The organism is Brevibacillus sp. HB2.2, from assembly GCF_013284275.1.
Classification (GTDB): domain Bacteria; phylum Bacillota; class Bacilli; order Brevibacillales; family Brevibacillaceae; genus Brevibacillus; species Brevibacillus brevis_D.
The window spans coordinates 1-115,343 of the sequence record NZ_JABSUV010000008.1 but is presented as its reverse complement, the minus strand read 5'-3'; the positions used below and the strand labels follow the sequence as shown (position 1 = coordinate 115,343).

Sequence of the window (115,343 nt, the reverse complement as noted above, 5' to 3'; positions counted from 1 at the left end):
TTTCCAGGTTTCACTGCTTCCCATTGTATGTAAAACATTTGAGATAAAAAAAGAAACAAACGCCATAGTCATTGAAGAATAGGCAGCCCAATTGCGTTTTTAAAAGTGTCGTCTAGGCAAAAAACGTCATGATTTTCCCAGAAAATGCGTGTAAAGTGGAAGTAAGCACAAACTGGAGGGACAAGGGAATGAAGCAGACGCACTTGCACTTTAACATGCAAATAGGCAGAAAAAAGCCAGTGAGTGTAAACAACACGGAAACGGCTTGTCCTTTTTGTGATCGAAACAGTCTCACCGATGTTTTGGAGCAGCGGGGCTCCATGATTTGGCTCATGAACAAATTCCCTGTTCTGGAGGATACGCATCAGACTGTTTTGATTGAGACGGATGAATGCCAAGGAGATTGGTCTGTCTATTCCAAAGAGCATGTACGTGCATTGCTGGCATTCGGGGTAGAGAAGTGGCTTGAAATGGAGCAAAGCAAGTCTTATCGTTCCGTTCTGTTTTTCAAGAACCACGGTCCGTATTCCGGAGGGAGCATTCGCCATCCGCACATGCAAATCGTCGGATTAAACGACTACGACTATCTGGATCAAGTAAAAGACAGTGATTTTATTGGCATGACCATCGATCAAGAGGCCGGGGTTGAATGCAATTTGTCTACGCATCCGCGTGCAGGTTTTTTTGAATACAATGTCATTCTTTCGGACTTTGATCGACTGCCGAAAATGGCAGACTACTTACAAATTTTAGCACATTGGATACTGACTCATGTCAATCCTCGTCATCAAAGCTATAATTTTTTCTTTTACCATTGGGGAGAAAAGCTGATCGCCAAAGTGGTTCCGAGATTTGTTACCTCGCCTCTTTACGTAGGCTATTCGATTCCGCAGGTCGCCAATAATTTGGAGGATATGGTCGCCCAATTGCAACGACGATACTTCTAATCATAGAAAGGGTGCTTACGCGATGACGTATACGATCTCGGCAAGAAAAACACTCACCTCAGAGGAACTGGTACAAATTAAAGAATTGGTTGGGATTTGCAATGAGCGGGATGGGATTGATCTCAAAGTAAACCCGGGGATGCTGGAAAAGCGTTCGGGAGAGCATGAAGAGGACTTTGTCTGTTATGCGGATGGAAAGCTGGTTGGCTTTCTCGGGCTCTACGTGTTTCATGGCGGTGAGGCAGAAGTGAGCGGCATGGTCCACCCAGCCTACAGAAGAAAAGGCATATTCACAGCGTTGCAAGCACAAGCCGCAGATGCATGCAAACGAAGAGGCATTCCGGCGCAGTTGTTTATCGTTCAGCGAGAATCGGAAAACGGTAAGTCATTTATGGAGCGAATCGGCGGGGAATATCAATTCTCGGAATATTGGATGGATTTGGGAGAGAAGCAAAGAGCAACGGTTTCTGGAAACGTGCTGCTTCGACCGGAGATCGCCAGTGACTACGAAACATTGATTTGGCTGAACGTCCATGGCTTTCAAATGGAGGAAGAACGTGCAAGGGAAATGGCCGAAAACATGGCGGGTGATCCAAAGGCCAGCACACATTTGATGATTGTCGATGATAAGGCCATTGGCAAAATAAGCGTGAACAAGGATGAGGGCAAGGCGTTTATTTATGGATTTTGTGTCCACCCGGATTACCAAGGGAAAGGATATGGACGCCAGGCTTTGGCGCAAACGATCGAGATGCTGGGGAAAGAAGGATACCAGAACGTATCACTGGAGGTAGCCTGTGAAAACAGCAATGCTTTGGGGCTGTATGAATCATGCGGCTTTTTCGTAAAGTCGGCCAATGATTACTATAAGCTGGCGTTGTAGGGGGCAAACTGCTTTTCACTATCTCTCAGGTTGGAAAACGTATCAGGATACATGCTACGATAGAAGAGAAAGCAAGTGTGCTGTAAAAAGGAGTGACTCATTATGAAACTGTTGTCCATCGAACCGACGCCGAGTCCAAACGTCATGAAGCTGAATGTAGACGAGCGTTTGCCGGATGGGATCCAACATGTCTATACAAAGAAAGATACGAGTAAAGCACCAGAACTCATGAACAAGCTCTTGGAGATCGAAGGGGTTACCTCCATTTTTCATACGGCAGATTTTCTTGCGCTGGAGCGAAAGTCCAATGCAGATTGGCAACGTATTTTGACGGTCGCGCGCGAGGTTTTGCATGCAGGTGGAGGAGCGGCTGTTCCTGACCTGTCTGCCGAAGATGCGGGGGCATTTGGAGAGGCGCAAGTGTACATTCAAATGTTCCGTGGAGTTCCGATGCAGGTCAAGGTGACCATGGGGACGGAGCAGATTCGTGCAGCGCTGCCGGAGCGTTTTGGACAGGCAGCCGTGCGGGCAGGATCTGCGTCGCCTAACCTCATCATGGAGCGAAAATGGGTCGAGCATGGCGTACGCTATGGCGATTTGCGCGAGATTGGTGAGGAGGTCGCACTGGAAGTCGATGCCTCCTATCCGGAGAGCCGTGTGGAAGAAATCGTGGAACAGGCCATGGCGCTTGGTCCCGGGGAAACCCCAGAGCCAGTCGTGCGTGAAAAGAAAGTCGTTACGCTGGAGATGCTCGATGATCCGGATTGGCAAAAAAGATATGAAGCGCTGGATCGAATGGAGCCTACTGAAGAGGATTTGCCTGTTTTGGAAAAAGCGCTTCGTGATAGCAAGCCATCGATTCGCAGGCTGGCCGTTGTGTATTTGGGCATGATTGGCGGGGATGATGTTTTCCCGCTGCTATTTGAAGCGCTCCGCGATGATTCCGTCTCTGTACGACGCACAGCGGGAGATACCTTGTCTGACTTAGGTGACACACGCGCAATTCTGCCGATGTGTGAGGCGTTGAAGGATAAAAACAAGCTGGTACGCTGGCGTGCTGCACGTTACTTGTTTGAGGTGGGGGATGAAACGGCCTTGGATGCTTTGCGTGCCGCACAGAACGATCCCGAGTTCGAGGTCAGCTTGCAAGTCCAAATGGCTGTCCAGCGTATTGAAAGCGGCGAGGCGGCAAGCGGTACCGTTTGGCAGCAAATGACTCGGCGAAACGATTAGTTCGCTCCTTCCCGTTGCGTTTGAGCCCTCTATCAAGCAGATTCCTGCTAGAGAGGGCTTTTTTGTGGTATTTTCGTTGCTTGGATATACAGCGGATAGCGGGGCATACTGCTTCAAGAAGAGCGGTAAACAAGCTGGTTCATTAGGTAAATATTGGTATAAGTCAGTATAAAAATAGACACAGTTCAATAATAGTTGACTTCCACCTTATCCATCCCTTAGACTAGGATAGGGTTTAGTTTATGTATTCAACATCGCTAGTGCGTAGGGGAGATTGTGTATGACAACCAATCACTATGACGTTGTTATTGTAGGTGGAGGACTTGCTGGTCTTTCCAGCGCTGCCTACCTGTCGTCGAAAGGCAAAAAAGTTGCAGTTTTGGAACGCGGTCAATTGGGTGGACGTGCCGTTACACTGAAGATCAAAGGATTTAACTTCAACTTCGGTGCCCACGCCATTTATGCTCGCGACAGCTCCGTTTTGAGAACGTTTGAAAAAGAATTGGGTCTGAACATCGATTGGCAGGATTTCAATCCGACAAAAGCCAAGTACGATATTGGTAGCGATCTGACTGCAGTTCCGGCGAATGTACAAGGACTTTTCCAAACGAAGCTCTTAAAAGGTATGGACAAAGTATTGTTCACGTTTGAGATTTTGAAAACGATGCTAAAAATGGAGAAAGGCCATCCACATATGTCGATTCAAAAGTGGATGGAGAAAAAGCAAGTCAACGAAGAAGTGCGAGAAATGATGTTGACGCTTGCTTCTTCCAACTTCTTCACGCGTGAGCCTGAAAAGATTCCTTCTGACGTTTTCTTTTCTTACTACAGCCGTTTGTTTACAACGAATAAACCGGTAGCGTATATCGGTGGCGGCTGGCAAGCACTGATCAATGAATTCGTGCGTGTGATTGAAGCAAATCAGGGTACGATTCTGATCAAAACCAAGGTAGAAAAGTTCCACGTAGAGAATGACCGTGTGGTTGGAGTGGTGACACCGGAGGGCGAGTTTACGGCGGATGAATTTATTTGCTGTATCCCGCCGAAGGAGATGGCGAAGGTCTTTGCGGAGACGCGCCTGGAGCATGCGGTTGCACAGCATGCTGAATACGAGCCAACGGTTGTTATGGTGTATGACATTGGCTTGAAAGAGCGAATTGACGTACCGTTCTCCTACATCTACGAAAAAGCAAACAATATTTTCATTACCGATATTTCGTATTATGACCGCACTTGTGTACCTGAAGGCGGACAGTTGCTGCAGGCGACTGCTTACATGCGTCAGGATGAAGTAGGAAACAAGGAAGCGGCCGAAATCCGCAAACAAGAGATTGAAAACCTGTATGACAAGCATTTCCCAGGCTGGCGTGAGCAATTGGTTGTGCCGCGCGTTTCTGCTCGTGCAGTCGTACAGGAGATCAAATGGACCATGAATCAGAAGCCAATGCCGATTTTCATGCCGGATTACCGCAACCTGTTCTTTGCGGGTGACTGGTGTGAAGGACAAGGCCAACTGTCTGAGCTGTCTTTCTCTAGCGCGATGAACGTTGCCAAGCTGATTTTGGAAAAAGAATAAGTCGATGACGAGCGGGTGTTCCTTGGAGAAAGGAATGCCTGCTTGTTTTTTCTCATTCAACGTTATAAAGAGAAAGCCCGCCAATGGAGATGGCAGGCCACATGGATTACGCTTTCTGACTATATGCGTGATAAACAAGATTGCCGATTTGCGCCATGACGTTGGCAGCATCCTTTTGCTCGAGTCCCTTGTTTAAAATGGACAAGGTGACAGCGTGTGAACCGATGTAGAGGATCCCGACATCATGCGTGATTTTGGTTACAGAGCCAGTCTTGTTGGCGAATTCCCATTTCGGAATCGTCCCGATCACATCACCGTCCGGGTCAGGCAAAAGGAAGGGGATGCGCTCACGGTGCTGCTGAGTCTTCAAGATGGCGACCATTTTTAAACAGCTGTCGTAGGAAATGATTTTTCCTGTTGCCAAGTAGCGGAGGTGGCTTCCCATGTCTTTTGCCGTCACCTCATTGTATCCTTCCAATTCGGCTGGGACGACCATAAGCTTGTTGTGGAATTGACTGTTTTTCATTTCGGTTTTTTGCATCGCGTTGCGGATGCTCTCTGTTCCCACGAGATCAATCATCATGTTCGTCGCCGTATTGTCGCTTTGGATGATCATCAGGGTAACCAGGTCGCGAATCGTAAATTCTGTGCCGGGAGTCATATGCTGAAGAACACCTGCACCGCCAACGAGATCCTCTGTGCGCAGCTTGATTTTGTCCTCGAAGGCAAACTTGCCTGCATACGCCTCTGCAAAAACAGCTGTCATGATCGGGACTTTGATCACACTGGCTGCATAGAAGCGCTGATCTTCGTTGATGGATAAGGTTTCGCCGGTTTGCAAATCTTCGAAAAAGATCCCCCATTCCCCGCCAGCGTCCTTGATCAGATTGGATATTTGGGCAAAAAGACTGGATAACATGTAGACCCATCTCCTTTTGTTTCGATGTAGACAAAATTTTCTCAAGATAATATTATTTAGTCATGCTCCTAACAATCAAGAAGAATTATTCGAAGATGGGGGTTTTGCTGTTGCATAAGTGGAAGAAACTATCATTTTGTGCTGTTCTGTTAACCAGTTTAGCATTCGCTGGTTGTGGAGCACCGCAAGCAAGCACTACGGGGGATACGACAAGTGCGAAGCAGGAGCAGAGTAGCGCCCCCCAAACAATGCAGGTCAACCTGAACTCAGGTGAGCCAAGCACGATCGACCCTGGACTGGCAGAAGATATCCCTTCGATGTCTGTTGCCCGTGCAGCATTTGATGGCCTCCTGCGCCTGAATGAAAAAGGCGAGCTAAAAGAGGCGGTCGCAGAGAAGTACGAGGTTTCCGCTGATGGACTCACGTACACCTTCCATCTGCGGGAGTCCAAATGGACTAATGGAGATCCGGTTACGGCTCATGACTTCGAATACGCATGGAAACGGGTTCTCGACCCGAAAACCGCTTCCGGTTACGCGTATCAGATGTACTATTTGAAAAATGGGCAAGCCTTTAACGCCAACAAGGCAAAAGCAGAAGATGTCGGCGTGAAGGCAACAGACGACAAGACACTCGTGGTTACGCTGGAAAACCCGGCTCCGTTTTTCCCGGGACTGGTTGCGTCTGTCACCTATTTCCCGGTCAACAAAAAAGCGGTTGAGGGCAACAAAGAGTGGGCTTCGAAGCCAGAGACGTACATTTCAAACGGGCCATTCAGCTTGAAAAATTGGGAGCACAAATCAAAGATCGAATTCGAAAAGAGCGATTCTTACTGGGATAAGGACGCTGTCAAATTGTCCAAGCTGACGTTGAACATGATCGAGGATGCCAATACAGAGCTGTCGATGTTTGAAAAAGGTGATCTGGATTGGGCGGGCTCACCACTGGGCGATTTGCCACTGGATGCGCTAGATGCGCTGAAAGAATCCGGAAAGATGCAATCTCAAGCAACAGCGGGTACGTACTGGTACATTTTTAATACGAAGCAAAAGCCGTTTGACAACAAAAAGATTCGTCAGGCATTTGCTACGGCAGTCAATCGTCAGGAAATCTCCGATAATGTCGTACCATACAAAAGCACGCCAGCGACGGGTATTCTCCCGCCGACCATGGCACTCACGCCAGAAGGCTACATCAAAGACGGCGATGTAGAGACTGCGAAGACGCTCTTGGCGGAAGGGATGAAAGAAGCGGGGATCAAAGAGTTGCCACCGATCACGATTGCATACAATACATCAGAGGTTAACTCACGTATTGCGACAGTGATTCAGGATCAATGGCGCAAAGCATTTGGCATCGAAGTCAAACTGGTTAACAAAGAGAACAAGGTTCACCGTGAGGACATGAAGCAAGGGAACTTCACCATCGGTCGTGGTAGCTGGATTGGCGATTTCAACGATCCGATCAACTTCCTGGAAGTCTTCAAGGGTGGGCTGAATACATCCAAATGGGAAAACAAGGAATTCCTCGATTTGCTCGCGCAATCTGCGAAAGAAGGGGATGTAGCGAAGCGCAAGGAAATCCTCAAGAAGGCTGAACAAATCGTCATGGATGAAATGCCTGCGTTGCCAATCTACTATTTCACCTATGCGTGGGTGAAGCAGGATAGCGTTAAAGATGTGGTAGTAGATGCACTCGGGTTCATCGATTTCAAGTACGCTTCCAATCAAAAGTAATCATGAGTCTATGAGGGAGTGACTGGCGTGCGTCCGATCATTGGTGTGGCATGTACGAAAATGTATTTTCCGAAGAACGATCTCGACCAGTTTTTCTATGTAGGTTCAGGCTATGTGAACGGAATTGCGCGCAGTGGTGGTACTCCACTGATCTTGCCACTGCTGACGATTCAGGATGCTCCGTTTCGTGAGATGATTGAATCGCTGGACGGCTTGATTTTGTCCGGTGGTGAAGATCCTGCGCCGCATTTGTACGGCGAAGACCCGCTGCAAGGGCTGGGCGATATCAATTACGAAAGAGACATCACGGAGCTTGAGATTATCAAGATTGCGATGGAGCTGAAAAAGCCAATCCTGGGCATTTGCCGCGGGATGCAAATTTTGAATGTGGCGTGTGGCGGCACCCTCATTCAAGATATCCCGAGTCAAGTATCAGGAGCATTACAGCATGCACAGAAGGGGTCACGGCAATACGGGGCGCACAAGATTACGCTGCAACCTGGCTTTGTAGCGGATGCCCTCGGAAAGACAGAGGTGCTCGTGAACACTTCTCATCACCAAGCAGTCAAAGACATAGCACCGGGCTTCAAAGTCACAGGATGCGCGGCTGATGGTGTGATTGAGGCGATGGAAAGCCTCGACGGGCTACATGTGGGCGTACAGTGGCATCCAGAACGGATGTGGGCACACGACGACGACATGTTGAAGATTGCCGAGGCATTTGTTGCTCGGGTAAAGCAGTTGAAGCTGCAAGCGACTAGCTAGAGTCGGAATGAGAGAAGCCGTTCTGGGATTGCCCAGAGCGGTTTTTTGCGTGTGGGAGGGCTTCCCCGTGCGGTTGCTCATGCCAATGGTAGAAGTGTAGTGAAACAAGGATAAATGACAGGTAGAATCGAACTTCACGTAAGAGAATGGATTCGTGAGGTGAGTATTTGAAGAAAATAATGGTTGTTATTTCGCTTTTTCTACTCGTTTTTCCAAGGTTTCTCTTCGCAGAGTATTTTGCTGAACGCGAAATGAAAATGATAACCACAAATTATTATCAAGCGCTAATCGATGAAGACTACGCAACCGCTTTCGAGATGCTTTATCTTTATGATGCAAACGGCAGGCACCCAGTTGATGGGACAACGTTAAGTAACCAGGAAGCGAAAGAATTTTATATGAAAAAGGTCGCCTTCTTACAAGCTCAACAGTATAAAATGAAAGACTTTGAGATCACAAAGATTAGATACGAAGATGGGCATACTGCCTTTCTTGAAATGAAGTTTGAAGTTGAGCAGGGTGGACAAAGATTTGTGTATGCTGAAACCGTACATGTATGGGAAGGAAAGGTATGGATTATGGGGGAGGAGAAAGATCTCTTCACAAAGTATCGGGATGGGAGAATGAATTTTGACATTCCGGAAGCCCCTGTATACTGAGCATAGAGGTGAGAGAAATGTTAAAGGTCGGAGACTCGGCTCCCGTCTTTACGGCGACGAGCACAAAAGGAACCATTGATCTTAGGAATCACATCGGCAAAGAAAATATTGTCCTCATTTTCTATCCGGGCGATGATACCCCGATTTGCACGAAGCAGCTATGTGCGGTTCAGGATCACTACACCAAAATCGAACAAACAAATACCGTCGTTTTTGGTGTCAATCCCGGTGGCATGGACAAAAAGCGCTCGTTTGCTGATAAGTTCCGTTATGAATTTCCATTGATCGTGGATGAAGACGAATCCATTCGAAAAGCATATGATGTCGGCAAGGTTCTCGGATTGTTTTTCCAGCAACGCATCGTGTATATCATAGGCAAAAACGGAACGATCATCTACGCCAAAAAAGGAAATCCTCCAGTATCAGAGCTGCTACAGGTAATCGAAAACCAAGCCTAGGACGTTCTCGCTTGCGTCAATGGAACAAAACAGGGATAATAGAAATGAGAATGTATGTTTGGTGGGTATCCCTATGAAAAAAATTCTTCACTTGGATATTGACGCATTTTTCGCGAGTGTAGAGCAGTTAGATCGCCCTGAACTTCGGGGGAAGCCGGTCATTGTCGGGGGAACTGGCAATCGAGGTGTCGTATCGACCTGTAGCTACGAGGCACGCAAGTACGGTGTTCGCTCCGCAATGCCTGTCGCCATGGCGAGGAAGAAATGTCCGAAAGGCTATTATTTGCCTGTCCGCTATAGCCGTTATATCGAAAAATCTGCTGAAGTCAGACAGATATTTACTTCTTATACAGAGCGTTATCAAACAGTGGGTCTAGACGAGGCTTATTTGGACGTGTCCCATTATGAGAATGCGGTACCGATCGCCCGCGATATCAAGAGGCGAATCAAACGAGAGACCGGACTTACTTGCAGCATCGGACTTTCCTACAATATGTCGTTGGCGAAGATTGCCAGTGATTTAAAAAAGCCGGATGCTTTTGTCATCATCCGACCAGAGCAGGCATTGGATGTGCTGCGGTCTTTGCCAATTGGTACCTTGCACGGAGTCGGCAAAAAGTCACAAGAGCTGCTCGCGAAAAAGGGGATTGAGACGGTAGAGGATTTTTGGCGGCTTTCACTCGATGAGGCCACTACATTATTTGGGAAGTTCGGTCGTTCCCTCTATTACCGGGCGAGGGGAGAAGACAATCGCGAAATTGAGATGGACCGCGCGCCGAAATCATCGAGCCGCGAAACGACTCTGCCCTTTGATTTGTTTGACAGGGAAGCGATTGCGCCGATTGCCACCTCTCTCTTGCGGGAGGTCGAAGAGGACATCCGCGAAGAAGGGGTCGAGCCCCAGACGATTACGCTAAAAATCAAGTACGCAGACTTTACCCAGCGAACCAAGCAGCATAAGGCTGTGGCTGGGGCTAATTGGCAGGAGCTGTTGGACGATTTGCTCGACGCTTTTGACTATACAGCGGGCGTTCGATTAGTTGGTGTAGGCTTTTCGAATTTCGCCGAGCAGCAAGGGGAGCGGTACGAACAGCTCTCGATGTTTTCGTGGAAGCTGGGGAGGTAAGGGAGGGAGAACAGTGGAGACAGAGAATGCCTTTCATTGCTGTGCGACCTGTATTCATTTTCGCGTGGAGAAAGGTACGGGAGGAGTCAGCTATCGATGTTCTCGTCTGACCTATGAGACGCGTCCGGACTATCGATTCCAATGCTGGACTCCGACTGAGAAGGTCAAGCGACTGATGGAAGCACGGAAAAGTCAACGATAACGACAAAAAAGAGGCACCCCCTTCGTCCGTATCGACAGAGGAGGTGCCTTTCTATTCCATTGTCAAGTCGAGGACCATCACTTCCTCCGGTCCATCCATTTCGCCATTGGAGGTAAAGCCTAACGACTCATACAGCTTGCGAGCGAACTCGTTTTCAGGATGAATACTCAAGTAAATGCGCGTACAGCTGTAGCGCCTGCCCATTTCTTTAACGAGTATGCGCAGAAACTTTTTGGCGTAACCTTTTCCTTGATGGCCACCGTCAATCATAAAGCGATCCAGCCAAATTCGGCCATTCTCTACTTCGATCCCGTGCATGGCATACCCGACAGCGATGTCCTTGTCATACAAACCGCATGATATCCATTCCGGTTCAAACCCTGATTGGGCGATGGAAAAAGAGTTACTTTCGATGAAGGCGTGTTGACCTTCCGTTACAGTCAAGCTGGCAATTTGGCGCCAATTTTCTTTCGTAATTTCACGAATCGACAAGCTCAAAATTTCATCTCGCTTTCCTTGATACTGAGGCTGGCAGATTTGCTTGCTTTTAATTGCACAAAAAGTAAAATGCCGAAGCCAAGGATGGATGCCGCCACGATCAGGAGGGCGGAGGATACAGGAAGTAAATCCGTCAAAATTCCCCCTGCCAGTGGGCCTGCAACCATTCCGATCCCGTGAAACATATTAAAAAGAGAGTAGGCTGTGCCGTATGCACCGCTGCCTCCTTGGTCAATGATGGCCCCCAATGTAGCCAAGGTAGGCGATAAGGTGAAACCAATGCTGGCTCCAATCAGGGCCATTGCGAGCATTGCCTGCCAGAGGGAGTCGGCCCACGCTAAAAATGGCAGAAACACAGCCAGCGTCATGATCCCACCAAACATGAGGTTGTACGGATTCATGCGGCCAGAAAGAGAGCCGGCAACTGGGGCGATCAGTCCGTACGTGAGTGTCATGACCCCAAACAAAAGACCAATCGTTGTCGGCGTCATGCTGAGTTTCTCTGTAAAAAATACGGGTAACGTCGGTTCCAGCAAGCAAAGGGAGATTTCAGCCAACAGGACGATTCCAGCGATAAAGATGACTTGCGGATTGCGGATGAATCCACCGACATGAAGCTTTTCGCTGACAGTTTTCGTCACGTCTTCCTTTAAGAACAAGTAGACCAGCACAATGTTGATCACAGTAAAGGCTGCTGCTGCCAGGAAAGGCATGCGATGGTCACTGATTTCAAACAGCCATCCGCCAGTTGGCGCTCCGAGCAACGTACCGGTCGAAATGGCCGTCAATGCAATTCCCATTACTGTTCCACGCATTTTGGATGGGAACAAATCCGCCAAGAGGGCAAGGGCAGTTGGCCATGTAGCCGCAGCAGCAATACCTTGAACAAAACGCGCGGTAATCAACAGGGCCATTGTTTCAGAGAAAGCAAACAATAACGTGGAAGCAGCAAGACCGAGCAAACCGATCAAAAGCATGGTCCGTCTGCCCATACGATCGGATATCGGTCCGAAAATAGGAGTGGCAATGAGCATTGCGATCGCATAGCTGCTAAACAGCACGCCCATCATTGTAGAGGATGGCTGCAGCTTTTCCGTAAAATAAGGAACAATCGGAATCAATAAGCTATACAGTAGCATATCGATGAAAAGGATCAGGATGACAAACAAAAGTCCGATTCGTTGTTGTTTGGTCATTTGTGTAAAAATGGACATGATGGAACACCTCTTAACTATAAAAACTATTTTTGTTTTATTGGTTTTCTTGCAAAGAACGATATCGTGGTCTTCCAATGTTAGTGGGATGACCACGAGTCATTTGTTACCTTTTATCGGCTGGTACCAATCCAAATAAGAGGACATCTACAATAGCGGAAAGCGCTTCTGAGACTGTAATCTGGTTTTTCATGTAAAAGCGCTGGTCGAGTGTAGAATTCAGCGCATCGACAATGACCTTCAGCATGAGCGTGACGTCCATATTGACGATGAGTCCTTCTCGAATCGCTTGCTCAAGAAGGACGCGAAGCGTCTGCCAGTCCTCGGATAGAGAAGCCTCGACTTGGGCATATTGCTCAGGATAATATCGCTTCATCTGTTCGAGGATGCGCAAATCATAAAATTCATAGTGTGTCGGTAAAACCATCATGACGCCTTTGATTTTATCGATAAGAGAGAGACTGTCGTCTGCGAGAATTTGCTGTGTTTTTTCATCGCCCTCTTCAAAGGACTGCTGAATGATTGTTTCCAGAATTTCCACTTTGGATGAGAAGTGCTCGTATAACGTGCGTTTGCTGATCCCGAGCCGCTTCGCCAAATCATCCATGGAGAATTTCATGCCTTTATCGCGAATCTCTTCAATGAAACCCTTCATGATCCGGTTTTTAATTGCAATCGACCCCCAGCCAAAACAACGGAATAGAAAACCACAAAAACAAAAATAGTTTTCTTAGTTACGCTATTTTACACAGGATGAGAGTGCAATGCAAGTGGTGATCATGCTTTTTGTTTTGCAACCAAGTGGTCGATTATGGTATAGTAAGTGCCGAAATCGCGGTTGATTGCTTCACATCATTTGGAGGTGCCCCGTGTTTTTAGAGAAGCTGATGCCTAGTCAGTTCGTCGAATCAATCCATCACATTGACATAGATCAATTGAAACGAAATAACATCCGTGCGGTGATTACAGACTTGGATAATACCTTGGTGGAATGGGACAGGCCACATGCAACGGAGGAGGTCATCAACTGGCTTGCTCGCATGCATGAGGCAGGCATACAGGTCACTGTTGTCTCCAACAACAACAAGGAGCGTGTAGACCGCTTCTGTGCCCCCTTAAATCTCGGGTTTATTTATGCGGCCAAAAAGCCGACAAACCGTGCCTTTTTGCAGGCAGTGCGGCAGATGAATGTAACCATCGCTGAGACTGTTGTCATTGGCGATCAATTGTTTACCGATGTGCTGGGAGGAAATCGATTAGGATTTCATACGATCCTGGTTGTTCCTGTAGCCCAGACGGATGGTTTTTGGACGCGCTTTAATCGTCAGATGGAGCGTGTGGCCCTTATTTGGATGGAGAGGAAAGGAATGGTTTCGTGGAGGAGAAAAGCATGACGGAACAATCGCATGGCTCTTGTGCTGGATGTGGGATTGCCATTCAGACAGCAGATGCAAAAAAGCCTGGCTATGCACCTGAATCCGCGCTTGGCAGAAAGGTAATCATTTGCCAGCGCTGTTATCGCATCAAGCATTATAATGAAGTAGCTCCCGTAGGAATGGGCGATGACGACTTCCTCAAGATTTTGGATGGCATCGGTTCTACGGAGGCACTTGTCGTAATGGTAGTCGATATCTTTGACTTCCAAGGCTCCTGGCTCAAGGGTTTGCCACGTTTTGTCGGGAAGAATCCGATTTTGCTCGTGGGTAACAAGGTTGATTTGCTGCCGAGAAACATCAACCTGAACCGTGTACGCAACTGGATGCAGCACGAAGCAAAAGAACGCGGACTGCGCCCGGAGGATGTCGTACTGATCAGCGCGCAGAAAGGGCTTCATATCGATGAATTGTTGAATCGCATTGGAGAGCTGCGCAAAGGCCGTGATGTATACATTGTCGGTGTGACCAACGTAGGAAAGTCGACGATGATCAACCGCATCTTGCATGACTACGGTGCGGCTGAGCTGGAGATTACCACTTCGCCATTCCCTGGTACGACACTGGACAAAATCGAGATTCCGCTCGAGGATGGCCGCTCCATTTTTGATACGCCGGGAATCATTAATCGCGACCAGATCGGACATATGGTATCCCCGACTGATCTGAGAAAGATTACCCCGACCAGCCGGATTAACTCCAAGGTGTATCAGCTCGATGATGGGCAATCACTCTTTTTGGGTGGTTTAGCCCGTATCGACTTCGTACGCGGAGAGAGACAGCCGTTCATCGTCTATGTCGACAACGATCTGTACATCCACCGGACGAAGCTGGAGAAAGCAGACGAAGTGATGCAAAAGCACCATGGAACCTTGCTGGTGCCGCCAACAGGGGAGGAAGCTGCGAAAGCACTTCCACCATTTGTGAAGCACACCTTTAAAATCAACAAGTCCACCATGACCACTGACATCGTAATTTCCGGTTTGGGCTGGGTCAGCATCCAAGGAAAACACGAAGCGAGTGTTGTCGTGCATGCACCTAAAGGCGTAAGTGTTGGGATGCGCAAAGGGCTGATCTAGCTTAAACAAGAAAAGTCGAGGTAGCCTTGCCCCTTGCCATATGCTATAGAGAGACGTCCGGGGAGGAAAAGCTCCATGATTACAAGCAAAACACAACTGGTTGGCCTATTTGGGCATCCAGTATCCCACTCACAATCACCGATGATGCACAATACAGCTTTTTTAGAGACCGGGTTGGGATTTGCATATGCTGCGTTCGATGTGGAACCGGAAAATCTGGAAGATGCAGTCGCGGGTATTCGCGCGTTAGGCCTGAAGGGGATTAACGTCACGATTCCCCACAAAGTCGCTATCATGCCGATGCTGGATGAAATCGATCCGCTTGCCAAACGAATCGGTGCCGTTAATACCGTCGTTTCTCGTGATGGACGCTTGATCGGCTATAACACAGATGGTATGGGCTATGTTCGTTCGCTTGTGGAAGAGACGGGAATCGTTCTTGAAAAGCAAGTGGTAACCATGGTAGGGGCTGGAGGCGCTGCGCGAGCTGTGGCGTTTACCTTGGCTGAACAAGGAGTCAAGGAAATTCGCATTATCAATCGTTCCCGGGAAAGAGCTGCGGTATTGGCTGAGCATGTCGGAACGATTGTACCTACGAAAATCGTAGAACAAGGCGAAGGGGAAGCAGCTATCGCGGACTCTTCGTTGTTGATCAATACGACATCAATCGGAATGCTGCCAAACGTGCAGGAGACACCTGTGCCAGCAGAGTGGCTTCATTCCGGTTTAACTGTTAGCGATCTGATTTATAACCCGCTCGAAACGCGTCTGCTCAAAGAAGCGCGTGCCATCGGAGCCACTGTTCATTCCGGAATCGGCATGTTCGTGAATCAAGGTGCACTGGCATTCGAGCTGTGGACGGGCGAGCGAGCACCAACTGGGGTTATGCGTGAGGTCGTCTTGCAACAATTAAAGAAAACAACCTGATTGGCAGGATATAAAAGGAGGCATTGCCGATGTTGACCGGCAAGCAAAAGCGCTTTTTGCGCGCAGAAGCACATCATCTCACCCCTATTTTCCAAGTTGGAAAAGGTGGAGTAAACGAAAACATGATCACGCAGATCAAAGAAGCGTTGGAAGTACGTGAATTGATCAAGGTAGCGATTTTGCAAAACAATAATGACGATAAACATCAAGTGGCTGAAGATCTCGCTGCAGGTGCTGGAGCAGAGCTTGTGCAGTTGATTGGCCATACAGTTGTCTTGTACAAAGAGTCTCGGGAGAACAAGACGATCAAGCTTCCGTAAGTGACCTGCATGCAATGAGACAGCCAATCAAGCAAGTAGGAATCATGGGAGGAACGTTTGACCCGATTCATTGTGGGCACTTGCTGGCGGCCGAACAAGCCAGAGAGCAAGCGGGCCTGGATGAAATCTGGTTTATGCCTACACACGTTCCACCACACAAAGAAAGAGAGAGTCTGACGCTGGCGCATCACCGCTTGCAAATGGTTCAGCTGGCCGTGTCTGATCACGAGGTGTTTCGTGTTACAGATGTAGAGTTCGAAAGAAAAGGGCCATCGTACACCTATGATACGATGACTCAGCTCATTAGGCAGTTCCCCGATTGCCGGTTTTCCTTTATCATGGGGGGAGATATGGTAAAAATCTTGCCCAAATGGTACCAGTACCAAGAGCTGATTCATATGGTACGCTTTATAGGTCTAGCGAGACCAGGAACCGAACTGGATCTAAAATCGAGCGAGGACGTCACATTTGTGGAGATGCCTGTTTGGGACATTTCCTCCACGATGATTCGCGAGAAGGCAGCTGCCAGGAAGAGCATCCGTTATCTTGTGCCTGATGCCGTGGAGCGCTATATAAAGGAGAACCGAATCTATGAGACTTTTGGATAATCGGGAAGAGCTTCTCGTTCGCGTACGGCAACAAATGCATGAAAAACGCTACAATCACACCCTAGGAGTGGCTGCGTCGGCTCGCGAGCTGGCAGAGAGATTCGGGGCTGATCCTGACAAAGCCGAGCTTGCAGGTCTGTTGCACGATTACTGTAAGTGCTGGCCTGTGGAAAAAATGTTTGAGATTCTCGTTCGCCACGATATGCCTACAGAGCTTTTGGAAGGGGAAAAAGAGCTGTGGCACGCCTTTGCAGCAGCGATTGTGATCCAGACTGACCTAGGTGTAACGGATGCAGATGTTTTACAAGCTGTTCGCTACCATACAACGGGGCGGGCTGGCATGTCCCTGTTAGAAAAAGTGGTCTGTGTGGCAGACTATATAGAACCAAACCGGGTTTACCCCGGTGTCGATTTTATTCGCGCCAAAGCCATGCATGATTTGGATGCCGCCCTGGCACTTGCCTTGGGAGGCACCATTCAATTTTTGATAGAGAAGCAAAAAACAGTTTTCCCGTTGACATTGACGGCCTATAACGATTTGGTTTCCCGCAAAGGGAGAGAAGGAGGGTTTTGATGGTTAAAACAGTAGAAGATTTGGCTCAGTTGGTTGTGAAGGCAGCAGAGGACAAAAAAGCAGAGAACTTGAAGGTGCTCGATATTAGAAAGCTGTCTGTGATCGCAGACTATTTCATGATTTGCCACGGAAACAACGAGCGTCAAGTACAGGCAATTGTTCGCGAAATTCGTGACCAAGCCCACAAAAACGGCTTTGACGTCCGCGGTATTGAGGGAGCGGATGAAGGTCGCTGGGTACTGGTTGATCTGGGCGATATCGTCATTCACGTTTTCCATCGCGAAGATCGCGAGTTTTACAACCTGGAGCGCCTGTGGAAGGACGCAGAGGAAGTTTCCTTCAGCGCACAAGGGTAAGGACAGATGGCATACGCACATATGGCCGCTGTATATGACAGGCTGATGGCGGATACTCCTTATGACCAGTGGCTCGATTGGGTCGAGCGTCATTGGAAAAAGGGAGAGAAGCCTGTGCGGGTCATTGATCTTGGCTGTGGGACTGGCACGATTGCGATCCCACTCGCCAAGCGGGGATACCGTGTTACGGGAGTGGATCTCTCAACAGAAATGCTTGCAATCGCCTATGACAAAATGAGGCAGGAGCAAGTAGAAGTAGCGTGGGTGGAACAGGATATGCGGGAGCTGTCCTTGCCAGAAGCGGATGCGGTCATCTCCTTGTGTGATTCATTGAGCTATCTTACAGAGGAAGCGGATGTGCAGGAAACGTTCAAACGCGTTTTCGCCCATCTCGCGCCTGGTGGGAGCTTTCTGTTTGATGTGCACAGCCCGTACAAGATGCTGCACATTTTCGGAGACGAGACGTTCACACATGTAGAAGATGAAGTTTCGTACATTTGGCAATGTTTTTGCGACCCACTGCGACTAGAGGTAGAGCATCAGTTAACGTTTTTCATTCGTCAGCCAAACGGATTGTACGAGCGGATGGAAGAGGAGCATTGGCAAAGGGCTTATCAGCCTGTCCAACTGATGCGCTGGCTGACAGATGCTGGCTTCACGGATATCATCATCACCGCTGATTACTCGGATTTGCCACCACAAGAAGCGAGTGAGCGCCTATTTTTCTCAGCCCGCAAGCCGAAAAGTTTGACATGATTGGTTCGGATTGACTATAATGGCGTTATAACTACAGATTTCGACGCGTTTAAGAGGAATAGTAGGAATCGGATTCGAGCATTCACAGAGAGTTGACGGATGGTGCAAGTCAACCCGGATCTATCTGAACTCACCTCCCAGCACTTGCCCCCAAGGTCATCCAAGTCATGACTGCGTAAGGGTGAGCGACTTATCCCCGATACGGATGAAACAAGTGGGTGAATGCTTGTCATTTGCCAATCTGGGTGGTACCGCGGGAATGTAAACAACCTCTCGTCCCTTTCGCAAGAGCGATCTGGGATGTGAGGTTTTCTTTAATTTTTACCTATTTTAAGATGGGAGTGCTTTACCATGGTATTCAGTCATCGTAATGTCGAAAAGAAGTGGCAGCAATATTGGGAGCAGAACAAGACCTTCAAAACCTCCGAGGATGAAGGCAAGAAAAAGTTTTACGCACTCGACATGTTCCCGTATCCATCTGGAGCTGGCCTGCACGTAGGACATCCGGAAGGCTATACGGCTACTGATATTTTGTCCCGCATGAAGCGGATGCAAGGATATAACGTTCTCCATCCAATGGGCTGGGATGCGTTTGGTTTGCCAGCGGAGCAATACGCGCTCGATACAGGAAACGATCCGGCGGAATTCACCGAGCACAATATCAACACCTTCCGTCGCCAAATTAAGTCGCTCGGATTTTCCTACGACTGGGATCGCGAAATCAACACAACTGATCCGCAATACTACAAGTGGACACAATGGATTTTTACGAAGCTGTATGAGCACGGCTTGGCTTATATTGACGAGGTAGCTGTAAACTGGTGCCCTGCTTTGGGAACGGTTTTGGCGAACGAAGAAGTGATTGATGGAAAAAGTGAGCGTGGCGGACACCCAGTAGAACGCCGCCCAATGAAGCAATGGGTCTTGAAAATTACTGCGTATGCGGAAAGACTGCTCGCTGACCTGGATGAACTGGATTGGCCAGAGAGCATCAAGGAAATGCAACGCAACTGGATCGGTCGTTCTGAAGGGGCAGAAGTAACCTTTGGTATCGAAGGTCATGATGAATCCTTTACCGTCTTTACGACTCGTCCAGACACTCTTTACGGAGCAACCTATGCGGTACTGGCTCCAGAGCACAAGCTGGTTGAACAAATTACCATACCAGCTCAAAAAGAAGCAGTAGAAGCGTACCTGGATCAAGCTAAGCGCAAGAGCGATTTGGAGCGTACTGATCTGGCAAAAGAAAAGACAGGAGTATTTACCGGAGCGTATGCAATCAACCCGGTTAACGGCGAGCGTCTGCCAATCTGGATTGCAGATTACGTGCTGATTAGCTACGGAACAGGCTCCATCATGGCGGTTCCAGCGCACGATGAACGCGACTATGAGTTCGCGAAAACATTCGATCTGCCAATCAAGCAAGTCATCGCAGGTGGCGATATCTCCAAAGAAGCGTATGCAGGCGACGGAGAGCACATTAACTCCGGCATGCTCGATGGTTTGAACAAAGAACAGGCTATCAGCAAAATGATTGAGTGGCTGGAAGCAGAAGGCAAAGGAAATCGCAAGGTAACGTACCGTCTGCGCGACTGGCTGTTCAGCCGTCAACGCTACTGGGGTGAACCAATTCCGATTCTCCACCTGGAAGATGGCACGATGAAAGTCGTTCCAGAATCCGAACTGCCAATCATGTTGCCAAAAACAAAAGAAATCAAACCATCCGGTACAGGTGAATCGCCATTGGCAAACATCGCGGAGTGGGTCAACACTATCGATCCGGATACAGGCATGAAAGCACGCCGTGAGACAAACACGATGCCGCAATGGGCGGGTAGCTGCTGGTACTTCCTGCGCTTCATCGATCCACACAATGACAAGGCATTGGCTGATCCAGACAAACTGAAAGAATGGCTGCCAATCGACATTTACATTGGTGGTGCAGAGCATGCGGTACTGCACTTGCTCTACTCTCGTTTCTGGCACAAGTTCCTGTACGATATCGGTGTCGTACCTACAAAGGAACCGTTCCAAAAGCTGTTTAACCAAGGGATGATCCTGGGTGAAAACAACGAGAAAATGAGTAAGTCCAAAGGCAACGTTGTAAACCCAGACGATATCATCGACAGCCATGGTGCCGATACACTGCGCATGTACGAAATGTTCATGGGACCACTGGATGCTTCGATCGCTTGGTCGACAAAAGGCTTGGATGGCGCACGTCGCTTCCTGGATCGCGTATATCGTCTGTTTGTGGGTGACAACGGTGAGCTGAACGAAAAAATCGTGGAAACCTCCAACGTAGCTGGCATGGAGCGCGTGTACCACCAAACTGTGAAAAAAGTAACAGAAGACTACGAGGGCCTGCGTTTCAATACAGGTATCTCTCAGTTGATGGTATTCGTAAACGAAGCGTACAAAGCAGAAGTTTTGCCGAAGAAATTCATGGAGGACTTTGTAAAAATGCTGTCTCCAATCGCTCCGCACTTGGGTGAAGAGCTGTGGGAAAAACTCGGTCACAGCGAGAGCGTGGCATACGCAGCATGGCCTACGTACGACGAGGCGAAGCTGGTTGAAGACGAGGTAGAAATCGTCCTGCAAATTAACGGCAAAAACAAAGAAAAGCTGCTCATCGCTTCTGATTCGACGAAAGAACAGATGGAAGAGATGGCGAAAAACAACGAGATGATTAACGAACTGATCGAAGGAAAAACGATCGTCAAAGTCATCGCTGTTCCAGGCAAACTGGTGAATATCGTCGTTCGTTAAGAAAAGGGCGACAAGAAATAAGAAGAGGAGTGGAACCTGAGAGTGACAGGTATCCACTCCTTTTTTCGTCAATCCACGCTTACGTCGTCATACGCTAATGCGGCTGATTGTTCAAATTTCGTGCAACCAGTTCCTGATCCTCGGCAAACTTCGCTTGTGTGCGGCGAAATACTTGGGCGAAAAGACCAGGAATACCGTCTTGCAAAGGAATCAGTCCTTCCCCAGTAATTCCTCCGGGCACGCAGACCCTTTTTTGGAGAGTAGGGAGGGTGAACGCTTCTTCCCGTAAAAGATCTGCGATCCCAATTAGCATTTGCGTAGTCATGTAGGTAGCAGCTTCTGCGGAAATACCCGTTTCTTCAACAGCTTCTTGAATCATTTGCTGCAAAATATAGCTGATAAACGCTGGCCCACAACTGACAATGTCAGAAGTAATTCGTAAAAAAGGCTCCGAAATCTCAATAGGGGAGCTAATGTGCGCAAACAGACTTCGTATGAATTGACGCTGTTCCTCTTGAATTCGTGATCCGAATTCACATAAGCTAACACCACTCATGACGGCATTTGTTATAGAAGGAACGACTCGGGCAACGGCACAAGGAACTTGAGACTCCAAATCCGCTAGCTTGATCGGACTGGTGATCGTAATCAACAGGTGGTCTGGCGTTAAGGCAGGAGCGATTTGTTCAAGCATCACGCTATATTCCAGTGGCTTGACGCACAGCACGATCGTTGTAGCTTCTTTGACCAAATCGGCATTGCTGTGCGCGACAATGAGCCCAGGATGTTTTTCTGCCAGTTGCTGCGCCTTCGCAGGGGTTCTGTTGCTGATAATGACATGACCAGGTGTCAGCGCCTTGGCTGACAGCAATGATTCAATCAAGATACTGCCCATGCTGCCCGTACCAATGAACCCAATTGTATTCATGGGCATACCTCCCTCCGATATTCTTTTCCCATTCTATGTAGGAGCACCTATGATCATGACCGGATCTCATTGTACCACCAGCCGATCCTTTATCCGTGCAAACATCTTCTCGCCAATTCCCTCAATCTGTTTCAGGTCATCCGCTGAACGAAATGGCCCTTGTTTTGACCGGTAATCCACGATTGCCTTTGCACGAGCTTCTCCAATTCCGGGAAGGCTCATGAGCTCTTCGGTAGTTGCCGTGTTGAGGTTTATGACTGGAGAGGCACCAGTGGTGGATACGCTTGCAGCAGATTGTACAAGGCCAATGGATGCGGAGACTGGCACGGTTGCCCCTTTAGCCGGGATGACAAGAGCAGCTCCATCTGCGAGCGGCGCTGCCAAATTGATCTGGACCAGATCAGCATCAGGCAATGCTCCTCCTGCTTTTTCGATGGCAGTTGCGACACGCGTACCTGGTTCAAATTGGTATAAACCGGGGTTTTTCACTTGCCCTTTCACATCGACATAGAGAGGAGGGGGGAGTGGTTCCTTATTCTTATCTTTTTCCGGCGTTGCTTTTACCGGCTTGGCAGGTTGAGCAGCTATTGAATCATCTGTTCGTTCTTTTGTTTCAACATCTGATGCTGCATAAGCTGGAGTATGCAACGGTAGTTCGGCAGTCTTATGCGATTGGTCGCGTTGATAGAGCCAATAGCTACAACCGACAAACAGAACAGCTGCAGTCAGCAAGAGGATACGGCGATAACGCTCCCACCATTCCAACAACATAACAAAAAACCCTCCCGTCCTTCACGTAGCGATACGTTCATAGAGAGAACTTGTTCTCTATGAATGATGCTACGAAAAGTAAGAGAGGGTCTGCAAATCTATTTAGTCTGTTTTCGCTGTTAGCCGATATGCTGCAGCGAAGAATTTTTCTTGCGGCGAAGGTCTACATTCGGGCTGACATAAGGCTCAAAATTTTGCTTTTGCTCAATGAAGATTTGATGCCACAGCATGAAGACCAGGATCGTCCAGATTTTACGGCTGTAATCCGCATTGCCTTCACGGTGTTCATCGAGCATATAGAGCACATAGGCCTTATTGATCAAATTATCCACCTTGGATTCAAAAATGATCTCTTTTGCCCATTTGTAAAATTCGTTTTTGAGCCAATGACGAGTCGGAACAGGGAAGCCCAGCTTCTTTCTCGATTGGATCTCAGGTGGTAAGAAGTCTTTCATCGCTTCACGAAGCACGTGCTTGGTCGTGCCGTTGGCAATTTTGTACTTGGTTGGAATGGTAGCGGCGAATTCAAATACCTTCAGATCAATGAAAGGCACTCGCAACTCCAAAGAATTGGCCATTGTCATCTTGTCGGCCTTCATCAAAATGTTGCCTCTGAGCCAAGTGTGAATGTCCAAGTATTGCATCTTGGTCACATCATCATATTCGGAAGCGCGTTTGTAAATCTCTTCTGTAATGGTGAAAGGAGATACATACGATTCCGAACGGGTAATATCCTCCATGACGACGCGCTTTTTCATCTCTTCGCTGAAAATCAGCGCGTTTCCGAAGAAGCGCTGCTCAACCGTTTTCGACCCGCGGATGAGGAAGTTCTTTCCTTTTACCTGATCAGGGAGGCGTTCTGCCATGTATCCGATGGATTGGCGCATCCAGCCAGGCATTCCGGAAAACATTTTGAGAGAATGAGGCTCTCTGTAAATATTGTATCCGCCAAAAAATTCATCTGCACCTTCACCGGACAATACAACGGTTACGTGTTCACTCGCCATCTGTGCTACGAAATAGAGCAAGATGGCAGATGGGTCTGCTACCGGTTCGTCCTGATGCCAGATCAGTCTTGGCAATTCATCCATGTACTGCTTGGCGTTAATCACGCGCTCGAAATGCTCCGATCCCAAGTATGCTGCGGTTCGCTTCGCATAATCGAGCTCGCTATAACCAGGAATATCAGAGCCGACAGAAAAAGATTTGACTGGCTCGAACGTACGCAACATCCCAACGATACTGCTAGAGTCAACACCACTAGACAAGAAGGCTCCACGAGAAACTTCACTAATCCGGTGTTTGTCGACAGATTCAAGCATGACACTGCGCGTACCCTCAACAAAATAAGAGAACGGCTTGCTTTCATCAGGCTTGAATTCTACATCCCAATATCTTTCCAGCTTGATCTGGTCGTTTTCAACCACGAACGAGTGTGCAGGAGGTATACGGTAAATGCCAGCAAACATCGTTTCAGGATCAGGTACATATTGGAACGTCAAATAGTGATAAAAAGCGGTTGGATTCACTTCACGCTTGAAGCCTGGCAGCTCAAGCAAGCTTTTGAGCTCACTGGCAACCCCGATCGAATCATTCGTCTCAACATAGTAGAGAGGCTTGATTCCAAAATGGTCGCGTGCCCCAAACAGACGTTTTTTACGGGAGTCGTAGATCGTAAAGCCAAACATCCCGCGTAAATGCTTAGGTGCATCTGTTCCTACCTCTTCATAAAGGTGGAGGATGGTTTCAATATCAGAATCGGTGTGGAAAACGTGGCCGATGTCCTTTAACCATTGCTGTAGCTCTTTGTAATTGTAGATTTCGCCGTTACCAATAATCCAGATGTCACGTGTTTCGTTAAACAGCGGTTGATGTCCGCCTTCCACGTCAATGATGCTTAAACGACGAAAGCCCAGGGCGATGTTGTCTTCAAGGTGAAAACCATCGTCATCTGGACCACGGTGCAGGATGACACCCGTCATTGCACTAATCGCTTCTTGTTGAACAGGCTTTTGCCGCTTGTTATAGAGTGATACGATTCCGCACATAAGAAATGACTCTTCCTCTCACTGGATTGCTCCTGCTAACTCTATCATGTATCGACAATCAACGCAATCTCTTATGAATGCCAGTGATTGACCTCGAAAACACTGATTCTACAAGGGAATTAGCCTTTCTTCTTTTCTATTTTTGTCCCCATTCGGTTAGATATACTCCCTTAGGAGACCGTGAATCGTTCGACATCACGGTTCATGAAAGAACAGGACGGGGGAATTACAGTGTCAGTATGGATCGCAAGCCTAGCGATGATGATCGGCCTTATTCTGTCCGCCTATTTGCATCCTGCTTGGCTGCTGTTGGCTACAGGCTTATTATGGGGAGTTGTTGCATGTATCCCGTTACCATACCGCAAATGCGTTGCATGCTACTCACTGATTTCTATTCTAGCAGGTCTCTTTTTTTATGGGTACGAGAATCTCCACAGCTCTGAAGTGAAACCATTAGCAGAAAGGGAGCAGACCATCTGGATAGAAGGTGTCATTGATTCTCCTGTGAGACGGGACGGCGATGCAGCACGATTTTTTGTCAGGATAACATCCTGGGGTGAAAATGAGCGTGATCAGAACGAGCATTGGTCTCTCGAAAAAATCGCGCTTCGTGTTAAACTTGCCTCTTTCCAGGAAGCAAAACAAATAGAGCAGTGGAGACGTGGGAGTGTTATCGCGGCTCCGATCCGACTATCCTTACCAGCTCCTGCGCGCAATCCTCATGCCTTCGACTACGCCAGCTATTTGTATTGGCAAGGTGTCCATGTCACAGGGGAAACAAGCTATCAAGCGGTTGAGATGACACCTGCTTTTTCTGTTTGGGCGAGCTTTCAAGAATGGCAGGACTCGGGTGCAAGGCGAATTGAATCATTATTTACAGATCCAGAAACAGCGGGTTATATGAAGTCGCTCCTGCTTGGTCTTGGACAAGAGGTGAACCCCGAGCTTGCGGCGATGTATTCGAATTTGGGCTTAAGTCATATCCTCGCGATTTCCGGTTTGCATGTGACATTGGTCAGCTCTATGTTTATGTGGTGTTTGGAGCGGATTGGAATCAGACGCAGACTAGCATTTGTTGTAACGATTTTGTTCTTGATTGGGTATGTGCTTCTGGTGGGGGCCAGCGCGTCAGCGATCCGATCTGGACTGATGGGAAGTGTGGGGCTTCTCTGCCAGGTAGTTGGAAAGAAGTTGGATGGCAAAGACGTCTGGGCTGGGGCACTCATCCTAATGCTGCTGATGAATCCGTATCAGCTGTGGCATGTCGGTTTTCAGCTTTCTTTTGCGGTAACACTTGGTCTGATCATTTTTGTGCCATACAGCTTGCATGTATTTGTTCGGGTACCTGTCTGGATTCGTACACTGCTGGCGGTTACATTGTCAGCCCAGCTTGTTTCTTTTCCGTTTCTCATCTACCATTTTCATTTGTTTTCACCTGTGTCTTGGCTGGTCAATTTGGTAGTGACACCGATTCTCTCGGCCATAGCGCTACCATTCGGGTATATTGCCGTTGTCCTCGATTTCGTCCACCCGTTTTTGGCGGTGATTCCTGTTTGGTTATCGACGGCAATGCTGAAATGGATTCATCTTCCGCTGTTTGCTATTGAAAAAATGAGGCTGCCCTTTACCTATTGGCCGCATCCTTCGTGGTGGTGGCTTGCTTTGTATACCTGTTTTTTGGGTGCTCTGCCCATTTCATGGAGGTTGGGCTATCATCGAAAGCGTGATATAATGCTTACTTTCGTTATATTTCTTTCGTTCATTGTAGCGGCCAGACAGCCGTTTTCAGGAGTCGAAGAAGTTCGAATTACCTTCCTTGATGTCGGACAAGGGGATTCCATCGTTGTCGAAATTGGTGATCAGAAGGTATACTTAATGGATGCGGGTGGGACAATGCAGTTCCCAGCTGCTGAACCATGGATGGAAAAACGTGACCCATTTGAGGTGGGGAAAGACGTCGTTCTGCCGTTTCTGATGGCCAGAGGAATCGAGAAAATCGATCGTGTCATCATGACGCATGGCGATCTGGATCACATTGGGGGATTCAAATCGCTAGTTCCTCATTTTTCTTTTGGAGAGGTATTGGTGAATGGAACAGCACCTTCGAAATTGGAGGGTGAGATTGTCCAACTTTTCCAACAAGAAGGAGTTCCGATACTAACCGGGCTTCCGGGTCAATCATGGTCAGATGCACCAGGAATCGAGTGGAAGTGGCTGCACCCGGGTGAATCGACTTTTTCAGGAAATGATGCATCCGTAATACTCCAGCTGACTGCTTTCAACAAGACTGTATTGTTTACGGGTGACATTGAAAAGGATGGGGAAAGTCAGCTTGTTCAAAACGGTTTGACTTCTGTGGATGTTTTGAAAGTAGCCCATCATGGAAGCAATACCTCGAGTACCGAAGAGCTCCTTGCAGTCACAGCACCAAAAGCCGCTGTAATCTCTGCCGGGGTGAAAAATCGGTACGGGCATCCTTCGCCCGAAGTGCTGCATCGCCTAAAAAAATCGGGTTCCGCCGTGTACAGGACTGATGCTCATGGTGCGATTACGCTGGTTATTACACCTACCGGATTATATTGGCAGGCCCAAATATTGGATACATAATCTGTTTGCAACTTTTTCAATGAGCGAACCGTCTGTAGGGGGGAGAAGAGAATATGCATGAAGCAGAGTTGATCAGGATGGCGCAATCCGGGGATCATGACGCGCTAGTCGAACTGCTTCGATCTATTGAGACCTCCGTTTACCGAAGCGCTTATTATATTCTAGGGAACGAACAAGACGCGCTCGATGCCTCCCAGGAAGTCCTCATTCGAATTTATCGAAAGTTGGACACCTATCAGGAAAAAGCAAAGTTCTCTACCTGGGTACAACGCATTGTTAGCAACGTCTGTATGGATAAATTTCGCGCGAAAAAGGAAACGGTCTCAATTGACGAGCACGAGTTGATCATTCCTGATCGTAACAACGTAGAGGAAGAAATCCTTCTCACCGGGCTGTCGAATGACATCCAGGAAGCCATCGGAAGATTGCCAAAGCAATATCGAATGGTTGTAGTACTCCGCTATCTGGAGGATTTGTCTTATCAAGAAATAGCGGAGGCACTAGATTTGCCGCTTAACACGGTAAAGTCGTACTTATTTCGGGCTAGGCAACAGTTACAGGAGCTGTTGTACGACTACCAGAAAGGGGGGATCGGTTGATGACCAACGAAGAGATTTTTGAACTCATGCAGCGGGATTTGGATGGTGATTTGTCGGAGTCAGAGCAGCAACTACTCCATCGTTTGATCCAGAAAGATACTGACCTGCAGCTTATGTACAACCGTTTGAAAGATGTGTCACAACAATTAGAACATCTACCCCCTGTCGTACCTCCGATCAGCATCGTAGATTCTATCCTACCCAAGCTGGAGTCAGCCGCTGCAAAGCCTGCTGCGGTGAAATCTACGGTGAACGAGGAAATCCTGCCCACTCTGGAAGTTAAGCGTGAGTCGTCTTCGCTGCCGGAATCAAAAAAGTGGAAGCGGATGAAAGTGTGGATGGCTAGTCTTGGTAGTACAGCCGTCGCAGCCAGCTTAATGGTTGGCATGCTTTTCTCTGGCGGTGATGGTAAGAAGCAAGAAGTCGATTCGTTCCAGAACGGAACGGACATGACGCCAGCGGCCGTGGAACAACCTAAAACCCCCGGGCCAGATGCTCCCACTCCTCCAAGCAATAATCCAATATCATCGAATTCAAAAGAGGAAGAGGACAAGACGAAAAAGTCTACTAAATCGGCTACTCAGACGAAGAGTAAAAGGCCACCGGTAAAGAACGTTCAAAAGCAGACACCGCCACCGAAGAAAACGAATCCGCCACAGCCACCGAAGAAAGTGGTACCTCCACCGCCAGTAATGACAGATGATCAACCATCGGGCTGGCCGATCGGACTGGATGAGAATCCGGACAGAGAAGACAAAGAACCTGCTAATGACAAAAAGGACGACGACGGGGACAAGCAAGAGGAGAAAGACAAGGGAAAAAATAAAGAGAAGAAAAAAAATAAAGATAATGACTAACTTTTTTCCGCGTATGGACCGGCACCGCTTGCGGGGATTCTGCGTATAGTACATTATCAAGCACCCCCTGCTTACCGTTTGGGGAGGAGGAATCCCGGGGCTTTTCCCTAAACGTTTACATAGAGGTGCCAACGGATGAAAAAGCCGCTACCGATTCACTGGTGGCGGTTTTTTTTCGCTTTGCTCTCATCAACATGTGCTATAATAACGCAGGTAAGAAGAAGGAAAGGGGAGAAAACGTATGCCACTCCTATCGGCTATTCGCGAAATACGGCAAAAACAATTCTCGCCGATCTACGTCTTATACGGTCCGGAGTCTTTTCTGGCCGAAGATTTTTTGGCGTTGGCTCGTAAAGAAATGATTGATCCAGAATTTATGGATTTGAATATGAGCGTGTATGATTGCACCGAAACAGGATTGAGTGAAATTCTGCAGGATGCGGAAACCTTGCCGTTTATGGGCGAGCATCGATTGGTGATTGCCAGACAAGCCTACTTTTTAACAGGAAGTAAGCCTTCGACGAAGGTAGAAAGTGACCCAGATGCTCTGCTCGATTATTTGCAAAATCCGCCTCCCTACACCACGCTTATTCTACATACAGAAGCGGACAAGCTCGATGAACGAAAAAAGCTGGTTAAAACGTTGCAGCAAAAAGCGAAAGTGATCCCTTTTCCGTTGCTAAAAGACGGGGATTTATACGGATGGGTAGAGCGGCAAGCGGGTAAATACCAGGCGAAAATTGATCGTCAGCAGACCATGAAGCTTGTGGAGCGAGTAGGAGCCGAGCTGCGTCTACTGGACAAGGAAATTGAAAAGATGGCTCTGTTTGTCGGGGTGGGGGAAAGCATCACGGATGACGCCATTGAGCTGCTCGGAGCACGTACGCTGGAGCAGGATGTATTCGGGCTGATTGAACAGGTCGCTTCGGGGAGATTGGACAAGGCACTCAGGATGATGTACGACTGCATGAAAACAGGAGAGGAGCCGATCAAGCTGCTGGCTCTCTTGGCGAGACAGTTCCGCATGCTGTTGCATGTCAAGCAATTGGCCCCGCGTGGTTATTCACAACAACAAGTGGCAGGCATGATTAAAATGCATCCCTACGCAGTGAAAAAAGCAATGGAACAAGCGCGTCATTTTTCTGAGGAATCGTTAAAAAAACTGCTAGGTATCTTGGCCGAAGAAGATTTTCGGATGAAGTCAGGGCAAGTGGACAAGCGCCTCGCCCTCGAATTATTTATTGCACGTGCACATGACGAACGAACAAAACGGTCGTGACGATTTTTTATAGTAAAAAACCCCTAGAACAAGATGTTCACGGGGTTTTTTGGCGCTTGGTCTCTTACGCTACAGGAGCGCTCAGAACGTTAAGCTTTTTCATCAAACGAGACTTTTGACGGTTTGCTGCGTTTTTATGAATGAGACCTTTCGAAGCGGCCTTGTCCAGCTTTTTCACAGCCACCAGAAGAGTAGATTTCGCCAATGCTACATCGGAAGCTGCGACAGCTTTCTCAAAGTTCTTGATGGAAGTACGCAGATCAGACTTTTGAGAAGCGCGGTGTGCGCGACGCTTTTCGATTGTTTTGGTGCGTTTAATCGCGGATTTAATGTTTGGCATGTGTGTCACCTCCTTAATACGACCATAGACATACAGTCATACAACAAAGTAATTCTAGCATGGGGCGAACCCATTTGCAAGAAAGGATTCGGAATAAAAATGCAGGATTCAAGCAAGCTAGTAGCAGGAACAAAATGGTCAGTACTTTTTTCACTTCGGATCAAAGGAGCTGATGAACATGGCACATAACATTGACTTGTCTGGTTATTCCATTCGTACGGATCTGGCCTTGGAGGCCCACGAGCTTGCTCAGCAGCAAAACCAGAGTGATATTGAAGGCATTTGGCTGCAAGCTGACGATAGCGAGCCCAATGTGAAAGTAACGAGATTGCATGTGGAAACAGAGGAAGCGGGAAAGGAAATCGGCAAGCTCCCGGGGCATTACCTAACAATTGAAGTGCCCAAGCTGCGGGATAACGACACATCGATTGAGGAGCAGGTGGCCAAGCGATTTTCCGCTGAATTTGCGATGTTTCTCAAGCAACTGGGGATCACAGAGGACAAAAAGGCTCTCGTCGTTGGTCTGGGTAACTGGAATGTGACCCCCGATGCGCTTGGACCAATGGTTGTGGAAAATTTGTTGATTACACGCCATCTGTACACGCTGGCGCCTGAAACCGTTGGAGAAGGGTATCGGGAAGTCAGTGCGTTATCACCGGGCGTCCTTGGGATTACGGGTATAGAAACGAGTGAGATTATTTTTGGCGTCGTGGAAAAAAGCAAACCCGATTTTGTCATCTGTATCGATGCACTTGCGTCCCGCGCGCTGCACCGAGTCAACACGACGATTCAAATATCGGATACAGGGATTCATCCCGGATCAGGAGTCGGAAACAAGCGCAAAGCGATTGATCAGGAGACACTTGGTGTGCCTGTGATTGCGATAGGAGTCCCTACGGTCGTTTTTGCCTCCACGATTGTAAATGATGCGATTACATACTTGCTGGGGCATTTTGGACAATCCATGGTGGAGAGCAAGCGGGCGTTTAACAAATTGGCATTAAGTACGCTGCCAGAGCGTAAGGAACCGTATACCGAAGAGGATTTGCCTGACTTGGAATCCCGTAAGACATTCATGGGATTGGTAGGTTCACTGCCGGAAGAAGAGAAACGGCAACTGATTCATGAGGTCCTCCGGCCGCTTGGACAGGATCTGGTCGTCACGCCAAAAGAAATTGATGATTTTATTGAAGGCGTGGCGAATGTGATCGCAACAGGCCTGAATCGCGCCTTGCACAGTGCCGTAAATGAAGAAAATAGCGGCTCGTATACCCACTAAGTCTTGAAAAGCTAGAGTGAGAGAGAAAAGCTAGAAAAGGGTTCTATCGTCTCTATGAGCCTCATAAGCTAAAGCATAGACAAGCACGAGGGAAAGGGAAAGTTCTCCCGACGTGCAACCATGCTACAGCTAGAGGAGTGAGACTGATGGCGACCCTCATTCAACGCCAATTCGTTGTTCTTTCATTTATAACCGCGTTCCTGTTTATCATGACAGGAGTGCTTTCGCTCGGCGGGAACCGAATCGCAATTTCGTCCTCCGCCATTCAACAGGCCGCTTCTCATATTTCCAGTCTGGCGATTTTGGGATGGATGGGGCAGGAAATTCCGGTTTTGTCCGAAACCGTGCAAGCACAGGCTGATGATCGCACGAATAGCGTAACAGGTTTTCTCTTTCGCTTGGCAACCAATATACAGCCGGGAGACTTGCGCAGCTTGCTAGGCAGGGAGCTGCCTGGGATGGTGACGACAGAGGATGCCAGATTTGTCGTACAGGGAAAGGGAGCTTCTCTCGCAGATTTTTATTTGGAGTATCCCGCCCATCCAAAACAGGTAGCAGATCAATCGCAAGTAGTTCCAATCGTAGAGCCAAAGCCGGAGGATACCACCAAGTCAGGTGAAGCAAAGCCAGCTCCTGTGCCCAATTCAATCACGGACGGTAAAAAAATCGTCTACATTTATAACTCGCACAACCGGGAATCGTGGTTTAGTGAGACGAAGTCAGTGGGAACCTCAGTCGATCATCCTACGAGAAATATATCGTTAATCAGCAAGTACTTATCAGAAGCGTTGAATGACAGAGGGATTGGTTCCGATGTGAGCACCGACGACATCTATCAACAGCTTTTGAACAAAAAAATGCATTACTCCTTTTCCTACGCGGAATCTTTGCAAGTGGTCAAAGCGGCAACAGAGAAAAACAAGGAACTGTACTACTTTTTCGATCTGCATCGAGACACAGCCCCACGAGAGCGTACGACGGTTACGATCAAAGGAAAAACGTATGGAAGAGTATTGTTCGTCATCGGAAAAAGAAACAAAAGCTACGAGAAAAATGAGGCGTTTGCAACAGAGCTGCATGAGTTGATGGAAAAAATGTACCCAGAGCTTTCGCGTGGCGTGATGGAAAAAGGCGCAAAAACGGATCATGGCGAGTATAATCAGTCACTCTCCCCGGGAAGCCTGTTAATAGAAATAGGTGGTACGGAAAACAGCGTGCAGGAAAGCAGGAATACGGCAGAAGCATTGGCAGATGTTTTCGCAGCCTATTATCAGCAAGCTGAAAAGGTAGGCAAACCAGTTTCTGACGAGCCTGCAAAGAGGTGACGGACATGAACGTGACGATGAAGCTAACTGGACTGTTAATCATCTTGCTGGTCGGGGTAGTTTTGGGATTGCAAACGGCTGAGCGTGGAATATCCAAGGTGAGCGGGGTGCCAGAGGGGCAGGCGCAAACCTTTTCCATCAAAAAAGTGGATCAAGGACAAGTAGAGATCGCGGTAATGGGCAAGCAGGTTCAGACTGCCAACCCGAAGGAAATAGTCAACTATGTCAGTCGGATCGGTTTGACTTTGGGTGGAAGCATTAAAAGTGGAGCGCAGAGTTTTGTCGATTGGGTAGGGAGTTTTTTTGAACCGTGAAAATGGTTTACGCGCAAAAAGAAGGGGTGCAGAAAGCCCCAGTGACAAAAGACCCGTACAGGCGGGTCTTTTGCATGTGACCACTGATGCTTCATGCGATCTGCTTAAACAGTGCAAGTGAGGCTATATCAACAATGAAAGGGCTATCATAAAATTCTATTACATAAGTTTCAAGCGCGAGTTAAATATTCTTTTTAGTCAGTAAAAAGGTAATAGTTAGAATTTATTGTGTTGCGAAAAAATTGAATAAATGACATAATGTCTATGGATAGGTCTATTTTGGAAGTATATTTCGGTGAGAGAGGTGAGCCACGTGTCACATCCTGTCCTACAAATCGAAAACCTGCAAACGCACTTTTTCACGGACCGCGGCCAAATCCCTGCCGTTGATGGCGTGACGATCACGGTACAAAAAGGAGAAGTAGTCGGTATCGTAGGCGAATCCGGCTGCGGAAAGAGCGTTACCTCCCTTTCCGTCATGAAGCTAGTACCCAATCCCCCAGGGAGAATCGTGGGAGGTTCGATTAAATTCAAGGGGGAGGATCTCGTATCTGTCGACGAAAAGCGAATGAGAGACATCCGCGGAAATGAAATTGCGATGATCTTTCAGGAGCCGATGACGTCTTTAAATCCGGTGTTTACGATTGGAGACCAGATAGGAGAATCAGTCCGATTACATACGAAAGCGAGCAAAAAGGACGCAAGAGCACGTGCGATTGAGATGTTGAAAAAAGTCGGAATTCCTCGAGCGGACGCGATTGTCGATGAATACCCGCACCAGCTTTCTGGAGGTATGAGGCAGCGTGTCATGATTGCGATGGCAATGGCTTGTAATCCAGCGCTTTTGATTGCAGACGAGCCTACTACTGCGCTCGATGTGACGATTCAAGCGCAGATATTGGACCTGATGCGCCAACTCAACCGGGAAGCTGACACATCCATTCTCCTCATTACCCACGATCTTGGGGTCGTTGCGGAAATGTGTCACCGTGTCGTGGTGATGTACGCAGGCAACGTGATTGAACAAGGCGATGTTCGTACGATCTTAAAAAATCCGAAGCATCCTTATACGATCGGCTTGTTGAATTCGTTGCCGAAGCTGGAAGGATCACAGGAGCGTCTCTATTCGATTCCAGGCAACGTCCCGATCCCGGGTTCGCTTACTGTCGGATGCCGTTTTGCACCTAGATGCGATAAAGTTTCAGACCGATGCCGCAGTGAGATGCCAGATTTAAAAGTGGTAGGGGACAATCACCTTTCCCGCTGCTGGCTGACCGAATAACCCGAGAGGAGCATGCAGGTGGCTGAAGATCTTCTGGTTGTAAAAAATTTGAAAAAGTACTATCCAATCACAGGCGGTGTTCTTGGAGGGGAAGTAGGTGTAGTAAAGGCGGTAGATGACGTTTCGTTTACCGTTAAGAGTGGCGAAACCTTGGGGCTGGTAGGTGAGAGTGGCTGTGGAAAGTCCACTACGGGGCGTTCCTTGCTGCGACTGATTGAACCGACCTCCGGTGAAATCAACTTTGACGGGACAGATGTCATGTCACTTTCCACAGATGCAATGAGAAAGATGAGACGTGACATGCAAATTGTCTTTCAGGATCCATTTGCTTCGCTTAACCCTAGACATAATATTGAGAAGATTTTGGAAGAACCTTTGATTGTACATGGCTTGGGTTCTTCGGCAGAGCGAAAAAAGCGCGTGCAGGAAATGCTGGAGATCGTTGGTCTGAGCAGCTATCACGCGAGCCGCTATCCGCATCAATTCAGTGGAGGACAGAGGCAGCGGATCGGTATTGCGAGAGCGCTGATGCTCAAACCCAAATTGATCGTTGCGGATGAGCCTGTGTCTGCATTAGACGTGTCCATTCAGTCGCAGGTGCTCAACCTCATGCAGGATTTGCAACGCGAATTCGGCCTTACATACTTGTTCATTGCCCACGATTTGAGCGTAGTGCGTCATATCAGTGATCGAGTTGGCGTGATGTACCTTGGCAGAATTGTCGAGCTGACGACGAGTAGCCAGTTGTATTCCAATCCGCTCCATCCGTACACGAAAGCATTACTTTCGGCTGTACCTTCGCCAGACCCTGATGCCGTACGAGAAAGAGTGATCCTCCAGGGAGATGTACCGAGCCCTGCAAAACCTCCAAGTGGCTGTACATTCCATACGAGGTGTCCCCATGTGACAGAGGAGTGTCGTACTGTGCGCCCAGAATTTGCGGATACAGGCGATGGTCACTTTGTTGCTTGTCACTTATACAAGTCCTAATCGACAAAAGGGAGTTTGCCTGCCGAATAGGAAGTCTTGTAAAGGGGGGATGCAAAGCAGGAGGTATTGTATCGGCCATTTACCAAAAAGGAACATGCGACTAATAGTAGAAAAAGGGGGATGTTTTCATGAAGAAGAGAGTTCTCTCCGCAACCATGACCAGCTTAGTGGCGCTGGCCATGCTGATTGCTGGATGCTCTAGCACTTCTACGACACAAGCGCCGGCAGAACAAGCAAAGACAGAAACTCCGGCACCTGCAACTGAGCCTGCAAAAACTGGACCGAAGCAATTAATCATCGGTCGTGGTGCAGACACAAAAGGGCTTGACCCAATTACGCAAACAGATGGTGAGACATTTAAGGTAACCGAGAACATTATGGATACATTGATTGGCTTCGCGGATGGCTCAACAGAGCTCGCTCCATCGTTGGCCGAGAAATGGGAAGTGACTCCTGATGGTCTCGTTTATACGCTGAAACTGAGATCAGGCGTGAAATTCCACGATGGAACTGATTTCAATGCAGAGGCGGTTAAATACAACTTCGAGCGCTGGAGCGACAAGAGCCATCCACAGCATTCACCAGAGGGCTACGAGTACTACGTGAGCCAGTTTGGTGGGTACAAGGGTGACGCGACTCACATTATCAAATCTGTAGAAGCAGTCGATCCGACCACTGTAAAATTCACGTTGAATCGTCCATTGGCTCCATTCCTCGCCAACCTGGCAATGTCTCCTTTCGCGATTGGTTCGCCTGAGGCATTGAAAAAGGATGTTAAGAAATTCAATGAGCACCCAATCGGTACAGGACCTTTCAAATTCGTAGAGTGGAAGCGCAACGACACGATCACACTTGAGAAAAACCCTGATTACTGGAGCCCAGGATATCCGAAGCTCGATAAACTTGTGTTCAAGGTCATTCCGGAAAACACGGCACGTCTGACTGCTTTGGCATCTGGTGAGATTGACTTGATGGATGGTCTGAACACAGATGATATCCCAGCAGTAAAAGACAACAAAGACCTGCAACTCTTCCTGCGTCCTACTAATAACATCGGATACATCGGCTTCAACGTAGAGAAGAAGCCACTCGACAATCCAAAGGTTCGTGAAGCCATTGCTTATGCGATTAACAAACCTGAAATCGTAACAGCCTTCTTCGATGGGGTTGGAGAACCAGCAGTCAACCCAATGCCAAAAACGATGTGGGGACATAACAACGATATTAAAGATCGTGAGTTCAACCTCGATAAAGCAAAACAATTGCTGGCCGAAGCAGGACATCCAAACGGCTTTAAAATTAAGTTTTGGGCAATGCCAGTTCCACGTCCGTACATGCCAGAAGGTGTGAAGATTGCAGAAGCAATCCAGCAAGACCTGAAGAAAATCGGGGTTGATGCTGAGATCGTGACGATGGAATGGGCAACGTATTTGGAAAAGACCCGTTTGGGTGAGCAAGAAATGTTCATGCTTGGTTGGACAGGTGACAATGGCGACCCTGACAACTTCTTGGCTGTCTTGCTCGACAAAAACAACATCGGAAGTAACAACTATACACGCTGGGCAAACGAAGAAGCACATCAATTGATGATGAAAGCACAGTCCACCCCAGACCAAGCAGAGCGCGAAAAAATGTACAAAAAAGTACAAGAGATCATTTTCAAAGATGTGCCAATGGTTCCGCTGGCACACTCCACACCAGCATTGGCAGGAAAAGCGAATATCGTAGACTACAACCCGCATCCAAAAGGATCTGAAAGTTTGGAAAAGGTAGACTTCAAGTAAGCTGATTCATCGGAAAAGGGTAAGAGGAGTGCATACCTCTTCTTACCCTCCTTTCATTCATTTAGCCATTATTTTATGCAGGAAGGCGAGGAGATGGCATTGCTAGCTTACAGCATTCGAAGAATTTTAATGCTCATTCCTGTCTTAGTGGGCATGTCAATCATCGTTTTTTCCATTATTCGTGCCATCCCTGGTGATCCGGCTTTGACGATTTTGGGAGAAAAGGCAACACCACAAGCGATTGCAGACATACGAGAAGCTTTGGGATTGAATAATCCGTGGTACATACAGTATTTCGATTATATGAAAAATATTTTGAGTGGAAATCTTGGGGAATCATTGCAAACGAATGCGCCGATTTCAGATGAAATCATGCCTTATTTGGCGGCGACGACTGAACTTACAATTGTGAGCATGCTGATTGCGGTGTTTATCGGTGTAAATGCAGGGATTCTTTCTGCGTGGAAGCAAAACTCCTGGTTTGACTACTGTGCGATGTTGATCGCTTTGGTTGGTGTATCCATGCCGATTTTTTGGCTAGGTTTGATGGAGCAATGGGTGTTTGCCCAAGAACTGAAATGGCTGCCATCAGTTGGTCGCGACAATTCGCGTAATCCCATAGAGGCTATTACGCACTTTTATATACTGGATACGATGATGGCTGGTCGTTGGGATCAGCTATGGGAAGTTATCAAGCATTTGATCCTGCCGGGAATCGCGTTAGGTACGATCCCGATGGCGATCATTGCACGTATCACTCGTTCGAGCATGCTGGAAGTCATGCGTGCCGACTATGTCAGAACCGCTCGCGCAAAAGGGCTGACACAGTTTTGGGTCGTGTACAAGCATGCGCTGAAAAATGCCCTGATCCCTGTCTTGACGGTAATTGGTTTGCAAACAGGGTTGTTGTTGGGTGGAGCAGTTTTGACAGAGACGATCTTTGGATGGCCAGGAGTTGGTCGCTATATTGTGACCGCCATTGGAAACCGTGACTATCCGGTTATCCAATCCGGTATCCTTGTAATCGCGACGATTTTCGTCCTGATCAATCTCTTGGTCGACCTTCTGTACGCCTATATCGATCCGCGCATCAAATATCGCTAAGGAGGGACGAAGAGACATGGCACAACCACAATTACAACCACAATTACAACCACAAGATCAGGTAGTACCTTTAAAAGTGAAGCATGAAGAAGTAGTCTCTCCTTGGAAGGATGCATGGAGGACACTGCGAAAAAACAAGCTGGCGTTGGTGGGCTTCGGGATCATTTTGTTTTTCATTGTTGTGGCGGTACTAGCTCCATGGATTGCTCCGTATCCGTACGACAAAGGCGAGCTCGTGATGAAAAACAAGCCACCTTCTGAAGCGCATTGGTTTGGAACAGATTACAATGGTCGTGATGTCTTTAGTCGCGTTATTTATGGGGCACAAATCTCCTTGTGGGTAGGGACGTTCTCTGTCATTGGCTCCGTTCTCGTAGGGACCTTGCTTGGTCTTTTGGCAGGATACTATGGCAGATGGATCGATACGATCATTTCGCGTCTCTTTGATATTATGCTTGCCTTTCCGAGTATTCTTTTGGCAATCGCTGTCGTTGCCATCTTGGGGCCATCTTTGCAAAACGCCTTGATTGCCATTGCGATTATTAACATTCCGACATTTGGGCGGTTAGTACGCGCCCGTGTATTGAGCTTAAAGGAAGAGGAATTCGTCATGGCCGCACGGGCAATCGGAATGAAAAATTCCCGGATTATCATGCAGCATATTTTGCCGAACAGCCTCGCACCCATCATTGTGACCGGGACGATGGGGATCGCAACAGCAATTATTGAAGCAGCTGCACTTGGCTTTCTCGGACTGGGAGCACAAGCGCCAGAACCAGAATGGGGAAAAATGCTCGCTGATTCACGTCAGTACATTCAGAAAGCACCATGGACCGTTATTTTTCCAGGGCTCTCTATTATGCTGACAGTTCTCGGCTTTAACTTAATTGGGGACGGCTTGCGTGATGCACTCGACCCGCGGATGAAGAGCTAGTCCAATCACAAAAAGACAGAAGGGAATGGAGATACCATCCTTCTGTCTTTTCTTATTTACCCTTCTTCCATGAAGGTGCGGCACAACTGATTGAGTGCAGGTGCAGCTTTCGTAATGACTTGATGCTTTACGTTTGGGATTATTTCAAGTCTTGCCTTTGGCAATTTCATTGTCAGCATTTGCGCATAATGATGAATACGTTTATCTTGTCCGCCATAGGCAAGTAAAATCGGAAGCTGGATGTTGCCCAGGCGCTCTGTACATTGATAGCGGTGTCCGGCAGTATAAAGGTATTTTAAGCTGGTGGGATCTGTTTTGGAGGCGTGCGCCGTCCATTTTTCCCGCATTTCTGGGCTATTGACATGTGAGGAGGCAATGGAACGGGCAAGAAGAGGGACTCCGTGAAGCATCGACAACGCTCGTGCCATCCAAAATCGTCCATGCAAATACAGGTCATTCACTTCGGAAAAACCGCTCACGAGTATACCTCCTCGCGCATGATCAGGATAACGAAGGCAATATTCAAGGGCGATAGAAGCACCTTGGGAGTACCCCAAAATAAAGGGACGCTCAATGCCGAGAGACGGGATCAGCTTATGGAGTCGTTCTGCCAATTCCCCAATAGAATAGGGCTTCTCCATGGGCGAACTGTCACCATGTCCGGGCAAATCAGGGACAATGAGTTGATAAGTATCTGCGAGTGTTTGCTGATAAACAAAATTGATAGAGCCGATGCATGGCGCATGGATACACAATAACGGCTGGCCTTTCCCCGATATGTGAAAAGCAAACTGCTTGCCATCCTGATGGACGAGTATTTGTTCCATTTTCGTTTTCACCCCACCCTTAGGTTGTCCGATCCGAAGTAGATTTTGCAATTGAACTCTTCTTTTTTTGATGGGGAAGTGGTATTCTCGCAATAGAATAATTGGTGAAAGCAGGGTGAAGAAGTTGTTTCAAGAGCGCATTTCGAAGCTCCACACGTTTTTGACAGAGCAAGAGCTGAACGCGGTGTTGATTACCTCTCCCAAGCACGTCTACTATTTGACCGGATTTTTTACTGACCCGCATGAACGTTTTATGGGTCTTGTTATTCCTGCTGAAGGAAAGCCTTCCTTAATTGTACCTGCTCTTGATCGTGAGGCAGCAGCAGAGGCTTCGTTCGTTCAAGATATCCATACACATACGGATATCCAAAACCCGTATGAAATCCTCAAGCAAGTGTTGCCAGCGAACTTGGCGAAGCTCGGCATTGAAAAAAGTCATATGACTGTCGAGCGCTATGAAGCACTTGGACAAGTTGTTCTGGCGTCGAGCTATGTGGACGTGGAAGAGCCACTGCGTGAAATGCGTTTGATCAAATCTCCGGATGAAGTGGATCGTCTGAAGCATGCTGTTCAGTTGGTCGAAGATTCCTTGCGGGAGACCCTGAAAAAAGTCAAGACAGGCATGACCGAGACAGAAATCGTAGCTGAGCTGGAATTCCAGATGAAGCGCTTGGGCGCAGAAGGTCCATCCTTTACGTCCATGGTATTGGCAGGGGAGAAGTCCGCTTTGCCACATGGGAAGCCAGGAACGCGCCAGGTGCAAGAAGGCGACTTGCTTTTGTTTGATATCGGGGTAGCTGCGAACGGATATGTATCCGATATTACTCGTACCTTTGCTGTTGGCGAGATCAGTGCCCAGCTACAAGAAATTTACGAGACAGTTTTGGCTGCCAACGAAGCGGCAATTGCTGAGATTCGTCCGGGTGTGAGCTTTGCGCATTTGGATAAAACCGCTCGCGATGTTATCACCGCAAAAGGCTACGGAGAATACTTCATGCACCGCCTTGGGCATGGACTAGGGATGGATGTACATGAATATCCGTCTGTTCACAGCCAGAACCAAGAAGTGCTTCGTCCAGGAATGGTCTTTACCATCGAGCCGGGCATCTATTTGCCAGGAGTAGGCGGCGTGCGAATTGAAGACGATGTCTTGGTTACGGAAACAGGCGTTGAAATACTCACGCAGTTCCCGAAAAAACTAACTTCTATCAACCAATGAAGAAGTTGGAAAAATTGAATACGTATCGAATGGTGCTGGATGGCATATGCCGTCAGCTTAAAAGGGAAGTCCGGTGAAAAACCGGCGCGGTCCCGCCACTGTAACGAGGAGCGCCTAGCGAATAGCCACTGTTTTTTGCGAGACAAAAAATGGGAAGGTAGCTGGGTGTGTTGATCCGTAAGCCAGGAGACCTGCCATGCGATCATTTACAATCGACCCACGAGGATGGGGCAGATGTGGAAACAGTCTATGAAAGGGCGCCTTTGCGCCTGTTATGGCTATATCTACGTTTGTCATGCACCTCCCGATTGAAATGGGGGTGCTTTTTTTGTGGAAGCAATTGGTTTACTACAACATTTATAAAAGAAAAAGGGGATTACAGATGTTTCATACAATCAGAACACATACAGTAATGAAAGGACTAGCTTTCGGTATCATGACAGCTGCCATGCTTTTGGTTTCGGCATGTGGCTCCACTACGGTAACACAAGCCCCAGCCAAAACAGAACAAACCGCTGCTCCAGCAGCAGAGAGCAAGCCTGTAACACTCACCAATAATGGCATCGAAATGACCTATCCAAAAGCACCTGAGCGTGCCGTGACATTGAACCAACACGTAACCGAAATCATGCTGGCATTGGGCCTGGCTGATAAAATGGTCGGAACCGCTTACCTAGACGATAAAATCCTTCCAGAGTTAAAACTAGAATACGACAAGGTTCCGGTACTGTCTGACAAGTATCCAACCAAAGAAGTGCTGCTGGCAGCGAACCCAGACTTCGTGTACGCCGGATGGAAAAGCGGATTCGGCGAAAAGGGCGTAGGATCGATGCAGGATTTGGAAAAGGTCGGCATCAAATCGTACCTGCAAGAATCGTCTAGCAAGCCTGGTCCAACGATCGACGATGTGTTCGCGGATATTACGAACATCGGACGCATTTTCCGTGTGGAGGACAAAGCCAATGATTTGATCCATAAAATGAAGAGTGAAATGGATCAAACGATTAGCAAAATCGGCAAGGTGGACGAGCCACTTAAAGTGTTCGTGTACGACAACGGGGAAGATAAGCCATTCACAGCAGCCAACAATTACATGACGTCCTTAATCAAGACGGCTGGCGGCAAGAACATTTTTGACGATATTCAAAAGGGGTGGGCAGAGGTCAGTTGGGAACAAGTAGTGAGTCGCAATCCGGACGTGATTATTGTCGTAGACTACGGGGACAGAACTGTTGAGCAAAAACGCAATTTCCTTTTGACCAAAAAAGAACTGGCAGATATTCCAGCGATTAAAAATCAACGACTGGTTGTATTGCCATTGTCTGCGGCTTCTGAAGGCGTTCGAGCACCGATTGCTCTGAAAATTTTGGCGGAAGGACTCTACCCGGATAAATTCAAATAGAGTACGCCCCTTTTAAGGGAGGGAATAGCACTGCAACAGATCAAGTTACCTTCTATCATCATTACGTTATTGGTTGGACTCTTCCTCTCGATTACGTTCGCAGTTACGCTGGGATCGGTGGAGATTAAACCGACTACGGTATGGAAAATCGCCTTATCAAAAATTCCGATGTTGACCCAATGGATTGAGGTGGACTGGTCCAAAGGGGAGCAAACAATTATTTGGGATATTCGCTTTCCGCGTGTACTCTTGGGGGCGATCGTCGGCGCAGGTCTGTCTGTCGTGGGAGTAGCGATCCAATCGTTAGTTCGCAACTCCCTGGCGGACCCGTATGTGTTAGGCGTATCTTCAGGTGCTTCCGTTGGAGCTACTTCGGTAATTATTTTCGGAGCATTCAGCATGTACGGGCAGTATGCGTTAACCTTTGGCGCTTTTACAGGCTCCCTCGTGTCTATTATTCTCATTTTTACGCTATCCCGTATTGGAGGACAAAACTCGACGGTACGCCTGCTCATGGCTGGAATTGCGATATCTGCGATCTTGTCGGCCATTACCAGTCTCCTTGTGTTTTCAGCGCCGAATGAGCATGGAATTGGGACGGTGCTGTTTTGGTTAAGTGGCAGTCTGGCTGGCGGCAAATGGGAGTACCTGACGATCCCTACATTGATTGTCGTCATCTGTCTCATCGTCTTAATGGCCCAATACCGCTCGCTCAATGCGATGCTGATGGGCGAGGAGTCAGCGGGGACACTGGGGGTTAATACGGTACAATTCCGCAAGCTTCTCCTGGTGATCACGGCACTACTCACGGGGGTGATCGTGTCCATCGCGGGATCAATTGGTTTTGTCGGATTAATGATGCCCCATATTGTCCGTGTGATGGTCGGATCAGATCACAGACGTGTCCTGCCTGTCAGCGCTTTGTTTGGCGCGATATTTCTCATCTGGGTTGATGTAGTCGCCAGGCTCGCATTTGCACCGGAAGAGCTGCCGATCGGTATTTTGACAGCGCTGTGTGGTGGACCATTCTTTATCTGGTTGATGTTGCGGAGTTCTTATTCCTTTGGAGGTAGCGGACGATGAATTTGCAGGTTGAGAATATATCGGTCGAACTGGAGAAAAAGGGAATCTTGCGCAACGTCAGTCTGGAGGTGCGCTCCGGAGAGTTTGTGGGACTGATCGGGCCGAATGGCAGTGGGAAGTCCACATTGCTAAAAAGCATTTATCGGGTACTGAAGCCGCGTTCGGGATGGATCTCACTGGATGGCGACAACGTATACAAGTTAACCTCGCGTCAAAACGCTCAGCGAATGGCGGCAGTACGGCAGGAGTCCTCTGTTGAATTTGATTTTTCGGTAACCGAAATCGTGAATATGGGGCGTGCTCCGCATAAACGACTATTTCAGTCTGATAACGCAGAAGACCATCAAATTTGTGAAGAAGCACTACAGCGTGTAGGGATGCATACATATGCCGATCGCAGCTTTTTCAGTTTATCGGGTGGGGAGAAGCAGCGGGTGTTAATTGCCAGAGCTTTGGTGCAGCAAGCCCAGTTCCTTGTCCTTGACGAACCGACGAATCATTTGGATGTTCGATACCAGTTGCAGGTGATGGATCTGGTCAAAAATCTCGGGATTACGGTGTTGTCCTCGTTGCATGATCTCAATATTGCAGCCATGTACTGTGATCGTCTGTACGTGATCTGTGACGGGGAAATCGTTACATCAGGGACGCCAGAGGAGGTCTTGACACCCACTCTGATCCGGGATGTTTTCGGAGTAGAGACAGAAGTGACGACCCATCCTATTACTGGGAAAAAGCATGTATATTTCTACTCGGAAGCGATCCGTGTGAAACCATCTATCCAGAAGGTAACAAGTGGAGCCAACTGTCGGGGGACAAGTTGAGTTTCTTTGATTTTCATAAGAGGGGATGCCTAGTCGGCGTCCTTTTTTGTTAAGTCGACGGCAGTAAAAGCGGAAAGAACCTCGCTCCAACTGTCGGGGCCTTACCTGTTAGATGCAAAGGTTCTCTTATTGATCAAAGGAGCCGTGCAATACGTCGCGAATTTGTTGGTAAGAAAAATCCATAGAACAAGATGGGAGATGACCCGTATGACGGAAGTAACGAGAGAACAGGCGCGCAAATTTCATGACGGTGTTCACGTTCTGGATGGGCATTTTGATTTGCTGATGGATGTGGAGATTCAGCGTGGATACGGTCGAACCAAAATGATCGAGACGGAGTATTTGCCACGGTTTCAGCAGGGGGGCGTGCATTCCCTCGTGGCAGCCGTGTTCGTCGAGGATGCATTTGTACCGGAGATGAGTCTGCGCAAGGCGCTCAACCAGATCAGCGCTATGCATGCAGAGGCGGCAGAGTCACCCGAGCACATCGTCCTCGCCAAAAATCTGGATGATTTACAACGGGCAAGAGCGGAGCAAAAAGTATCGTTCATTCTGTCGTTGGAAGGGGCAGAGCCGCTGCATAACGATTTGAGTCTCTTGCGTGTCTTTTATGAGCTCGGAGTACGGATGATGGGGCTGGTTTGGAGTCGACGCAATTTCGTTGGGGACGGTAGCTTTTTTGCACCGGTGCGCGAAGGAAAAAAAGGAGGCATTACCGACTTCGGTGTGCGTCTTATCGAAGAAGCGGAAAAGCTGGGCATCGTCATCGATGTGAGCCATTTGAATGACGAAGGATTCTGGGACGTGATGGAAATCGCTGAAAAGCCAGTGATTGCTTCTCATTCCAATAGCCGAACAGTCGTACCGACGATGCGTAATTTGACAGATGAGCAGATCAAAGCGATTGCGGAAAAGGACGGACTTGTCGGGTTGAATGCGTTTAGCATGTTCACAGCGGCTAACAACACTGACGCAACTATTGAGAGACTGATAGATCATGTTGACTATATGAAAAAGCTTGTTGGAGCAAGGTACATTGGTATAGGCCTAGACCTGTGCGATGATTTGACGAAATATTTGCCCTTGGACAAGATTGCCAAAACCGAAGAAATGCCATTTGACGTAGTAAAAGGTCATGCGTCTCTTCCTGAAATTACGCGTGAACTGATGAAGCGTAGGTACACGGATACAGAAATCGAAGGAATCTTGGGTGGCAATTTCCTCAGAGTGTATCAGCAAGTGTGGAAGTAGATCAGATAACAGGAGGAATGCCGGATGGCACAGACTGGTTTTACATTAGTTTCTTTTGGTTATTATCAATCTGGTATCAAGGTAGCTGATATACGTTTTGAGGATGGGGAAGTTTGGCATCGAAGTTCAGGTTGGGATGAGGGTGGTGCGGCTGAAGGTCTATTTGCACAACTGATTGAAGGGGAAGCAGCCTACGAGTTGCCTCTCCTCATCCTGGCACAAAAGCTGCTGGAATGGGAGAGAATCGACTGGGAGAGCGAACAAGTCGTATTTTTGGAAAACGGAGGGCACTACCGACGCCATCTATCCATCGAAGGAACGGGTCCCGCAGGGCAAAAGCAAGCGTGGATCTGGGCGGCGCGCGAAGCAGCGCAGCCAATTGACCTGATCATTTGTGAAAACGAAGTCATCGCATTTGTGCTGACAGGTCGCGGTGATAGTGTCGTATTGGCGAAAACAGGGTGGGAGAATTTGACGCCACTTACCATGTGGCAGGACCCTCTGCTGTCTGAAGTTAACTACGGTGTACATCATTTGGGTAGGCATGATGTAGAGATGAGGGATGGCATTCGTTTGGCGACCGAGGTTTGGTTGCCTGCGGGCTTGGCGGAAGGACAGCGAGTTCCAACGATCTTCATGCGCACTCCCTATGGACGGATGGATGGCGTTTTTCGCCGTTTACCCTTTGTAGCACGCGGATATGCGCTGGTTGTTCAGGATACACGCGGACGAGAGGATTCCGAGGGAGAGTGGGTTCCACTCGTTCACGAGCGCAATGATGGAGACGACAGCCTCAACTGGATCGCGAGTCAGGGGTGGTCGGATGGCAGCATCGGGATGCTCGGAGGATCGTATGTGGGGTATGTGCAATGGGCTGCGGCTGCAAGCGGAAATCCACATTTGAAGGCGATTTTCAGCTACGTGACAGTAGGAACACCTTATGTGGACATCCCGCGCAAAGGGGGAACGATTCTTGGTGGTCTGTCATGGATTTTCATGATGGCAGAGAAACGGCGAAATGTTGCAGCTCTTTCCCGGGATGACTGGAGGGAGGTCATCAAGGTGCGTCCGATCAAGGAAATCCCGCAAAAAGTGCTAGGGAAAGAAATCCCGTTTTGGACAAAATGGATGGAGCATCCGGACGGAGACGATTTCTGGGCCATGTCAGACTGGAAACGGCATGCGGATCAGGTGAAGGTGCCTGCTTTCCTCGTATCAGGTTGGTATGACGACAACGGGATGGGGACGAGCGAATCGTGGGAGGTTGTCTCACGAAATGTACCAGAGCACGCCAGACTCATCTTGGGGCCGTGGTATCACAAGGCGAATACGACGCGAGAAATCCATCATGTGCCCTTCGGAAACAACGCTATCCGTTACGATCTGGATGTGACACAGCTCCGCTGGTTTGACCGCTATTTAAAGAGAGTGGAAAATGGCGTCGATCAAGAGCCGCGTGTCGAGTACTACATGGTGGGAGAAAACGAATGGAAGACCTCGCAGACTTGGCCGCCAGCGGAGATGACACTGACGAATCTGTATCTGAGTAGTGGGGGAAACGCCAATACGAGCGCCGGAGATGGAACACTGACCCTGTCCATCCCAGATGAACAGGCGGTCGATACGTACAGCTATGATCCGCTAGATGCAGCACCGTATCTGCTGGATTTGTCCGAGAATGAAAACAGCGTACCGGAAAACTATCGTGATGTGGAAAAACGCTCAGATGTCCTTGTCTACACATCGGAGCCATTGGAAGAGGAGGTCGTCATCGCGGGAGAAATCTCGGCTGTTATCTATGCATCTAGCTCAGCGCGGGATACAGATTGGCTGGTGCGGCTGTGTGATGTAGATGAGGAAGGCAATTCGATTCGTTTATCGGACGGGATTATATGCGCGCGCTACCGTTACTCGTTTACGGAGCCCGAGCTACTTGTTCCAAGACAAATCGAATGCTATGAGATTCGCATGACCAAGATCGCCAACGTCTTCCAGAGGGGTCACCGTATTCGCGTCTCGGTTACTTCTGGTGCTGAGAACTTCTCGTTCCCGAATCCGAATACAGGCAACGATCTGGCAACGGAAACTGAGACGATCATCGCCTCGCAACGTGTCTATCATGACAGCAAGTATCCGAGTCATATCAAGCTCCCTCTCTTACGGTCTGGGGGAAGTAAGGAATCTTCAGGAGGTAATTAAAGCATTATGGCTATTTACAGTTGTAGAAAATGCAAGTTCCGTTACGACGAGTGGCTAGGTGATACGAAAAATGGCGTCCCGCCTGGAGTGCCTTTTCCTCATTTAGCAGGTTCTGTGTGTACGGAATGTGAGATGAATGAGGAAGGACGGCACTTGCCGCTTCCTGAAACGAAGTACACGAACGTAGAAGCTACGTATTACGATCAGTTTGCCGGAAAGGCTAGCATCGCTTTTTATCGAAACTGGTTGCTGCGAGAAGCGGAGCAATCACCGGTTTCTGTGCTGGAGATGGGTGTTGGAACAGGGAGAATTGCCATTGAGCTGGCACGGAATGGCTTGCCCGTCTGCGGGGTCGATTGGAGCCCGGATATGCTTGCGATGGCCACCAAAAAGAAACGGCGCATATTAAAAGGGAAAGAAGAACTGCTGGAGCTGGTAGAACAGAATATGTGGGAGCTGGAGCTAGGTCAGCAATTTACGCATGTGCTTCTTCCAGAAGGGATATTTCAGCAGGCCACCTGTAGAGACAAGCAACGTCAATTGCTTTCGATCATCCACGATTACATAACGGAGGACGGAACAGTGGCAATTGACTTACTGTTGCCGCCAGTAAAAAATCAATGGGCAACGATGCAACGCAAATTCGTTTTCCCGGATCGCATGGTGTATCAAAAGGTGGAGGGGGAAACCTCACTCTTGGATCAAAAGTTCCGCTACACGCTTACTTATGAGACTTTTCTTGATCAGATCGAGCAGCCGAGGTATCGCGTAGAACGCGAGATGGCATTGCTTTTGCCTACAGAGCTTGAGCTGTTATTGGAAGGATCAGGCTTTCGCGTCATCTATAGCAGAGAGAATGTATTCCACAAGCAAGACTTCGATCCGAGTCAAGCGGACGAGGGCTACGATATGGATCGTTGGCAGCATGGTGGGTATCCGTTCGCTGAGCCTGTCGGAACACCGGGTGGAGCTACTCGCTGGACAATTTTGGCGAAAAAAATTTCTTCCTCGACTTTGTAACAAAACGTCTGCTGCTGCATCTAACCAGTGAATGCGAGTGAAGGAGGTCACGCCCTTGGAAAAATTGCAGCCAACGACAGATGCTGCTTTTGAACAAATCATGAGGGAATATGGGACCCGCGTGCTTCGACTCGTCACTTTTCTGGTCAAAGATCGCAGCTTGGCAGAGGATATTACCCAAGATGTCTTCGTTAAGGTGTATCGGCATCTTCCACGCTTTCGGCAGGAGAGCAGTGTGCACACGTGGTTATATCGAATCGCGGTTAATGAGTGCAAAGGTTATTTGCGTTCTTGGTCGTTCCGCCATATTCTTCCCCGCTCGTGGATGAGACAGGATGGGGAGCTTTCTACAGAAAGTCTTGTGCTCGATCAAGCCGAGAAGGACCAGCTCGTTGCGGAAGTGTTGCAGCTTTCTCCGCTCTATCGTCAAGTGATTGCCCTTCATTACTATGCGGATTTATCCATCGGAGAGGTGGCTGAGGTGCTAGGAGTAACGGAGGGAACAGTCAGAACTCGGTTGCATAGGGCAAGACAGCAACTACGGCAGAGTATGGGAGAGGGGAGGGACTGGGAATGGACGAAAACCGATGGCTCGCGGATTTAAAGGAACGGGCAGATCAGACCATTTTGCGTGATGTACAGTTCACTGCATCGATGGAAGAGCGAGTGCGGCAGCGGGTGAGGTCTGGGACTGGGTGGATGACTAGCTGGAGGAAGTTAGCCTTGCCGGGCGTTGTGCTGACGATGGGCTTGCTCTTGTGGTTTGGGCTCCCCATTCAGGAGGAGAGACAATCTGCACAGCATGTGATAATACCTCCACAACAAGAGACACAAATACCTTCCTTGTTGCCAGGGGGCCAAATCGTCGAAGCCGACTTGTGGAAGCTGTCACCTTTTTTGTCTTCCACTTACGACAATCAGTCCTTTTCTTATTTGGGAGAAAAGCCTGTCCGCATCATGACAGATCAGGACGGTTTCTACGAAGGACAGACGCAGCGGGTGATATGGCTGTTGAATGGGGATTACGCCCCAAAAATAGAGATCACTGCTTACAACACCGATGGGACCCGTCTGTCATTGGGCAGCTACGAGGCTATGGACCCCTTATACGATGCAGATGGTCATTTTCCATCAGGGATTGTGTTGCCTGAACCGGGGAAATGGAAGCTGGAAGCAAGATCAGGAGGCAAACATCTCGGACAAGTTTTTGTCGAGGTGAAAAAAGGGATAGCACCTGCGAACCGTCAATTGGTTGGGCCTATCATTCAGCAGTATTTAGAGACGGAAAGCGTCAAGCTGGGGTGGCTGGGAAAATATCGAGAGATAAACGTTGAGTTGCTTGGAGTGGAAGCGCCAGACGCTGCGAAGCGAACCGTATACGCTTGGGTGAAAATAACGGGTAGCCATACTTCCGCGCTCAGTGCACCGATGATCTTTCAAATTGTCTACAATGGAAATGCTTATCGGGTTACTGACTTCCAAATGCCCGAGGACGGCAGCAACTACCAGAGCAGCCTAGAAAAACTGTTTCCACCAAAAGTGCTGGAACAAGTTCAAAATCGATCAAAAACAAAGTGAGAATGACAAAACGGACCTTTGCCTAAAAGAAGGTCCGTTTTTCGCTTTTCATGTCTATCCGTATATTTGAGCGCCTATCGCCCAGTACGTTCCATTACGGCGAGGTAGGCTATTCGCATTCGCAACCATCACTGGGGGATGGGAAACCTGTGTGAAGCCGTTTTGCTCCAAATAAGTGTGAAACGCTACTTGTTCTTCCGGTACGTCTATTCGCACACGTCCGGTATGATGCTGTGTCAGCTTGTACAAGAGGTTTTCAGCCATACCAGCATTCTCTGCGACGATCGGCCCCACGATAAGATTGACCGGGCCTTGTACGGCGAAGCCATATCCGATGACCTTGCCGGAGGGATTTTTGGCTACCAGACAGGTACTTGCTTGTCTCATGCGTATATCGAGAAAATGAGTGCGACTGCTACCCAGTGCTGTTTTGTCTAATTCAAGCACGCTCGAGAAATCGTCCAACTCCATTGGTGCAATTTCAAATTCGTCATTCGCTTCGTTTTGCGGAGGTGCTTCAGGCACAAAGCGTTCAGCTATAAACTTTCGAATACGATCCACCGTCTGGAACCCGAGATTTTTGTACAATGGCTCTCCTTCTGGAGTCGCAATGAGCATGATCGATGTATCCGTAGAAACAGATGCCATGCACGCCTTCATAAGCTGGCGACCATACCCTTTGCCTTGCGACGAGGGATGGACAATCACCATACCGATGCTCGCAAGCTTGTCATCGTACGGAATGATAGCCGCGCATGAAAGTAGGGTGCCATTCGCGTCTTTGTGACCGAATGCGGTTCCGATAGACAGAATTGTGCGAATTTCCGATTCGTCGTAATCCCAGCCTACGGAATCAGATAAGGCAATGAGACCGGGAATATCCGCTATGGTTAAGGAATGCAAGCAAGAGTCAACGCTGTTCACTTTGATCATTCTCCGTTTCCTTCTTTGTGTTCACGGCGATATCGTTCAATACTTCCGCCACTTTTGTACGTGTAGCAGCCAAGCGGTTCGCAGCTCCATGCTCATGTAGTGGATCGCTCCACGTGAACCCGTCATGATGAAACCGTGGGATGACATGCATATGAAAATGAGTCAGATCGTTAAAAGCACCGCCGTTTTGACAAATGGTAATGCCATCGGGCTTGTACAACTTGTTAAGGGCGTGGGACAGAGAGGTGGCTGCCTCGCATACCTTTTGCATCGTACATTCATCCAAGTCTGTCCAATCTACGAAATGCTGCTTCGGAAGAATGAGTACATGACCTTCCGAAAAAGGATCGATATCCAATAGGCATGCCACCCATTCGTTTTCAAAGACGATATGTGATTCTACGATTCTATGGGCCAACCGACAGCCCAAACAGTCGGCTTGCTGTGCATTCATTCCTAGCCACCTCCATGCTATTTACCACTTTAGCACAGGAAAAGTTTGGATACGAGAAAAAGGAGGCAAATGCCTGATTCTCTTTGGTTGCTCTTTATATCATCGGTTTGTTATAATTACTGTTAGTGTATTTTTTGCGAGGCGCAATCTGAACGTTTGAATGGATTCGCGTGGGAGGGAACGAACAACACATGGATCGTCGTGAAAGACAAAAAAGGATACGAAATTTTTCCATCATCGCCCACATTGACCATGGAAAGTCGACGCTGGCAGACCGCATTTTGGAGCTGACCGGTGCTTTGACTGCACGTGAGATGGAAGCCCAGTTTCTTGACACGATGGAGCTGGAAAAAGAGCGCGGGATTACGATTAAGCTCAATGCCGTGCGTTTGAACTATAAAGCAGATGACGGTGAGGAGTACATTCTCCACCTGATTGACACCCCTGGACACGTCGACTTTACGTATGAAGTATCCCGCAGTTTGGCTGCCTGTGAAGGAGCTATTCTCGTCGTGGATGCGGCACAAGGGATCGAAGCCCAGACATTGGCTAACGTGTATTTAGCGTTGGACAGCAACCTGGAGATCATCCCGGTCATCAACAAGATCGACCTGCCGAGCGCAGAGCCTGAGCGCGTGAAGCAAGAGGTTGAAGACGTGATCGGTCTGGATGCCAGCGATGCGGTTCTGACTTCTGCCAAAGCAGGTATCGGGATTAAAGAAGTACTGGAAGCTGTTGTGCAAAAAGTACCTGCTCCAGAGGGAGACCCGGATGCACCTCTCCAGGCTTTGATTTTCGACTCCTATTTTGATGCGTATCGTGGCGTTATTGCCTCCATCCGTGTCATTAACGGAACCTTGAAAAAGGGTATGAAAATCAAAATGATGGCGACAGGCAAGTCGTTCGAAGTAACCGAAATCGGTACATCGACACCACGCCAAACACAAGTAGAAGAATTAACGGTTGGAGATGTAGGCTACGTAGCTGCTTCCATTAAAACTGTGGGAGACACCAGTGTGGGGGATACCATTACAGATGCGAATCGCCCTGCAGCTGAACCGCTGCCTGGTTACCGCAAGATCAACCCGATGGTTTTCTGTGGTTTGTACCCAATCGAAACGAACGAGTACAACGATCTGCGCGATGCATTGGAAAAGCTCCAGCTAAACGATGCGTCCCTGCAGTTTGAGCCGGAAACTTCCCAAGCACTTGGCTTTGGTTTCCGTTGTGGTTTCTTGGGACTTCTGCACATGGAGATCATCCAGGAGCGGATCGAACGGGAATTCAACATTAACTTGATTACGACCGCGCCGAGCGTTATTTATCGCATTACCAAAACGAACGGCGAAGTATTCGAAATCGACAACCCGTCCAAAATGCCGGAAGCACAAAAGATCGAAATGGTCGAGGAGCCTTACGTTACGGCTACAGTCATGGTACCGAAAGAATACGTCGGTGATGTTATGCAGTTGTGCCAAGGTAAACGCGGTGAGTTTCTTGACATGCAGTACCTGGGTGAGAACCGCGTGCAGCTGAAGTACGACATGCCATTGTCCGAGATCGTCTATGATTTCTTTGACATGCTGAAGTCCGGAACAAAAGGATATGCATCCTTTGACTACGAGCTGGGTGGCTACAAAGCTTCTAAGTTGGTGAAAATGGATATTCTCCTCAACAGCGAAGTGGTGGATGCTCTGTCGTTTATCGTACACAAAGATACGGCCTATGCTCGTGGTAAAGTCATTTGCGAAAAGCTGAAGGAATTGATTCCACGTCAGCAATTCGAGGTGCCGATTCAAGCAACCATCGGACACAAGGTTGTCGCTCGTGAAACGATCAGTGCGTTGCGTAAAAACGTTCTTGCTAAATGTTACGGCGGGGACATCTCGCGTAAGCGTAAACTGCTCGAAAAGCAAAAAGAAGGAAAGAAGCGCATGAAGTCTGTCGGTTCCGTAGAGGTACCACAAGAAGCATTTATGGCTGTATTGCGCATGGATGATAAGAAGTAGCAGTCTCCCCCCACCAAAAAGCCACCAATGGGCGAAATGGTGGGGGATTTATTTTTTTTCATACATAAGTTACTCGAAGGTTAACGGTATGAAATAGGATGTAGAATGCGACGACATAGGCAGAATTTTTAAATCTGCTTCTGTCGTCTTTCTTTTTGGCACATTCCGTTCTGATGACATGAAAACTCGACCCTGTGGAGGATCGAGTGGTCACCAAGGATGTGGTGGTTGGGGATGATTGGTTACAGGTGGTATCGCTGGTGGATGTGGATTGGTTGGGGGGAGTGATACAGGAGTTGGTGGATGAGGATCGAGGCTGTGTGGTGGCCAAGGAGTTGGTGGATGAGGGACTTCATTCGATGGCGGGAATTCTGGATTCGGTAAGTTACAATCTGGTGGACAGTTAGAATTAAGTTGGGAATCATTATTGGTTGGTGACAATCAGAACTACCTCCTTTACTTGTTTGTAGTATCAAGTATTTGAAAGGACATTATGCAAATGGATGAGAGTCGCAAGTAATAGCAAGAGGTACCGCCAACAATATGGAGGTACCCCGAAGTGGGTTCTATTTGACAAGTTCGTTCTGCGCTTGATAACTCTCGATTACATTTTGATAGCCGGGAAGGTGACCAGCTAGTAAAGCACCAAAACCTTCGACGTCGTTGCGCCAATCCCGTTGTAGCTCACACGCTACACTAAACCAGTTCATAAGCTGCGCGCCAGCATGTGCCATGCGCATTAACGAGGCTTCCGCTACCTGTTTGCTGAAAGTGCCAGAAGCGTCGGTGACGACAAATGCTTCATACCCTGCATGAAGAGCGGAAAGTGCGGGGAAGCTTACGCAGACATCGGTAACCACACCAGCAATGATAAGTTGCTTCTTGCCAGTTGCCTGGATCGCTTTTACAAAATCCTCATTATCCCACGCATTGATCTGTCCTGGACGAGCAATCTTAGGCGCGTCTGGAAAGAGTTCGACGAGTTCCCTGATCAATGGACCGTTTGGACCACTCTCGAAGCTCGTGGTAAGAATGACAGGCAAATTGAAAAATTTCGCGGTCTTTGCTAAAGCCAGAACATTGTTCTTGAATTCATCAACCCCGTAATCACGCACAAGTCCAGAGATAAGGCCCGTTTGATGATCAATCAGAAGAACAGCAGCATCATCTTTAGAAATACGGGAATAGAGATCAGTCATCTAAGAATCCTCCTCAAAAACAAGTAACAACTCTAACATGTCTATTCGAAATGAAACGTTTCATTCACGAATTTGAACAAACTGCTTAAAACGATAGATTTTGTTTTATTCCTGCGCTTCCCTATCATGTTTGACTGGATATAGAAAAATACACTATGATAATCAAGCTGTTACAAATGCTTGCTGTATCAATGTTTGCAGTCGATTCTCTCATTTACTGTGTTACAATAAAATAACGAGGTCGATCAAAGGCGTATATGGCTGTTTTACGCATGGATGATAAGAAGTAGGCCTGACCTTGTGTCAGGTCTTTTCTATTAAAGAGGTTGTCAAAAAGTCGTCTTTATAACAACCCAATTTTAAAAGGAGGGAAAGGGACATGATGCCACAATCGGTTTACATTCACATTCCCTTTTGTACGAATAAATGTTACTACTGTGACTTCAACTCATTTGTGACGAACAATCCGCAGCTCATTTGGGATTACTTAGACGCATTGAAAAGCGAAATGGAGATCACCTTTAGCCAGCAGCCGATCGAGCAGGTGAAAACGATTTTTGTCGGCGGAGGGACGCCTACGTTTCTCGATCATGCCCAAATGCGCGCGTTTTTGGAAATGGTACAAAAGCAATTGGGCAAGTACTGGACGGATGATATCGAGTTCTCGATGGAAGCGAATCCGGGAACGACAGACGTGGAAAAGCTGCGGATCATGCGTGAGCTGGGTGTCAATCGGCTGAGCTTTGGTGTACAGTCCTTTGACGACGCGCTCTTAAAACGACTGGGACGAATCCACGACCAGGAAGCCGTGTACCGCAGTATCGATAATGCGAAAAAAGTAGGCTTCGACAACTTCAGCATAGACCTGATGTTTGGATTGCCGGATCAGACACTCGACATTTTCCGTCAGACATTGGACAAGGCATTTGGGCTAGGTACCACTCATTTCTCCGCGTACAGTCTCAAGGTGGAGGAGAACACGCTGTTCCACACGCTTTACCAAAAGGATCAGCTGCCACTGCCGTCTGAAGAGACGGAGCTTGAGATGTACATGGTATTAATAGAAGAGATGGAGCGGCATGGGTACAAGCAGTATGAAATCAGCAATTTTGCAAAACCGGGCTTTGAGAGCAAACATAATAAAACCTATTGGCTCAATCGTGAATACTATGGGTTGGGTGCAGGTGCCCACGGTTATGTGTGCGGCCACCGACACGTGAATGCTGGCCCACTTGCGATTTACTTGCAGAAGTGCAAGGAAGGGCTGCCGCGTGTAGAACAATTCGAGGTACCGCGCGAGGATGCCATGGAGGAACAAATGATTTTGGGACTTCGTTTGAGAGAAGGAGTTGACCTTTCGGCGTTTGCGTCCCGTTTTGGCGCAACTGTTCATGATGTATTTGGGACAATAATAGAAGAAGAGGTAGCCAAAGGGATGCTGGAAGAAAAGGGCGGCTTTTTGAAGCTGACGAAACAGGGGCTTCCGCTAGGAAATGAGGTATTTGCACGCTTTCTTCGTTAAGGAAAAAGTAAAACTCGCGAAAAATGAGATTTTTTGTCTATAGAACTAGCTCAAGTTCGTTGACAAATCCTTCTACTATTGATACCTTAGTATATAGATTTAGCACTCGATAAGCATGAGTGCTAACAATCCAACAGGAGGCGAGCGACATCCATGTTATCAGACCGTCAACAAATGATTTTAAATGCGATTGTCGATAATTACATTCATTCTGCCGAACCTGTTGGCTCCCGAACCATTTCCAAACGGGACGACATCGGATTCTCTTCGGCAACGATACGCAACGAGATGTCTGACTTGGAGGAGCTGGGATACTTAGAACAGCCCCACACATCGGCAGGACGTGTTCCTTCTACAAAAGGATACCGCTTCTACGTCGATAACCTGATTCAGCCTCATCTTTTGGAGGAAACGGAGTTGGGTAAACTAAAACAGTTGTTTGCCGAACGTATTCTCCACGCAGAACAAGTGGTAGAGTACACTGCCCAAATTCTCTCTCAGTTGACAAACTACACGGCGATTGTCTTGGGACCAGAGATTTTTGAGCATCGGTTAAAACATATTCAAATCGTTCCTCTCAATGCTGAACAGGCTGTCGCGATTGTGGTGACACACACCGGACGAGTGGAGAACAAGCTGATCGATCTTCCAGAAGGCATAGGGGCCGGGGAAATCGAGAAACTCGTCAATCTGTTGAATGCAAAGCTGACCGACGTGCCACTATGGCAGCTTCGGCAACGTCTTTATCAAGAGATTTCAGGTGAAATGCAACGTCACACGGAGCAGTATGAAGAAATTCTTCAGCTCCTCAACAACTCGCTGACACAAGAAGAAGAACGAGTATACTTACGCGGTGCGACCAAGATCATGAACCAGCCGGAATTCCGGGACGTAGATAAAGTCAAGGATATTCTCGAGCTATTAGAGCAGCACGATCAATTAATGAATGTGATCGGCATGCAGGGCGATGGTCTCACGGTGCGCATCGGACAGGAAAACCAGCTAGACGCGATTAAGCAATGCAGTATTATTACCACTTCTTATTCGCTTGGAGGCAAGCCAGTTGGAATGGTGGGGATACTTGGGCCGACGCGAATGGAATACGGCAAGGTCATTACTGTACTCAATCATTTGGCGGAAGGCCTATCGCGCATGCTGACTTCGCAGTTTGAGAAATAAATGGAGTGAATGGCAACACAGTCTATTGACTGGAAAAGCCGCCAGGAGGTAGTGACGTTGAGCGAGGAAAAAGTAACGCAAGACCCGACTCTCGAGGAAGAACAAGTAGCAAAGGATGCAGACCAAGCAGAAGCAACTGAGATGAACTGGGAGCAAGAGGCTGCTCACTGGAAGGCTCAGGCTGAGGATCACCAAAACCGCATGCTGCGTGCCATGGCTGACATGGATAACCTTCGCCGCCGTGTTCGCAAAGAGCAGGAAGATCTGGCTAAGTACGCATCACTGAAAATCGTGGAAGAGCTTCTGCCAGTTCTCGATAACTTCGAGCGAGCACTTGCCGCTGACAAGGAATCCATGACAGTAGAATCCCTTTTGGAGGGTGTCAACATGGTATACCGTCAGATGGTCCAGGTTTTCGATAAAGAAGGCTTGGCTGCAATCGAGGCACAAGGAAAACCATTTGACCCACACATCCACCAGGCGGTTATGCAAACACAAAACCCTGAGTTTGAATCAGGCGTTGTGGTAGCCGAGCTGCAAAAAGGATATATGTTCAAAGACCGCGTCGTTCGTCCGGCGATGGTTCAAGTGAACGAGTAATCTCAAAAAACGAAAATTCACTAGACGTATAGTGTTAGGAGGACATTTTGTATGAGTCGCGTAATCGGAATTGACTTGGGAACAACCAACTCTTGTGTAGCAGTAATGGAAGGCGGCGAGCCAGTCGTTATTGCCAATGCGGAAGGTAACCGCACCACACCATCCGTAGTAGCATTCAAAAACGGCGAGCGCATCGTTGGGGAAGCGGCAAAACGCCAAGCGATCACCAATCCAGACAATACCGTAATCTCCATCAAGCGCCACATGGGTAGCGCCCATAAAGAAACGCTGGAAGGCAACCAGTACACACCTGAGCAAATCTCTGCTATGATCCTGCAAAAGCTGAAAGCAGACGCTGAAGCCTACCTTGGTCAATCTGTGACGCAGGCAGTGATTACGGTTCCAGCTTACTTCAATGACAGCCAACGCCAAGCAACAAAAGATGCTGGGAAAATTGCTGGTTTGGAAGTACTGCGTATCGTGAACGAACCAACCGCAGCTGCACTTGCATACGGTATGGAGAAAACAGAAGATCAAACCGTTCTCGTATTTGACTTGGGCGGCGGTACCTTTGACGTATCCATTCTCGAATTGTCCGATGGCTTCTTCGAAGTAAAAGCAACGTCCGGTGACAACAAACTGGGCGGAGACGACTTCGACGATGTTGTGATGAACTACCTGGTGAGCGAATTCAAAAAAGAGCATGGTATCGACCTGTCCAAGGATCGCATGGCTCAACAACGTTTGAAAGACGCTGCTGAAAAAGCGAAGAAAGACCTCTCCGGCGTATTGACTACGACCATTTCCCTGCCGTTCATTACAGCAGATGCAACAGGTCCAAAGCACTTGGAGATGAACCTGACTCGTGCGAAGTTCGAAGAGCTGTCTGCTGAGCTGGTTGAGCGTACAATGGGCCCAACTCGTCAAGCGCTGAAAGACGCTGGTCTGACTCCAAGCGAACTGGATCGCGTTATTCTGGTTGGTGGTTCTACTCGTATCCCAGCGGTACAAGAAGCCATCAAGAAATTTACAGGAAAAGAACCACATAAAGGTGTGAACCCAGACGAAGTAGTAGCACTGGGCGCGGCTGTTCAAGCGGGCGTACTGACTGGTGACGTGAAGGACGTTGTTCTTCTCGACGTAACTCCACTGTCCCTCGGTATCGAAACATTGGGTGGCGTATTCACCAAGCTGATCGATCGCAACACGACGATCCCAACAAGCAAATCCCAAGTGTTCTCTACAGCTGCGGACAACCAAACATCTGTAGAAATTCACGTTCTCCAAGGGGAGCGTCAAATGGCAGGCGACAACAAATCGCTCGGACGCTTCAACTTGTCCGATATCCCGCCAGCGCCACGCGGCATCCCGCAAATCGAAGTATCCTTCGATATTGACGCGAACGGTATCGTAAACGTACGTGCAAAAGACCTGGGTACAGGGAAAGAGCAACGTATCACGATCACTTCTAACTCTGGTCTGTCCGACGATGATATCGATCGCATGGTAAAAGATGCTGAGTTGAATGCAGAAGCGGACAAACAACGCAAAGAGCAAGTAGAAGTTCGCAACGAAGCAGACCAACTCGTATTCACGACTGAGAAAACACTCAAAGAAGTAGAAGGCAAGATCGACCAAGCTGAAATCGATCGCGCTAACGCTGCGAAAGATAAAGTGAAAGCTGCTTTGGAAGGCAGCAACTTCGAAGAGATCAAGACAGCGAAAGATGAACTGTCCGAGATCATCCAACAAATTTCGGTGAAGCTCTATGAGCAGGCAGCTCAAGCGCAAGCAGCACAAGGCGGCGGCGCTGAAGGTCAAGAGCCGAAGAAAGACAATGTCGTTGATGCTGACTACGAAGTGGTAGACGATAAAAAGTAACACGCTGGAACTGTGAGGGGAGAGATTTCTTCCCTCACTTCCCACGATGTGACCCATGAAAGTCAAAGTCACGGAATGCTGACTTTGACTTTTTTTCAAGTCTGTCACATGCTATGATAACAGTTGACTGTCATGGGAGTGATGTAGGAAATGAAACGTGATTTATACGAGGTTCTGGGCGTAGCCAAGGACGCGGACGCTGATGAAATCAAAAAAGCGTATCGCAAGCTGGCACGTCAGTACCATCCGGATGTAAATAAAGAGGCTGACGCGGAAGAAAAGTTCAAAGAAGTTAAGGATGCGTACGACATCCTGTCCGAGCCACAAAAGCGTGCGCAGTATGACCGTTTTGGTCACCAAGACCCGAATCAGGGCTTCGGTGGCGGAGGCTTTGACGGATCAGGCATGGGCGGCTTCGGAGATATCTTTGACATGTTCTTCGGTGGCAACGGCAGACGTGCGAATCCAAATGCGCCTCGCAAAGGATCTGATCTGCAATTTGGCCTCAGCATTGACTTTATCGACGCGATTTTTGGAAAAGAAACCGACGTGGAAATTCCAAAAGAAGCAGAATGCGATACATGCCTTGGTTCTGGCGCGAAGCCTGGTTCCGGTGTCGATACATGTAAGACTTGTAGTGGTACAGGACAGCAAGAAGTGGTGGCGAACACGCCGTTCGGCCGAATCGTCAACCGCCGTGTTTGCTCGACTTGCGAAGGCAAAGGGAAAGTTGTCAAAGAAAAATGTTCAACTTGCCGTGGAAGTGGACGTGTCAAGGTACGCCGCAAAATTCATCTCAACATCCCAGCAGGTGTGGACGATGGAGCACAATTGCGCGTAACAGGCGAGGGAGAACCGGGCGCAAATGGTGGACCTCCTGGGGATTTGTACGTCGTGTTGCGCGTGAAGAGCCATGAGTTTTTCGAGCGTGAAGGAAATGATATTTACTGTGAGGTTCCGCTTACTTACGCACAGGCAGCACTTGGAGATGAGATCGAAGTGCCGACTGTCGACGGTCGCGTGAAGTTGAAGATCCCGGCAGGTACTCAAACAGAAACATTCTTCCGCTTGCGTGGAAAAGGTGTTCCGCATTTGCGTGGAAACGGCCGCGGTGATCAGCATGTGAAAGTGCGCGTTATTACGCCGACCAAGCTGAGCGATAAACAAAAGGAATTGTTGCGTGAGCTCGCCGAACTGTCTGGGGAAAAGCCAGGACAGCACGGAGGAGAAGACGAAGGCTTTTTCGAAAAAATGAAACGGGCATTCCGCGGCGAGTAATCCGTCGCGGTTTTGTCCGCTTTTTGCCTAAAGTTTCATGTAGCGAAGTCGATTAAATGAAAAGCCCGATTGGGAGCTTATGTGGGGAGTGGTAGATTCGTGAAATGGTCAGAAATCAGTATCCATACTACAGCGGAGGCTACGGAGGCGGTGTCAAGCCTCTTGTATGAATTGGGTGCCAATGGTGTCGTAATTGAAGACCCGGAGGTGCTCTATCGTGAGTGGGATACCCCCTTTGGCGAAATCTACCAGCTTTCTCCTGATGATTTTCCGGCCGAGGGCGTATTCGTTAAAGCATACCTGCCGGTTGACAGCAGCGAGCTGCTAGACGTTGTAGAAGAATTGAAAGAGCAGCTGGCGCAGTTGATCGAGTACGGTTTGGATATCGGCAAGGCATCGATTGCTGTAAACGATGTCCATGAAGATGAATGGGCCCACGCCTGGAAAAAATACTACAAACCGGTTCATGTATCCGATCGCATGACCATCAAGCCAGTATGGGAAGAGTACGTGCCGAAGCATCCAGATGAGATCATTATCGAAATGGACCCAGGTATGGCATTTGGAACAGGTACACATCCAACGACCATTCTTTGTCTGCGTGCACTCGAGAAGTATATGGCAAAAGGCGATCAGGTGTATGATGTTGGGACAGGCACAGCCATTTTGAGTATTGCTGCCATCAAGCTCGGAGCAAAAGATGTGCTGGCGATGGACTTAGATGAAGTAGCTGTGCGCTCTGCACAGGCCAATACCGAACTGAATGGTGTGCATGAGCATATCAACGTGAGACAAAACAACTTGCTCGACGGCATCGAGGAGCAGGTGGAAGTGGTCGTGGCTAACATTTTGGCAGAGGTCATCGTGCGTTTCACCGACGATGTATTCCGCGTGTTGAAGCCAGGTGGAACCTTTATCTCGTCAGGTATTATTGCTGCGCGTGAAGCGGATGTGAAAGCGGCGTTGGCGGCTTCAGGTCTTGAGATCGTGGAAACCATTTTCATCGATGACTGGGTAGCAATTGTAGCAAAAAAACGATAGAATAGTGGGGTTGACGAGATGCAACGATATTTTGTCGAGCCACATTCCTTTACTGAGAATGAGCTAACGATTGTCGGAGACGACGTACACCATATCGTAAATGTAATGCGTGCTCGGGAAGGCGAAGAAATCATCGTTTCTGATGGAGCGGGCAGGTCAGCACGGGCCAAGCTTGTCTATCTTTCTGCCAAGGAAGTACGGGCAGAAGTAATGGAAATGCTTCAAGAAGAGCGAGAACTGCCGATCCGGGTCACAATTGGTCAGGGGCTTCCAAAAGGCGAGAAGCTGGAGTGGATTTTGCAAAAGGGGACGGAACTTGGGGCGTACTCCTTTTTCCCGTTTTCTTCTGAGCGAACCATTGTAAAGCTGGACGCCAAAAAAGAAGCGAAAAAACTGGAGCGTTGGCGCAAAATCGTTAAAGAGGCTGCTGAACAGTCTCATCGTGCTGTTTTGCCAGAGCTTTTATCTCCTGTTTCATTTCGTGAGATACTTGAAGCTGGCCAGTCGTATACGCATTGCGCAATTGCTTATGAAAAAGAGGGCAGTACCACGATTCATCAAGTGTTAGAAGAGATGACTGCAAGTGATTCACTTCTCGTTCTCGTTGGACCGGAGGGAGGCTTCTCTCCTGAGGAAGTGGCCCAAGCAGAGAGCAAAGGGTTCCTGACGGTTTCCCTCGGCCCGCGTATTTTGCGCACGGAAACAGCAAGCCAGTACGTTTTGGCCTGCGCTTCCTATCAGTTTGAACGAAAGGCTTCATCACTTCACAAAGGATGAGCAGGAACGAAACGGTCATGACCGTTTTCGTTGACCGCAAGCGGTCACATCCACTTTTATGAAAAACGGAGAGACGTTTTTCACACAAAAGGAGGAATGGCAATGTCTACCGTTGCTTTTCATACATTGGGCTGCAAAGTAAACAGCTATGAGACAGAGGCCATCTGGCAATTGTTCAAGGCTGACGGCTATGAGAGAGTCGACTTTGAACAAGAAGATGCAGATGTTTACGTGATTAATACTTGTACGGTTACGAATACGGGAGATAAGAAGAGCCGTCAAGTGATTCGTCGTGCGATTCGCCGGAATCCTGAGGCGATCGTTGCCGTAACGGGCTGCTATGCGCAAACCTCTCCAAGTGAGATTGCGCAAATTCCCGGTGTAGATATCGTAGTTGGTACACAAGGACGCGAGAAGCTGATCGAGTACGTGGATCAAATTCGCGCGGAACGCACGCCGATCAATGCCGTAGGCAACATTATGAAAGCTCGCGACTTCGAAGAGCTGGATGTTCCTAACTTCACAGATCGCACACGTGCTTCCCTCAAGATTCAAGAGGGCTGCAACAACTTTTGTACGTTTTGTATTATTCCTTGGGCACGCGGTCTGATGCGTTCCCGCAAACCGGAGAGCGTAGTCGAACAGGCCCAAAAGCTGGTGGAAGCGGGCTACCTGGAAATTGTTTTGACTGGGATTCATACAGGTGGATACGGCGAAGATTTGGAAGACTACAATTTGGCCAAGCTGTTGATTGACCTTCATCAGGTGGAAGGCCTCAAGCGCATCCGCATCAGTTCGATCGAGGCAAGCCAAATCACCGATGAAGTGATCGAGGTTATCAACAACTCCGATCGTGTCGTACGCCATCTGCATGTACCGCTGCAAGCGGGCGATGACGAAGTGTTGAAGCGCATGCGCCGCAAGTATACGACTGCTGAGTTTTACGAAAGAATGGTCAAAGTACGCGAAGCATTGCCAGGAGCAGCGATTACGACAGACGTCATCGTAGGCTTCCCGGGTGAGACAGAAGAGCAATTCTGGAACGGATACGAGTTTATGAAGAAAATCGGTTTCGCCGAGATGCACGTATTCCCGTACTCCATGCGTACAGGTACACCAGCAGCGCGTATGACGGATCAAATTCCTGAAGAGGAAAAGAACGAGCGCGTTGCGAAGCTTCTGGAGCTCAATCAGGAACTGACCTTGGCATACTCCAAGAAATTCGTAGGGGATGTACTGGAAGTCATTCCAGAGCGTCCGTTTAAAGAAGCACCTGATAGCGGTCTTCTGATGGGCTATTCGGACAACTACCTGAACGTCGTCTTCCCTGGCGATGAGAGCATGATCGGCAAGATTTGCAAGGTCAGACTGGATGAACCGGGCTCGGAATACTGCAAAGGGACTTTTGTTCGTGTAGTGGAAACAGAGGCGCTGCCTTACCTGAAGGAGCGAGCTATATGAGGGAGATATCGGCTGGGGGCGTTGTATACCAGAAGCAAGACGCAGAGTACATGCTCCTATTGATTGAAGACCGCTATGGCAAGGTAACACTCGCAAAAGGGAAGCAGGAGATGGGCGAGACCATCGAAGAAACGGCTCTGCGCGAAGTTTTGGAAGAAACAGGCGTAGCCGGACGATTGGGATCCAAGCTCGACATGATCACCTATGTGTATACACATCCAGTGACGGGCGAATCCATCGACAAAGAAGTCCATTATTATTTGGTGGAAGCTTACAACACGGAGATCACCGTGCAGCTAGAGGAAATCAATGATGTCCATTGGCATTCTGCAAAGGAAGCCTGGGATTTGCAACTGCAACGGGGATACCGTAACAATGACAGCATTTTTCGCCTTGCATTCGAACAATTAGGGATAGAGGTGTAGTTCTATGAACATGAACAAATATATCGACCACACGCTGTTGAAGCCTGATGCTACACAAGAGATGATTGACAAGCTGTGCCAAGAAGCAAGAGAGCATGACTTCATGTCTGTATGTGTAAACCCTTATTGGGTAAAACGCTCTGCTGAACTCTTGGCAGGTTCTGATGTAAAAGTGTGCACGGTTATCGGTTTCCCTCTGGGAGCGAGCACAATCGAATCCAAAGCAGCCGAAACCCGCGATGCGATTGCAAACGGAGCGACTGAGGTAGATATGGTACTGAACGTAGGTGCCCTGAAATCCGGCGACCTGGAAACTGTCAAAAAAGACATCGCTGCTGTAAAGCAAGCGGCTGGCGATATTCTCTTGAAAGTGATTCTGGAAACCTGCCTCTTGACCGAAGAAGAAAAAGTAGTTGCGTGCAAGCTCTCCGTAGAGGCTGGTGCTGATTACGTAAAAACCTCCACAGGATTTTCAACAGGTGGAGCAACGGTTGAAGATATCGCCCTGATGCGTAAAACCGTAGGACCAAATGTAGGCGTAAAAGCGTCTGGTGGCGTTCGTGACGGTGAAACAGCGGTTGCGATGATCGAAGCAGGCGCGAGCCGTATCGGTACGAGCTCCGGTGTTTCCATTGTAACAGGAGCAAAAACAACAGGCAGCGGATACTAATATCAAAGAAAAGCCTGGCCGAGGTAAGGCCGGGCTTTTTCCGTCCTGCATGCTGAAGTTCCTATAGAGAGAGGATAGGGAGCGGGGAGGAGATTAGCAAAATGAAATTTGTTAAAGGAATCGTCATCCTGTTGGCTTTTTATGGGGTAGGCGTAGCTGCGAGCAAATGGCTGCATATTCCCCTGCCCGGGAACCTGGTGGGAATGCTGCTATTAACACTGGGACTGTGTATGGGATGGATACGAATGGATTGGGTGGAACAAGCGGGTACATTTTTAATTAGACACATGTTGCTCTTTTTCGTACCGATCATTGTCGGAGTTGCTTCCTATTTAAACGTATTCACACAAAACCCATTGCCAATCATACTATCGATGGTTCTCGGTCCATTACTAGTCATGCTTGTGACTGGCGTGGTTGTGCAATGGTATATGAAGCATCATAAACAAAAATCAGAATCGTCCTTGCCGCAAGAGGGGAGGACTTTGGATGCTTAGTCCATTTTTTGCTATTTTAGTATCGATAGCAGGGTACAAAGGCGCAACCATGATCAACGCTCGATTCCAACGATTGCAGCCTCTTTTGGTGGCTGTGATCTTGGTCTGGACCATGTGGTGGGCATTTAGCGGTGATTGGGAGGCATTTGCTGCCGGAGGATCGTGGATTTCCTTTTGGCTCGGTCCTGCAACGGTGGCACTCGCTATTCCGCTGGCGAAACAGATCAAGGAATTTGCTCATATTTGGCGCGGTGTGTTGCTTGGTGTATGTGCAGGCTGTGCAGTTGCGATCTTCGTCGTTATGGCGGTTCATTGGTGTCTAGGCTCAGATGAGCTTGTATACAAAAGCATGCTCAGCAAATCCGTGACCACCCCCATTGCGTTGGAGCTGAGTCGTTCCATAGGTGGGGAGCCTGCACTTGCAGCCTTTTTTACCGCGCTAACAGGGATGGTCGGTGTCATGATTGCCCGTCCTGTTCTCAAATGGGGAAAAATCACTGATGATTGGGCAATCGGGATCGCTATCGGTACGAGTGCACACGCCATTGGTACGGCTAGCTTGAACCGCGTTTCCCCTGTTCAAACGGCAGCCTCAAGTGTCGCAATGATCGTGGCAGGCGTCATTACTTCCATCTACTTGATACCATTTTCTTTCTAAAGGTGAGGTCAGTAGGACGACGCTTATCAGGGATCAGCCATTGAATAAACCGGGCTATTTGCGGCACGAATGGTAGCGCAACTAGAGAGCAGACGAGATTGAAGATCGTCTGTGAATGGGCGATTTGCATAGAAGGACTATCCGTTAAAAAGGCGCTGACGAGGGCAAGCTGGGAAAGAAACGGTAAAAAAACAATCGCGCCTGCGACGTTGAAGAGCGTATGGCACCATGCGACCTGCTTGGATGCTGTATTTGTGCCAATCGCAGCGATGACAGCAGTAAAGCAGGTTCCGACGTTCGCGCCCAATACGATGGCGAGTGCCGTTTCCATCGAAAGAATTTGATGACTGAGAAGGCCCATCGTGATCACCGTTGTAGCGGAACCGCTATGAATGAGCGCGGTGAAAATGACCCCGGTAATCAAACCGATCCAGATGGAATGGCTGCTCTCCAGAAAAAGCGAACGAAACGTCTCAGACTGCTCCAAAGGCTTCGCCATGACTTTCAATGTATCGATGCCGAGGAAGATCAGTCCGAAGCCGGCGACGACAAGACCAATGCAACGAATGTTTCGGCGCGGCATCAGCCAAAGGGCCACTCCGATGAGAAGCATGGGGATGGCAAAAGACTCGAGCTTGAGCGCAACCAGCTCCGTTGTCACGGTCGTGCCCAGATTGGTACCTAAAATGATGCCAACAGTTTGTGTGAACTGGATGATACCTGCGTTCGTCAGCCCAATCGTCAGGACGGTTACCGCACTGGAGCTTTGCAAGACAAAAGTAGCGAAAAGACCAATCCAGAAGCTATGGAGTGGGGTACGAGTAAAGCGCCCCATCCATTCTTCCATTTTTTTGCCGGCGAGGTTTTGAAAGCCGGAGCGCATGGCATACATACCGAAAAGAAAAAACGTGAGCCCAAAGGTAAAAGGGGCGAGGATGGAGACTATCACAAGATACGTTCCTCCCTGTCCATTTTTAGCAAGTTACTATAACGCTATGCCTGTACTAGGGCAAGCATGACAAAGAGGAGGAATGGCTGCATGGCACGTGTGCTATTGAATCAACATCGGAAAAAGCGGCTAGAAGTAGGACATCCGTGGATTTTTCAATCAGAGGTATTAGAAATTCAAGGGGATGTAGAACCAGGTGAAATCGTCGAGGTCACCAATCACAAAGGACATTTCTTGGCAAAGGGCTACATCAACCCAGCTTCACAAATGATCGTGCGCATTTTGAGCTACGACCAAAAGGAAGAGATCGACTACGACTTTTTCTTGCGGAAAATCAAGGAAGCGGCAGAATTCCGGACGAGATTTGTGGACAACCCACGGGCTTGCCGTGTGATTTACGGGGAAGCTGACTTTTTGCCTGGACTCATCGTCGATCGCTACGAGGATACATTGGTTGTCCAAGTCCTCTCATTGGGGATGGAGAAGCGCATCGATTGGATTCGGGATGCACTGGTAGAGGTATTTGCACCGACCGGTATTTATTTGCGCAATGATGTACCTGTCCGTGAACTGGAAGGGCTCACACAGGGTAAAGAGGTCCTGTACGGAGAGTGTCCGCGTGAAGTATTGATCGAAGAAAACGGATTGAAATACTATGTGGATATCGTAGAGGGGCAAAAGACGGGCTTTTTCTATGATCAGCGGGAAAATCGCGCCTCCATCGCGCCATTGATGAAAGGCTGGGGCGAAAAGCACGGCATTTCCCTGACGAGCATAGAAGTAGACGGCGAGACAAAGCAGGTGCCTGTAGACAAGCGGGGGAAAGTGGTCAAAAATCCGTTTTGGGATGGCGCTGAGGTATTGGAATGCTTTACACATACGGGTTCCTTTACCCTGAACGCATGCAAGCACGGTGCGAAAAAAGTGACAGCCCTCGATATTTCCGAGCACGCTATCGAAACAGCGAAGCGAAACATTACACTCAATGGCTTCTTGCATCGTGTTGATTTTGTGGTGGCGAATGCGTTTGATTACTTGCGTGAAAATGTAGAGGCAGGCAAGAGCTGGGATGTAGTCATTCTTGACCCGCCAGCATTCGCGAAATCGCGTGGAGCTGTGAAAGGCGCTTGCCGCGGTTACAAAGACATTAACTTAAACGGAATGAAGCTCGTTCGTCAGGGCGGCTTTCTCGTTACCGCGTCTTGCTCGTACCATATGTCTCCTGAGCTGTTCCTGCAAACGATTCAAGAGGCAGCAGTCGATGCGAAAAAGATATTGCGCCTGATTGAATGGCGAGGAGCGGGCAAGGATCACCCGCAAATCAGTGGGGCTGATGAGGCTCATTACTTGAAATTTGCCATCTTTGAAGTAAGAGATCGTCGATAGAGAAAAAGAAAAACAGCGTCCGCATTAAAACGGCGCTGTTCAGACTGATGAGAACCCCCCTTTTAGGGGATTTCTTTTTGATATTGTTCCAGACGAAGTGCTGAAAAAAGGATAGCCTTCACCTAACTTGTTTTCGCTAGGTGTAGTGCTATCCTTTTCATGTTTTTTTACTGTTGCTGTCATCAATACCTGCTCTTGGACATGTTCACGTCCGCGTAACCTACAATAGCGAAACCCATGCTGTTCTTTAGCATCCGCACATTTGATGTACAAAATTTGGAATTACATGAAATTTAATGATATTATTTAAGGCGTTGATTGAATAAAAATTTATAAAAATGGGAGTGGATTTTTTTATGGATGATAAAAATAGCTTAATTCAACGCGATTTGTCAGGGGGAATTGGTCTCTTTGGTGCAGCAGCTAATCCTTCAGGACAAGTCATTAACGTAAAAGATTATCCCAAAGAAGAAGGAGAAACAACTGATTCTCCTGCCATAAAAAGAGCTTTAGCGGACGCAGATATTCAGAAATGCCCTGTATTTTTTCCAGCAGGTACATATATAATTGACCAAACAATACTTATTCCCGAATATGTAAGCATTTATGGAGTTGGATATCATTCAAAAATACTGGCAAGTAAGAATGGTATCAAGCCCGACCCGGACGAAGGTACGAAATATCTAAAGCCAGACAAAGATGGAAATTATCCAATGATCAAATTTAGTATAAAAAATACAAAAGATATAAAAAATATCTCCGGCAACCGTTATGGGGTCATGTCACAATTATTCGTAGACGGTGCTGGAGTCGCTAAAGTCGGGGTAGATCTGGCCTATGTTACGGTAGAAAGAACTTTTATGGCCATCGAGATAGAAAATGTGAACGGCCCGGCAATTCGTTTGGATGCTTCACAAAATAATACGTTTATTTCGGTGAATATCGAGAAATGCAGGAAAGGTATAGAATTATTAAACGGAGCTGGCAACAATGCATTTTACCGTTGTGAAATAAATGAGTCGACTGAGGTAGGTATAGAAATAGGGGCCAATAAAAATCTTTACGGTTATAAAAATAACGCCTATAGTGATACTCCAGAAGGAAATGACTTCCAAAAGTGTATTGTTGAAAGAGGTTCAGCTCGCTATGGTATTAAAATTATCAACGGGAAAAGAAATACATTTTGGAATTGTGACGTTACAACAGGTGATGTTGCTAAAGTGTACATTGAGGATAAAACAACTGTAGAAAATGAAGTGGTCAGATCTTCCTCTTTGAATAGTTTTTACAGGTGTCAATTTGTCGGTAGCAAGGAGAAGGCCATTCTTGCATTTGATTCAAGAGCATTTCGAACTGTAATTGAAGACTGCATATTCGAGGGCTTCATTCCCGGCTCAGAAATTATCCATGTGTATAATGAAACGCATATCAGGAATAATCACTTTGCCAAAGATTTCGGAGATCCAGACCACAAGATTGTTAACAAAGCGGGCTCTAACAACTATAATGTAATCTTTCAGCCTATCGTTAATAGGGGATCAACTAAATTGAGACCAAAGTATCACCATATGGGGGCAGGAGTTTACTATTTTGATACGGATATGGGAAAACCCTTATTTCTGAAAGATTCACAGGGAGCTCCAGTATGGGTAGATGGAACCGGCGCTGAAAAGTAGTTTATAATATCCATGGAGTGGGCTGAAAAATTTAACCCTCTAGAATGGGCATCTAAGGCGTTTTAAGAGGGTGGGGGCCCCCTAAAATGGAACGAAAAGTCCCCTTTTTTTCTAAAGGGGACTTTCTCGACACTCTGAACAGCGTCCGCATTAAAACGGCGCTGTTTTTCTTTTCGGCTTTTAGTCTGATTTAAGAAGTTGGTTTTTCAAAAATCAATTCGAAGTATTTGGCGATACCATCTCCCCCGATGCTTGGAGCAAAGATTTGCACCAAACGCCAGCCTTCCTTGGCGTGCTCGTGGACAACGGTCTGATAATCTTCTTTTGGTTGGCGTCGAAAAGAGGACAGCTCAACTCGGACGAATTTGTATTCAAACATGTTCTTTCCCCCCGCTTGTATCGTCTCTCTTTTTATACGCGCGACGAGCGGAAAGAGTTGCACAAAGAATGTGAATCATTTCGAATGAAGAAATAAGTGCTCATGACAATTGCTTGTCATTTTTTACACGCCTGACGAGATCGAGTGCCTCCTTGAACCCCAGCTCCTTGCCTAAAAAGACTTGTCCTTCGGCGGGGGTAGAAGCGCGGGCCTGGCTTAAGTTCTGAAGCTCGTGGGTCAATAGATGCTCGACCAGATATAGCTGTACCTGACCAATTTCCCGTTCGCTTTTCCGATCACGCTCCTTGAATTTAGCCCGCTGTTGACTTTCCTCCACATACTTGTCAATATCATCCTCCAAAAAATGCGAGGCATTGCAGATGATATGGCGGTAGTCATCCGTCTTAGAGGGAATGGTACGGATGGTGTGACCGAGATGGGCGAGGAGAAATTTGTTCAAGACGATTGGGTCACGGGTGTAGTTGTTATGCAGCAGGGAATATTCCCCCAAAAAAGAACCGCTGTCCTTATCATAGCTGTGCAATAAAGTGTAAGAAGAGCAGTACGTGCAGTACAGTAAATAATCTCTCATGGAAATCCCTCCAAAAAATAGCTCCATGACAGGAATTTTATTTATATCGTATGAGAAAAAACGTGAGCAGGTGATACTTGCTTCTCTTGTTTTTGGCGTTTGGTTTGTGTATGCTAAATGACGGGCTCGGCCCGGTAAATAGAGCAGATGTTGGGCTTTTGCATAGCATAGGAGAGAGTAGAAACTGGGTAGACTCTCCGGGTATCGTACGGAGGGGAAAGGAGCATGACACAGATGGGAAATCAAAAGATTCGACTGGGCATTATTTATGGAGGAAAATCCTCAGAGCATGAAGTTTCATTGCGTACGGCAATGTCCATTATGCAGGCTGTAGATGCAAATAAATATGAGGTAACCCCTGTGTACGTTCAATTGGATGGCTCTTGGGTGACTGGAGAAACACTGGCAGGTCAACTGCCGGATAAGATCGAAGCGTTGCGTTTATCGGCAAAAACACCAGTTAGTAACGAGGCAACAGAGACAGGGCAAGAGCTGGCAGTAACAAGCAAGTCAGGATCGCTGTTTGCCATGAATGAGCAAATGGATGTTGTTTTCCCTGTGGTTCACGGACCATTTGGCGAAGATGGGACGATTCAAGGACTGCTGGAATTGGCGAATATCCCGTACGTGGGAACCGGAGTAATGGCTTCCGCTGTCGGAATGGATAAATGGATGATGAAGACCGTCTTTGCACAGGCTGGACTACCGCAAGTGAAATATGTAGGCTTGCTGCGCTCTCAATGGGAAAAAGGCCAGGACGATGTCATGGATCGGATCGAGCGTGAACTCGGCTATCCGTGTTTCGTCAAACCAGCGAATATGGGCTCCAGCGTAGGGATTAACAAAGCGAAAAATCGTGAGGAACTCAAGCACGCATTAGATGTAGCTGCCAAATTCGACCGCAGATTGATCGTGGAAGAGTTCGTTCAGGTTCGTGAGTTGGAGATTGGCGTTTTGGGGAATGAAGAACTGATGACATCTGTCGTTGGGGAAGTCATTGCCGCTAAAGAATTTTACGATTATGAAGCCAAGTACAAGGGGGCGGGAACAGAGCTCTCCATTCCTGCCATCGTTCCCGAGCATGTATCCGAACAAATCGCGGAAATAGCCAAGCAGGCATTCCAAGCACTCGATGGCTCTGGCCTTTCCCGTGTAGACTTTTTCTGGGATGAAAAAAACGACAAACTCTATATCAACGAAGTGAATACGATGCCAGGCTTTACGCCGTTTAGCATGTATCCAATGCTCTTTCAAGCTGCGGGTGTGGGCTACAGCGAGCTGATCGATCGTCTGGTACAACTCGCTATCGAGCGACATGCGGATAAAGGTCGCAACGTCGTAGATGCGGAAGAGTTGGAGTAATCATGAGAAAAAAGATGCTGATGAATCGGCATCTTTTTTTTGTGTGTGGATGGAGGAACGAATTTCGGCCTGCGTATCTCTTTTAACTGTATCCGAAGAATATTATCACTTGAAATGAGAATGATAATCGTTTACATTATACATGGGACGTTTTACCAGTTATGTAAGTCGCAATGCTTGAATAAAAAATTGGATCAAGCAAGAGGAGAGGTAACATGTTCGTAGTCAAGCATATCGCAGAGCATGCAACGATGCAGAGCTTTCTCAATTGTTATCTCCGAGAAACAGGTAGGGGCGAGTGGATCAATCGAAAAGACGAGATTACGAAGCAGCTAACGAAAATCATACAGCCGAGTTCAACAGGTATGTACCTTCATTGTGAACTCCCGTATCAGGGGATTTCCCTCTATGTCAGTGTCAAATATCATTCCGTGACAGGCAGGCATTTGTTTCATTACCCAGCTTGCTACCGAAGTGGTGACTGCACTCGTTTCGTTCAGGCGGACTATTTGACATTAGCGGTGCTTTTGATTAAAGAACTAACGCTTCAGCATGGGGAAAATGCAGTTCCGGATGAATTAGTCTTGCGGATGATTCAAAGCTGCCAAAGCATTGAGAAATTTGTTCGGACGCGCCAAAGTAATGCGGAGATGTTATATGGCGTGGAACAAAGCTTCATCGAAGCAGAGCAGGCGCTTTTGTTCGGTCACTTGTTCCATCCAACGCCGAAGAGTCAGCAAGGAATTCCTGAGGCCAAGCAAGCGCTGTATGCACCGGAGTGTTGCGGGAAGTTTCAACTCCACTTGTTTGCAGCCCATCCGTCGATTGTTCACGAAAAATCTGGGCAAAAAGAGTCCGCTACGCAATTACTGAAGGATGAGTTTCCTTCGATAGCTGATGTCGATTCATCATTTTCAATCGTCCCGATTCATCCGCTTCAAGCAGAATGGTTGCTCGAAAAGGCACCTGTACAATCCTTGATCCGGAAAGGGTTGCTTCTATACCTAGGGCCAGCGGGTGAGGAGTATATGGCGACATCTTCTCTTCGAACGGTTTATCATCCTGAGAAGAAATACATGCTCAAGCTGTCCGTCCCAATCAAAGTTACGAATTCATTACGGATCAACAAGTTAAGTGAAATGGAGATCGGTTTAGAGGCGAAGAAACTTTTTGAAACAGGGATCGGTGAAGTGAGTCGCAAGTATCCGGGCTTTGGCTTTATCTCTGATCCAGCTTACATCACGATCATGTTGGAGCATGAGGGAGAAACGGGATTTGAAGTAATCCTGCGTGATAATCCCTTTATGGGGAAGAATGCAGAACAAGTCACGCAAATCGCGGCACTCGTGCAAGATCCACTTCCTGGCTACAAGAGTCGGTTGGCAACGATCATCCACCATCTGGCACAAAAGGAAGGGAAGGCACCGGATGTAGTTAGTCTGGAATGGTTTAAGCGGTATGTAGACATTTCATTGAAACCAATGGTATGGCTCTATCTAAAATACGGAATCGGCTTGGAAGCTCATCAACAGAATAGTGTTGTCACGCTCAAAGATGGATACCCGGATCAGTTCTTTTATCGTGATAATCAAGGCTATTATTTCTCAGAATCGATGCAAGAGGTACTAGAGGTAGAATTGCCTGGGGTTGGCAAGGCGAGTAGGAACATTTACAAAGACCATCTTGTCGATGAGCGAATCACCTATTATATGATTTTTAACCATATGTTTGGACTCATTAATGGATTTGGAACGGAAGGTTTAATTGACGAACAAATCTTATTGGCAGAGATGCATGAGGTTTTGACGGAGTTTTTACCTATGAATCGAGAGGCGTCGAAGTTTCTAGAGAATCTACTTACGCGTGAACAGCTTCCGTGTAAGGCTAATTTGCTCACGCGCTTCTATGATTTGGATGAATTAACCCAACCGGAAGAGAGATCATCTGTTTTTGTTTACATAGATAATCCTTTAGCAAAAGTAAAGCAGACCGAAAAAGCAGGGCTGCATGCTTTTGGATAGCTTGAAGAGACTTGGAGGATAAGGTATGGAGTTAACAATACAAGATTTCTCGATTGAAGAGGCACTTCACTCGACACAGTACGTGCAGGTGAGAAGAAGGGTGTTTCGACAATGCATCGAGTCTTTGTTCTATGAGGGAATTGTGATTCCTGAGACCATCCAAGAAGATGACGAGACGATTTATATCCTACATGGGCTTGATGAGGGAGATCTGCCTGTTCGCTATCGTTGCCGGGGGCGGAAGAGTGCTAGTTTTGGGCTGGTACGTTTAGGGAAGGACCCGGTTACTCGTGTTGCTTTCGATCAAAGCGGAGCTGCGCAAGAAGAATCAGAAGCGATATCCCTCACTCGTTTTTTAGTGGAAGTCTTCCGAATGAATACGGTAGATGATCAAAGACTGAAGCTATTTGCGAATGATCTGGAGCAAACGTTGTTAAAGGATACATTGGCTCAATACTATCGGGTGCAAAATGATATTCGGATGCAGGGCAAATCATACGATGAGCTGGAAGGGGATTTGATGGACGGTCACCCTTACCACCCTAGCTATAAATCACGTGTTGGATTTACCTACGTCGATCATTTTGCCTATGGTCCTGAATTTAAGCAGGAAGTTCATTTTCTATGGCTAGCGATACATAAGAAATATTCTCAAGTGTCCATTGATCAAGGGAAAGATTTCGATGACCTTCTTTTGGATGAATTAGGTCGAGACCAAAAAGAAGCCTTTCAACAAATCATCGTCAATCATGGATGTGATCCGGATCAGTATGCCTTCGTGCCTGTCCATCCTTGGCAGTGGCGTAATCATATCGTGCCTGGATTCCTGAACGATATCCACCGCAAAGAGATCATTGTGCTAGGAGTAGGCTCTGATGGTCATCGTCCACAACAATCTATTCGCACCTTTGCTAACAAAAGTAATCCGCATAAACCGTATCTGAAACTCTCGATCAACGTGGTGAATACCTCAGCGGCACGTCATCTCACCTCGCACTCACTGGCAAGTGCACCCATTGTTTCGAGGTGGCTCAAGGAGATTGCGGACGCAGATGCGTATTTACGAGACGTGCAAAAGGTGATCATGCTTCAGGAGTTTGCGGCAGTGGCATACGATCCTCCTCCTGCTTCTGAACTGGTGGAAATGGTTACATTCGGAGTAATTGGGTGCATGTGGAGAGAAAGTCTCATCCCTCATCTCGAAGCGGGAGAAGATGCGGTTCCTTATAACGCATTAGCGGCAGTAGAGGTGGATGAGGTGCCGTTCATTGATCGCTGGATTCGTGAGCAAGGGCTAGAGAATTGGCTTGTGCGATTAATGGAAAGCAGTGTATTGCCAGTCGTTCATATTCTGGTGAAACACGGAATTGCCATGGAAACCCACGCACAGAATATGATCCTGGTGCATCGGGATGGTGTTCCTACTCGGGTAGCATTGAAGGATTTTCACGAAGATTTGATTTTTTGCCAACCGTTCTTGAGTGAGCCGGACAAATGCCCGAACTTCGCGGAAGTGCATGAATATTACGCAACGAAGCCCGACGATGTGATGTTTCACATGAATGAAACTTCAACAGTCAGAGATTTGACGTTAGAGACCTTGTTTCTGATCAATCTGGGGCAACTCGCACGGCTATTGGAAGAACATTACGGATATGCCGAAGAGCGCTTCTGGGAGATGGTCGTTCAGGTATTGGAGGGGCACCAACAACGATTCCCGGAATTGGCGGAGCGATTTACGCGATTTGATCTGTTTGTTCCTAGGGTGCAAGTAGAGAAATTGACCAAGAAAAAGCTATATACAACGACCGAGAACTATCATTTACATGAAGTTCCCAATCCTTTGTTCGAGGCAAGGAAAAGGCTTCATTCCATGGCTGTGGGAGGTTACTAGCATGTTCATTGTAAATCAAAACGAGATTTCTGTGCATGAAATGGAGAGACATAAGCAAGGATTCGAAAGCATGGATCATTTTCGACAGCCAGAAGGAAAGAGGTACGCTGTCTGCATAGCTGACCCACTTGACGTGATTAGTCTTGTTCAATATTTACGTGAGCATGATGCCTCCGTGTTGTTGATTCATGGGGAAACCCCAATGGAAACAGCCTATCAGATGGCAGTGAAGGCAAGATGTTATGGGCTTGTTTATCAGGAGACGAAGCACTTCTTGTCCATCACGGATAAACAACAGAGCGAAAAACCATCGCTTTATCAATATAGCTCAGGTACGACGGGGGACGCGAAGCTAATCGGAAGAAGCTGGGAGGATATCCAAACAGAAATTCATGCCTACAACCAGTTGTTTCAGGGAGAGGAAGCGTTAACCCCGATCGTGCTGGCATCTGTGACACATTCGTATGGATTGATATGTGGAATTTTGGCAGCTTTGGAGCGGGGGAGTAAGCCTTCGATTGTGACGCACAAAAATCCGAAGTTTGCTTTGCAGGTGATTCAAGATACTCCCCAGCATATTGTGTATGGTCTGCCAGTCTTTTATCACATCTTATCTAGCTTTACGCGAGAGCAGGTACGCTTCCACCGGTTAATGACATCAGGAGCCCCCATGCCAGAAGGCTTGTTTCTCAAGCTGCAAGGCATGAGCGACATCTTGATGCAACAATATGGTTGCTCTGAGGCGGGGTGCGTCAGTATGAGTAAACAGATGCGGACGCATACCGATCTGGGAGTTCCTCTTTCCCATGTAACGATGACAGCAGGCGAAAATGAAGAACACCCCGGTGAAATTAAGATTTGGAATGGACAGAACGAAATAGCGACGCAGGATTTAGGTTTCTGGACAGGAGAAGGACATATTCAATTTGTATCAAGGATGGATGATGTGATCAACGTCTCTGGCTTAAAGGTATTTCCATTAGAGGTCGAGGACGTCATTTTGAAAATGAGTGGGATAAAAGAAGTAGTCGTGTATCGTGGACATCATCCGGTCATGGGAGAGATTGTGAAGGCGCAGGTTATTGCAGAGGGAGGAACTACGCCTGAACAAATCAGGAAATGGTGCCAAGATCGTTTGCCAGGCTATAAAGTCCCATTCGAAATCCAATGCGTGGCAAGCATTCCTAAAACAGCCACAGGAAAAATCAGCCGTCGATTAGTAGAAACGGAGACGATCAGCAAATGACACGATCAGAAAGAATCGAGCAAATCCATACGATCATGACCGAAAAATTAAAATTATCGCATATTCACACGCTAGAAGAGTCCATGCGATTGAATGAGGATCTTCATATAGATTCGATTATGCTATTGCAATTGATTGTGTATGTCGAAGAAGATTTGCGCTTGGTAGTTCCTGCTCATGAGTTAGATCCACGAATCTTCCAAACGGTTGGATCGCTCCTTACTTTTGTTGAACAGCTAGAACCGCAGCATGTATCGAATTAGCGTCTATACAAACAGCGAGTGGGGGATACAGAATGGTTAAGGTTCATTGCATCATTTCTTGCCTATGCGAAGTGATTAAGCGCCGCACAAAGATCGATTATCGTCCCTATTATTTTGGCATATGGGATGCCGAGTACTCCATTACAGATCAAGGTGTGGTCACCTATTACATTGATAACCATGAGGAGATTATCAAGGGATATGAGCGACTTTTCCGAGCGAAAGTAACAGAATGGTATGATCATTCCCAAGATAAAGCCTCCAATCTGGACATGTTCTTAGAGCTAATCGATAAGCGTACCGAGGATCAGTTTGTCCTTGTTCAGATAGACATGTCGCTGGTTCCAGAACGAGATAATAAATTTGCGTTGAAGCCATTCCCGCATTTTTTGATGATTTCAAAGACGGAGAATGAGGATGAGTGGTTTATGTTTGACCCGGATTTTCGTTGGGAGGGCAATGTGAAGAAGGAGACGGTGATCAAAGCCTTCTTGGAAAATCCGTTTGGTGGCGGCTTTATGGTGGATGCGAGTGAAATTAAGGAACCAACCTATGAAATGATCCACGACTATTTCTACGACGCACTCAAGCGTGATCATAACCCGTTTACCCTTGAGCTAAAGCAATTGATTACAGACATGGCAGAAGGACGCAATGGATACAACTTGAATATGTTGCTTGCGGCAGTGACTCAGGTGAAAGTGATTGCGATCCGCAAATATAGCTACGAGTATGCATTTCTCTATCTGCAAGATTACCTGCAATACCATCGTGATGAGTTTTTGCGCATTGCCTATAAAGTGGAGGACATCTACCAAGGGTTTACGACAGCTCAGTACTTATCTGTCAAAATGGCGATGACCAAGAATATGGCGTTGTTGCCTCCGATTATCGAGGCACTTGAAGAGATTGATCTGATCGAGCTGGAAGTGAAAAAAGAGTTGGAACGTCAGTTTGTTCTGTGGACCCAAATGGATAAAAGTCTCGTCACTGTCGACGAACAAGGGTGGAGGTAAAGACCATATGAAACTCTCATTGTGCACAATTACTTTTCGCCACCAGTTGATTTCGTTTGCACAGCTTGTTCAGTTTGCTCATCGTCATCATTTTGATGGAATCGAGTTATGGGGAACTCACGCCCAGCATCTGTACGATCATGATCGAGTAGAGATGGAGGAACAGGTAAGGCTGGTCAGGGATCAAGGCATGAGTATCTCCATGCTTAGCGATTATCTGGATATTGCTACTACATCAGGATTTCCGCGTACATTGGAAAAAGCAAAAAGACTCCTTTCACTGGCGAATCTGTTGCATGTGAAGCAAATCAGGACGTTTGCTGGACAGAAGGCAAGTCAAGAAGTAGGACCAGAAGAGCGTGCACGCTATGTGCATCATCTACAAATTTTATGTAAGATGTGTCAAGAGCACGGGATTCAGCTTTTGGTCGAAACACATCCGAACACGCTTACAGATTCGCTGAGTTCTACACTTGCTTTGTTGCAGGAAGTCAATCATCCCGCACTAAAAGTGAATCTTGATTTTCTTCATGTCTGGGAATCCGGTGCTGATCCGATCGATGCGTACGAGCAATTGAGACCGTGGGTAGCTCATTATCATTTGAAAAATATTTCTTCATCGAATCATTTACCAGTATTCGCTCCGCATAATGTATATGCCCCTAACGGCGATCGCGAGGGAATGGTACTGCTCGGTGAAGGTGTTGTAGATTATGGGCCTATTTTAGAAAAGATTGCGGATACGGATTATTTTGCATCGATTGAATGGTTTGGTCAGAGTCCGCAGCGTGTATTAGCGGAAGAGGTAGAGTGGTTGCGGAAGGCAATGATGGTTCGTGCGTAAGTGAAAAAAGGTCGGGGGCGCAGGGGTGCTTCCGATCTTTTTTCGTGTAAAAGGAAACCAAGTGCTTCCAGTGAGCGTCTACGTATTGATTACTTATTCGGGAGGACCCTTGATGAAAAAACACCTATTGCTCTCATGCTTGCTGATTTCCTTGCTGGGCATCCTTGTTCCTGGACAAATCAATGCTTCTGCTCCTGCGAAGGCAGACCCTCGCAAGCCAGAGCCAGTCGTCATCTATCAAGTACCAGTAGATGGAAAAGTGACAAAAACCGTGACGAACATGACCTTGATTCACCGGGCGAGCATGTCGCCATCGGGCAGGTTTGTATACGGGGAGCGAATCGGATACGGGAAGACAGACCGAACCATACCGTACCTGTACGATATGCAAACAAAAAAGATGACGCAGCTATCCGGCTATGGCAAATGGTCGCCGAAGCAAGACGCACTCTACGTTCGTGAAAACGGCGGTATCGTAAGGTTGAGTCTTCCAGATGGCAAAAAAACGGTACTCGTCCCGGCAGCAGCTCAGTATCCCGTCCTTGATTTTTCTATTTCACCGGATGAACAGTACATGGCGTTCACCCGGATGGACATGCTCTCTTCCAATTCCAAAGTAAGCGGTCACCTGATCTTGCAGCACCTGCCTACACTCAAAATGAAAAAGAATGACCAGTATGAATGGCCGAGTGGAACAGAAGAAGAAAGGTATTACTGGGTGCCGAATTCGAAAAAGCTGTTTTACAAAACGCAAACCGCATACAAGGAATTAGACTTACCGACTGGCCTGAAATACGATCATAACATGACGACATTCCCTTCTTACTCCAACGATATGAAGTACCGGTATATGCGAACCAATACAGAGGAATATATGCTGGATTTGCAGGCAGGGAAAAAGGTCAATTTGAAGGATTCCGTGTTCACTGAGAGCTACTTGGCCAAGATTGTTTGGTCGCCAGCAGGGCATCTGATGGCAGTAGAACAGCACGCTCGTACTTCCAATTCTCAAGACTCGTATATGTACATGCAATCATGCAAAGAAGTCACGAAATGCAGCTATCCATTCGGTTCTCCTGACAAGGGAATGCCTGGCTATTACGAGTTAAGTGACAATCAGCGCATCATCGGCTGGGCAAAGGACGGCAAGTCGTATTATGTAGCTGATCTCGCATCGATCCACTATAGCGATTTTTCGCCTGAAAAGTTGGGTCCTGCCAACAATGTCATTGAACTGCGATGATTGCTCAATCGAAATCACCAAAACGGAAGAGGTGCAAGGATGCTCACACAAGTGTATATGGTCCGCCACGCAGAATCTCCGTACATTCAGGATCAGGAGAAAATACGCGGATTGTCTGAAAAGGGCTGGCAAGATGCGCAATGTGTAGCAGAAATCTTGCAAGCGGAACAAATTGACGTGTTCGTCTCCAGCCCATATTCAAGAGCCATTCAGACAATTGAAACTGCGGCGAAGCAAGCGAATCGGGAAATCAAGCTGGAACCGGATTTTCGCGAGCGCGAATTAGGTGCTTGGGTAGAGTGCTTTGAGCATTTTGTACAGGCTGTCGAGCATGTATTTGCAAACCGTGAGTTCGCTTTCGCAGGGGGAGAATCGAATGCGGTAGCGGGGGAAAGGGGACTCGCTGCCTTACAGGAAGTTTTGGATCACCATCGAGGCAAAAAAGTCGCGATTGGCATCCATGGAAACATCATGACGATCATCATGAATCACTACGATCCATCGTACGAATTCTCCTTTTGGAAAAAGACCTCGATGCCCGATATTTATAAACTAAGCTTTGAGGAAGATCAATTGATTCAGGTAGAACGTCTGTGGAATGACAAGGACAAGCACTAAAAAAGAAGCCGTCTCCCGTATGATACGAGAGGCGGTTTTCCCTTTCTATTATTCGTGACCTTCCAGATCAGTGATAAGCGTCCATAAGGACATGCCTTTGGAAGCTTTGAACAAAAAGGCATGCTTCTCATCCCGTAGCGGCAGTAGAGCAGCCAGTGCCTCTGCTTTGGTAGCAAAATGCAGCTTGTTCCCCGCATAAGCATCATGGAGATGGCGTGAATCCTCACCGATTGTCACGAGCAGCTCGAAGCGCTCAGCAATGTCTTGAATCGAGGCTCCGACGCCCGCGTGCATAGCCCTGCTATCTGGTCCCAGCTCGTACATGTCACCTAACACGACGACTCTTGCGCGCTCAGGGTACAGCTCAGCAAATGTCCGTACGGCAGCCTCCATGGAGACGGGGCTGGCATTGTATGCATCACTGATATACACAGTACCGTGCTTCCCGTTAATTTGCTCAAACCGCATGGCGGAGAGCTGAACGGTGGACAAGGCGTAAGCGATTTGCTCTGTATCCATTCCGAGCCTCTTGGCAATCGCGACAGCAGGCAGTGCATTCAGGACACTGTGGCGACCGTGGAGCGGAAGGAATGCCTCGAAATGCTCTCCGGAGGCAAAGCACACTTTGAAGCGGGTCCCACCTTCAACCGTTTCGATTTGCTCTGCCCAAATATCCGCCTTCTCATTAACAGAGTAATACATGATTTCACCCGGATACAGGTGGGCTATCGATCGCAGATATTCGGAATCTTTGTTGAGCAGCACAAGCCCGTCAAGAGCGGTATGAGGAAGCAGCTCCGCCTTTGCGAGAGCGATTTTTTCACGCGTGCCAAAATACTCAATATGGGACTCTCCGATAAATGTAATCACACTAATATCTGGCTGGACTAGCGAAGCGAGCAGATCAATTTCCCCGGCGTGGTTCATCCCGAGCTCCAGTACAGCAGCTTGATGTTTTTCTTCCATCTGTAATAACGACAAAGGTACACCGATATGGTTGTTGAAGTTTTTATATGTCTTGTATACAGGCGAACGGCTCGCAAGTACGTGTGCCACGATGTCTTTCACGGTTGTTTTCCCGATACTTCCGGTAATGGCGATGCGAGGGAACGAAAAGCTTTTCCGATAAGCGGCAGCCAGCTTTTGAAAGCCACGCAGTGTATCATTGACGAGAATTAACCCAAAATCGCTTGGCAAGTCCGCAGGAATCTTCTCCTGATTCGAAACGAGAGCAGCTACGGCTCCTTGCTCAGCTGCTTGTAACAAAAAATCATGTCCATCCCGTGCGCCGCCTGTCAGCGCTACAAACAAAGATCCCGCAGTCAGCTCGCGGGTATCAAAGTGAACGGATGACAAGGCAAGCCCTGGGGAACCAGCGATCAAAATCCCTTCTGCGTTGATTGCTGCCTGATCCAGTGCAATTGGTTTCATCTGCACGAACTCCTTTTTCTTGTTATCCTGTTTCAACCTCGAAGTCATGCTACCATGCGTTAAGTAGCGCCGCAAGACAAAAGTGAGGGAATATGATACGATCAATCCTTACATACATAACTATCCACATACATGAGGAAGAAAGGAGTCTCCCATGGAAAAAAGTATTTTTACCAAAATCATGGACGGTGAAATTCCTGCTCGTATCGAGTATGAGGACGAGCACGTCATTGTCATCCACGATATTGCACCAAAAGCACGCGTTCACATGTTGATCATCCCGCGTAAGCCAATTCCGACGCTAATGGATGTAAGCGCCGAGGACCTGCCGCTGATCGGACATATCCACCATGTAGCACAACTTCTGGCGAAAAAGCTGGAGCTGCCAGGATTTCGCTTGATTAACAACTGCGGCAAAGAGGGTGGGCAAGAGGTTTTCCACATCCATTATCACCTGTTGTCCGGTTTTTACGAATAAAATTGAACTAAAGGTTGACCTTCTTTAGTCAATTATCCTATAATGAAGTGTGACAGTCTGTTCGTACGTTCGACTCAGGCGTCCCACGGTTTTAGCGGAGGGAGGGAAGACAAATGGCAGAAATTCGAGTCAAGAAAAACGAGTCTTTGGATAGCGCACTTCGCCGCTTCAAGCGTGAAAGCGCAAAATCCGGGGTGATGGCGGAACTGCGTAAACGTCGCCACTTTGAGAAGCCTAGCATTAAGCGCAAGAAGAAATCCGAAGCAGCTCGCAAACGCAAGTTTTAATTGACGGAGGGCTCATCATGAGTGTAATGGAGCGACTCGATCAAGATATGAAGCAGGCAATGAAGGACAGAGCTGCTCTAAAACTCTCTGTTATTCGCATGGTGAAAGCCGCATTAAAGAACGAAGAGATTAACAAGGGCAGACTTTTGTCTGAAGACGAAGTGCTGACCATCTTGACTCGTGAGTTAAAACAACGCCGTGAATCCCTCCACGAATTTGAGAAGGCAGGCCGCGTGGAACTTGCCTCGAAAACGCGCGAAGAGATCGACGTGCTCTCCGCTTACTTACCCGCTCAGCTTAGCGAAGACGAAATTCGTGATATCGTTCGGGAAGGTATCGCAGCTACCAATGCCTCCTCCAAAAAGGAGATGGGCAAAGTGATGGGTGCGATCATGCCGAAAGTGAAAGGCAGAGCAGACGGAAACCTCGTGCAAAAGATTGTATCTGAGGAACTACCATCGTAGACGCGAGTAACACCTCATATAGATACGAACAGAAAAACTCAACCTGTAAAGGTTGGGTTTTTCTTTTTTCCAAATGTGAAAGAAATATGAAACGATTGCCAACCTCTTTCGTATACCTTATTGCACACAAGTTGAAGCTGATAGAAGGAAAGGAGGTACATGCAATGAGTGCAACAAGGCTAGTAAAAAGCCGCGTGCGATTGCTTTTTTCACTTCTTTGCCTGATTATGGGTATGACGATGCTTTTTGCTCCCGCGTCCACAACAGCCAAGACCTATCAAAAAGCTGTCTGGATTCCAGTAGATAGCACGATCGAGCGAGGGTTGGAGAGCTTTTTACACAGAGCATTTGCTGACGCACAGCAGCAACAGGCAGATCTTGTTATCTTGCATATCAATACGCCAGGTGGAGAAGTGAACGCTGCCGACCAGATTGGGCAGTTGATCCGTCAGGCTCCCATGCATGTGATAGCCTACATTGATAATCAGGCTTTTTCAGCGGGAACTTACATCGCCCTGAATGCAAATGAAATTATTATGACTCCGGGTAGTAGCATGGGGGCAGCAACACCGATTGACTTGGCAGGGAATGCAGCAGATATCAAGTTCATTTCCGGTTGGAGTAATAAAATGAAGGCGGCAGCTGAGCTGAATAATCGCAATCCTGACGTTGCTCGCGCGATGGTGGAAATCGATACAGAATTCCCGGGATTAAAGCCAAAAGGCACGGTGCTTTCTCTCGATGCCCAACAAGCGAAGCGGTTGGGTTATGCGGATGATGTGGTGTCCAATAAGGAAGAACTGCTCAAAAAGCTTGGCATTCAGCCAGATTCCCTTCAGGCGATTGAGCCAACCGGTGGCGAGCTGGTAGCTAGATGGGTAACGAGTCCCATTGTGATGAGTCTTTTGCTCATCATTGGATTGGGAGGAATTGTAGTCGAACTGTTTGCTCCTGGCTTTGGGGTTGCGGGGACGATTTCGCTCTTTGCCTTTAGTCTGTATTTCTTCGGTCATTATGTAGCGGGATTTGCCAACTGGTTGCACATCGGACTGTTTGTCGTCGGAATCTTACTGATGCTTCTGGAAATTTTTCTTCCGGGCGGCATTGTCGGTGCGATTGGCTTCCTGAGCATTGTGACAGGTCTCGTAATGGCAGCCTACGACACGAAGCAAGGGCTCGCATCCCTGGGTGTAGCCGCTTTGGTCACGGTAATTGTAGCATTCATGTTAGTGAAGAAATACGGGGTCAAAGGTCTATTCAACAAGTTTGTCTTGGGTGAGACGCAAAGCAGTGAAGAAGGTTACGTAGCTCCGCGCGATCAGCGTGAGCTGGAAGGAAAATCAGGCATCGCGCTAACGCCATTGCGCCCGGCAGGGGTCGTCAAGGTGGAAGGAAAACGTGTGGATGCCGTATCGGTTGGTGGGTTCATTGAAGCAGGTACCGCCATCACCGTTGTGCAAGTAGAAGGCACGCGTATCGTCGTTGCCGAACTAGAACAAAAGGAGTGAGCTCTTCATGTTTGAAGGCGGTTTGATTCCCCTTATTTTTATGGTGGCAGTAGCCATTGTTGTACTCTCAGTTTTCTTCTCGTTCGTACCAGTCATGCTCTGGATTTCTGCACTGGCTTCCGGTGTGAATATCGGGATTATTACCCTCGTCGCTATGCGCTTGCGTCGCGTCGTACCATCTCGTATCGTGAATCCGTTGATTAAAGCGCGTAAAGCGGGCTTGCAGCTGGATACAAACCAATTGGAGAGTCATTATCTCGCTGGCGGTAACGTAGACCGTGTAGTAGATGCCCTCGTAGCAGCACAACGCGCGGATATTCCACTTGGCTTCGAACGAGCTGCAGCCATTGATCTGGCTGGTCGTGATGTATTGGAAGCAGTACAAATGAGCGTTAACCCGAAAGTGATTGAAACACCTGTGGTTGCAGCTATGGCAAAAGACGGTATCGAGCTGCGCACTCGTGCAAAAGTAACAGTTCGTGCCAACATTGATCGATTGGTCGGTGGTGCTGGTGAAGAAACCATCATCGCCCGTGTTGGTGAGGGGATCGTATCGACAATTGGTTCGTCAAAAGGACATAAGGACGTATTGGAAAATCCGGATCTGATCTCCAAAACGGTATTGAACAAAGGTCTGGATGCCGGAACTGCTTTTGAAATTCTCTCGATTGATATTGCGGACGTGGATGTAGGGAAGAACATCGGGGCACAATTGCAAACCGACCAAGCAGAAGCAGATAAACGTATTGCCCAAGCGAAAGCGGAAGAGCGTCGTGCCATGGCGGTAGCCCAAGAGCAAGAAATGATCGCGCGCGTACAAGAAATGAAGGCAAAAGTAGTAGAAGCAGAAGCACAAGTACCACTCGCTTTGTCCGAAGCATTGAAAAGCGGCAAAATGGGCGTAATGGATTATTACAACATGCAAAACATTGCTGCTGATACACAAATGCGTCAATCTTTTGGGCATGCAGGTGACAAACAAGAACCTGCTTTGCCAGACGAGAAAGAATAAGGGCGATTGCCATGGAAGATCTCATGGATCTCGTCGTAGATTTACTGGATTTAGTCGAGTGGATCATCCCGCTCATTGGCAAGTTCTGGTTTGTCATCCTTGGTTATTTAGGATATAAAGCCCTTGGCAAAACCGGAAAGAAGAAGATGTCTCAAGGCAAGAAAATGCCTCCGCTTACCCCGGTAAGCACGTCGGAAATCCCGATGGAAACGGAAGAGTACGGCAGAGAGACGGTGCGAGCATCCTCTAAATATGAGCCACTTCAGCAAGAATCGCTGGAAGGGGTTGGAGTTGAGCAGGAATGGGCATTTTCCAGTCCAGCTCGTGCTTCGACGGGTCCGACCATTACAGTGAAGGAATCGGAAACGAAGAAGGTTGCTGTTTCGGAACGAGCGAGTACCCTCACAGCGAAACAAGGCAATCCGCGTGATGGGATGAAATGGGCGCTCATTTTTGGAGAGCCGCGCTCTAAAGCTCCGTACGCCCAGCAGGTTCGGCAAAGAAAGATTTGATAATAGCAGCAAGTCAAAACAGGTGAACCTCGGTTCGCCTGTTTTTCTTGATACGCAATGTTTTCATGTCGAAATATCTCGAACAACTTGTCTTGTTTCTCGTATCCCGGTTGACTATCCTGAATGTAAAGAAAATTCTTCCGAATAGAAGAAGGAGTAGAGGTCAAGCGATGAATCAACAAATTTTCGAACAAATGGGGCGGTTTCGCCAAAAAGTGATTCGGCTTGCCATCTTCGAAAAGAAATCAGTGTATGAAACAGCGATCGCGTGCGGTTGTTCCGCTGAGAAAGTAAAACGAGTCATGAAAAAATGGAAGGCGCTTACAAAAGAAAGCAAATAATCAATGGATTTTGTTACATGTATTTCAAAAAGGGAGTTCTCACCTGCTTGCCAAATTGCGAGCGATGAGGGCTCTTTTTTTGTGCCCGTTTTTGATGAATGCCACTTTATACTCGCGCATACGCATAGATAAGAATGGTTTTGCACCTGCAAACAGTTGAGGTCGTCATATTCGCCAATATATAGAACGAGAAGGGGGGCTAATCCATGAAGCGTTGGAGCCGCCGTCTGCGCCAGCTGGCAGGAGGGGTGCTGGATCTGCCGCAAGATGTAGTCCTGGAAGTCCCGCGCATCACGATGATAGGTCATTTGCAAATGTATATAGAGAATCATCGAGGAGTCTTGCATTTTAGCGAAAAAGAGCTTCGCCTGTTGTTGACGAACGGTCAAATGATTGTTTCAGGTGAACAGCTTGTCATCCGAGCGATTTTACCTGAGGAGGTTCTGTTAGAAGGCAGAATCGGTGGTGTGAAATTTTTGGAGACGGGACCACAGAGCTCGTAATCTTTGTTGAGGTAGGGGGCGGCACGTATGAGGTATGGAATCAAGGAGTGGGTGGATGGACATGTAACCATTACCGTTCGGGGAAAACGGTTTGAGCGGATGCTGAATATGGCCGTACGGGATGGAATTCGAATCTGGAATATTCGCAGGGTAGGAGAAGAGGTGACTCGCTGCGATATTTTGATTCGGGATTATTTTCGTTTGCGGCCGCTTTTAAAAGAGACAGGCTGTCGCAGTCACGTCGAGGCAAGAGATGGGCTACCTTTCTGGCTGCTGCGTATACGTAGACGATCTGGACTGGCAATTGGGGCTGCTCTTTTTTTCATCGGATTGTACATGCTCTCCTCTTTTGTTTGGAGTGTGGAAGTGAGTGGGACGAAAATGGTTGATCCGCGACGAGTGATTCAAGCCGCCGAACAAGTAGGGATTAAAGAAGGGGCATGGAAGGTCAAACTAAAAGAACCGTTGGTTTTGCAAAAAGAGCTGTTGAGTCTGCTGCCTGAAGCGTCCTGGGTTGGAATTGAGATTCAAGGAACCAAGGTCAAGCTTCAGGTGGTTGAAAAAGAGGCTCCCGTAAAGCCGCTTGCAACTGGTCCCCGTCATCTTGTAGCGAAAAAGAGGGCTGTTGTCCATAAAATTCTCCCGGAGGTTGGTCGCAGTCAGGTTGTGAGCAATCAATTGGTAGAAAAAGGCCAAGTGCTTATTTCTGGGATCATCGGCAATGATGACCGTCAACAAGCCGTATCAGCACGAGGCAAGGTGCAAGGGGAAGTGTGGTATATAAGCAACACATCCGTCCCGCTAAAACAAACGATGCACCGTTTGACGGGAGAAAAGCTGCAGCATCAATACTTGCTCGTAGGCCCCTATGCGGTATACGTGTGGCCCTTTGAAAAACAGTCCTTTGCACAAGCCGAAATGGCAGAACAACGGTTTTTGCCCTCGTATGCGGGCTATACCTCACCACTTGGCTGGAAGACAGTAACGTACGCGCAAACAGAACCCGTTCAAACAGAAATGAGCGTAGAGGAAGCGACGGAGCTGGCTAAAAAATTCGCCAGGGAGGATATCTTGAAAAAAGCTGGAAAAGATGCGTTCATTCAGGACGAAAAAGTTTTGCACGTCACAACAGAGAATGGTAAAGTTTACGTAAGCATTCATTTTTCCGTCATTGAAGATATTGCCATTGAACAGCCTTTTGTTGGGCAGTGAGGGATGGCAAGCAAATGACGCATTGCTGATTACCGTTGCAAGGAGATGGAAGCCTGTTGCACGTACAAGATGAGGTAAGAATCCCGTTTTCAGACGCATCTGAGGCCTTGCTGTTGTTCGGACCACATGACGCGTACCTAACACTGATCGAGCAAAGAAGTTCCGCCAAAATCATGACCCGAGAAGGCGAATTGGTTATTAGCGGGGATAAGCCGGAAGTGGACAAACTGACAGCGTTGATTGAAATTCTGCTACAGTTGATTCGCAGAGGGATTGCCCTGTCCGAGAGAGACATCTCTTATGCGATGTCGTTGATTGAACGGGGAGAAGGTGCCCAACTGCTCGATGTGTATGATGAAGAAGTCGCTCGTACCCAACGTGGCAAAGTAATCAGGGCAAAGACTTTGGGCCAGCGTCATTATTTGTCTGCGATCAAGAAGCATGACATTGTGTTTGGAATTGGACCAGCTGGTACAGGAAAAACGTATTTGGCTGTTGTCACAGCAGTAAATGCGTTGAAAAATGGGCGTGTCAAACGGATCGTTCTTACCAGACCGGCCGTAGAAGCGGGGGAGAGCCTTGGATTTTTGCCAGGAGATTTGCAGGAAAAAGTAGACCCTTACCTGCGTCCGCTCTATGATGCCTTGTACGACATGCTGGGCAATGAACAAGTTGCCAAAATGATGGAACGAGGACTTATTGAGGTTGCTCCTTTGGCGTACATGCGTGGTCGTACGCTCGAAGATTCCTTCGTTATTTTGGATGAAGCCCAGAACACGACTCCCGAGCAAATGAAAATGTTTTTGACCAGGCTTGGCTTTGGTTCCAAAATGGTCATTACGGGTGATGTGACTCAGGTGGATTTGCCAAAAGGCAAGAAATCTGGATTGCGCGAAGCACAACGCATTTTAAATCCGATTTCCGATGTAGCCTTTATTCATTTCCAAGAGGGAGACGTCGTTCGTCACAGTCTGGTACAAAAAATCATCGCTGCTTATGCCAAGGAAGAAGTAGAACACGGCTATTAATAAATGGCGTCACAAAAAGGAGATCGTTTACCTGTGTTATCTGTAGAAATCCTTCATGAAGAAATCGAACCGATCGATGAGAATTTGCAAAACCTGCTTGTCCGTTGTCTGGAAGCAGCGGCAAAGCTGGAAGAGGTACAAGGAGAAGTGGTTGTCACGCTGGTGAACAACGAGCGCATCCACGAGCTAAATCGCGACTATCGTGGCGTTGATCGGCCTACGGATGTTCTGTCCTTTGCGATGAACGAGCCAGGTGAAGGGGAAATGGAAATCTTCATCGATGAGGATGAGGCCAGCGAGTTTCCGAATATGCTTGGAGATATCATCATCTCGGTGCCAAAAGCACATGAGCAGGCCGAAGACTATGGTCATTCATTCGAACGCGAACTCGGATTTCTCACGGTTCATGGTTTTCTTCACCTTCTGGGCTATGATCATGGGACGCCAGAAGAAGAGAAGGAAATGTTTTCACGTCAAGAAAAGGTACTGGAAGAAATCGGCTTGACGAGGTAGGAGATTACGTTGAAGGAATGGCGACGATTGACTCGCAGCTTCACCTACGCTCTGCAAGGAATTTCCTATACCGTACGGACACAGCGAAACATGCAAATCCACGTATCTGCAGCCATAGTGGTGCTGGCGGCAGCGTGGTGGCTGCAGATACCCCGCAGCGATGTTTTGCTGGTCCTTTTTTCTATCGGTCTGGTCTTCTCCCTTGAGCTGGTAAATACTTCGATCGAAGCAGTCGTTGATTTAGCTTCCCCGGAATGGCACGCCAAGGCGAAGATTGCCAAAGATGTGGGAGCAGGAGCTGTGCTTGTGGCGGCGATCCTGTCTTTTATCATCGGAGTCATCGTATTTGGACAGCCACTGTTGCAAAAAGTATGGGGATAGTTTTTACTAGTGATACCGGACGGGTCATTCCAGTTGACCTTTCAGTCTGGTTTCTTCGTGTCTCTTTGGACAGATTCTGTTGTGAAATGATGTTAAAGAACAATCATATGAGGAATGATGAAAATGGATAAACAATCATTATTAGCACAAGCAATCGAAGCCAGAAAGCTCGCTTATGTACCGTACTCCAAGTTTCAGGTCGGAGCAGCTCTTTTAGCTGAGAGTGGCAAGGTTTATTTGGGAGGCAATATCGAAAATGCAGCGTACTCGTTGTGCAACTGCGCAGAGCGTACGGCTCTTTTTAAAGCGTATTCGGAAGGCGATCGGACTTACAAGGCATTAGCTGTCGCTGCTGATACACCGCAAGCTGTATCACCGTGCGGGGCTTGCCGACAAGTCATCGCGGAGCTGTGCCCGCCGGACATGCCTGTATTTTTGACGAATCTCAAAGGCGACATTTGGGAAACGACAGTATCTGCCCTGCTTCCAGGCGCATTCACCAAGGAGGATTTACGTGGATAATCGCAAGACCAAGCAATCGTTTAAATCGGGCTTTGTCTCCATCGTGGGACGTCCAAATGTTGGAAAATCAACATTGTTGAATCATATTGTGGGGCATAAAATTGCCATCATGTCGAATAAGCCGCAAACGACACGCAACAAAATTACGGCGGTGCATACGACCGAAGAGGGTCAAATTATTTTCTTGGATACACCGGGGATTCACAAGCCTCAATCCAAACTCGGAAACTACATGGTTTCGGTTGCCGAAAATACATTGAACGAAGTAGACCTCGTTTTATTTGTTGTCGATGCAACAGAAAAACGCGGAGCCGGGGACGACTACATCATCGAGCGGTTGAAGCAGGTCAAAACGCCAGTATTTTTGGTCATCAACAAAATTGACAAAGTACACCCGGAAGCATTGTTGCCAATTATTGACGATTACCGCAAATTGTATGATTTCAAGCAGATTGTTCCGATCTCTGCTCTGGAAGGTAACAATACAGCATCATTGCAGCAGGCTATTTTGGGTGAAATGGAAGAAGGCCCGATGTATTACCCTGCTGACCAGGTGACAGACCATCCGGAACGCTTTGTAGCAGCTGAATTGATTCGGGAAAAAGTTCTGCATTTGACGAGAGAAGAAGTACCTCACTCCATTGCTGTCGTCATTGAAGAAATGAAGCGAGGCGAAAATGGCAAGACACTTTACATTTACGCGGCCATTTATGTAGAGCGGGATTCCCAGCGCGGTATTTTGATCGGGCAAAAAGGTCAGATGCTCAAAGAAATTGGTCAACGCGCGCGCAAGGATATCGAGCGACTGATGGGGGACCAAGTATTTTTGGAGCTTTGGATCAAAGTGAAAAAGGATTGGCGCAACCAAGATCGGATGCTGCGTAACTTCGGTTTCTACGACGAGCAATAATATTCCCAACGCGATGTGTTAATTTTTCCAAGGCATAGAATAACGGGCAAAGGTGATTCTAAGAAGGAAGTGGATAGACCCGATATAGGAAAGGATGATGCTCCTTGCTTCGTGACTTTTCTTGGAGAGTTTTCGCTTCAACCGGTGACATCCATGCTTACCTTCTCTACCGTGATCACCATCAAACGGATGTTTCCAGCGAGGAAACCTCGTTTGATCTCGCCCAGGAAGAATTGGGTGACACACAGGCATGCTTGTAAAATGGGAAGGGATTGTCATTCGCAGTGTGGACTATGGCGAGTCCAGTAAAGTGGTGACAATGTTTACCCGGGAGAACGGCAAATTAGGCGTGATGGCCCGTGGTGCCAAAAAGACCAAAAGCCGTCTTGCCGCCGTCTCTCAGTTGTTTTCGCATAGTTATTATCTATGCAAGGCAGGACCCGGTACGGGAATGCCTGATCTCTCTCAAGGAGATATGCTGGATTCGTTCCGGGATATGCGGCAAAGCCTGACTGCTACGGCTTATGCCGCATACATAGCAGAACTTTTGGATCGACTGACGCAGGAAAGGGAGCCGAATCCCTATTTGTTTCAGCTACTTCTTCATACGTTCCGCCATTTGGATGAAGGACGAGATGCTGAGATTCTGTGTCGGATTTTTGAGACCAAGATGCTCATTGTAGCGGGGATCTCCCCGCAGCTCACAGCGTGTGCAAACTGTGGCGAACAGCGCGAACCCTATGCGATCAGTGTGGGGCAGGGCGGCCTGTTGTGCCCAGTTTGCCTGCCTTCCGATCCGTATGCGATGGCAGTTACACCCTCGACCTGGAAGCTGTTACGGCTGTTCCAGGTATTTGATTTGGAACGACTTGGTGACATTGAGGTAAAACCGGCTACACGCAACCAGCTCAAGCATGTACTGCGGAGCTTCATGGACGAGTATCTGGATCTCAGGCTGAAAAGTCGGTCATTTCTGGAGCAACTGGAGCGTATGGAAAGAATGACGCAATCAGATCAGGACTAATTGACATACGAATTTGTTTTCGTTATGATAAGAACCAAACTTGTATACCGAATGTTGCCGTGAAGGAAAAGAGTAGTCAGCCACTGGCTGTGCGTAGCGAATCGGGGATAGTGGGAGCCCGGTCACCATGCTGATGAAGGGCGTTCTGGAGCAATTTGATTGTAAGGTGGGCGAAGAAGTCATTCGCCAAGTAGGGTGGAACCGCGAGAATCCTCTCGTCCCTACACTGTCGCATCAGGCAGTGTAGAGGCGGGAGGTTTTTTTAGTTTCGACTTAAAGCCAAGTTCTAAGTTCTACGAAGTTTAGAGGAGGATCAAGCATGAAAATGACATTTCAAGACATCATTTTGACGCTGCAAAACTTTTGGGCAAAGCAAAACTGTCTCATTGTCCAGCCGTATGACGTTGAAAAAGGGGCGGGTACGCTAAACCCAATGACCTTCCTTCGTTCCATTGGACCTGAGCCGTGGAATGTAGCATATGTGGAGCCTTCCCGTCGCCCGGCTGACGGACGATATGGGGAAAACCCAAACCGTTTGTATCAGCATCACCAGTTCCAAGTAATCATGAAGCCATCGCCGGACAACATTCAGGAGCTGTACCTGGAGAGCTTGCGCGAACTCGGGATCGAGCCACTGGAGCATGATATCCGATTTGTTGAAGACAACTGGGAGCACCCTGGTCTTGGCGCTTGGGGCTTAGGTTGGGAAGTTTGGCTGGACGGAATGGAGATCACACAGTTCACGTACTTCCAGCAAGTGGGCGGTCTGGAATGTAAACCAGTGGCAGTCGAGCTGACTTACGGACTCGAGCGTTTGGCTTCCTATATTCAGGAAAAAGAAAATGTGTTCGATCTGGAATGGTGCAACGGGTATACGTACGGAGATGTATTCCTGCAACCAGAATACGAGCATTCCAAATACACATTCGAGCTGTCTGATGTCGACATGCTGTTTTCTCTCTACAATACGTATGAGGCGGAAGCAAAGAGACTGATGGCGGAGCGACTGGTTTACCCGGCTTATGACTATGTACTGAAATGCTCCCACACCTTCAACTTGCTGGATGCACGCGGAGCTATCAGTGTGACGGAGCGTACAGGCTACATCGCTCGTGTACGTAATCTGTCTCGTGAAGTAGCACAAACCTACTATAAAGAGCGTGAGCGACTCGGTTTCCCGCTTTTGCAAAAAGGCAACGCAGACGCTGCGGATCAAGTGAATCAGGTGAAGGGAGAGGATACAAATGAGTAAGCGCGATCTACTCGTAGAGGTTGGTTTAGAAGAAATGCCTGCTCGTTTTGTCGCACAGGCAGCGGCACAATTCAAGGAAAAAGTAGAAAAGTGGCTGACTGCTGAGCGCGTGCCGTTTGATCAAATTACGGCATTGGAGACACCTCGTCGTTTTGCCCTGTTAATCAATGGATTGGCAGAAAAGCAGCCTGACCGCAATGATGAAGCGAAAGGCCCTGCACGCAAAATCGCACAAGATGAAGCGGGCAACTGGTCCAAGGCAGCACTCGGATTTGCACGGAGCAACAATATTGAGCCTGACCAACTGTATTATAAAGAAGTAAACGGGATCGAGTATGTTCATGCTCGCAAATCCGAAGCGGGAAAACCAACTACTGAGCTTTTGCCGCAACTGGCTGAAGTAATCACCGGCATGAGCTTCCCGAAAAATATGCGCTGGGGCGCACGCGATTTGAAATACGTTCGTCCGATTCGTTGGCTGGTAGCTTTGTTCGGCGATGAATTGATCGATCTGGAGATTGCAGGTGTAAAAAGCGGACGCGTTTCGCGTGGACACCGCTTCTTGGGAACAGAGGTTACCTTGAATCACCCAAGCGAATACGTGAGCAAGCTGGCTGAGCAATATGTCATGGTGAAGCCCGACGAGCGCAGAGCAGCCATTGTAGAACAAATCCATCGCTTGGAGAAAGAAAATGGCTGGACAATTCCAATGGACGAAGGGCTTCTGGATGAGGTAGTTCATCTTGTAGAATATCCGACTGCTCTTTACGGTACGTTCGAGCAAGAGTTCCTTTCCATTCCACGTGAGGTTTTGGTTACCTCCATGCGTGAACACCAGCGTTATTTCCCTGTTGAAAACGCACAGGGTCAATTGCTGAATCATTTTGTGACAGTACGTAACGGAGACAGCCGCGCTCTGGAAAACGTAGCGAAAGGAAATGAAAAAGTTCTTCGCGCACGCTTGTCTGACGCTCGTTTCTTCTACGTGGAGGACCAAAAGCTTTCCATTGAAAGCTGCCTGAAACGCTTGGAGACAATCGTTTACCATGAAGAGCTGGGAACAATTGGTGATAAAGTTCGCCGTGTACGCAAAACAGCTGCACAAATAGCAAGCAAGCTAGGCGTGAGCGCAGAAGAAACCAAGCAAGTCGACCGCATTGCAGAAATCGCAAAATTCGACCTCGTGACCAACATGGTAGGGGAGTTCCCTGAACTGCAAGGGATCATGGGTGAAGATTACGCGCGCAAAGCAGGTGAGTCCGACGTCGTCGCAAGTGGCGTATTCGAGCATTACCTCCCGCGGTTTGCAGGGGACAAAATGCCTGCTTCGGCTCAAGGCGCGATCGTCAGTCTGGCTGACAAGATGGACACGATCGTAGGCTGCTTCTCGATCGGTATTGTGCCTACTGGCTCACAGGACCCGTATGGTCTGCGCCGTATGGCAGCGGGGATCGTTACAATTTTGGTGGAGCGAGATTGGCAAATTTCTCTTGCCGATCTGTGGAATGCCGCGATGGAAGGTTATGTAGCGCAAGGCGTAAACAAGAGAGTCGCAGAAGACGTGAAAAAAGACCTCATAGACTTCTTCGCACTCCGACTGAAAAATGTGTTGCAGGATCATGGTGTTCGTTACGATGTCATCGACGCCGTTCTTGCTGCCGACCTGACATTGGTTCCAGAGGTGCTGGCAAAAGCAAAAGCACTGATGGGGGCGGTACAAACAGAAGAATTCAAGCTGATTGTAGAGCAGTTTAACCGGGTGAACAATCTGGCGCAAAAAGCGGAAGCAGACCAAGTCAGCGAATCTTTGTTCGCAGAAGATGTGGAGCGGGCCTTGTATCAGGCATTCCAAGCTGTTCAGAAGGATGTAGAGGGTCTGAAGGATCAAGAGAAGGTGCTCGCAACCTTGTCAACCTTGCGCCAGCCGATTAACGCATTCTTTGATAAAGTCATGGTCATGGCCGAAGATCAGGCTGTTCGTGCGAATCGTCTTGGACTTCTCTTGCAGCTTTCTCGTGTGCTTTATCGCTACGCAGATTTTTCCAAAATTGTTTTCGCCTAAACCAAATAACACTGGTGCCTTCGTCTGAAAATCAGGCGGGGGCACCTTTTTTCCGCGTGAAAGAAGGAATATCCCGTCGAATAGAGTAATACTAGGAAGAGGTAAAGACAGAACCGGGGTGATTGGTCATCGAGCTTACCAAACGACAAGAGCACATCTTACAGATAGTGAAGGATGACGGACCGATAACAGGAGAACATATCGCGGAGCGACTGAATTTGACTCGTGCGACGCTGCGCCCTGATTTATCCATCCTCACGATGTCAGGATATCTAGAAGCCAGACCTCGGGTCGGGTATTTTTATGCCGGCAGACCCGCAAGCTCAGTCATAAGTGAACGGCTTCACAAGCTTCTCGTCAATGACTACAAGGCGGTACCGATCGTGGTATCCGAATCCGCCTCGGCTTACGACGCCATTGTTACCCTCTTTTTGGAGGATGTTGGCACGTTATTCGTCGTCAACCAAAAAGGATATTTGGCTGGCGTGATCTCACGAAAAGACCTCCTGCGGGCTTCTTTAGGCAATAAGACGCTGGAGGATGTGCCAGTCAGCATCATCATGTCTAGAATGCCGAATATCATTACATGTGCACCTGATGAGACCTTGTACGCAGCCGCTAAAAAGCTGATTGATTTTCAGATCGATTCTCTGCCTGTTGTAAGGCCTAGCGAGGAAGATCCGAAGCACATGGAGCTGCTGGGGCGCGTCACCAAGACGACGATCGCGAAAGCATTTGTAGAATTGGGTAGCGAACCGAAAGTGTAGGGGGAGAAGCGATGCTAGGTAAACAGCAAGGACAGCTCATCTATGTAGTCTCAGACTCCATCGGCGAAACGGCCGAACTTGTCGTTCGCGCAGGAGCTAGTCAGTTTGATCGTTTTTTGTTTGATGTACAAAAGTATCCGTATATAGAAGACAAGGAATCGATTGACGAAATCATTGCTTCGGCAAAAGAATCGCGGGCAATGATCGTTTTCACTCTGGTCATTCCGGAGCTGAATGCGTATATTACACAACAAGCTGCTCTTCACGGAATTCCGGCTCTTGATGTTATGGGGCCTTTGATGAATACATTGCAGGGCATGTTGAAAGAGCCACCAACCGGAAAACCGGGATTGGTACGTCGACTGGATGAGGAGTATTTCCGCAAAGTAGACGCCATTGAATTTGCTGTCAAATACGACGATGGTCGGGACCCACGCGGTCTGTTGCGAGCAGATGTGGTTTTGATTGGCGTTTCGCGTACTTCCAAGACGCCTCTTTCCATGTATTTGGCTAACAAACGACTTAAGGTTGCCAATGTTCCGCTTGTCCCGGAGGTAGAGCCACCGGAAGAATTGTTCCAACTGCCAGTCGAACGGTGTATTGGGCTTACCATCAATCCGGAGCAACTGAACGGCATTCGGACAGAGCGTCTGAAGGCACTGGGATTGACAGCACAAGCAAATTACGCCAATCTCGAACGGATTGCCGAAGAACTGGCGTATTCGAAGCGCATTATTGAGCGCCTCGGATGTACCGTTATTGATGTTTCCAACAAGGCAGTAGAAGAAACGGCAAACATCATTTTGGAGATGATTCGAAAAAACAATCTCCGGAATGAAAGGAAATAGGCCGAAAGAAGGATTTTGACGTTTTTTGTAGAATTTCAATTAGCTGAGGTACTTCTCATACGTGAGTTCTCAGCGTTTATTGCCCGAAGAAATGTGGAAAAGTAGAAAAGAAGAAAAGAAGTTCGATGCAAAGAAGGAAATTGACGAATTTTGACGAACTAAATATTCTCACGTGCGATTCTCCTTATAAAGGTGGAAAGACATGACTGGTCCCACTTCAGATGAATTTGTAAATCAAGTGCGTGCCGCTGTCGACATCGTAGACGTTGTAGGAGAGTACGTTCAACTGAGAAAAAGCGGTCGTGCCTTTCTCGGTCTATGTCCGTTTCACTCTGAAAAGAGCCCTTCCTTCAACGTAAATGCAGAGCGACAGTTTTTTCATTGCTTTGGCTGTGGAGCAGGTGGGGACATCTTTTCCTTTTTAATGAAACTGGAGCAATTGACTTTTCCAGAGGCACTGCACAAATTGGCGGAGCGTGCCGGGATAGCTGTGCCCCAGCCGCAGCAAGTAGAGGAATCACCTGAAAAACGGATGAAGCATGTGATGCAAGAAGCGCATACGTTCGTTTCACGCCTCTACCACTACGTGCTTACGAAAACCCCGTATGGCGCAGAAGCGATGAAATATCTCGCAAAGCGCGGAATGTCTGAGGCGACAATCGCCGAATACCAAATCGGGTTTGCCCCGGATTCCTGGGATTTCGTGACGCAGCAGTTGACAAAGCGGGGATTTTCACAGGAATTGATGGTGGAAGCAGGGTTATTGGCTAGAAGCGATGCAGGAAAAATCTTTGATCGCTTTCGAGGTCGTATCATGTTTCCGATTCAGGATTCCCAAGGTAACGCCATCGGATTTGGTGGGCGCTTACTGCAAGGATCGAAGCCCAATTCCAATCAAAAGTCTCAACCCAAGTATCTGAATAGCCCGGAAAGCCTTTTGTTCAACAAAAGTGCTACGCTGTTTAATCTTCATCGTGCACGCCCCATCATTAGAAAGAGAAAAGAGGCGCTGTTGTTTGAAGGATATGTCGATGTCATATCGGCATGGCAGGCGGGTTTTACGCAAGGTATTGCCACTTTGGGAACAGCCTTGACGGAGCAGCAGGCCAGAATTCTTCGTCGCAATACAGAGTCAGTCGTACTCTGTTATGACGGAGATGCTGCAGGACAAGAAGCAACGAGCAAAGCGATTCACGTTTTGCAGCAAGCCGGTTTGATCGTTCGAGTAGCTCCGCTTCCACAAGGAGTGGACCCGGATGATTACATCCGCCAGCATGGGGCTGAAGCATTTTCCCAGCAGGTATTGTTACAGGCGATGCCAATTACGGCTTTCCGTCTGAAACATTTACGCAGTCAGTTCGTAATAAAAGATGAGACGGACAAAGCTCGCTTAATCGCGAAGGCGGTCGAGATCATCAATGAACTGGGCAGCCCGGTGGAACGGGACATGTATCAACGGCAGTTGGCTGAAGAATACTCCCTTACTCTCGGTGATCTCAAATGGGAGTCCAAACGCGCCTACAATCAGCAAAAAAGTGAGCGCCAAAGGGATAAAGTGACGCCAGCATGGAATAATAGTATAAATAATGGCAAAGTTACGCTCGCGAAAACACTGCCACCCGCTTATCACACGGCTGAGCGCATGCTGCTTTACTACATGATGCGGAACGAAGAAATAGCCGCCCGCGTCCAGCAGGAATGCAGTGCCCACTTTCAGGTGGATGAACACGATGCGCTGGCTGCCTACCTGTACGCCTACTATGCAGAGGGAAACCCGGAAGACCCTGGAAAGTTTATACATTACGTGCAAGACGATTTGTTAAAGCAATTAGCCTCGGGATTGGCCATGATGGAGTGCAACAACGACGTATCTGAATTAGAGATCGGTGACTACATCAAACAAGTGAATAACTACCCGAAGCGTGCCGAGTTGGAACGATTGCGCGATGAGCAGCGGAGCTTACACCTCCAAGCGGCCGCAGCGGACAGCGAGGATGCGCGCAAACAACTTGAACTTCAAGCAGCCGTTACAGGGATGAAGATTCTTGAATTGGAAAATGCTTTAAAAGAAGGGTAGCTTCAGATCATTCCCGGGGAAGGAGGGAAAGTAGATGAACAAGCAAAATATTACTTCCGACATGGAAGCAACGTCCATCGAACAAGTGAAGGAACAGTTGGTCGAATTAGGCAAGAAACGCGGCGCATTGTCGTATAAGGAGATTACTGCTCGTCTGGCAGGTTTTGAGCAGGATTCTGATCAAATGGATGAGTTTTTTGAATATCTAGGTGATCAAGGCATTGAGATTAACAACAATGAGAATGAAGATGACGACGATGAAGTCGATCAAATGATCATCAAAGACGAGGACAACGAAGAATTTGATTTTGACGATCTCTCCGTTCCGCCTGGAATTAAGATCAATGACCCTGTACGGATGTATCTGAAGGAAATTGGTCGAGTTCCTCTGCTCTCCGCAGAAGAGGAGATTAAACTAGCGCAGCGAATTGAACAAGGTGATGAGGAAGCCAAAAGACGTCTGGCTGAGGCGAACTTGCGATTGGTAGTATCGATTGCGAAGCGTTATGTAGGACGCGGTATGCTATTCCTCGACTTGATTCAAGAAGGGAACATGGGTCTGATTAAAGCGGTGGAAAAGTTTGACTATCGCAAAGGCTACAAGTTCAGTACGTATGCGACCTGGTGGATTCGCCAAGCGATTACCCGTGCCATTGCAGACCAAGCTAGAACGATCCGGATTCCGGTTCATATGGTGGAAACGATCAATAAATTAATCCGCGTTTCCCGTCAGCTTCTGCAAGAGCTAGGTCGTGAACCTATGCCAGAAGAAATCGCTGAAAAAATGGATCTCACTCCGGAAAAAGTTCGGGAAATCATGAAGATTGCTCAAGAACCAGTATCCCTGGAGACTCCAATTGGGGAAGAAGACGATTCCCACTTAGGTGATTTCATTGAGGATCAGGATGCATTGGAGCCATCTGATGCAGCTGCCTATGAACTTTTGAAAGAACAGTTGGAAGACGTTTTGGATACATTAACAGACCGGGAAGAAAATGTACTGCGTCTGCGTTTTGGGTTAGATGACGGACGTACACGGACATTAGAAGAAGTAGGCAAAGTGTTTGGTGTAACCCGTGAACGGATTCGTCAGATCGAAGCAAAAGCTCTTCGCAAATTGCGTCATCCGAGTAGAAGTAAACGCTTAAAAGATTTCTTAGAATAACCGATATAAGAAGTATGTGGCCTACGTTAGCCGACGTAGGCTTTTCTTATTCATGAAGGAAAACACTTTTTGTCGTAGTTAGGAGGGGCCGCGTTGGACGACCAGCGCAAGCGCACGATTATCGCCGAAATTGAAAACTGGCGGCGCAACCATTTACTGCCTGAACATTACTGCATCTTCTTGTTAAATCTGTATACAGAAGGGGATCGGCCAAATACACCGGCGTCCGCAGGCGGGAATGAGCGAATGGGAACGGCACCGAGTGTGCTGTCAGGAAAAGTCAATTCAACATCATCTGTCACAAACACATATGCACCTAGAACTGTCTCTCCAGTGACGGGGAAAATGGTAATGGCATGGCTCCTTGGTGCTTTTGTCATTGCTGGTTTGATCTTACTTGCTTTTCATTTTAACCGTTTTCAAACCCCAATGCAAATTACCATCTTTGCCTGTTTCGCTCTCGTTTTCTATATTCTGGGACTCGTTTATCGAAGATCGGCCCCGCCATTGACGCATGTATTCCTGGCTTTGTCCTTTGGGATTTTGATCGCGGGAGGCGTTTATTGTATCCAAAAAATGGATGGTAGCTTGCCGTTTATCCTGTTTTATTTAGGCTTCGTTTGCATGTTGCTGTGCATCAGCGCAATTGTTTTCGGCTATGCTTATTTGCTCTATGCAGGGTTACTGGGTTTGGCCATCTTGTATGGCATTACAACCGTTCATCGAGTAGGGATGGACTATACATGGTGGACATCGGAGTTGTACTGGGTACCGCTTGCGTGCTTGCTCACAGGTATGGGCTTCTTGATGAATAAGGCCAATTCGAAATGGGCGGGAGTATTTGCAGTATGTGGACTTGCCTTTTTCTTTGGTGCAGAGATACAGGCTCTGTATATTCCAGCGGCGAAGCGAGATATGATTCAATTGCTGTTGTTCATTAAGGTGTTCATCGCGTCCATTTTGTTCTTCTTCACGCGTGGATATTGGTATGCGTGGTTGAGACTGTAGACTATGCGAGACTTCTCGTTCTCCTCTGCCTGCTTATCTGTTACAATTTCAGAAGAGAGCAAACGGGGTGAATAAATGAACAACAATTGGAAAGTTTTAATCGGTATATTGCTGGTGGCTTTTTTTCTGGGTGGAGAAACAGTAGCCAAATTTATGGGTGTACATACATATAGCATCGGATTCATAGCAGCATCTGTCTCTTTTTTGGGAGCGATTTTATTAGGAGCACGCCGATCATAGGCGTGTTTTTTTTGAGAAATTCCACATGAATCCAAAATCGTGGTGTATAATGGTAAGAGTATTCTGAACAAACGCTCAGTCAAAATTGTGTATTTCTTGATGGTTCTTTACTAAAGCGTTTTCAAGGGGGCAGCGATTATGAACTTCGATTTGACTTCAGAACAACAAATGTTAAAAAAAATGATACGCGAATTTGCTGATGAGGTAGTGGCACCGGAAGCAGATGAACGCGATCAAACTAAACAATTTCCTGTCGGAATATTCAAGCAGATGAGCGAGCTGAACTTGATGGGCCTTCCCTTCTCTGAGAAATACGGGGGTGCAGGAGCTGATTCCACGAGTTTTGCGATCGTTGTGGAAGAGCTAAGTCGTGCATGTGGCTCTACAGGAATTACGTATTCGGCGCATATCTCGTTAGGTGGCGCTCCACTGGCTTTGTTTGGAACAGAAGAGCAAAAGCTGAACTATTTAAGCAAAATCTGTTCTGGCGAAAGCTTTGGCGCGTTTGGCTTGACGGAACCAAATGCAGGGTCTGACGCAGGTGGTACGAGGACGAATGCGATCTTAGCAGACGGGGAGTGGACGATTAACGGCTCCAAATGCTTCATTACCAATGCCTCCTATGCTTCGTTTCTCGCCTTGACAGCTGTGACTGACAAAGAGCAGGGCTCACGGGGTATTACTGCTTTTATCGTTCCGACAGATACACCTGGCTTTCAGGTGTTGGCGAACTATGAAAAGCTCGGCTTGCACAGCTCCAATACAACGGAGCTCGTTCTTGAAAATGTCCGCGTGCCAGAGGAAAACATCCTTGGGAAGCGGGGAGAAGGCTTCAAGCAGTTCCTCATTACACTTGATGGTGGGCGAATCGGGATCGGAGCTATGGCAGTAGGAATTGCACAGGCTGCCTATGACAAGGCGTTGCAATACTCCAAGCAGCGTACGGCTTTTGGCAATTCCTTGAGTCATTTTCAAGCAATCCAGCACAAGCTGGCGGATATGGCGATGCAAATAGAGCTGGCGAGAACGATGGTGTATAAAGCAGCGTGGTTGAAAGATCATGGTCGCAAATTTACGAAAGAAGCAGCAATGGCAAAATTGTATGCTTCGGAGATTGCCATGTCTGCTACACATCAGGCTATTCAGATTCACGGTGGGTATGGTTATATGCGGGAGTATCAGGTAGAACGATTTTTCCGCGATGCCCGACTATTAGAGATCGGCGAGGGGACTTCAGAGATTTTACGTAATGTCATCGCAAGAGAAATCGGGTGCTAGCCCTACGTATTTGACAACGAAAGAGCATGACTGCCAGCGTAAACTGACAGCCATGGCTCTTTTTTTGTTTGTTACTTTTTATTGATCGCCAGATTGTACAGTTGGGAAACCAAATCCACTCGCGATATCGTCCCCTACAGCAGCGTTTGAGCCACCTTTGATGTCATTTCCTTTCGCGCGTTTTTGCAATTCTACACGAACATCTTGAGAGCTCCAAGATGGATTGGATGCCCAGATTTTCGCAGCCAAACCAGAAATGTGTGGGGTTGCCATGGAGGTTCCGCTGATGGAATTGTAACCTCCGTTATTCCATGTAGACTGAATAGCGCGTCCTGGTGCTGATACTTCCACATCGCGTTCTTGAATCACGTAGTCTCCCGCTTGCCCGCTCTTACCACGAGAAGAGAAGTCAGCTACACGGTAGGTTCCGTTTTGTTGAACATTCTCCAACGCTGCTACGGCTACTGTATTCACTAATGCTCCAGGGTAGCCAATGCTATTCACTGTCGGTCCGGAGTTACCAGCCGCTGCGACGACTAATACACCTTTTTGGTTTGCATACGTGATGGCACTTTCCATAAGGGTACTCTTACCGCTAGAGCCAAGAGACATAGAGATGATCGTTTTCACGCCTAATTGAGCGGATTGGTCAGCAGCGTAACGAATAGCATAGGCAATGTCATCCTCATAGCCGGAGCCAGAGTCATCCAGTACTTTATATGCCCATAGCTTTGCATCTGGTGCTACACCATAAATACCTGCGCCATTGCCGCCGTCAGCGAGAACAGTTCCGGCGACGTGTGTTCCATGACCATGCGCATCATTGCAAGCACCAGTAACAACAGGCGAAGAAGATTGCGTGAAATCGTTGCACTGCTCTGCGTTAGCGGTTAGGTCCGAGTGCTGCGTATACACGCCAGTATCCAGGACTGCAACACGAACATCTGCACCGCCAGTTGTAGCGGAGAGGGATTGGTTTTTATAGATTGCTTTAATTCCCCACGGAACGACTGCCGCAGGAGAGACCTCTAGCGCACTTGCTTGATCTTCTTCTATATACTCAGCGATCTTTAATTTTTGCAATACGGTGATTTTTACATTGGGATCGCTTTTCAGTTGGTCAAGTTGATCACTATTTACATCGAGGGTAAAGCCATCTTCACCAAAATCATGGCGAACTTCCAAAGGTCCAGCAAAATAACCGGTTCTCACATCCGAATCTGATTGAATTAATACCCGTTCAGTATCAAATTCATTGAGCGAATCGTTACTTGCTGCCCCCACACCTGTGAAGACACTCATCACTAGCGCTGAAGAGAGTAATCCCATTGCCCACCACTTGCCGGTTCTTTTTTTCAAACTTTTCTCCTCCTTAAAGATAGTTAGTTTGTGTTAGTTCATGATGTTCATGGCGTTAATATACATATCTGTAAAAATTTTGTAAATATTTATTTATTAAAATAAAGTTCACAATTCAGTGAAAATTAAATCAAATTGTATAAAATGCGATAAAACAACGCCGTATTTAAAAATTTTGCTTGTTATTCCGAACATTACATCCACGTAATGGCAACCTGTAAGCCTCTCGACTACTTACCCAAGGGCCCCTTTAATGACCTTGTCCCTGCTGGGCGCAACAGTGAGGATTTTGTCGTTCTTTGCTGATTATCTGTTAGGGAATTTGCATTTCGCAATTGCTGCCAAATAGGGTAGAATAGAGGCAACGGAAGGTGAATATACAGATGACATCAGTATCAATATCCAAGCGGCTACAAACAATTGCCCGCTATTGTCCAGAAGGAGCCCGCGTCGCCGACATCGGGTCGGATCATGCGTTGTTGGCTTCTTATTTGCTTGTAAAAGGAATTGCTTCTTTCGTGATCGCAGGCGAATTGAATGAAGGGCCTTTTCAAGCGGCAAAAAAACAAATACATACATTGCAGGTAAAAGATCGCGCTTCGGTACGTAAAGGAAACGGGCTCGCGGTATTACAACCTGGGGAAGCAGATGTGATCTGCATTGCTGGGATGGGCGGACAATTGATCGTTTCCATTTTGGAAGCAGGAAAAGACAAACTGGAAGGTGTGCAACGCCTGATTCTGCAACCAAACGTAGGGGAAGAAGCGGTTCGCCTGTGGATGATAGAGAATGGTTGGCAGTTAATCGCGGAATCCATATTGGAAGAAGACGGCGTGATTTATGAGATTCTCGTCGCAGAACGAGGCAATCCTACCTTGCCTTATGAGGGCAAAGATCGTATGCAGCAAGAGCTCCTGCGCATTGGTCCATTTCTTTGGGTGGAAAAATCAGAGGTATTGCAAGAGAAGTGGCTACATGAGCATGAAAAATGGCAAAAGATCATCGTTCAATTAAAGCGTTCGGACAAGCCGGAAGCAGCAGAACGAATCAAAGAAATCGAAGCAGAAGTAAAATGGATCGATGAGGTGATCGCATGCTTGCGCACGGACAAACAGTAATCCAATATGTAGAACGTCTGGCACCTAAATCGTTGGCGATGGAAGGCGACAAGATTGGCCTTCATGTTGGCACCTTGCAAAAAAAGGTAAAAAAAGTGATGATCGCACTAGACGTACTGGAATCTGTGGTGGATGAAGCAATCGCAGAGGGTGTAGACCTGATTGTGGCTCACCATGCCGTTATATATCGACCACTGAAACACCTTAGGACAGATCTCGCCGCAGGACGTGTCTTCGAAAAGCTGATCAAGCATGACATTGCGGTATATACAGCCCATACCAATTTGGATGTTGCGTATGGGGGGATGAACGATTGGCTCGCAGAAGCGGTTGGACTCACTAATGTAGATGTACTGGATGTTCTTTCAAGAGAGGCTTGGAAGAAGCTCGTCGTATTCGTGCCCGCTACTCATAAGGAAGTGGTGTTTTCCGCACTTGCTGAAGCGGGGGCAGGGCATGTAGGCAACTATAGCCACTGTTCTTTTCAGACAGAAGGCACCGGAACCTTTTTACCAGGGGAAGGAACGAATCCCCATATCGGTTCGACAGGTCAATTGGAAAAAGTAGAGGAAGTTCGGATCGAGATGATTGTTCCTGCCTCCAGGCAATCGGCTGTGGTTAAAGCAATGCTTGCTGCCCATCCCTACGAAGAAGTCGCTTACGACATCATTCCTTTGGAGCAGTCCGGAACTGCATACGGAATTGGGCGAATCGGTACTCTGCCTGCACCACTGACGCTCCGAGAGTTTGCTTTGCTCGTCAAAGAACGATTCTCCCTCCACGGTCTACGCGTAGTTGGCGACTTGGATGCGACAGTCAAAAAAGTAGCGGTAGTAGGTGGAGACGGAAGCTCCTTTGTTTCCAAAGCCATTTTTAAAGGCGCGGATGTTTATTTAACAGGAGACATTGGTTATCACACCGCACACGATGCGCAAGCAGAAGGCTTGTCGATCGTAGATGCTGGTCACAATATCGAAAAAATTATGAAGGAAAAGCTGGCGACTATTTTGCTTGAACAATTGCAGGCAAATGGTTACGAAACAGAGGTTATTCCTTCGCGCGTGCACACAGATCCGTTCCAGTTTGTTTAAGACGTAGCAGGACCAACCTTTTGTTGCCTGCCAGATGAAGTGTAGGAGGATTTTATGTGCAAAAACTAATCCGGACAATTTCTTGTGGATTACTGACATTAAGCTTACTCACCCCCGGCGTCGCTTCAGCGGCTGGGGGCTTATTGCCATACAATGACATCAGCAAGCACTGGGCGAGAAATGCAATTATTCAAGGCGTGCAGCTCGGTTTGTTTGAGGCTGGTCCAAATGTTCCGAAGTTTTACCCAAATCGTGACATGACACGTGCGGAATTTCTCGTCATGATCGATCGGCTTTATTACGGGGGGCAGTATCAGATCTATCCGCTTACTTTCTTATCCGAGCATTCGGAGTGGGCGCGGGCAGAAGGTTTTCAGGAACCGTATTTGCCGTATAAAGACGTTGACCGTCTGACCTGGATGTACAAACCAACATTGCGCATCTCCACGATCTTGGATAGACTGTACGGCCCAAATGCGATTCAGTACATTTTTCCTGGTGAGATGATGAAGCCGAATCAGCCGATCACCAAAGAAGAAGCTGCCAAGATTTTGCAAATGTTTACCATGTCTCCAGATAGTAAAAATGCGTGGGAAGAAGTGCGTTCCTGGGGATGGCTAGAGGGAGAAAAAACGGAACGAGTGAAGCGAGGAGATGCTGCGGTCGCAGCTGATCGCATGGTGAATTATTTCCTTCAGGATGGAATCATGCCTCTGCTGGATTACGACGGGAAAAAGTTCCCCATGGTCCCGGATCTCGAAGAGGTATTGCCGTTATTCGCAACCTATGCAGATCCCAAAACAACAGAAGAACAGATTTATGTAGATGCGGCTGCCGCTATTCGCAGTAGAAATGATAGTGAAGAGACATTTGAACAGTTACGAAAGCTGGCGGATGCCTCCTTCCCCAATCAAGTCGGTGTTCACTACTTACTGAGCTGGAATCCTGAAACACCGATTGAAACCAATTTGGAGGAAGCTTTTCTTTCTATCGACGCTTACTTCGAAGACAAAATCATTCTCCCGGAAACACTCGGGCTGTTGAGTGCCAATGTGTACGATATCGCCTTGCAGCTAGGGAACAAGGATCAAAGCCAATACAAAAAAGTGCTTGACCGACTTAGTGCTTATGAACAAAAAGTGAAGCAGGATTCCAAAGAGTGGGAATCGCTCGCCATGTATTTGGGGGCACTGGAAATCAGGAGTAATCAGGTAGACCTGGCGCTGGCTCGTTACAAGCGATTTGCCGACAGGAGCCCGGAGGCATTGTTGAATACTTCCTACTATTATTTGCAGGAAGGACGTATGCAGGAAGCTGAAGAAGTTCTTGCTGCGATGAAACTGAAAGCTTCAGACAGCAGAATGAATCAGCTGCACAAAATGTTGCGTCAAGAGTTTGCCTCTTTAAAAGATCAGCCAGCTATTATTTCTGATTTGGGGTACTCTTTGCGCCAGTTGGACAATGCCGACATCTATCAAGTGAAGGGTGAAGCGGTGTTGAGTGGATTGACGTTCTCATACACGCAGGATGTTAACAAGGAAAAGCAAATAAGCAGAATATCCGGCTTTTATCAATCTCCGCAAAAACTAATATCAGACAAGCTGCTCTCCTATACAGATGGGAAAACAAACACGCAATACTCGTATGATACGGATCGGCAGACATGGGATAAGAGTAGAACGGACAAAGTGGACTTTTTGCACGAGTGGATTGGTGCTGTCAAGGTAGCCGATCGTGCCAAGGAGCTTCATGCACGCTACTACAAACAATCATACGGGAAGTACGATGTCATTACGGAGTGGATTCCGGGCTCTATGCTGGTAGAGAAATCAAAGAAGGTTACGCTCGGACAGGGAAAAGTGAAAGAGGTTCCCTTGTTCATGAACAAGTATTATATTGATCGAGCTAGCGACCAAATTGTCAAACATACGTGGCGTTATGAAGAAATTTATGAGGGCGACGGATACGTAGCCTATTCGGGTACCGACAATTACGACTTTACAAGCAATGTTGCATTCTCGATACCTGATGATGTTCGAAAAGGGGTGGCGCCATGAAACGATTTAGTCAATGGGCAGTAGCAGCTGTACTGCTACTCACAACTGTTCTTCCTGTGCAAGCGGCAGAGTATCCTTTCGAAGAAACAGAAGAAGTATTCCAGCACGTCATGCAGAGCCACTTGAGCAAACCGGTAGCCAAACAATTGGTAAAAGGGGCTCTAGAGGTGGTCAGTGAGCAGGCTAATCAGAAAAAACAGCTTCAATTCAAAGTTTCTGAAGAAGATGACACCTGGGACGAGTTGGAATTGAGGCTTGTAGAATGGCAGAAAAAAGGCGGGTTTGATACGCCGACGATGAACACTTGGGCGATTGATGGAATGCTCTCTACACTCGACGACCCGCACAGCGTATTTTTTACGCAAGATGAACTGCGTTTGTTCCAATCTGACGTTGAGAATCAGTTCGTTGGATTTGGTTTTCGTCTCCGGAGGCAAAATGATCATATTATCATCCGTGAAATCGTTCCGAATTCTCCAGCAGCAGCTTCTCCTTTGCAACGAGGCGATCAATTGATCAGAGTCAATGAGACCTCGCTGGTCGGAAAGACTTTTGAAGAAGCGTATGCTTATTTGAGGGGTAACGAAGGGACTGAAGCCGTTCTTACTGTATATCGTCCATCTGACAAACGGGAGCACCAGATAAAGTTGAAGCGTGCCTCGATGACATTGCCGGAAGCGGAAGGACAGATGTTTTCGAAGGGCGCAGTTGGCTATATCAGTCTTGAAACATTCGGATCAGAAGGAGCCATCCAGGTAAGTGATAAGCTTGCTGAACTATCCCGTGTGCAAAAGCCGTTGTCCGGATTGGTGTTAGACCTGCGGGATAATGGCGGGGGATACTTGTCCACAGCGCGGGATATCGCGAGCCTCTTTATGGAAGAAGGCTTGCTCATGTATACCACGAATCGCAATGGGGTAGAGGTAGAGACGTGGGTACGAAATGGGCAGGATATCGGCATTCCAGTGCGAATTTTGGTAAACGGCGGAACCGCTTCTGCATCTGAGCTGTTGTCAGGTGCGCTGCGTGATCATGGCATCGCCAAACTTGTGGGTACCAAGACATTTGGAAAAGGGAGTGCCCAACAAGTTATTCCTTTGTCGGACGGCGACGCACTCAAGCTCACATTAAATGAATATTTTACCCCTAAGCATACCGTGGTGAATCACGTAGGGCTGCAACCGGATATGGTTGTGGAGGATTATGGAGCACAAGTGGTAGAAGCTCTCCATTCATTGAACGTCAATACGTGGGAACTGAGTGACGCAGAAGGCGATACCGTCATCAATGGAATTCCTTTCCCTACGGTAGATCCTCTCTTTAAACAAACGCCTCAAGGGCTGCAAATCCGAGCTGCTGTACTTTCGCATTTGCTGGGTGATCCGTCCATTGGCGAGAAAGATTACGTAGCACTTGCTCCGTATTTGAAGAAGTACCCTGCACTAAAACAGCAAACGAAAAATGGTATCAACACTCTCACATTTACTTCGTGAGCATGGTCCCCTGACGCTTTTGGCGAGCAGGGGCTTTTTCTTTTTCAGGCGTATACTCGGTCATGCAAAATCGAACACTATCAGGTGCGACTATGACTATTGCTATTACGAAGAGAAGGGTGGCAGCCGGATGAAAAAGGTTATATTATTCCTGATCGACTCTATGATGCCTGATGTTCTGGAGCGATGCATTGCTGCCAATAAAGCACCGGCGCTTCGGTTTTTCATGGAGCATAGCCAGTACATACCAGATTGTGTGACCGTTTTCCCTACAATGACGGCTTCGATAGATTGCTCTCTCATTACGGGAGTCTATCCCGATCAGCACAAAGTACCGGGTTTAGTTTGGTATGATGCAGAGCAGAAACAGATGGTGAATTATATTAATGGGGTCGCTTCTATCCGAAAAATAGGCATCTCAAGCTGTGCCGAAAACGTCCTTTTTGATTTGAATGAACGTCATCTGAGCAAGGATGTCAAAACCATTCATGAGGTACTGGAAGAAAACAAACTTGTATCTGGTTCCATCAATGTGATCGCCCATCGCGGACATAAGCAGCATAAAGTGAAAATGCCAACCTTGCTTGATACAATTACATCTTTTTCCTTGCGCGAAAAGGTGAGTGGTCCAACGATCATGAGTATGGGGACACTGGTGAGCCCGGCGTTATTTCGTACCGTCCCCTGGGGCTTCTCTCAATCCGCTTTGGAAGGCTACGGAATTAATGATACTTATGCAATCGATGTGATGATTGAGGTGATTCGCAGTGGTCATCAGCCACATTTTACGCTGGTCTATCTGCCAGAGAATGATCATAAACTCCACAAGTCCCCGGAGGATGCCGTACAGCACTTGGCAGATGTGGACAAGCAATTGGCTCGTTTGCTGGATAGCTTCGCATCATGGGAGCAAATGCTGGAGAGAAATGTATGCATTTTGATTAGTGATCATGGGCAGACCGTCATCGGAGAAAGTGAGGATCACAATATACCGCTGGATCATCTTTTGGCGAATTTCTCGGTCCATGCGCTTGGTACGGATGTGACATCAGAAGTGGAAGTAGTCATTTGCAATAATGAGCGTATGGCCTATTTATATCCAGTGAATGGAACGAATCCACTTTCTATTGTAGAAGCGGTTAGTGTGGAAGAAAGAATTGATTTGATTGCTTGGAAAGAGGGCGCGAAGGTAAAGGTGCGTCGGGGCGGAACGCAACAGGAAATGTGTTTTTGGCGAAACGGGGAGTATCAAGATGCCTACGGTTCTTCTTGGTCCGTTGAAGGAGATGTTACCGTGCTGGATGTGCAATATGATGGGGAGTGTCTTTCTTTTGATACATACCCGGATGCTTTTTCTCGACTATACGGGGCATTGTTCTCGCAGACCGGTGACGTGGTAGTCGTTACCGCTGCCAAGAGCTATGAATTATTATCGGAATGTGCACCCACGCATTTAGGGGGAGGAAGCCATGGATCCCTGCATAAGCAAGATTCTCTGATTCCGTTAGTGATTGCAGGGGCTTCGGAGTTGTTTCCACTCCCAGCAAGACTGGTAGATGTCAAAGACTTTATTCTCCGTGAACTGGGGATTCCGTCAGCCTCAAATCCGCAATGACCGGGACATGATCGGACCAATTGACAGGTAACAGCTCGTAGTGCTCGATATTCCAGTGATGAGAAACAAAAATATAGTCCAGGCGTCGGCGGAAGGCAGGAAGCGTCGGTTTTTTTTCCTGACCTGAGACAAGGGCACAGTCCATTAGGTGTGGAGTAAAGGACACATTACTCGCGTTGAAATCCCCCATTAGGAGTAATGGGGCTTTTGCGTGTTGCTGTATCAATGTAGACAGGAGTTGTAGCTGGGCCAGTCTGCTTACTTGATTTAAGCTGCAGTGTGTAACACAAAGTGTAATCGTACGTCCGAATCCTTGGAAGGATGCATACAGGAGGGTTCGTTGTTCTTTTCTGGCTGGTAAAACGATAGCCTCGACATTTTCAAGCGCGTACTTCGATAGTAGCGCATTGCCGTAATACCCATCTCCTATCGAGATTGAAGGGGAAAAGGCCAAGTGATATTGTAATTGATCGGCGATGTAGCTCGCTTGATACCCATACTTCCCGTTTTGATGAACTTCCTGAAGACCGATGATGTCTGGTTGTAAGCCCTTTAAGGTCAGAGTCATTTCGTTCAGCCGGTTTCGCCACCAGAGGTCACGTCCGCTATGAATGTTATAGCTGACTACACGCACCCTTGTTCACTTCCTTTGTTTTGACGTCATTTTTTTAACTTATTTAGTTTTCCCTATTGCATTAGGTTTTAGTCTATGCTATATTAAAAAGCGTCGCCTCTGCTTGAGGCACAGATGGTATGAAATGCTCCTTGAAAACCGGAATAGAATTAATCTGTGAAAATAAGCTTGTGTTTTACTTGAAGTCAGATTCATCTT

112 protein-coding genes, 1 pseudogene and 1 riboswitch are annotated in these 115,343 nt (G+C 47.8%); of the genes and pseudogenes, 94 read left to right on the top strand and 19 right to left on the bottom strand.

The window, feature by feature from the left end; genetic code table 11:
* Nucleotides 1-188 precede the first annotated feature (188 nt).
* The 4 genes from HP401_RS07855 to HP401_RS07840 all read left to right on the top strand — a co-directional run bounded on the left by HP401_RS07855 (nt 189) and on the right by HP401_RS07840 (nt 4,639).
* Nucleotides 189-947, top strand: a complete 759-nt coding sequence (locus tag HP401_RS07855) for a DUF4931 domain-containing protein (protein ID WP_173604649.1) — start codon at nt 189-191, stop codon at nt 945-947.
* 22 nt (nt 948-969) lie between these two features.
* The gene (locus HP401_RS07850) at nt 970-1,830 is read left to right on the top strand and encodes a GNAT family N-acetyltransferase (protein ID WP_173604648.1); all 861 of its coding nucleotides are present in this window, start codon (nt 970-972) and stop codon (nt 1,828-1,830) included.
* Between the two features lie 102 nt (nt 1,831-1,932).
* Complete coding sequence (locus HP401_RS07845; protein WP_173604647.1) at nt 1,933-3,063, top strand: virulence factor; 1,131 nt, start codon at nt 1,933-1,935, stop codon at nt 3,061-3,063.
* Between the two features lie 280 nt (nt 3,064-3,343).
* Entirely contained in the window at nt 3,344-4,639 is a 1,296-nt protein-coding gene (locus HP401_RS07840) for a phytoene desaturase family protein (protein WP_012685689.1), read from the top strand.
* 106 nt (nt 4,640-4,745) lie between these two features.
* On the opposite strand, the gene HP401_RS07835 is transcribed toward HP401_RS07840, so the two are convergent.
* Nucleotides 4,746-5,558: a serine hydrolase gene (locus tag HP401_RS07835; protein ID WP_173604646.1), complete on the bottom strand. Its 813-nt coding sequence runs from the start codon at nt 5,556-5,558 to the stop codon at nt 4,746-4,748.
* 110 nt (nt 5,559-5,668) lie between these two features.
* Here HP401_RS07835 and HP401_RS07830 point away from each other — a divergent pair, with 110 nt between their 5' ends.
* The 6 genes from HP401_RS07830 to HP401_RS07805 all read left to right on the top strand — a co-directional run bounded on the left by HP401_RS07830 (nt 5,669) and on the right by HP401_RS07805 (nt 10,504).
* The gene (locus tag HP401_RS07830) at nt 5,669-7,294 is read left to right on the top strand and encodes a peptide ABC transporter substrate-binding protein (RefSeq protein WP_173604645.1); all 1,626 of its coding nucleotides are present in this window, start codon (nt 5,669-5,671) and stop codon (nt 7,292-7,294) included.
* A gap of 27 nt (nt 7,295-7,321) precedes the next feature.
* On the top strand, nt 7,322-8,059 hold the full coding sequence (locus HP401_RS07825) for a gamma-glutamyl-gamma-aminobutyrate hydrolase family protein (RefSeq protein WP_173604644.1): 738 nt from the start codon (nt 7,322-7,324) through the stop codon (nt 8,057-8,059).
* 167 nt (nt 8,060-8,226) lie between these two features.
* On the top strand, nt 8,227-8,718 hold the full coding sequence (locus tag HP401_RS07820; protein ID WP_173604643.1) for a hypothetical protein: 492 nt from the start codon (nt 8,227-8,229) through the stop codon (nt 8,716-8,718).
* Nucleotides 8,719-8,735: 17 nt separating this feature from the next.
* Nucleotides 8,736-9,176 (top strand): peroxiredoxin, encoded by a 441-nt coding sequence (locus HP401_RS07815; RefSeq protein WP_173604642.1) that lies wholly within the window; start codon nt 8,736-8,738, stop codon nt 9,174-9,176.
* A 73-nt stretch (nt 9,177-9,249) separates the two neighbouring features.
* Nucleotides 9,250-10,302 carry a DNA polymerase IV gene (locus HP401_RS07810; RefSeq protein WP_173604641.1) on the top strand — a complete coding sequence of 351 codons (1,053 nt, stop codon included), beginning with the start codon at nt 9,250-9,252 and terminating at the stop codon, nt 10,300-10,302.
* 13 nt (nt 10,303-10,315) lie between these two features.
* Nucleotides 10,316-10,504, top strand: coding sequence for a hypothetical protein (locus HP401_RS07805; RefSeq protein ID WP_048032230.1), 189 nt, complete (start codon nt 10,316-10,318; stop codon nt 10,502-10,504).
* A gap of 51 nt (nt 10,505-10,555) precedes the next feature.
* Here the strand turns inward: HP401_RS07805 and HP401_RS07800 are convergent, their stop codons facing one another.
* From HP401_RS07800 to HP401_RS07790, 3 genes are all read right to left on the bottom strand, one after another.
* Nucleotides 10,556-11,002 carry a GNAT family N-acetyltransferase gene (locus HP401_RS07800; protein ID WP_173604640.1) on the bottom strand — a complete coding sequence of 149 codons (447 nt, stop codon included), beginning with the start codon at nt 11,000-11,002 and terminating at the stop codon, nt 10,556-10,558.
* A complete protein-coding gene (locus HP401_RS07795) occupies nt 10,999-12,216 on the bottom strand; it encodes an MFS transporter (protein ID WP_173604639.1) in 1,218 nt (405 codons plus the stop codon). The genes HP401_RS07800 and HP401_RS07795 overlap by 4 nt, the downstream gene beginning before the upstream one ends.
* 106 nt (nt 12,217-12,322) lie before the next feature.
* On the bottom strand, nt 12,323-12,871 hold the full coding sequence (locus HP401_RS07790; RefSeq protein ID WP_173604638.1) for a TetR/AcrR family transcriptional regulator: 549 nt from the start codon (nt 12,869-12,871) through the stop codon (nt 12,323-12,325).
* 214 nt (nt 12,872-13,085) lie between these two features.
* Here HP401_RS07790 and HP401_RS07785 point away from each other — a divergent pair, with 214 nt between their 5' ends.
* The 9 genes from HP401_RS07785 to leuS all read left to right on the top strand — a co-directional run bounded on the left by HP401_RS07785 (nt 13,086) and on the right by leuS (nt 21,038).
* Nucleotides 13,086-13,610 (top strand): YqeG family HAD IIIA-type phosphatase, encoded by a 525-nt coding sequence (locus HP401_RS07785; RefSeq protein ID WP_012685700.1) that lies wholly within the window; start codon nt 13,086-13,088, stop codon nt 13,608-13,610.
* Nucleotides 13,607-14,728, top strand: a complete 1,122-nt coding sequence (yqeH, locus tag HP401_RS07780) for a ribosome biogenesis GTPase YqeH (RefSeq protein WP_173604637.1) — start codon at nt 13,607-13,609, stop codon at nt 14,726-14,728. Before HP401_RS07785 ends, yqeH begins: the two co-directional genes overlap by 4 nt.
* A 75-nt stretch (nt 14,729-14,803) precedes the next feature.
* Complete coding sequence (locus HP401_RS07775; RefSeq protein ID WP_016742579.1) at nt 14,804-15,655, top strand: shikimate dehydrogenase; 852 nt, start codon at nt 14,804-14,806, stop codon at nt 15,653-15,655.
* Nucleotides 15,656-15,684: 29 nt separating this feature from the next.
* A complete protein-coding gene (gene yhbY, locus HP401_RS07770; RefSeq protein ID WP_007727776.1) occupies nt 15,685-15,975 on the top strand; it encodes a ribosome assembly RNA-binding protein YhbY in 291 nt (96 codons plus the stop codon).
* Between the two features lie 14 nt (nt 15,976-15,989).
* Nucleotides 15,990-16,583 carry a nicotinate-nucleotide adenylyltransferase gene (locus HP401_RS07765; RefSeq protein WP_173604636.1) on the top strand — a complete coding sequence of 198 codons (594 nt, stop codon included), beginning with the start codon at nt 15,990-15,992 and terminating at the stop codon, nt 16,581-16,583.
* Complete coding sequence (gene yqeK / locus HP401_RS07760; protein WP_173604635.1) at nt 16,567-17,157, top strand: bis(5'-nucleosyl)-tetraphosphatase (symmetrical) YqeK; 591 nt, start codon at nt 16,567-16,569, stop codon at nt 17,155-17,157. Before HP401_RS07765 ends, yqeK begins: the two co-directional genes overlap by 17 nt.
* The gene (gene rsfS / locus HP401_RS07755) at nt 17,157-17,513 is read left to right on the top strand and encodes a ribosome silencing factor (protein WP_012685704.1); all 357 of its coding nucleotides are present in this window, start codon (nt 17,157-17,159) and stop codon (nt 17,511-17,513) included. The genes yqeK and rsfS overlap by 1 nt, the downstream gene beginning before the upstream one ends.
* A gap of 6 nt (nt 17,514-17,519) precedes the next feature.
* Nucleotides 17,520-18,269, top strand: coding sequence for a class I SAM-dependent DNA methyltransferase (locus HP401_RS07750; protein ID WP_012685705.1), 750 nt, complete (start codon nt 17,520-17,522; stop codon nt 18,267-18,269).
* Between the two features lie 351 nt (nt 18,270-18,620).
* Nucleotides 18,621-21,038: a leucine--tRNA ligase gene (gene leuS, locus HP401_RS07745; RefSeq protein ID WP_173604634.1), complete on the top strand. Its 2,418-nt coding sequence runs from the start codon at nt 18,621-18,623 to the stop codon at nt 21,036-21,038.
* A 94-nt stretch (nt 21,039-21,132) separates the two neighbouring features.
* Here the strand turns inward: leuS and comER are convergent, their stop codons facing one another.
* The 3 genes from comER to asnB form a co-directional block, all read right to left on the bottom strand.
* A complete protein-coding gene (comER, locus tag HP401_RS07740) occupies nt 21,133-21,966 on the bottom strand; it encodes a late competence protein ComER (RefSeq protein WP_173604633.1) in 834 nt (277 codons plus the stop codon).
* Nucleotides 21,967-22,032: 66 nt separating this feature from the next.
* The gene (locus tag HP401_RS07735) at nt 22,033-22,737 is read right to left on the bottom strand and encodes a helix-hairpin-helix domain-containing protein (protein WP_173604632.1); all 705 of its coding nucleotides are present in this window, start codon (nt 22,735-22,737) and stop codon (nt 22,033-22,035) included.
* Between the two features lie 119 nt (nt 22,738-22,856).
* Nucleotides 22,857-24,785: an asparagine synthase (glutamine-hydrolyzing) gene (gene asnB / locus HP401_RS07730; protein ID WP_173604631.1), complete on the bottom strand. Its 1,929-nt coding sequence runs from the start codon at nt 24,783-24,785 to the stop codon at nt 22,857-22,859.
* 204 nt (nt 24,786-24,989) lie between these two features.
* Here asnB and HP401_RS07725 point away from each other — a divergent pair, with 204 nt between their 5' ends.
* The 4 genes from HP401_RS07725 (at nt 24,990) to holA (ending at nt 30,127) form a co-directional block, all read left to right on the top strand.
* The gene (locus HP401_RS07725) at nt 24,990-27,392 is read left to right on the top strand and encodes a DNA internalization-related competence protein ComEC/Rec2 (RefSeq protein ID WP_173604691.1); all 2,403 of its coding nucleotides are present in this window, start codon (nt 24,990-24,992) and stop codon (nt 27,390-27,392) included.
* Between the two features lie 53 nt (nt 27,393-27,445).
* Nucleotides 27,446-27,991, top strand: coding sequence for an RNA polymerase sigma factor (locus HP401_RS07720; protein WP_012685711.1), 546 nt, complete (start codon nt 27,446-27,448; stop codon nt 27,989-27,991).
* Nucleotides 27,991-28,848 carry an anti-sigma factor family protein gene (locus HP401_RS07715; RefSeq protein WP_173604630.1) on the top strand — a complete coding sequence of 286 codons (858 nt, stop codon included), beginning with the start codon at nt 27,991-27,993 and terminating at the stop codon, nt 28,846-28,848. Before HP401_RS07720 ends, HP401_RS07715 begins: the two co-directional genes overlap by 1 nt.
* 241 nt (nt 28,849-29,089) lie before the next feature.
* Nucleotides 29,090-30,127, top strand: coding sequence for a DNA polymerase III subunit delta (gene holA, locus HP401_RS07710; protein WP_173604629.1), 1,038 nt, complete (start codon nt 29,090-29,092; stop codon nt 30,125-30,127).
* Nucleotides 30,128-30,191: 64 nt separating this feature from the next.
* Here the strand turns inward: holA and rpsT are convergent, their stop codons facing one another.
* A complete protein-coding gene (gene rpsT, locus HP401_RS07705; RefSeq protein ID WP_012685714.1) occupies nt 30,192-30,467 on the bottom strand; it encodes a 30S ribosomal protein S20 in 276 nt (91 codons plus the stop codon).
* Between the two features lie 178 nt (nt 30,468-30,645).
* Here rpsT and gpr point away from each other — a divergent pair, with 178 nt between their 5' ends.
* From gpr to HP401_RS07665, 8 genes are all read left to right on the top strand, one after another.
* Entirely contained in the window at nt 30,646-31,746 is a 1,101-nt protein-coding gene (gene gpr, locus HP401_RS07700) for a GPR endopeptidase (RefSeq protein WP_064200857.1), read from the top strand.
* A gap of 146 nt (nt 31,747-31,892) precedes the next feature.
* Nucleotides 31,893-33,071 carry a stage II sporulation protein P gene (spoIIP, locus tag HP401_RS07695; protein ID WP_173604628.1) on the top strand — a complete coding sequence of 393 codons (1,179 nt, stop codon included), beginning with the start codon at nt 31,893-31,895 and terminating at the stop codon, nt 33,069-33,071.
* A gap of 5 nt (nt 33,072-33,076) precedes the next feature.
* Nucleotides 33,077-33,385 carry a YqxA family protein gene (locus HP401_RS07690; protein ID WP_173604627.1) on the top strand — a complete coding sequence of 103 codons (309 nt, stop codon included), beginning with the start codon at nt 33,077-33,079 and terminating at the stop codon, nt 33,383-33,385.
* A 313-nt stretch (nt 33,386-33,698) separates the two neighbouring features.
* Nucleotides 33,699-34,667 carry an ABC transporter ATP-binding protein gene (locus HP401_RS07685; protein WP_064200858.1) on the top strand — a complete coding sequence of 323 codons (969 nt, stop codon included), beginning with the start codon at nt 33,699-33,701 and terminating at the stop codon, nt 34,665-34,667.
* 18 nt (nt 34,668-34,685) lie between these two features.
* Entirely contained in the window at nt 34,686-35,657 is a 972-nt protein-coding gene (locus HP401_RS07680; protein WP_087349517.1) for an ABC transporter ATP-binding protein, read from the top strand.
* A gap of 128 nt (nt 35,658-35,785) precedes the next feature.
* Nucleotides 35,786-37,441: an ABC transporter substrate-binding protein gene (locus HP401_RS07675; RefSeq protein ID WP_173604625.1), complete on the top strand. Its 1,656-nt coding sequence runs from the start codon at nt 35,786-35,788 to the stop codon at nt 37,439-37,441.
* 93 nt (nt 37,442-37,534) lie between these two features.
* Complete coding sequence (locus HP401_RS07670) at nt 37,535-38,545, top strand: ABC transporter permease (RefSeq protein ID WP_041749357.1); 1,011 nt, start codon at nt 37,535-37,537, stop codon at nt 38,543-38,545.
* Between the two features lie 16 nt (nt 38,546-38,561).
* Nucleotides 38,562-39,479, top strand: a complete 918-nt coding sequence (locus HP401_RS07665; RefSeq protein ID WP_173604624.1) for an ABC transporter permease — start codon at nt 38,562-38,564, stop codon at nt 39,477-39,479.
* Nucleotides 39,480-39,535: 56 nt separating this feature from the next.
* Here the strand turns inward: HP401_RS07665 and HP401_RS07660 are convergent, their stop codons facing one another.
* Nucleotides 39,536-40,306 (bottom strand): alpha/beta fold hydrolase, encoded by a 771-nt coding sequence (locus HP401_RS07660; protein WP_173604623.1) that lies wholly within the window; start codon nt 40,304-40,306, stop codon nt 39,536-39,538.
* Nucleotides 40,307-40,430: 124 nt separating this feature from the next.
* Between HP401_RS07660 and HP401_RS07655 the strand changes: the two genes are divergently transcribed.
* The 9 genes from HP401_RS07655 to HP401_RS07615 all read left to right on the top strand — a co-directional run bounded on the left by HP401_RS07655 (nt 40,431) and on the right by HP401_RS07615 (nt 50,882).
* Nucleotides 40,431-41,525, top strand: coding sequence for a M24 family metallopeptidase (locus HP401_RS07655; protein WP_254457031.1), 1,095 nt, complete (start codon nt 40,431-40,433; stop codon nt 41,523-41,525).
* A gap of 13 nt (nt 41,526-41,538) precedes the next feature.
* Nucleotides 41,539-41,738: riboswitch (cobalamin riboswitch) on the top strand.
* 169 nt (nt 41,739-41,907) lie between these two features.
* Complete coding sequence (locus HP401_RS07650) at nt 41,908-42,927, top strand: ABC transporter substrate-binding protein (protein ID WP_173604622.1); 1,020 nt, start codon at nt 41,908-41,910, stop codon at nt 42,925-42,927.
* Nucleotides 42,928-42,951: 24 nt separating this feature from the next.
* Nucleotides 42,952-44,010 carry a FecCD family ABC transporter permease gene (locus HP401_RS07645; RefSeq protein ID WP_231850610.1) on the top strand — a complete coding sequence of 353 codons (1,059 nt, stop codon included), beginning with the start codon at nt 42,952-42,954 and terminating at the stop codon, nt 44,008-44,010.
* Entirely contained in the window at nt 44,007-44,834 is an 828-nt protein-coding gene (locus HP401_RS07640) for a heme ABC transporter ATP-binding protein (protein ID WP_173604621.1), read from the top strand. The genes HP401_RS07645 and HP401_RS07640 overlap by 4 nt, the downstream gene beginning before the upstream one ends.
* A 207-nt stretch (nt 44,835-45,041) precedes the next feature.
* Nucleotides 45,042-46,085, top strand: coding sequence for a dipeptidase (locus HP401_RS07635; protein ID WP_173604620.1), 1,044 nt, complete (start codon nt 45,042-45,044; stop codon nt 46,083-46,085).
* 24 nt (nt 46,086-46,109) lie between these two features.
* Nucleotides 46,110-48,284, top strand: a complete 2,175-nt coding sequence (locus HP401_RS07630) for a CocE/NonD family hydrolase (protein ID WP_173604619.1) — start codon at nt 46,110-46,112, stop codon at nt 48,282-48,284.
* Nucleotides 48,285-48,290: 6 nt separating this feature from the next.
* Nucleotides 48,291-49,304 (top strand): methyltransferase domain-containing protein, encoded by a 1,014-nt coding sequence (locus HP401_RS07625; RefSeq protein ID WP_173604618.1) that lies wholly within the window; start codon nt 48,291-48,293, stop codon nt 49,302-49,304.
* A gap of 55 nt (nt 49,305-49,359) precedes the next feature.
* Entirely contained in the window at nt 49,360-49,908 is a 549-nt protein-coding gene (locus tag HP401_RS07620; RefSeq protein ID WP_041749358.1) for a sigma-70 family RNA polymerase sigma factor, read from the top strand.
* Nucleotides 49,878-50,882, top strand: coding sequence for a hypothetical protein (locus HP401_RS07615; RefSeq protein ID WP_173604617.1), 1,005 nt, complete (start codon nt 49,878-49,880; stop codon nt 50,880-50,882). Before HP401_RS07620 ends, HP401_RS07615 begins: the two co-directional genes overlap by 31 nt.
* A 54-nt stretch (nt 50,883-50,936) precedes the next feature.
* Here the strand turns inward: HP401_RS07615 and HP401_RS07610 are convergent, their stop codons facing one another.
* Nucleotides 50,937-51,815, bottom strand: a complete 879-nt coding sequence (locus tag HP401_RS07610; RefSeq protein ID WP_173604616.1) for a GNAT family N-acetyltransferase — start codon at nt 51,813-51,815, stop codon at nt 50,937-50,939.
* On the bottom strand, nt 51,793-52,269 hold the full coding sequence (locus tag HP401_RS07605; protein ID WP_173604615.1) for an HIT family protein: 477 nt from the start codon (nt 52,267-52,269) through the stop codon (nt 51,793-51,795). The genes HP401_RS07610 and HP401_RS07605 overlap by 23 nt, the downstream gene beginning before the upstream one ends.
* 191 nt (nt 52,270-52,460) lie before the next feature.
* On the opposite strand from HP401_RS07605, the gene lepA reads away from it, so the two are divergent.
* Both lepA and HP401_RS07595 read left to right on the top strand, forming a co-directional pair.
* Nucleotides 52,461-54,278, top strand: a complete 1,818-nt coding sequence (gene lepA / locus HP401_RS07600; RefSeq protein ID WP_012685734.1) for a translation elongation factor 4 — start codon at nt 52,461-52,463, stop codon at nt 54,276-54,278.
* A 194-nt stretch (nt 54,279-54,472) separates the two neighbouring features.
* On the top strand, nt 54,473-54,685 hold the full coding sequence (locus HP401_RS07595) for a hypothetical protein (protein WP_217365995.1): 213 nt from the start codon (nt 54,473-54,475) through the stop codon (nt 54,683-54,685).
* Between the two features lie 159 nt (nt 54,686-54,844).
* Here HP401_RS07595 and ycaC read toward each other — a convergent pair whose 3' ends face one another.
* Nucleotides 54,845-55,477, bottom strand: coding sequence for an isochorismate family cysteine hydrolase YcaC (gene ycaC / locus HP401_RS07590; protein ID WP_173604614.1), 633 nt, complete (start codon nt 55,475-55,477; stop codon nt 54,845-54,847).
* Between the two features lie 379 nt (nt 55,478-55,856).
* Between ycaC and hemW the strand changes: the two genes are divergently transcribed.
* The 12 genes from hemW to HP401_RS07530 all read left to right on the top strand — a co-directional run bounded on the left by hemW (nt 55,857) and on the right by HP401_RS07530 (nt 67,466).
* The gene (hemW, locus tag HP401_RS07585) at nt 55,857-56,999 is read left to right on the top strand and encodes a radical SAM family heme chaperone HemW (protein WP_173604613.1); all 1,143 of its coding nucleotides are present in this window, start codon (nt 55,857-55,859) and stop codon (nt 56,997-56,999) included.
* A 153-nt stretch (nt 57,000-57,152) separates the two neighbouring features.
* On the top strand, nt 57,153-58,178 hold the full coding sequence (hrcA, locus tag HP401_RS07580) for a heat-inducible transcriptional repressor HrcA (protein WP_012685738.1): 1,026 nt from the start codon (nt 57,153-57,155) through the stop codon (nt 58,176-58,178).
* Between the two features lie 9 nt (nt 58,179-58,187).
* A complete protein-coding gene (grpE, locus tag HP401_RS07575; RefSeq protein WP_173604612.1) occupies nt 58,188-58,778 on the top strand; it encodes a nucleotide exchange factor GrpE in 591 nt (196 codons plus the stop codon).
* 51 nt (nt 58,779-58,829) lie between these two features.
* Nucleotides 58,830-60,659 (top strand): molecular chaperone DnaK, encoded by a 1,830-nt coding sequence (gene dnaK, locus HP401_RS07570; RefSeq protein WP_012685740.1) that lies wholly within the window; start codon nt 58,830-58,832, stop codon nt 60,657-60,659.
* Between the two features lie 150 nt (nt 60,660-60,809).
* Nucleotides 60,810-61,937 (top strand): molecular chaperone DnaJ, encoded by a 1,128-nt coding sequence (gene dnaJ, locus HP401_RS07565; RefSeq protein WP_012685741.1) that lies wholly within the window; start codon nt 60,810-60,812, stop codon nt 61,935-61,937.
* A 99-nt stretch (nt 61,938-62,036) separates the two neighbouring features.
* Entirely contained in the window at nt 62,037-62,978 is a 942-nt protein-coding gene (prmA, locus tag HP401_RS07560; RefSeq protein WP_064202878.1) for a 50S ribosomal protein L11 methyltransferase, read from the top strand.
* An 18-nt stretch (nt 62,979-62,996) separates the two neighbouring features.
* A complete protein-coding gene (locus HP401_RS07555) occupies nt 62,997-63,755 on the top strand; it encodes a 16S rRNA (uracil(1498)-N(3))-methyltransferase (RefSeq protein WP_173604611.1) in 759 nt (252 codons plus the stop codon).
* Between the two features lie 102 nt (nt 63,756-63,857).
* Nucleotides 63,858-65,216 (top strand): tRNA (N(6)-L-threonylcarbamoyladenosine(37)-C(2))-methylthiotransferase MtaB, encoded by a 1,359-nt coding sequence (gene mtaB / locus HP401_RS07550; protein WP_012685744.1) that lies wholly within the window; start codon nt 63,858-63,860, stop codon nt 65,214-65,216.
* Nucleotides 65,213-65,641 carry an NUDIX hydrolase gene (locus HP401_RS07545; protein WP_064202879.1) on the top strand — a complete coding sequence of 143 codons (429 nt, stop codon included), beginning with the start codon at nt 65,213-65,215 and terminating at the stop codon, nt 65,639-65,641. Before mtaB ends, HP401_RS07545 begins: the two co-directional genes overlap by 4 nt.
* Before the next feature lie 4 nt (nt 65,642-65,645).
* Nucleotides 65,646-66,311, top strand: coding sequence for a deoxyribose-phosphate aldolase (gene deoC / locus HP401_RS07540; protein ID WP_012685746.1), 666 nt, complete (start codon nt 65,646-65,648; stop codon nt 66,309-66,311).
* A gap of 101 nt (nt 66,312-66,412) precedes the next feature.
* On the top strand, nt 66,413-66,808 hold the full coding sequence (locus HP401_RS07535; protein WP_012685747.1) for a CidA/LrgA family protein: 396 nt from the start codon (nt 66,413-66,415) through the stop codon (nt 66,806-66,808).
* The gene (locus HP401_RS07530) at nt 66,801-67,466 is read left to right on the top strand and encodes an LrgB family protein (RefSeq protein WP_173604610.1); all 666 of its coding nucleotides are present in this window, start codon (nt 66,801-66,803) and stop codon (nt 67,464-67,466) included. Before HP401_RS07535 ends, HP401_RS07530 begins: the two co-directional genes overlap by 8 nt.
* Here the strand turns inward: HP401_RS07530 and HP401_RS07525 are convergent.
* Nucleotides 67,432-68,415, bottom strand: coding sequence for a Na/Pi cotransporter family protein (locus HP401_RS07525; RefSeq protein WP_012685749.1), 984 nt, complete (start codon nt 68,413-68,415; stop codon nt 67,432-67,434). The genes HP401_RS07530 and HP401_RS07525 overlap by 35 nt on opposite strands.
* Nucleotides 68,416-68,505: 90 nt before the next feature.
* Between HP401_RS07525 and HP401_RS07520 the strand changes: the two genes are divergently transcribed.
* On the top strand, nt 68,506-69,801 hold the full coding sequence (locus HP401_RS07520) for a class I SAM-dependent rRNA methyltransferase (RefSeq protein WP_173604609.1): 1,296 nt from the start codon (nt 68,506-68,508) through the stop codon (nt 69,799-69,801).
* A gap of 122 nt (nt 69,802-69,923) precedes the next feature.
* Here HP401_RS07520 and HP401_RS07515 read toward each other — a convergent pair.
* A pseudogene (locus HP401_RS07515) lies at nt 69,924-70,062 on the bottom strand (transposase); the annotation flags it as partial.
* Between the two features lie 95 nt (nt 70,063-70,157).
* Here HP401_RS07515 and HP401_RS07510 point away from each other — a divergent pair.
* Nucleotides 70,158-71,477, top strand: a complete 1,320-nt coding sequence (locus HP401_RS07510) for a right-handed parallel beta-helix repeat-containing protein (protein WP_173604608.1) — start codon at nt 70,158-70,160, stop codon at nt 71,475-71,477.
* A 190-nt stretch (nt 71,478-71,667) separates the two neighbouring features.
* On the opposite strand, the gene HP401_RS07505 is transcribed toward HP401_RS07510, so the two are convergent.
* Both HP401_RS07505 and HP401_RS07500 read right to left on the bottom strand, forming a co-directional pair.
* Nucleotides 71,668-71,856, bottom strand: a complete 189-nt coding sequence (locus HP401_RS07505) for a DUF4177 domain-containing protein (protein WP_016742618.1) — start codon at nt 71,854-71,856, stop codon at nt 71,668-71,670.
* Between the two features lie 100 nt (nt 71,857-71,956).
* Nucleotides 71,957-72,448 carry a hypothetical protein gene (locus tag HP401_RS07500; RefSeq protein ID WP_012685752.1) on the bottom strand — a complete coding sequence of 164 codons (492 nt, stop codon included), beginning with the start codon at nt 72,446-72,448 and terminating at the stop codon, nt 71,957-71,959.
* Between the two features lie 234 nt (nt 72,449-72,682).
* Between HP401_RS07500 and HP401_RS07495 the strand changes: the two genes are divergently transcribed.
* From HP401_RS07495 to HP401_RS07455, 9 genes are all read left to right on the top strand, one after another.
* Entirely contained in the window at nt 72,683-73,810 is a 1,128-nt protein-coding gene (locus HP401_RS07495) for a D-alanine--D-alanine ligase (protein ID WP_012685754.1), read from the top strand.
* A gap of 215 nt (nt 73,811-74,025) precedes the next feature.
* Nucleotides 74,026-75,831, top strand: coding sequence for an IucA/IucC family protein (locus tag HP401_RS07490; RefSeq protein WP_173604607.1), 1,806 nt, complete (start codon nt 74,026-74,028; stop codon nt 75,829-75,831).
* A gap of 25 nt (nt 75,832-75,856) precedes the next feature.
* Entirely contained in the window at nt 75,857-77,725 is a 1,869-nt protein-coding gene (locus tag HP401_RS07485) for an IucA/IucC family protein (RefSeq protein ID WP_173604606.1), read from the top strand.
* 1 nt (nt 77,726) lies between these two features.
* Complete coding sequence (locus HP401_RS07480) at nt 77,727-78,971, top strand: AMP-binding protein (protein WP_173604605.1); 1,245 nt, start codon at nt 77,727-77,729, stop codon at nt 78,969-78,971.
* Nucleotides 78,968-79,234: a petrobactin biosynthesis protein AsbD gene (gene asbD, locus HP401_RS07475; protein WP_173604604.1), complete on the top strand. Its 267-nt coding sequence runs from the start codon at nt 78,968-78,970 to the stop codon at nt 79,232-79,234. The genes HP401_RS07480 and asbD overlap by 4 nt, the downstream gene beginning before the upstream one ends.
* A gap of 32 nt (nt 79,235-79,266) precedes the next feature.
* Entirely contained in the window at nt 79,267-80,250 is a 984-nt protein-coding gene (locus HP401_RS07470; RefSeq protein WP_173604603.1) for a DUF6005 family protein, read from the top strand.
* 7 nt (nt 80,251-80,257) lie between these two features.
* Entirely contained in the window at nt 80,258-81,094 is an 837-nt protein-coding gene (locus tag HP401_RS07465; RefSeq protein WP_173604602.1) for a sugar phosphate isomerase/epimerase family protein, read from the top strand.
* Between the two features lie 112 nt (nt 81,095-81,206).
* Nucleotides 81,207-82,337 carry a TolB family protein gene (locus HP401_RS07460; protein ID WP_173604601.1) on the top strand — a complete coding sequence of 377 codons (1,131 nt, stop codon included), beginning with the start codon at nt 81,207-81,209 and terminating at the stop codon, nt 82,335-82,337.
* A gap of 39 nt (nt 82,338-82,376) precedes the next feature.
* Entirely contained in the window at nt 82,377-82,955 is a 579-nt protein-coding gene (locus tag HP401_RS07455) for a histidine phosphatase family protein (protein WP_173604600.1), read from the top strand.
* A 48-nt stretch (nt 82,956-83,003) separates the two neighbouring features.
* Here HP401_RS07455 and HP401_RS07450 read toward each other — a convergent pair whose 3' ends face one another.
* Nucleotides 83,004-84,386: a UDP-N-acetylmuramoyl-tripeptide--D-alanyl-D-alanine ligase gene (locus HP401_RS07450; protein WP_173604599.1), complete on the bottom strand. Its 1,383-nt coding sequence runs from the start codon at nt 84,384-84,386 to the stop codon at nt 83,004-83,006.
* A 154-nt stretch (nt 84,387-84,540) separates the two neighbouring features.
* On the opposite strand from HP401_RS07450, the gene HP401_RS07445 reads away from it, so the two are divergent.
* The 24 genes from HP401_RS07445 to HP401_RS07330 all read left to right on the top strand — a co-directional run bounded on the left by HP401_RS07445 (nt 84,541) and on the right by HP401_RS07330 (nt 105,778).
* A complete protein-coding gene (locus HP401_RS07445) occupies nt 84,541-84,864 on the top strand; it encodes a histidine triad nucleotide-binding protein (protein ID WP_173604598.1) in 324 nt (107 codons plus the stop codon).
* Nucleotides 84,865-84,977: 113 nt separating this feature from the next.
* On the top strand, nt 84,978-85,151 hold the full coding sequence (rpsU, locus tag HP401_RS07440; RefSeq protein ID WP_007727630.1) for a 30S ribosomal protein S21: 174 nt from the start codon (nt 84,978-84,980) through the stop codon (nt 85,149-85,151).
* 17 nt (nt 85,152-85,168) lie between these two features.
* The gene (locus HP401_RS07435) at nt 85,169-85,615 is read left to right on the top strand and encodes a GatB/YqeY domain-containing protein (protein ID WP_007727628.1); all 447 of its coding nucleotides are present in this window, start codon (nt 85,169-85,171) and stop codon (nt 85,613-85,615) included.
* A 164-nt stretch (nt 85,616-85,779) separates the two neighbouring features.
* On the top strand, nt 85,780-87,123 hold the full coding sequence (locus HP401_RS07430; RefSeq protein ID WP_012685764.1) for an NfeD family protein: 1,344 nt from the start codon (nt 85,780-85,782) through the stop codon (nt 87,121-87,123).
* 7 nt (nt 87,124-87,130) lie between these two features.
* A complete protein-coding gene (gene floA, locus HP401_RS07425) occupies nt 87,131-88,135 on the top strand; it encodes a flotillin-like protein FloA (protein WP_048032288.1) in 1,005 nt (334 codons plus the stop codon).
* A gap of 11 nt (nt 88,136-88,146) precedes the next feature.
* The gene (locus tag HP401_RS07420) at nt 88,147-88,647 is read left to right on the top strand and encodes a hypothetical protein (protein WP_173604597.1); all 501 of its coding nucleotides are present in this window, start codon (nt 88,147-88,149) and stop codon (nt 88,645-88,647) included.
* Nucleotides 88,648-88,817: 170 nt separating this feature from the next.
* Nucleotides 88,818-88,988, top strand: coding sequence for a hypothetical protein (locus HP401_RS07415; protein ID WP_016742631.1), 171 nt, complete (start codon nt 88,818-88,820; stop codon nt 88,986-88,988).
* Nucleotides 88,989-89,194: 206 nt separating this feature from the next.
* The gene (yqfC, locus tag HP401_RS07410; RefSeq protein WP_007727617.1) at nt 89,195-89,491 is read left to right on the top strand and encodes a sporulation protein YqfC; all 297 of its coding nucleotides are present in this window, start codon (nt 89,195-89,197) and stop codon (nt 89,489-89,491) included.
* Nucleotides 89,492-89,518: 27 nt separating this feature from the next.
* Complete coding sequence (gene yqfD, locus HP401_RS07405) at nt 89,519-90,703, top strand: sporulation protein YqfD (protein ID WP_173604596.1); 1,185 nt, start codon at nt 89,519-89,521, stop codon at nt 90,701-90,703.
* 56 nt (nt 90,704-90,759) lie between these two features.
* Nucleotides 90,760-91,731 (top strand): PhoH family protein, encoded by a 972-nt coding sequence (locus HP401_RS07400; protein WP_064202893.1) that lies wholly within the window; start codon nt 90,760-90,762, stop codon nt 91,729-91,731.
* 33 nt (nt 91,732-91,764) lie between these two features.
* Nucleotides 91,765-92,244, top strand: coding sequence for an rRNA maturation RNase YbeY (gene ybeY / locus HP401_RS07395; RefSeq protein ID WP_007727608.1), 480 nt, complete (start codon nt 91,765-91,767; stop codon nt 92,242-92,244).
* 9 nt (nt 92,245-92,253) lie between these two features.
* Nucleotides 92,254-92,625, top strand: coding sequence for a diacylglycerol kinase family protein (locus HP401_RS07390; protein ID WP_173604595.1), 372 nt, complete (start codon nt 92,254-92,256; stop codon nt 92,623-92,625).
* 123 nt (nt 92,626-92,748) lie between these two features.
* Nucleotides 92,749-93,147 (top strand): cytidine deaminase, encoded by a 399-nt coding sequence (locus HP401_RS07385; RefSeq protein WP_064202895.1) that lies wholly within the window; start codon nt 92,749-92,751, stop codon nt 93,145-93,147.
* Nucleotides 93,140-94,057 carry a GTPase Era gene (gene era, locus HP401_RS07380; protein ID WP_012685772.1) on the top strand — a complete coding sequence of 306 codons (918 nt, stop codon included), beginning with the start codon at nt 93,140-93,142 and terminating at the stop codon, nt 94,055-94,057. Before HP401_RS07385 ends, era begins: the two co-directional genes overlap by 8 nt.
* Before the next feature lie 104 nt (nt 94,058-94,161).
* Nucleotides 94,162-94,317 (top strand): YqzL family protein, encoded by a 156-nt coding sequence (locus tag HP401_RS07375; RefSeq protein WP_012685773.1) that lies wholly within the window; start codon nt 94,162-94,164, stop codon nt 94,315-94,317.
* Nucleotides 94,308-95,081, top strand: a complete 774-nt coding sequence (recO, locus tag HP401_RS07370; protein WP_012685774.1) for a DNA repair protein RecO — start codon at nt 94,308-94,310, stop codon at nt 95,079-95,081. Before HP401_RS07375 ends, recO begins: the two co-directional genes overlap by 10 nt.
* A 325-nt stretch (nt 95,082-95,406) precedes the next feature.
* Entirely contained in the window at nt 95,407-96,333 is a 927-nt protein-coding gene (gene glyQ / locus HP401_RS07365; protein ID WP_012685775.1) for a glycine--tRNA ligase subunit alpha, read from the top strand.
* Nucleotides 96,326-98,395, top strand: a complete 2,070-nt coding sequence (glyS, locus tag HP401_RS07360; RefSeq protein ID WP_173604594.1) for a glycine--tRNA ligase subunit beta — start codon at nt 96,326-96,328, stop codon at nt 98,393-98,395. The genes glyQ and glyS overlap by 8 nt, the downstream gene beginning before the upstream one ends.
* A 122-nt stretch (nt 98,396-98,517) precedes the next feature.
* Complete coding sequence (gene ccpN, locus HP401_RS07355) at nt 98,518-99,162, top strand: transcriptional regulator CcpN (RefSeq protein WP_173604593.1); 645 nt, start codon at nt 98,518-98,520, stop codon at nt 99,160-99,162.
* 11 nt (nt 99,163-99,173) lie between these two features.
* Complete coding sequence (locus HP401_RS07350) at nt 99,174-100,010, top strand: pyruvate, water dikinase regulatory protein (RefSeq protein WP_172143032.1); 837 nt, start codon at nt 99,174-99,176, stop codon at nt 100,008-100,010.
* Nucleotides 100,011-100,212: 202 nt separating this feature from the next.
* A complete protein-coding gene (gene dnaG / locus HP401_RS07345) occupies nt 100,213-102,087 on the top strand; it encodes a DNA primase (RefSeq protein ID WP_064202899.1) in 1,875 nt (624 codons plus the stop codon).
* A gap of 34 nt (nt 102,088-102,121) precedes the next feature.
* Entirely contained in the window at nt 102,122-103,252 is a 1,131-nt protein-coding gene (rpoD, locus tag HP401_RS07340; RefSeq protein ID WP_012685780.1) for an RNA polymerase sigma factor RpoD, read from the top strand.
* A 93-nt stretch (nt 103,253-103,345) separates the two neighbouring features.
* Nucleotides 103,346-104,260: a hypothetical protein gene (locus HP401_RS07335; protein WP_173604592.1), complete on the top strand. Its 915-nt coding sequence runs from the start codon at nt 103,346-103,348 to the stop codon at nt 104,258-104,260.
* 378 nt (nt 104,261-104,638) lie between these two features.
* Nucleotides 104,639-105,778 carry an acyl-CoA dehydrogenase gene (locus tag HP401_RS07330; RefSeq protein ID WP_173604591.1) on the top strand — a complete coding sequence of 380 codons (1,140 nt, stop codon included), beginning with the start codon at nt 104,639-104,641 and terminating at the stop codon, nt 105,776-105,778.
* Between the two features lie 78 nt (nt 105,779-105,856).
* Here the strand turns inward: HP401_RS07330 and HP401_RS07325 are convergent, their stop codons facing one another.
* Nucleotides 105,857-107,137 (bottom strand): S8 family peptidase, encoded by a 1,281-nt coding sequence (locus HP401_RS07325; protein WP_173604590.1) that lies wholly within the window; start codon nt 107,135-107,137, stop codon nt 105,857-105,859.
* A gap of 383 nt (nt 107,138-107,520) precedes the next feature.
* Between HP401_RS07325 and HP401_RS07320 the strand changes: the two genes are divergently transcribed.
* From HP401_RS07320 to HP401_RS07300, 5 genes are all read left to right on the top strand, one after another.
* Nucleotides 107,521-108,255 carry a tRNA (adenine(22)-N(1))-methyltransferase gene (locus tag HP401_RS07320; protein WP_173604589.1) on the top strand — a complete coding sequence of 245 codons (735 nt, stop codon included), beginning with the start codon at nt 107,521-107,523 and terminating at the stop codon, nt 108,253-108,255.
* Nucleotides 108,231-109,346, top strand: coding sequence for a Nif3-like dinuclear metal center hexameric protein (locus HP401_RS07315; RefSeq protein ID WP_173604588.1), 1,116 nt, complete (start codon nt 108,231-108,233; stop codon nt 109,344-109,346). Before HP401_RS07320 ends, HP401_RS07315 begins: the two co-directional genes overlap by 25 nt.
* 56 nt (nt 109,347-109,402) lie before the next feature.
* The gene (locus HP401_RS07310; RefSeq protein ID WP_173604587.1) at nt 109,403-111,403 is read left to right on the top strand and encodes an S-layer homology domain-containing protein; all 2,001 of its coding nucleotides are present in this window, start codon (nt 109,403-109,405) and stop codon (nt 111,401-111,403) included.
* Complete coding sequence (locus tag HP401_RS07305; RefSeq protein ID WP_173604586.1) at nt 111,400-112,896, top strand: S41 family peptidase; 1,497 nt, start codon at nt 111,400-111,402, stop codon at nt 112,894-112,896. The genes HP401_RS07310 and HP401_RS07305 overlap by 4 nt, the downstream gene beginning before the upstream one ends.
* A gap of 130 nt (nt 112,897-113,026) precedes the next feature.
* A complete protein-coding gene (locus HP401_RS07300; RefSeq protein ID WP_173604585.1) occupies nt 113,027-114,511 on the top strand; it encodes an alkaline phosphatase family protein in 1,485 nt (494 codons plus the stop codon).
* Here HP401_RS07300 and HP401_RS07295 read toward each other — a convergent pair.
* The gene (locus tag HP401_RS07295) at nt 114,465-115,145 is read right to left on the bottom strand and encodes an endonuclease/exonuclease/phosphatase family protein (RefSeq protein ID WP_173604584.1); all 681 of its coding nucleotides are present in this window, start codon (nt 115,143-115,145) and stop codon (nt 114,465-114,467) included. The two genes, HP401_RS07300 and HP401_RS07295, sit on opposite strands and share 47 nt — an antisense overlap.
* Nucleotides 115,146-115,343 lie beyond the last annotated feature (198 nt).

Coding starts and splice junctions, on each gene's coding strand:
- HP401_RS07855 (WP_173604649.1), top strand. CDS start 189: ATGAAGCAGACGCACTTGCACTTTAACATGCAAATAGGCAGAAAAAAG.
- HP401_RS07850 (WP_173604648.1), top strand. CDS start 970: ATGACGTATACGATCTCGGCAAGAAAAACACTCACCTCAGAGGAACTG.
- HP401_RS07845 (WP_173604647.1), top strand. CDS start 1,933: ATGAAACTGTTGTCCATCGAACCGACGCCGAGTCCAAACGTCATGAAG.
- HP401_RS07840 (WP_012685689.1), top strand. CDS start 3,344: ATGACAACCAATCACTATGACGTTGTTATTGTAGGTGGAGGACTTGCT.
- HP401_RS07835 (WP_173604646.1), bottom strand. CDS start 5,558: ATGTTATCCAGTCTTTTTGCCCAAATATCCAATCTGATCAAGGACGCT.
- HP401_RS07815 (WP_173604642.1), top strand. CDS start 8,736: ATGTTAAAGGTCGGAGACTCGGCTCCCGTCTTTACGGCGACGAGCACA.
- HP401_RS07810 (WP_173604641.1), top strand. CDS start 9,250: ATGAAAAAAATTCTTCACTTGGATATTGACGCATTTTTCGCGAGTGTA.
- HP401_RS07795 (WP_173604639.1), bottom strand. CDS start 12,216: ATGTCCATTTTTACACAAATGACCAAACAACAACGAATCGGACTTTTG.
- HP401_RS07790 (WP_173604638.1), bottom strand. CDS start 12,871: ATGAAGGGTTTCATTGAAGAGATTCGCGATAAAGGCATGAAATTCTCC.
- yqeH (WP_173604637.1), top strand. CDS start 13,607: ATGACGGAACAATCGCATGGCTCTTGTGCTGGATGTGGGATTGCCATT.
- HP401_RS07775 (WP_016742579.1), top strand. CDS start 14,804: ATGATTACAAGCAAAACACAACTGGTTGGCCTATTTGGGCATCCAGTA.
- yhbY (WP_007727776.1), top strand. CDS start 15,685: ATGTTGACCGGCAAGCAAAAGCGCTTTTTGCGCGCAGAAGCACATCAT.
- HP401_RS07765 (WP_173604636.1), top strand. CDS start 15,990: ATGAGACAGCCAATCAAGCAAGTAGGAATCATGGGAGGAACGTTTGAC.
- yqeK (WP_173604635.1), top strand. CDS start 16,567: ATGAGACTTTTGGATAATCGGGAAGAGCTTCTCGTTCGCGTACGGCAA.
- rsfS (WP_012685704.1), top strand. CDS start 17,157: ATGGTTAAAACAGTAGAAGATTTGGCTCAGTTGGTTGTGAAGGCAGCA.
- HP401_RS07750 (WP_012685705.1), top strand. CDS start 17,520: ATGGCATACGCACATATGGCCGCTGTATATGACAGGCTGATGGCGGAT.
- leuS (WP_173604634.1), top strand. CDS start 18,621: ATGGTATTCAGTCATCGTAATGTCGAAAAGAAGTGGCAGCAATATTGG.
- comER (WP_173604633.1), bottom strand. CDS start 21,966: ATGAATACAATTGGGTTCATTGGTACGGGCAGCATGGGCAGTATCTTG.
- HP401_RS07735 (WP_173604632.1), bottom strand. CDS start 22,737: ATGTTGTTGGAATGGTGGGAGCGTTATCGCCGTATCCTCTTGCTGACT.
- asnB (WP_173604631.1), bottom strand. CDS start 24,785: ATGTGCGGAATCGTATCACTCTATAACAAGCGGCAAAAGCCTGTTCAA.
- HP401_RS07725 (WP_173604691.1), top strand. CDS start 24,990: ATGAAAGAACAGGACGGGGGAATTACAGTGTCAGTATGGATCGCAAGC.
- HP401_RS07720 (WP_012685711.1), top strand. CDS start 27,446: ATGCATGAAGCAGAGTTGATCAGGATGGCGCAATCCGGGGATCATGAC.
- HP401_RS07715 (WP_173604630.1), top strand. CDS start 27,991: ATGACCAACGAAGAGATTTTTGAACTCATGCAGCGGGATTTGGATGGT.
- holA (WP_173604629.1), top strand. CDS start 29,090: ATGCCACTCCTATCGGCTATTCGCGAAATACGGCAAAAACAATTCTCG.
- rpsT (WP_012685714.1), bottom strand. CDS start 30,467: ATGCCAAACATTAAATCCGCGATTAAACGCACCAAAACAATCGAAAAG.
- gpr (WP_064200857.1), top strand. CDS start 30,646: ATGGCACATAACATTGACTTGTCTGGTTATTCCATTCGTACGGATCTG.
- spoIIP (WP_173604628.1), top strand. CDS start 31,893: ATGGCGACCCTCATTCAACGCCAATTCGTTGTTCTTTCATTTATAACC.
- HP401_RS07690 (WP_173604627.1), top strand. CDS start 33,077: ATGAACGTGACGATGAAGCTAACTGGACTGTTAATCATCTTGCTGGTC.
- HP401_RS07675 (WP_173604625.1), top strand. CDS start 35,786: ATGAAGAAGAGAGTTCTCTCCGCAACCATGACCAGCTTAGTGGCGCTG.
- HP401_RS07670 (WP_041749357.1), top strand. CDS start 37,535: ATGGCATTGCTAGCTTACAGCATTCGAAGAATTTTAATGCTCATTCCT.
- HP401_RS07665 (WP_173604624.1), top strand. CDS start 38,562: ATGGCACAACCACAATTACAACCACAATTACAACCACAAGATCAGGTA.
- HP401_RS07660 (WP_173604623.1), bottom strand. CDS start 40,306: ATGGAACAAATACTCGTCCATCAGGATGGCAAGCAGTTTGCTTTTCAC.
- HP401_RS07650 (WP_173604622.1), top strand. CDS start 41,908: ATGTTTCATACAATCAGAACACATACAGTAATGAAAGGACTAGCTTTC.
- HP401_RS07640 (WP_173604621.1), top strand. CDS start 44,007: ATGAATTTGCAGGTTGAGAATATATCGGTCGAACTGGAGAAAAAGGGA.
- HP401_RS07635 (WP_173604620.1), top strand. CDS start 45,042: ATGACGGAAGTAACGAGAGAACAGGCGCGCAAATTTCATGACGGTGTT.
- HP401_RS07630 (WP_173604619.1), top strand. CDS start 46,110: ATGGCACAGACTGGTTTTACATTAGTTTCTTTTGGTTATTATCAATCT.
- HP401_RS07625 (WP_173604618.1), top strand. CDS start 48,291: ATGGCTATTTACAGTTGTAGAAAATGCAAGTTCCGTTACGACGAGTGG.
- HP401_RS07615 (WP_173604617.1), top strand. CDS start 49,878: ATGGACGAAAACCGATGGCTCGCGGATTTAAAGGAACGGGCAGATCAG.
- HP401_RS07610 (WP_173604616.1), bottom strand. CDS start 51,815: ATGATCAAAGTGAACAGCGTTGACTCTTGCTTGCATTCCTTAACCATA.
- HP401_RS07605 (WP_173604615.1), bottom strand. CDS start 52,269: ATGAATGCACAGCAAGCCGACTGTTTGGGCTGTCGGTTGGCCCATAGA.
- lepA (WP_012685734.1), top strand. CDS start 52,461: ATGGATCGTCGTGAAAGACAAAAAAGGATACGAAATTTTTCCATCATC.
- ycaC (WP_173604614.1), bottom strand. CDS start 55,477: ATGACTGATCTCTATTCCCGTATTTCTAAAGATGATGCTGCTGTTCTT.
- hemW (WP_173604613.1), top strand. CDS start 55,857: ATGATGCCACAATCGGTTTACATTCACATTCCCTTTTGTACGAATAAA.
- hrcA (WP_012685738.1), top strand. CDS start 57,153: ATGTTATCAGACCGTCAACAAATGATTTTAAATGCGATTGTCGATAAT.
- grpE (WP_173604612.1), top strand. CDS start 58,188: ATGGCAACACAGTCTATTGACTGGAAAAGCCGCCAGGAGGTAGTGACG.
- dnaK (WP_012685740.1), top strand. CDS start 58,830: ATGAGTCGCGTAATCGGAATTGACTTGGGAACAACCAACTCTTGTGTA.
- dnaJ (WP_012685741.1), top strand. CDS start 60,810: ATGAAACGTGATTTATACGAGGTTCTGGGCGTAGCCAAGGACGCGGAC.
- HP401_RS07555 (WP_173604611.1), top strand. CDS start 62,997: ATGCAACGATATTTTGTCGAGCCACATTCCTTTACTGAGAATGAGCTA.
- mtaB (WP_012685744.1), top strand. CDS start 63,858: ATGTCTACCGTTGCTTTTCATACATTGGGCTGCAAAGTAAACAGCTAT.
- HP401_RS07545 (WP_064202879.1), top strand. CDS start 65,213: ATGAGGGAGATATCGGCTGGGGGCGTTGTATACCAGAAGCAAGACGCA.
- deoC (WP_012685746.1), top strand. CDS start 65,646: ATGAACATGAACAAATATATCGACCACACGCTGTTGAAGCCTGATGCT.
- HP401_RS07535 (WP_012685747.1), top strand. CDS start 66,413: ATGAAATTTGTTAAAGGAATCGTCATCCTGTTGGCTTTTTATGGGGTA.
- HP401_RS07530 (WP_173604610.1), top strand. CDS start 66,801: ATGCTTAGTCCATTTTTTGCTATTTTAGTATCGATAGCAGGGTACAAA.
- HP401_RS07520 (WP_173604609.1), top strand. CDS start 68,506: ATGGCACGTGTGCTATTGAATCAACATCGGAAAAAGCGGCTAGAAGTA.
- HP401_RS07510 (WP_173604608.1), top strand. CDS start 70,158: ATGGATGATAAAAATAGCTTAATTCAACGCGATTTGTCAGGGGGAATT.
- HP401_RS07505 (WP_016742618.1), bottom strand. CDS start 71,856: ATGTTTGAATACAAATTCGTCCGAGTTGAGCTGTCCTCTTTTCGACGC.
- HP401_RS07500 (WP_012685752.1), bottom strand. CDS start 72,448: ATGAGAGATTATTTACTGTACTGCACGTACTGCTCTTCTTACACTTTA.
- HP401_RS07495 (WP_012685754.1), top strand. CDS start 72,683: ATGGGAAATCAAAAGATTCGACTGGGCATTATTTATGGAGGAAAATCC.
- HP401_RS07490 (WP_173604607.1), top strand. CDS start 74,026: ATGTTCGTAGTCAAGCATATCGCAGAGCATGCAACGATGCAGAGCTTT.
- HP401_RS07485 (WP_173604606.1), top strand. CDS start 75,857: ATGGAGTTAACAATACAAGATTTCTCGATTGAAGAGGCACTTCACTCG.
- HP401_RS07480 (WP_173604605.1), top strand. CDS start 77,727: ATGTTCATTGTAAATCAAAACGAGATTTCTGTGCATGAAATGGAGAGA.
- asbD (WP_173604604.1), top strand. CDS start 78,968: ATGACACGATCAGAAAGAATCGAGCAAATCCATACGATCATGACCGAA.
- HP401_RS07470 (WP_173604603.1), top strand. CDS start 79,267: ATGGTTAAGGTTCATTGCATCATTTCTTGCCTATGCGAAGTGATTAAG.
- HP401_RS07465 (WP_173604602.1), top strand. CDS start 80,258: ATGAAACTCTCATTGTGCACAATTACTTTTCGCCACCAGTTGATTTCG.
- HP401_RS07460 (WP_173604601.1), top strand. CDS start 81,207: ATGAAAAAACACCTATTGCTCTCATGCTTGCTGATTTCCTTGCTGGGC.
- HP401_RS07455 (WP_173604600.1), top strand. CDS start 82,377: ATGCTCACACAAGTGTATATGGTCCGCCACGCAGAATCTCCGTACATT.
- HP401_RS07450 (WP_173604599.1), bottom strand. CDS start 84,386: ATGAAACCAATTGCACTGGATCAGGCAGCAATCAACGCAGAAGGGATT.
- HP401_RS07445 (WP_173604598.1), top strand. CDS start 84,541: ATGGAAAAAAGTATTTTTACCAAAATCATGGACGGTGAAATTCCTGCT.
- rpsU (WP_007727630.1), top strand. CDS start 84,978: ATGGCAGAAATTCGAGTCAAGAAAAACGAGTCTTTGGATAGCGCACTT.
- HP401_RS07435 (WP_007727628.1), top strand. CDS start 85,169: ATGAGTGTAATGGAGCGACTCGATCAAGATATGAAGCAGGCAATGAAG.
- HP401_RS07430 (WP_012685764.1), top strand. CDS start 85,780: ATGAGTGCAACAAGGCTAGTAAAAAGCCGCGTGCGATTGCTTTTTTCA.
- floA (WP_048032288.1), top strand. CDS start 87,131: ATGTTTGAAGGCGGTTTGATTCCCCTTATTTTTATGGTGGCAGTAGCC.
- HP401_RS07420 (WP_173604597.1), top strand. CDS start 88,147: ATGGAAGATCTCATGGATCTCGTCGTAGATTTACTGGATTTAGTCGAG.
- HP401_RS07415 (WP_016742631.1), top strand. CDS start 88,818: ATGAATCAACAAATTTTCGAACAAATGGGGCGGTTTCGCCAAAAAGTG.
- yqfC (WP_007727617.1), top strand. CDS start 89,195: ATGAAGCGTTGGAGCCGCCGTCTGCGCCAGCTGGCAGGAGGGGTGCTG.
- yqfD (WP_173604596.1), top strand. CDS start 89,519: ATGAGGTATGGAATCAAGGAGTGGGTGGATGGACATGTAACCATTACC.
- HP401_RS07385 (WP_064202895.1), top strand. CDS start 92,749: ATGGATAAACAATCATTATTAGCACAAGCAATCGAAGCCAGAAAGCTC.
- recO (WP_012685774.1), top strand. CDS start 94,308: ATGCTTGTAAAATGGGAAGGGATTGTCATTCGCAGTGTGGACTATGGC.
- glyQ (WP_012685775.1), top strand. CDS start 95,407: ATGACATTTCAAGACATCATTTTGACGCTGCAAAACTTTTGGGCAAAG.
- glyS (WP_173604594.1), top strand. CDS start 96,326: ATGAGTAAGCGCGATCTACTCGTAGAGGTTGGTTTAGAAGAAATGCCT.
- HP401_RS07350 (WP_172143032.1), top strand. CDS start 99,174: ATGCTAGGTAAACAGCAAGGACAGCTCATCTATGTAGTCTCAGACTCC.
- dnaG (WP_064202899.1), top strand. CDS start 100,213: ATGACTGGTCCCACTTCAGATGAATTTGTAAATCAAGTGCGTGCCGCT.
- rpoD (WP_012685780.1), top strand. CDS start 102,122: ATGAACAAGCAAAATATTACTTCCGACATGGAAGCAACGTCCATCGAA.
- HP401_RS07330 (WP_173604591.1), top strand. CDS start 104,639: ATGAACTTCGATTTGACTTCAGAACAACAAATGTTAAAAAAAATGATA.
- HP401_RS07320 (WP_173604589.1), top strand. CDS start 107,521: ATGACATCAGTATCAATATCCAAGCGGCTACAAACAATTGCCCGCTAT.
- HP401_RS07315 (WP_173604588.1), top strand. CDS start 108,231: ATGCTTGCGCACGGACAAACAGTAATCCAATATGTAGAACGTCTGGCA.
- HP401_RS07305 (WP_173604586.1), top strand. CDS start 111,400: ATGAAACGATTTAGTCAATGGGCAGTAGCAGCTGTACTGCTACTCACA.
- HP401_RS07300 (WP_173604585.1), top strand. CDS start 113,027: ATGAAAAAGGTTATATTATTCCTGATCGACTCTATGATGCCTGATGTT.